The organism is Pseudomonas frigoris (genome assembly GCF_047758635.1).
Classification (GTDB): Bacteria; Pseudomonadota; Gammaproteobacteria; order Pseudomonadales; family Pseudomonadaceae; genus Aquipseudomonas; species Aquipseudomonas frigoris.
The window spans coordinates 5,887,230-5,999,326 of the sequence record NZ_CP180479.1 but is presented as its reverse complement, the minus strand read 5'-3'; the positions used below and the strand labels follow the sequence as shown (position 1 = coordinate 5,999,326).

The 112,097-nt window shown below is 58.3% G+C and carries 103 protein-coding genes, 4 tRNA genes, 3 rRNA genes, 2 pseudogenes and 1 riboswitch (1 of these 113 only partly in view); of the genes and pseudogenes, 57 read left to right on the top strand and 55 right to left on the bottom strand.

All coding sequences use genetic code 11. The features are described from left to right. The 14 genes from ACMXYH_RS27670 to ACMXYH_RS27605 form a co-directional block, all read left to right on the top strand. Window positions 1-250 carry the final stretch of an acetolactate synthase 3 large subunit gene (locus tag ACMXYH_RS27670; protein ID WP_129441205.1) on the top strand. It extends 1,475 nt beyond the left edge of the window, so the window shows 250 of its 1,725 coding nt (coding positions 1,476-1,725); its start codon lies off the left edge, out of view; it ends in the stop codon at window positions 248-250. Window positions 251-252: 2 nt separating this feature from the next. Then, window positions 253-744, top strand: a complete 492-nt coding sequence (gene ilvN / locus ACMXYH_RS27665) for an acetolactate synthase small subunit (RefSeq protein ID WP_003176102.1) — start codon at window positions 253-255, stop codon at window positions 742-744. A 48-nt stretch (window positions 745-792) separates the two neighbouring features. Beyond that, window positions 793-1,809 (top strand): ketol-acid reductoisomerase, encoded by a 1,017-nt coding sequence (ilvC, locus tag ACMXYH_RS27660; protein ID WP_007948647.1) that lies wholly within the window; start codon window positions 793-795, stop codon window positions 1,807-1,809. Between the two features lie 144 nt (window positions 1,810-1,953). Beyond that, window positions 1,954-2,808 (top strand): CDP-diacylglycerol--serine O-phosphatidyltransferase, encoded by an 855-nt coding sequence (gene pssA / locus ACMXYH_RS27655; RefSeq protein ID WP_008156794.1) that lies wholly within the window; start codon window positions 1,954-1,956, stop codon window positions 2,806-2,808. Window positions 2,809-2,866: 58 nt separating this feature from the next. After that, entirely contained in the window at window positions 2,867-3,880 is a 1,014-nt protein-coding gene (gene msrP / locus ACMXYH_RS27650) for a protein-methionine-sulfoxide reductase catalytic subunit MsrP (RefSeq protein WP_415767760.1), read from the top strand. After that, on the top strand, window positions 3,880-4,500 hold the full coding sequence (msrQ, locus tag ACMXYH_RS27645; RefSeq protein ID WP_415765543.1) for a protein-methionine-sulfoxide reductase heme-binding subunit MsrQ: 621 nt from the start codon (window positions 3,880-3,882) through the stop codon (window positions 4,498-4,500). The genes msrP and msrQ overlap by 1 nt, the downstream gene beginning before the upstream one ends. A 544-nt stretch (window positions 4,501-5,044) precedes the next feature. Then, window positions 5,045-6,583, top strand: a 16S ribosomal RNA gene (locus tag ACMXYH_RS27640). A 161-nt stretch (window positions 6,584-6,744) separates the two neighbouring features. After that, window positions 6,745-6,821, top strand: a tRNA-Ile gene (locus ACMXYH_RS27635). 27 nt (window positions 6,822-6,848) lie between these two features. Next, window positions 6,849-6,924, top strand: a tRNA-Ala gene (locus ACMXYH_RS27630). A gap of 250 nt (window positions 6,925-7,174) precedes the next feature. Then, a 23S ribosomal RNA gene (locus ACMXYH_RS27625) occupies window positions 7,175-10,066 on the top strand. A 173-nt stretch (window positions 10,067-10,239) separates the two neighbouring features. Then, window positions 10,240-10,355: ribosomal RNA gene (gene rrf, locus ACMXYH_RS27620) — 5S ribosomal RNA — on the top strand. Together the 16S, 23S and 5S rRNA genes with 2 tRNA genes alongside form the textbook arrangement of a ribosomal RNA operon. Before the next feature lie 147 nt (window positions 10,356-10,502). Next, a complete protein-coding gene (locus ACMXYH_RS27615; protein WP_415765542.1) occupies window positions 10,503-11,162 on the top strand; it encodes a paraquat-inducible protein A in 660 nt (219 codons plus the stop codon). After that, window positions 11,149-11,772 (top strand): paraquat-inducible protein A, encoded by a 624-nt coding sequence (locus ACMXYH_RS27610; protein ID WP_129441213.1) that lies wholly within the window; start codon window positions 11,149-11,151, stop codon window positions 11,770-11,772. The genes ACMXYH_RS27615 and ACMXYH_RS27610 overlap by 14 nt, the downstream gene beginning before the upstream one ends. Then, complete coding sequence (locus ACMXYH_RS27605) at window positions 11,765-14,068, top strand: PqiB family protein (protein WP_415765541.1); 2,304 nt, start codon at window positions 11,765-11,767, stop codon at window positions 14,066-14,068. Before ACMXYH_RS27610 ends, ACMXYH_RS27605 begins: the two co-directional genes overlap by 8 nt. A gap of 199 nt (window positions 14,069-14,267) precedes the next feature. Here ACMXYH_RS27605 and mksF read toward each other — a convergent pair whose 3' ends face one another. Genes mksF through mksB form a run of 3 tightly spaced genes read right to left on the bottom strand, consistent with a single transcriptional unit; the run spans window position 14,268 to window position 19,088 of the window. Continuing rightward, on the bottom strand, window positions 14,268-17,108 hold the full coding sequence (mksF, locus tag ACMXYH_RS27600) for an Mks condensin complex protein MksF (protein WP_134423172.1): 2,841 nt from the start codon (window positions 17,106-17,108) through the stop codon (window positions 14,268-14,270). After that, window positions 17,105-17,806, bottom strand: coding sequence for an Mks condensin complex protein MksE (mksE, locus tag ACMXYH_RS27595; RefSeq protein ID WP_415765540.1), 702 nt, complete (start codon window positions 17,804-17,806; stop codon window positions 17,105-17,107). Before mksE ends, mksF begins: the two co-directional genes overlap by 4 nt. Continuing rightward, entirely contained in the window at window positions 17,796-19,088 is a 1,293-nt protein-coding gene (mksB, locus tag ACMXYH_RS27590; RefSeq protein WP_415765539.1) for an Mks condensin complex protein MksB, read from the bottom strand. The genes mksE and mksB overlap by 11 nt, the downstream gene beginning before the upstream one ends. A gap of 206 nt (window positions 19,089-19,294) precedes the next feature. Between mksB and ACMXYH_RS27585 the strand changes: the two genes are divergently transcribed. Beyond that, a complete protein-coding gene (locus ACMXYH_RS27585; RefSeq protein ID WP_111451246.1) occupies window positions 19,295-20,044 on the top strand; it encodes an energy transducer TonB in 750 nt (249 codons plus the stop codon). Continuing rightward, the gene (gene rimI, locus ACMXYH_RS27580; protein ID WP_008145534.1) at window positions 20,037-20,489 is read left to right on the top strand and encodes a ribosomal protein S18-alanine N-acetyltransferase; all 453 of its coding nucleotides are present in this window, start codon (window positions 20,037-20,039) and stop codon (window positions 20,487-20,489) included. The genes ACMXYH_RS27585 and rimI overlap by 8 nt, the downstream gene beginning before the upstream one ends. Window positions 20,490-20,615: 126 nt before the next feature. Here the strand turns inward: rimI and ACMXYH_RS27575 are convergent, their stop codons facing one another. After that, window positions 20,616-21,020: a serine kinase/phosphatase gene (locus tag ACMXYH_RS27575; RefSeq protein ID WP_415765538.1), complete on the bottom strand. Its 405-nt coding sequence runs from the start codon at window positions 21,018-21,020 to the stop codon at window positions 20,616-20,618. A gap of 152 nt (window positions 21,021-21,172) precedes the next feature. Here ACMXYH_RS27575 and can point away from each other — a divergent pair, with 152 nt between their 5' ends. Further along, entirely contained in the window at window positions 21,173-21,817 is a 645-nt protein-coding gene (gene can / locus ACMXYH_RS27570) for a carbonate dehydratase (RefSeq protein ID WP_033061212.1), read from the top strand. A 6-nt stretch (window positions 21,818-21,823) separates the two neighbouring features. Here the strand turns inward: can and ACMXYH_RS27565 are convergent, their stop codons facing one another. The 4 genes from ACMXYH_RS27565 to ACMXYH_RS27550 all read right to left on the bottom strand — a co-directional run bounded on the left by ACMXYH_RS27565 (window position 21,824) and on the right by ACMXYH_RS27550 (window position 25,804). After that, a complete protein-coding gene (locus ACMXYH_RS27565; protein WP_415765537.1) occupies window positions 21,824-22,348 on the bottom strand; it encodes an SET domain-containing protein-lysine N-methyltransferase in 525 nt (174 codons plus the stop codon). A 144-nt stretch (window positions 22,349-22,492) separates the two neighbouring features. Further along, complete coding sequence (locus tag ACMXYH_RS27560) at window positions 22,493-23,665, bottom strand: hypothetical protein (protein ID WP_129441225.1); 1,173 nt, start codon at window positions 23,663-23,665, stop codon at window positions 22,493-22,495. Between the two features lie 185 nt (window positions 23,666-23,850). Further along, the gene (locus ACMXYH_RS27555) at window positions 23,851-24,171 is read right to left on the bottom strand and encodes a hypothetical protein (protein WP_415765536.1); all 321 of its coding nucleotides are present in this window, start codon (window positions 24,169-24,171) and stop codon (window positions 23,851-23,853) included. Between the two features lie 214 nt (window positions 24,172-24,385). Next, the gene (locus ACMXYH_RS27550) at window positions 24,386-25,804 is read right to left on the bottom strand and encodes a short-chain fatty acid transporter (protein WP_033061219.1); all 1,419 of its coding nucleotides are present in this window, start codon (window positions 25,802-25,804) and stop codon (window positions 24,386-24,388) included. Between the two features lie 201 nt (window positions 25,805-26,005). Between ACMXYH_RS27550 and ACMXYH_RS27545 the strand changes: the two genes are divergently transcribed. Beyond that, the gene (locus ACMXYH_RS27545; protein WP_415765535.1) at window positions 26,006-27,349 is read left to right on the top strand and encodes an MFS transporter; all 1,344 of its coding nucleotides are present in this window, start codon (window positions 26,006-26,008) and stop codon (window positions 27,347-27,349) included. A 90-nt stretch (window positions 27,350-27,439) separates the two neighbouring features. Here the strand turns inward: ACMXYH_RS27545 and ACMXYH_RS27540 are convergent, their stop codons facing one another. After that, window positions 27,440-27,835, bottom strand: coding sequence for a DUF6124 family protein (locus ACMXYH_RS27540; protein ID WP_134423160.1), 396 nt, complete (start codon window positions 27,833-27,835; stop codon window positions 27,440-27,442). Between the two features lie 537 nt (window positions 27,836-28,372). On the opposite strand from ACMXYH_RS27540, the pseudogene ACMXYH_RS27535 reads away from it, so the two are divergent. The 3 genes and pseudogenes from ACMXYH_RS27535 to ACMXYH_RS27525 all read left to right on the top strand — a co-directional run. Then, a pseudogene (locus ACMXYH_RS27535) lies at window positions 28,373-29,101 on the top strand (PAS domain-containing protein); the annotation flags it as partial. Continuing rightward, window positions 29,081-29,689, top strand: coding sequence for a methyl-accepting chemotaxis protein (locus ACMXYH_RS27530; protein ID WP_415767759.1), 609 nt, complete (start codon window positions 29,081-29,083; stop codon window positions 29,687-29,689). The pseudogene ACMXYH_RS27535 and the gene ACMXYH_RS27530, both read left to right, overlap by 21 nt. 57 nt (window positions 29,690-29,746) lie before the next feature. Then, complete coding sequence (locus ACMXYH_RS27525) at window positions 29,747-30,346, top strand: flavin reductase family protein (RefSeq protein WP_415765534.1); 600 nt, start codon at window positions 29,747-29,749, stop codon at window positions 30,344-30,346. A gap of 12 nt (window positions 30,347-30,358) precedes the next feature. Here ACMXYH_RS27525 and ACMXYH_RS27520 read toward each other — a convergent pair whose 3' ends face one another. Together ACMXYH_RS27520 and ACMXYH_RS27515 are read right to left on the bottom strand one after the other, a co-directional pair. Beyond that, window positions 30,359-30,727 carry a cupin domain-containing protein gene (locus ACMXYH_RS27520; RefSeq protein ID WP_111451254.1) on the bottom strand — a complete coding sequence of 123 codons (369 nt, stop codon included), beginning with the start codon at window positions 30,725-30,727 and terminating at the stop codon, window positions 30,359-30,361. A gap of 76 nt (window positions 30,728-30,803) precedes the next feature. Continuing rightward, window positions 30,804-31,613 (bottom strand): AraC family transcriptional regulator, encoded by an 810-nt coding sequence (locus ACMXYH_RS27515; protein ID WP_415765532.1) that lies wholly within the window; start codon window positions 31,611-31,613, stop codon window positions 30,804-30,806. Window positions 31,614-31,764: 151 nt separating this feature from the next. Between ACMXYH_RS27515 and ACMXYH_RS27510 the strand changes: the two genes are divergently transcribed. From ACMXYH_RS27510 to ACMXYH_RS27500, 3 genes are read left to right on the top strand one after another with little or no spacing between them, the layout of a single operon-like run. Further along, window positions 31,765-32,406, top strand: coding sequence for a LysE family translocator (locus tag ACMXYH_RS27510; RefSeq protein WP_415765530.1), 642 nt, complete (start codon window positions 31,765-31,767; stop codon window positions 32,404-32,406). A 10-nt stretch (window positions 32,407-32,416) separates the two neighbouring features. After that, a complete protein-coding gene (gene ddlA / locus ACMXYH_RS27505; protein WP_415765529.1) occupies window positions 32,417-33,511 on the top strand; it encodes a D-alanine--D-alanine ligase in 1,095 nt (364 codons plus the stop codon). 36 nt (window positions 33,512-33,547) lie between these two features. After that, window positions 33,548-33,976 (top strand): TOBE domain-containing protein, encoded by a 429-nt coding sequence (locus tag ACMXYH_RS27500; protein ID WP_149628902.1) that lies wholly within the window; start codon window positions 33,548-33,550, stop codon window positions 33,974-33,976. A 41-nt stretch (window positions 33,977-34,017) separates the two neighbouring features. Here ACMXYH_RS27500 and ACMXYH_RS27495 read toward each other — a convergent pair whose 3' ends face one another. The 3 genes and pseudogenes from ACMXYH_RS27495 to ggt form a co-directional block, all read right to left on the bottom strand. Then, the gene (locus ACMXYH_RS27495) at window positions 34,018-34,830 is read right to left on the bottom strand and encodes a MerR family transcriptional regulator (RefSeq protein WP_415765528.1); all 813 of its coding nucleotides are present in this window, start codon (window positions 34,828-34,830) and stop codon (window positions 34,018-34,020) included. Window positions 34,831-34,956: 126 nt separating this feature from the next. Continuing rightward, window positions 34,957-35,127, bottom strand: a pseudogene (locus tag ACMXYH_RS27490) (transcriptional regulator); the annotation flags it as partial. A gap of 192 nt (window positions 35,128-35,319) precedes the next feature. Further along, complete coding sequence (ggt, locus tag ACMXYH_RS27485) at window positions 35,320-37,152, bottom strand: gamma-glutamyltransferase (RefSeq protein ID WP_415765527.1); 1,833 nt, start codon at window positions 37,150-37,152, stop codon at window positions 35,320-35,322. Window positions 37,153-37,318: 166 nt separating this feature from the next. On the opposite strand from ggt, the gene ACMXYH_RS27480 reads away from it, so the two are divergent. From ACMXYH_RS27480 to ACMXYH_RS27470, 3 genes are all read left to right on the top strand, one after another. Beyond that, the gene (locus ACMXYH_RS27480; RefSeq protein ID WP_415765526.1) at window positions 37,319-38,428 is read left to right on the top strand and encodes a DUF2817 domain-containing protein; all 1,110 of its coding nucleotides are present in this window, start codon (window positions 37,319-37,321) and stop codon (window positions 38,426-38,428) included. A gap of 306 nt (window positions 38,429-38,734) precedes the next feature. Then, window positions 38,735-39,439: a helix-turn-helix transcriptional regulator gene (locus ACMXYH_RS27475; RefSeq protein ID WP_256657541.1), complete on the top strand. Its 705-nt coding sequence runs from the start codon at window positions 38,735-38,737 to the stop codon at window positions 39,437-39,439. Window positions 39,440-39,502: 63 nt separating this feature from the next. Then, the gene (locus tag ACMXYH_RS27470) at window positions 39,503-39,805 is read left to right on the top strand and encodes a hypothetical protein (protein WP_129441252.1); all 303 of its coding nucleotides are present in this window, start codon (window positions 39,503-39,505) and stop codon (window positions 39,803-39,805) included. Between the two features lie 251 nt (window positions 39,806-40,056). Here the strand turns inward: ACMXYH_RS27470 and ACMXYH_RS27465 are convergent. The 3 genes from ACMXYH_RS27465 to ACMXYH_RS27455 all read right to left on the bottom strand — a co-directional run bounded on the left by ACMXYH_RS27465 (window position 40,057) and on the right by ACMXYH_RS27455 (window position 42,304). Next, window positions 40,057-40,133 (bottom strand) — tRNA-Met (locus tag ACMXYH_RS27465). Between the two features lie 116 nt (window positions 40,134-40,249). Further along, window positions 40,250-41,362, bottom strand: a complete 1,113-nt coding sequence (locus ACMXYH_RS27460; protein ID WP_415767758.1) for a methyl-accepting chemotaxis protein — start codon at window positions 41,360-41,362, stop codon at window positions 40,250-40,252. A gap of 384 nt (window positions 41,363-41,746) precedes the next feature. Next, the gene (locus tag ACMXYH_RS27455) at window positions 41,747-42,304 is read right to left on the bottom strand and encodes a hypothetical protein (RefSeq protein WP_415765525.1); all 558 of its coding nucleotides are present in this window, start codon (window positions 42,302-42,304) and stop codon (window positions 41,747-41,749) included. Window positions 42,305-42,636: 332 nt separating this feature from the next. Here ACMXYH_RS27455 and ACMXYH_RS27450 point away from each other — a divergent pair, with 332 nt between their 5' ends. Then, window positions 42,637-43,854, top strand: a complete 1,218-nt coding sequence (locus ACMXYH_RS27450; protein WP_134423138.1) for an MFS transporter — start codon at window positions 42,637-42,639, stop codon at window positions 43,852-43,854. A gap of 290 nt (window positions 43,855-44,144) precedes the next feature. On the opposite strand, the gene ACMXYH_RS27445 is transcribed toward ACMXYH_RS27450, so the two are convergent. Next, the gene (locus ACMXYH_RS27445; protein ID WP_415765524.1) at window positions 44,145-44,990 is read right to left on the bottom strand and encodes a helix-turn-helix domain-containing protein; all 846 of its coding nucleotides are present in this window, start codon (window positions 44,988-44,990) and stop codon (window positions 44,145-44,147) included. An 83-nt stretch (window positions 44,991-45,073) separates the two neighbouring features. On the opposite strand from ACMXYH_RS27445, the gene ACMXYH_RS27440 reads away from it, so the two are divergent. Together ACMXYH_RS27440 and ACMXYH_RS27435 are read left to right on the top strand one after the other, a co-directional pair. Next, window positions 45,074-45,697 (top strand): glutathione S-transferase family protein, encoded by a 624-nt coding sequence (locus tag ACMXYH_RS27440; RefSeq protein WP_415765523.1) that lies wholly within the window; start codon window positions 45,074-45,076, stop codon window positions 45,695-45,697. A gap of 172 nt (window positions 45,698-45,869) precedes the next feature. Then, window positions 45,870-46,775, top strand: coding sequence for a DMT family transporter (locus ACMXYH_RS27435; RefSeq protein WP_134423132.1), 906 nt, complete (start codon window positions 45,870-45,872; stop codon window positions 46,773-46,775). 194 nt (window positions 46,776-46,969) lie between these two features. On the opposite strand, the gene ychF is transcribed toward ACMXYH_RS27435, so the two are convergent. The 8 genes from ychF to ACMXYH_RS27395 all read right to left on the bottom strand — a co-directional run bounded on the left by ychF (window position 46,970) and on the right by ACMXYH_RS27395 (window position 53,894). Continuing rightward, window positions 46,970-48,070 carry a redox-regulated ATPase YchF gene (gene ychF, locus ACMXYH_RS27430; RefSeq protein WP_415765522.1) on the bottom strand — a complete coding sequence of 367 codons (1,101 nt, stop codon included), beginning with the start codon at window positions 48,068-48,070 and terminating at the stop codon, window positions 46,970-46,972. A gap of 22 nt (window positions 48,071-48,092) precedes the next feature. Continuing rightward, complete coding sequence (gene pth / locus ACMXYH_RS27425; RefSeq protein ID WP_008153430.1) at window positions 48,093-48,677, bottom strand: aminoacyl-tRNA hydrolase; 585 nt, start codon at window positions 48,675-48,677, stop codon at window positions 48,093-48,095. 169 nt (window positions 48,678-48,846) lie between these two features. Continuing rightward, a complete protein-coding gene (locus ACMXYH_RS27420) occupies window positions 48,847-49,452 on the bottom strand; it encodes a 50S ribosomal protein L25/general stress protein Ctc (RefSeq protein WP_033061244.1) in 606 nt (201 codons plus the stop codon). Between the two features lie 141 nt (window positions 49,453-49,593). Continuing rightward, window positions 49,594-50,535, bottom strand: coding sequence for a ribose-phosphate pyrophosphokinase (locus tag ACMXYH_RS27415; protein WP_003208392.1), 942 nt, complete (start codon window positions 50,533-50,535; stop codon window positions 49,594-49,596). 46 nt (window positions 50,536-50,581) lie between these two features. Next, a tRNA-Gln gene (locus ACMXYH_RS27410) sits at window positions 50,582-50,656 on the bottom strand. A gap of 37 nt (window positions 50,657-50,693) precedes the next feature. Continuing rightward, window positions 50,694-51,545: a 4-(cytidine 5'-diphospho)-2-C-methyl-D-erythritol kinase gene (gene ispE, locus ACMXYH_RS27405; protein ID WP_140892760.1), complete on the bottom strand. Its 852-nt coding sequence runs from the start codon at window positions 51,543-51,545 to the stop codon at window positions 50,694-50,696. Between the two features lie 2 nt (window positions 51,546-51,547). Further along, window positions 51,548-52,165: a lipoprotein insertase outer membrane protein LolB gene (lolB, locus tag ACMXYH_RS27400; RefSeq protein WP_223429638.1), complete on the bottom strand. Its 618-nt coding sequence runs from the start codon at window positions 52,163-52,165 to the stop codon at window positions 51,548-51,550. A 4-nt stretch (window positions 52,166-52,169) separates the two neighbouring features. Next, on the bottom strand, window positions 52,170-53,894 hold the full coding sequence (locus tag ACMXYH_RS27395) for a tetratricopeptide repeat protein (RefSeq protein WP_415765521.1): 1,725 nt from the start codon (window positions 53,892-53,894) through the stop codon (window positions 52,170-52,172). Window positions 53,895-54,076: 182 nt separating this feature from the next. Between ACMXYH_RS27395 and hemA the strand changes: the two genes are divergently transcribed. The 6 genes from hemA (at window position 54,077) to ACMXYH_RS27365 (ending at window position 59,411) form a co-directional block, all read left to right on the top strand. Continuing rightward, window positions 54,077-55,366 carry a glutamyl-tRNA reductase gene (gene hemA, locus ACMXYH_RS27390; protein ID WP_095130383.1) on the top strand — a complete coding sequence of 430 codons (1,290 nt, stop codon included), beginning with the start codon at window positions 54,077-54,079 and terminating at the stop codon, window positions 55,364-55,366. Further along, window positions 55,363-56,445: a peptide chain release factor 1 gene (gene prfA / locus ACMXYH_RS27385; protein WP_347804056.1), complete on the top strand. Its 1,083-nt coding sequence runs from the start codon at window positions 55,363-55,365 to the stop codon at window positions 56,443-56,445. Before hemA ends, prfA begins: the two co-directional genes overlap by 4 nt. Continuing rightward, entirely contained in the window at window positions 56,446-57,276 is an 831-nt protein-coding gene (gene prmC / locus ACMXYH_RS27380; protein ID WP_415765520.1) for a peptide chain release factor N(5)-glutamine methyltransferase, read from the top strand. After that, window positions 57,270-58,025, top strand: coding sequence for a molybdopterin-synthase adenylyltransferase MoeB (locus ACMXYH_RS27375; protein ID WP_129441273.1), 756 nt, complete (start codon window positions 57,270-57,272; stop codon window positions 58,023-58,025). Before prmC ends, ACMXYH_RS27375 begins: the two co-directional genes overlap by 7 nt. Continuing rightward, window positions 58,018-58,809 carry a glutamate racemase gene (murI, locus tag ACMXYH_RS27370; RefSeq protein WP_415765519.1) on the top strand — a complete coding sequence of 264 codons (792 nt, stop codon included), beginning with the start codon at window positions 58,018-58,020 and terminating at the stop codon, window positions 58,807-58,809. The genes ACMXYH_RS27375 and murI overlap by 8 nt, the downstream gene beginning before the upstream one ends. Before the next feature lie 83 nt (window positions 58,810-58,892). Beyond that, the gene (locus tag ACMXYH_RS27365; protein WP_415765517.1) at window positions 58,893-59,411 is read left to right on the top strand and encodes an acyloxyacyl hydrolase; all 519 of its coding nucleotides are present in this window, start codon (window positions 58,893-58,895) and stop codon (window positions 59,409-59,411) included. 129 nt (window positions 59,412-59,540) lie between these two features. Here the strand turns inward: ACMXYH_RS27365 and ACMXYH_RS27360 are convergent, their stop codons facing one another. From ACMXYH_RS27360 to ACMXYH_RS27310, 11 genes are all read right to left on the bottom strand, one after another. After that, window positions 59,541-59,846 (bottom strand): YkgJ family cysteine cluster protein, encoded by a 306-nt coding sequence (locus ACMXYH_RS27360; RefSeq protein ID WP_129441279.1) that lies wholly within the window; start codon window positions 59,844-59,846, stop codon window positions 59,541-59,543. Between the two features lie 53 nt (window positions 59,847-59,899). Continuing rightward, window positions 59,900-60,403 carry a DUF2878 domain-containing protein gene (locus tag ACMXYH_RS27355; RefSeq protein WP_415765516.1) on the bottom strand — a complete coding sequence of 168 codons (504 nt, stop codon included), beginning with the start codon at window positions 60,401-60,403 and terminating at the stop codon, window positions 59,900-59,902. Next, entirely contained in the window at window positions 60,396-61,667 is a 1,272-nt protein-coding gene (locus ACMXYH_RS27350) for an SAM-dependent methyltransferase (protein WP_129441282.1), read from the bottom strand. The genes ACMXYH_RS27355 and ACMXYH_RS27350 overlap by 8 nt, the downstream gene beginning before the upstream one ends. After that, entirely contained in the window at window positions 61,654-62,469 is an 816-nt protein-coding gene (locus ACMXYH_RS27345; RefSeq protein WP_046053441.1) for a DUF1365 domain-containing protein, read from the bottom strand. The genes ACMXYH_RS27350 and ACMXYH_RS27345 overlap by 14 nt, the downstream gene beginning before the upstream one ends. Next, the gene (locus ACMXYH_RS27340) at window positions 62,466-63,713 is read right to left on the bottom strand and encodes an NAD(P)/FAD-dependent oxidoreductase (protein WP_149628886.1); all 1,248 of its coding nucleotides are present in this window, start codon (window positions 63,711-63,713) and stop codon (window positions 62,466-62,468) included. The genes ACMXYH_RS27345 and ACMXYH_RS27340 overlap by 4 nt, the downstream gene beginning before the upstream one ends. Further along, a complete protein-coding gene (locus ACMXYH_RS27335) occupies window positions 63,710-64,492 on the bottom strand; it encodes an SDR family NAD(P)-dependent oxidoreductase (protein ID WP_129441286.1) in 783 nt (260 codons plus the stop codon). Before ACMXYH_RS27335 ends, ACMXYH_RS27340 begins: the two co-directional genes overlap by 4 nt. Further along, window positions 64,489-64,911, bottom strand: coding sequence for a nuclear transport factor 2 family protein (locus ACMXYH_RS27330; RefSeq protein ID WP_129441288.1), 423 nt, complete (start codon window positions 64,909-64,911; stop codon window positions 64,489-64,491). The genes ACMXYH_RS27335 and ACMXYH_RS27330 overlap by 4 nt, the downstream gene beginning before the upstream one ends. Continuing rightward, window positions 64,904-66,349: a deoxyribodipyrimidine photo-lyase gene (gene phrB / locus ACMXYH_RS27325; protein ID WP_129445117.1), complete on the bottom strand. Its 1,446-nt coding sequence runs from the start codon at window positions 66,347-66,349 to the stop codon at window positions 64,904-64,906. The genes ACMXYH_RS27330 and phrB overlap by 8 nt, the downstream gene beginning before the upstream one ends. 20 nt (window positions 66,350-66,369) lie before the next feature. Next, window positions 66,370-67,311, bottom strand: coding sequence for a MerR family transcriptional regulator (locus tag ACMXYH_RS27320; RefSeq protein WP_415765515.1), 942 nt, complete (start codon window positions 67,309-67,311; stop codon window positions 66,370-66,372). A 10-nt stretch (window positions 67,312-67,321) separates the two neighbouring features. Continuing rightward, complete coding sequence (locus tag ACMXYH_RS27315; protein WP_129441292.1) at window positions 67,322-68,281, bottom strand: YbgA family protein; 960 nt, start codon at window positions 68,279-68,281, stop codon at window positions 67,322-67,324. Between the two features lie 132 nt (window positions 68,282-68,413). Beyond that, window positions 68,414-69,400 carry an NAD(P)/FAD-dependent oxidoreductase gene (locus ACMXYH_RS27310; protein WP_415765514.1) on the bottom strand — a complete coding sequence of 329 codons (987 nt, stop codon included), beginning with the start codon at window positions 69,398-69,400 and terminating at the stop codon, window positions 68,414-68,416. 196 nt (window positions 69,401-69,596) lie between these two features. On the opposite strand from ACMXYH_RS27310, the gene ACMXYH_RS27305 reads away from it, so the two are divergent. Both ACMXYH_RS27305 and hemH read left to right on the top strand, forming a co-directional pair. Then, window positions 69,597-70,499 (top strand): TIGR01777 family oxidoreductase, encoded by a 903-nt coding sequence (locus tag ACMXYH_RS27305; RefSeq protein ID WP_415765513.1) that lies wholly within the window; start codon window positions 69,597-69,599, stop codon window positions 70,497-70,499. A 13-nt stretch (window positions 70,500-70,512) separates the two neighbouring features. After that, entirely contained in the window at window positions 70,513-71,538 is a 1,026-nt protein-coding gene (hemH, locus tag ACMXYH_RS27300; RefSeq protein WP_129441298.1) for a ferrochelatase, read from the top strand. Between the two features lie 127 nt (window positions 71,539-71,665). On the opposite strand, the gene ACMXYH_RS27295 is transcribed toward hemH, so the two are convergent. Beyond that, window positions 71,666-72,940, bottom strand: a complete 1,275-nt coding sequence (locus tag ACMXYH_RS27295) for a uracil-xanthine permease family protein (protein ID WP_415765512.1) — start codon at window positions 72,938-72,940, stop codon at window positions 71,666-71,668. Between the two features lie 2 nt (window positions 72,941-72,942). Then, window positions 72,943-73,581, bottom strand: coding sequence for a uracil phosphoribosyltransferase (gene upp, locus ACMXYH_RS27290; protein WP_134418993.1), 639 nt, complete (start codon window positions 73,579-73,581; stop codon window positions 72,943-72,945). A 165-nt stretch (window positions 73,582-73,746) separates the two neighbouring features. Here upp and ACMXYH_RS27285 point away from each other — a divergent pair, with 165 nt between their 5' ends. The 3 genes from ACMXYH_RS27285 (at window position 73,747) to ACMXYH_RS27275 (ending at window position 75,321) form a co-directional block, all read left to right on the top strand. Continuing rightward, window positions 73,747-74,304, top strand: a complete 558-nt coding sequence (locus ACMXYH_RS27285) for a hypoxanthine-guanine phosphoribosyltransferase (protein WP_047229412.1) — start codon at window positions 73,747-73,749, stop codon at window positions 74,302-74,304. 180 nt (window positions 74,305-74,484) lie between these two features. Beyond that, window positions 74,485-74,970 carry a hypothetical protein gene (locus ACMXYH_RS27280; protein ID WP_134418989.1) on the top strand — a complete coding sequence of 162 codons (486 nt, stop codon included), beginning with the start codon at window positions 74,485-74,487 and terminating at the stop codon, window positions 74,968-74,970. A gap of 63 nt (window positions 74,971-75,033) precedes the next feature. Continuing rightward, on the top strand, window positions 75,034-75,321 hold the full coding sequence (locus ACMXYH_RS27275; protein ID WP_095130409.1) for a PA4642 family protein: 288 nt from the start codon (window positions 75,034-75,036) through the stop codon (window positions 75,319-75,321). Window positions 75,322-75,478: 157 nt separating this feature from the next. Here ACMXYH_RS27275 and mqo read toward each other — a convergent pair whose 3' ends face one another. Beyond that, the gene (mqo, locus tag ACMXYH_RS27270; protein WP_134418987.1) at window positions 75,479-76,987 is read right to left on the bottom strand and encodes a malate dehydrogenase (quinone); all 1,509 of its coding nucleotides are present in this window, start codon (window positions 76,985-76,987) and stop codon (window positions 75,479-75,481) included. A 739-nt stretch (window positions 76,988-77,726) separates the two neighbouring features. Further along, window positions 77,727-77,960 carry a hypothetical protein gene (locus ACMXYH_RS27265; RefSeq protein WP_129441310.1) on the bottom strand — a complete coding sequence of 78 codons (234 nt, stop codon included), beginning with the start codon at window positions 77,958-77,960 and terminating at the stop codon, window positions 77,727-77,729. Between the two features lie 204 nt (window positions 77,961-78,164). On the opposite strand from ACMXYH_RS27265, the gene ACMXYH_RS27260 reads away from it, so the two are divergent. Beyond that, window positions 78,165-78,749, top strand: coding sequence for a YajG family lipoprotein (locus ACMXYH_RS27260; protein ID WP_415765511.1), 585 nt, complete (start codon window positions 78,165-78,167; stop codon window positions 78,747-78,749). A gap of 193 nt (window positions 78,750-78,942) precedes the next feature. On the opposite strand, the gene ACMXYH_RS27255 is transcribed toward ACMXYH_RS27260, so the two are convergent. After that, a complete protein-coding gene (locus ACMXYH_RS27255) occupies window positions 78,943-79,149 on the bottom strand; it encodes a hypothetical protein (protein WP_010458215.1) in 207 nt (68 codons plus the stop codon). A 190-nt stretch (window positions 79,150-79,339) separates the two neighbouring features. Here ACMXYH_RS27255 and ACMXYH_RS27250 point away from each other — a divergent pair, with 190 nt between their 5' ends. Further along, entirely contained in the window at window positions 79,340-79,624 is a 285-nt protein-coding gene (locus ACMXYH_RS27250; RefSeq protein WP_415765510.1) for a hypothetical protein, read from the top strand. A 35-nt stretch (window positions 79,625-79,659) separates the two neighbouring features. Here the strand turns inward: ACMXYH_RS27250 and ACMXYH_RS27245 are convergent, their stop codons facing one another. After that, window positions 79,660-80,823 (bottom strand): 1-acyl-sn-glycerol-3-phosphate acyltransferase, encoded by a 1,164-nt coding sequence (locus ACMXYH_RS27245; protein ID WP_178082665.1) that lies wholly within the window; start codon window positions 80,821-80,823, stop codon window positions 79,660-79,662. Window positions 80,824-80,965: 142 nt separating this feature from the next. Here ACMXYH_RS27245 and ACMXYH_RS27240 point away from each other — a divergent pair, with 142 nt between their 5' ends. The 3 genes from ACMXYH_RS27240 to ACMXYH_RS27230 are packed head-to-tail and all read left to right on the top strand — an operon-like array spanning window position 80,966 to window position 82,080. Further along, window positions 80,966-81,148 (top strand): CPXCG motif-containing cysteine-rich protein, encoded by a 183-nt coding sequence (locus ACMXYH_RS27240; protein WP_129441317.1) that lies wholly within the window; start codon window positions 80,966-80,968, stop codon window positions 81,146-81,148. Between the two features lie 12 nt (window positions 81,149-81,160). Next, window positions 81,161-81,421 carry a putative signal transducing protein gene (locus tag ACMXYH_RS27235; RefSeq protein ID WP_008153386.1) on the top strand — a complete coding sequence of 87 codons (261 nt, stop codon included), beginning with the start codon at window positions 81,161-81,163 and terminating at the stop codon, window positions 81,419-81,421. A gap of 35 nt (window positions 81,422-81,456) precedes the next feature. Further along, on the top strand, window positions 81,457-82,080 hold the full coding sequence (locus ACMXYH_RS27230) for an SOS response-associated peptidase (protein WP_046048287.1): 624 nt from the start codon (window positions 81,457-81,459) through the stop codon (window positions 82,078-82,080). A 126-nt stretch (window positions 82,081-82,206) separates the two neighbouring features. Here the strand turns inward: ACMXYH_RS27230 and ACMXYH_RS27225 are convergent, their stop codons facing one another. Then, on the bottom strand, window positions 82,207-84,348 hold the full coding sequence (locus tag ACMXYH_RS27225) for a methyl-accepting chemotaxis protein (RefSeq protein ID WP_415765508.1): 2,142 nt from the start codon (window positions 84,346-84,348) through the stop codon (window positions 82,207-82,209). Between the two features lie 273 nt (window positions 84,349-84,621). Here ACMXYH_RS27225 and ACMXYH_RS27220 point away from each other — a divergent pair, with 273 nt between their 5' ends. Continuing rightward, window positions 84,622-85,437 carry a M48 family metallopeptidase gene (locus ACMXYH_RS27220; protein ID WP_134418982.1) on the top strand — a complete coding sequence of 272 codons (816 nt, stop codon included), beginning with the start codon at window positions 84,622-84,624 and terminating at the stop codon, window positions 85,435-85,437. 142 nt (window positions 85,438-85,579) lie between these two features. On the opposite strand, the gene ACMXYH_RS27215 is transcribed toward ACMXYH_RS27220, so the two are convergent. The 3 genes from ACMXYH_RS27215 to ACMXYH_RS27205 form a co-directional block, all read right to left on the bottom strand. Next, entirely contained in the window at window positions 85,580-86,164 is a 585-nt protein-coding gene (locus tag ACMXYH_RS27215) for a TMEM165/GDT1 family protein (RefSeq protein WP_415765507.1), read from the bottom strand. An 88-nt stretch (window positions 86,165-86,252) separates the two neighbouring features. After that, a riboswitch (yybP-ykoY riboswitch) is annotated at window positions 86,253-86,377 on the bottom strand. Window positions 86,378-86,427: 50 nt separating this feature from the next. Beyond that, the gene (locus tag ACMXYH_RS27210) at window positions 86,428-87,426 is read right to left on the bottom strand and encodes a methyltransferase (protein ID WP_415765506.1); all 999 of its coding nucleotides are present in this window, start codon (window positions 87,424-87,426) and stop codon (window positions 86,428-86,430) included. 34 nt (window positions 87,427-87,460) lie between these two features. After that, a complete protein-coding gene (locus ACMXYH_RS27205) occupies window positions 87,461-88,426 on the bottom strand; it encodes a 2-hydroxyacid dehydrogenase (protein ID WP_046053416.1) in 966 nt (321 codons plus the stop codon). Window positions 88,427-88,517: 91 nt separating this feature from the next. Between ACMXYH_RS27205 and ACMXYH_RS27200 the strand changes: the two genes are divergently transcribed. Then, a complete protein-coding gene (locus ACMXYH_RS27200) occupies window positions 88,518-89,147 on the top strand; it encodes a LysE family translocator (protein WP_129441329.1) in 630 nt (209 codons plus the stop codon). Between the two features lie 15 nt (window positions 89,148-89,162). On the opposite strand, the gene ACMXYH_RS27195 is transcribed toward ACMXYH_RS27200, so the two are convergent. Continuing rightward, on the bottom strand, window positions 89,163-90,056 hold the full coding sequence (locus tag ACMXYH_RS27195; RefSeq protein WP_415765505.1) for a glycosyltransferase family 2 protein: 894 nt from the start codon (window positions 90,054-90,056) through the stop codon (window positions 89,163-89,165). Between the two features lie 344 nt (window positions 90,057-90,400). Between ACMXYH_RS27195 and ACMXYH_RS27190 the strand changes: the two genes are divergently transcribed. The 4 genes from ACMXYH_RS27190 (at window position 90,401) to ACMXYH_RS27175 (ending at window position 98,852) form a co-directional block, all read left to right on the top strand. Continuing rightward, a complete protein-coding gene (locus ACMXYH_RS27190; protein WP_134418979.1) occupies window positions 90,401-92,083 on the top strand; it encodes a fatty acid--CoA ligase in 1,683 nt (560 codons plus the stop codon). Between the two features lie 336 nt (window positions 92,084-92,419). Next, the gene (locus tag ACMXYH_RS27185; protein ID WP_415765504.1) at window positions 92,420-94,357 is read left to right on the top strand and encodes a DUF1302 domain-containing protein; all 1,938 of its coding nucleotides are present in this window, start codon (window positions 92,420-92,422) and stop codon (window positions 94,355-94,357) included. 28 nt (window positions 94,358-94,385) lie between these two features. Beyond that, window positions 94,386-95,750: a DUF1329 domain-containing protein gene (locus ACMXYH_RS27180; RefSeq protein ID WP_415765503.1), complete on the top strand. Its 1,365-nt coding sequence runs from the start codon at window positions 94,386-94,388 to the stop codon at window positions 95,748-95,750. Window positions 95,751-96,113: 363 nt separating this feature from the next. Continuing rightward, window positions 96,114-98,852, top strand: a complete 2,739-nt coding sequence (locus tag ACMXYH_RS27175; RefSeq protein ID WP_415765501.1) for a LuxR C-terminal-related transcriptional regulator — start codon at window positions 96,114-96,116, stop codon at window positions 98,850-98,852. A gap of 54 nt (window positions 98,853-98,906) precedes the next feature. Here the strand turns inward: ACMXYH_RS27175 and ACMXYH_RS27170 are convergent, their stop codons facing one another. Further along, window positions 98,907-99,725 carry a PP2C family serine/threonine-protein phosphatase gene (locus ACMXYH_RS27170; protein ID WP_415765500.1) on the bottom strand — a complete coding sequence of 273 codons (819 nt, stop codon included), beginning with the start codon at window positions 99,723-99,725 and terminating at the stop codon, window positions 98,907-98,909. A gap of 233 nt (window positions 99,726-99,958) precedes the next feature. On the opposite strand from ACMXYH_RS27170, the gene ACMXYH_RS27165 reads away from it, so the two are divergent. Further along, window positions 99,959-100,603, top strand: coding sequence for an MBL fold metallo-hydrolase (locus ACMXYH_RS27165; RefSeq protein ID WP_056740859.1), 645 nt, complete (start codon window positions 99,959-99,961; stop codon window positions 100,601-100,603). A 117-nt stretch (window positions 100,604-100,720) separates the two neighbouring features. Next, window positions 100,721-101,449 (top strand): OmpA family protein, encoded by a 729-nt coding sequence (locus ACMXYH_RS27160; protein ID WP_129441341.1) that lies wholly within the window; start codon window positions 100,721-100,723, stop codon window positions 101,447-101,449. Between the two features lie 256 nt (window positions 101,450-101,705). On the opposite strand, the gene ACMXYH_RS27155 is transcribed toward ACMXYH_RS27160, so the two are convergent. Further along, on the bottom strand, window positions 101,706-102,140 hold the full coding sequence (locus ACMXYH_RS27155; protein WP_129441343.1) for a YhcB family protein: 435 nt from the start codon (window positions 102,138-102,140) through the stop codon (window positions 101,706-101,708). 144 nt (window positions 102,141-102,284) lie between these two features. On the opposite strand from ACMXYH_RS27155, the gene ACMXYH_RS27150 reads away from it, so the two are divergent. From ACMXYH_RS27150 to zapE, 3 genes are all read left to right on the top strand, one after another. Beyond that, a complete protein-coding gene (locus ACMXYH_RS27150; protein WP_129441345.1) occupies window positions 102,285-102,914 on the top strand; it encodes an alpha/beta hydrolase in 630 nt (209 codons plus the stop codon). Between the two features lie 24 nt (window positions 102,915-102,938). Continuing rightward, window positions 102,939-104,294: a tryptophan--tRNA ligase gene (locus ACMXYH_RS27145; protein ID WP_129441347.1), complete on the top strand. Its 1,356-nt coding sequence runs from the start codon at window positions 102,939-102,941 to the stop codon at window positions 104,292-104,294. 91 nt (window positions 104,295-104,385) lie between these two features. After that, entirely contained in the window at window positions 104,386-105,480 is a 1,095-nt protein-coding gene (zapE, locus tag ACMXYH_RS27140; protein WP_008155962.1) for a cell division protein ZapE, read from the top strand. Between the two features lie 56 nt (window positions 105,481-105,536). On the opposite strand, the gene ACMXYH_RS27135 is transcribed toward zapE, so the two are convergent. The 5 genes from ACMXYH_RS27135 to ACMXYH_RS27115 all read right to left on the bottom strand — a co-directional run bounded on the left by ACMXYH_RS27135 (window position 105,537) and on the right by ACMXYH_RS27115 (window position 111,906). Continuing rightward, complete coding sequence (locus ACMXYH_RS27135; protein WP_415767756.1) at window positions 105,537-106,517, bottom strand: asparaginase; 981 nt, start codon at window positions 106,515-106,517, stop codon at window positions 105,537-105,539. A gap of 78 nt (window positions 106,518-106,595) precedes the next feature. Then, window positions 106,596-107,804: a hypothetical protein gene (locus ACMXYH_RS27130; RefSeq protein ID WP_415765499.1), complete on the bottom strand. Its 1,209-nt coding sequence runs from the start codon at window positions 107,802-107,804 to the stop codon at window positions 106,596-106,598. A 16-nt stretch (window positions 107,805-107,820) separates the two neighbouring features. Continuing rightward, the gene (locus tag ACMXYH_RS27125) at window positions 107,821-108,708 is read right to left on the bottom strand and encodes a nitrilase family protein (RefSeq protein ID WP_415765498.1); all 888 of its coding nucleotides are present in this window, start codon (window positions 108,706-108,708) and stop codon (window positions 107,821-107,823) included. 199 nt (window positions 108,709-108,907) lie between these two features. Then, the gene (locus tag ACMXYH_RS27120; protein ID WP_415765497.1) at window positions 108,908-110,854 is read right to left on the bottom strand and encodes a flavin monoamine oxidase family protein; all 1,947 of its coding nucleotides are present in this window, start codon (window positions 110,852-110,854) and stop codon (window positions 108,908-108,910) included. Between the two features lie 155 nt (window positions 110,855-111,009). Beyond that, window positions 111,010-111,906: a GlxA family transcriptional regulator gene (locus tag ACMXYH_RS27115; RefSeq protein WP_173860460.1), complete on the bottom strand. Its 897-nt coding sequence runs from the start codon at window positions 111,904-111,906 to the stop codon at window positions 111,010-111,012. Between the last annotated feature and the right edge of the window lie 191 nt (window positions 111,907-112,097).

Below are 112,097 nucleotides of genomic sequence, written 5' to 3'. Positions count from 1 at the left end.
CAGCCGTCACTCGCATTCCTACATGGAGTCGCTGCCTGACTTCGTCAAGCTGGCAGAGGCCTATGGTCACGTCGGCATGCGCATCACCGACTCCAAAGATTTGAAGTCGAAGATGGAGGAAGCGTTCGCCATGAAGGATCGTCTGGTGATCATCGATGTTTCGGTCGATACCAGCGAGCACGTCTACCCGATGCAGATCAAAGACGGCTCCATGCGCGATATGTGGCTGAGCAAGACGGAGCGTACATAATCATGCGGCACATTATTTCCTTGCTTCTGGAAAACGAACCGGGTGCTCTGTCTCGTGTAGTCGGCCTGTTCTCGCAGCGCAACTACAACATCGAAAGCCTGACCGTGGCACCGACCGAAGACCCGACCCTGTCGCGTCTGACGCTGACCACTGTTGGTCACGATGAAGTTATCGAGCAGATCACCAAGAACCTGAACAAGCTGATCGAAGTGGTCAAACTGGTCGACCTGTCGGAGAGTGCTCACATCGAGCGCGAACTGATGCTGGTCAAGGTCAAGGCTACCGGTGCCCAGCGCGCCGAGATCAAACGCACTACCGATATTTATCGTGGGCAGATCGTTGACGTCAGCGCTAGCGTGTATACCGTTCAATTGACCGGTACAAGCGATAAGCTCGACAGCTTCATTCAGTCCATTGGCACCGCCTCGATTCTGGAAACCGTCCGCAGCGGCGTAACCGGCATTGCCCGCGGCGACAAAGTACTCAGCATCTAAACCAAATTAGCGAATGGCCTGAACGGCCTGGATATATAGGGGAATTTCATGAAAGTTTATTACGAAAAAGACTGCGACCTGTCGATCATCCAGGGCAAGAAAGTTGCCATCATCGGTTACGGTTCCCAGGGCCACGCTCAAGCGTGCAACCTGAAAGACTCCGGCGTTGACGTTACTGTTGGCCTGCGTAAAGGTTCGGCGACTGTTGCCAAAGCCGAAGCTCACGGCCTGAAAGTGACCGACGTTGCTTCCGCTGTTGCGGCTGCCGACCTGGTCATGATCCTGACCCCGGACGAGTTCCAGTCCGCTCTGTACAAGAACGAAATCGAGCCGAACATCAAGAAAGGCGCCACCCTGGCCTTCTCCCACGGCTTCGCGATCCACTACAACCAGGTTGTTCCGCGCGCTGACCTCGACGTGATCATGATCGCGCCGAAAGCTCCGGGCCACACCGTGCGTTCCGAGTTCGTCAAAGGCGGCGGTATCCCTGACCTGATCGCTATCTATCAGGATGCTTCCGGCAACGCCAAAAACGTTGCACTGTCCTACGCTGCTGGCGTTGGTGGCGGTCGTACCGGCATCATCGAAACCACCTTCAAGGACGAGACTGAAACCGACCTGTTCGGCGAGCAAGCCGTTCTGTGCGGCGGCACCGTTGAACTGGTTAAAGCCGGTTTCGAAACCCTGGTTGAAGCTGGCTACGCGCCGGAAATGGCCTACTTCGAATGCCTGCACGAACTGAAACTGATCGTTGACCTCATGTACGAAGGCGGTATCGCCAACATGAACTACTCGATCTCCAACAACGCTGAATACGGCGAGTACGTGACCGGTCCGGAAGTGATCAACGCCGAATCCCGTCAGGCCATGCGCAACGCCCTGAAACGTATTCAGGACGGCGAATACGCCAAGATGTTCATCAGCGAAGGCGCTACCGGCTATCCTTCGATGACCGCCAAGCGTCGTAACAACGCCGCTCACGGTATCGAAATCATCGGCGAGCAACTGCGCTCCATGATGCCGTGGATCGGTGCCAACAAGATCGTCGACAAAGCTAAAAACTAAGTCGCGCACTTGTACGAAAAACGCGGCCTAGGCCGCGTTTTTTCGTTTGGGTGGCCGGTTCTGGTATAAAGCTGCATCGTTTGCGGCCGAACCGTCGTCCCAGACACCTGTCCAAACTTTCCACCCCGTTGCAAGGTAATGTCCATGAGCGAACGTCCCGAAGAGCCAAACCAGGCTTCTGACGCCGAAAGCCTGCTGCCCATCGATGAGCACATCGAGGAAGGGCATGACGCTGAAGGTCGTAAAGTCCGGCATCGTGGTATCTATCTTCTGCCGAATCTGTTTACGACTGCGAACCTGTTCGCAGGGTTTTATTCCATCATCAACTCGATGAGCGCCCAGAGCGCCTTGAGTGCCGGTGATTCGATTGGTGCGAGCAAGTATTTTGCTTTTGCAGCGATCGCGATTTTTGTCGCGATGGTGCTCGACGGCCTCGATGGTCGCGTTGCCCGTATGACCAATACCCAGAGCGCCTTCGGTGCCGAGTACGACTCGCTGTCCGACATGGTTGCCTTTGGTGTTGCGCCGGCATTGCTGGCATTCGGTTGGGCCTTGGGCGACATGGGTAAGGTCGGCTGGATGGTTGCCTTCATTTATGTAGCCGGTGCAGCGTTGCGTCTGGCGCGTTTCAATACCCAGGTCGGCACTGCGGACAAGCGCTACTTCATTGGTCTGGCCAGTCCGGCTGCTGCTGGTGTGGTTGCAGGCATTGTCTGGGCGTTTAGTGATTACGGCATTCAGGGCTCGAAGATGTCCTTCCTGGTTGCGCTGATGGTCGCTGCCGCCGGCATGCTGATGGTCAGTAACATCAAGTACAACAGCTTCAAGGAGCTGGATCTGAAAGGGCGTGTACCTTTCGTGGCCATCCTCGCGGTGGTGTTGGTGTTTGCCGTAGTGTTCAGTGATCCGCCGCGCATCCTGCTGCTGGTTTTCCTCGCTTATGCAGCCTCTGGCCCGGTTCAATATCTGTTACGTCTTCGTCGGCACAAAAACGCTTAGCTTCCCTCATACTCCGCAGTCTATTGGTGCATCTGTTCTCCAATGCTGCGGAGTTGCCATGCTGATCAAAATTCCCAGAGCGTCTGACTGTCTTGAGTCGGATGTCACGCCAGAATCCCTCTATCTATCTCGCCGCAACGTACTGGGTGTCGCCGTTGCCGGTTTGGCTGTTAGCGGCTTGCCGCGTTGGGTCAGTGCTGCCGATGCTGCGCGTTATGCGGATGTCGAGCCTGGCAAGGCGCCTTTCTGGTTTGCCGAAAAACTGCCTGCTACCAAATGGGGGGCGGTCAACGTCAAGGATGAGGCAATCACGCCATTCAAGGACGCGACCCATTACAACAACTTCTATGAGTTCGGCACCGATAAAGGTGATCCTGCCGCCAACGCCGGCGCGCTGAAAACCGAACCTTGGAGTGTGGTGGTGGACGGGGAGGTGGGCAAGCCGGGACGGTACGCACTGGAAGACTTCATGAAGCCTTATCAGTTGGAGGAGCGTATTTACCGTCTTCGCTGTGTAGAGGCTTGGTCGATGGTCATTCCATGGATCGGATTTCCCATCTCGGCCTTGCTCAAGGAAGTTGAGCCGACGTCCAATGCCAAATTCATTCGCTTCGAAACCCTGGAAGATCCCAAGAGCATGCCCGGGCAACGTTCCGGTTTTGGCTTGATCGATTGGCCATATGTGGAAGGGCTGCGTCTGGATGAGGCGATGAATCCGTTGGCGATTCTTGCCGTGGGCATGTACGGGCGGGAGTTGCCTAATCAGAACGGCGCGCCTCTGCGTTTGGTGGTGCCGTGGAAATACGGCTTCAAGAGCATCAAATCCATCGTGCGGATCAGTTTGGTGAGTGAGCAGCCGAAAACCACCTGGCAGAGCATTGCCTCGGATGAGTATGGTTTTTATGCGAACGTAAATCCTGCGGTCGACCATCCGCGTTGGACTCAGGCGCGTGAGCGGCGTTTGCCGAGCGGGCTGTTCAAGCCCAATGTGCGGGACACGCAGATGTTCAATGGCTACTCGGATGAAGTCGCCTCCTTATATACAGGGCTCGATTTGCGGAAGAACTACTGATGCGATTTCCGTTTTGGCGAATTGGCGTCTTTATAGCTGCTGCGGTCTGGCCGCTGCTTTGGTTGTATCAGGCCTGGGAGGATGTGCTGGGGCCTGATCCGGGCAAGGTGCTGGTTGACCGGTTGGGGCTGGGGACGCTTGTCCTGCTACTCATTACTTTAAGCATGACACCTGTGCAGAAGCTTACCGGTTGGGCGGGGTGGGTTGCTGTCCGGCGGCAACTGGGGTTGTGGTGCTTCGCTTATGTGGTTTTGCATTTGAGTGGGTATACGGCGTTCATCCTCGGCTTTGATTGGTCGCAGTTGGGTGTCGAGTTGCGCAAACGGCCGTACATTATTGTCGGGACGCTTGGGTTTCTGTGTTTATTGGCCTTGGCGGTGACCTCAAATCGCTATAGTCAGCGGCGTTTGGGTTCTAGCTGGAAGAAATTACATCGTCTTGCCTATGTGGTTCTCGGGCTTGGATTGCTGCATATGTTGTGGATCGTGCGCGCTGATCTTAAGGAGTGGGCGGTTTACGCCTCTATAGGTGCATTGCTATTAGTACTGCGACTACCCCCTGTAACCCGCCGAGTCCCTCGATTAATTGCCAAAAAGACACCTTCTGCACGAAAAGCGTAATTAAGGGTTGACGGCAGATTCTGGAAGTCTATAATTCGCCCCACTTCCGGCGCAGTCGAAACGGAAAACTCCTTGGCAAACAATGAGTTACGCAGTTTTCGACAGCGAGTTGCTTCAGGTCATCGAAGCCCAGAAGGAGTTGAAAGAGCGAGGTGGTTTGGCTCTTTTGACGATTCGATCTTCTCGGTCGACAGCGGTGTAAAAGAGGTGTTGACAGCAGCGAGTAACGCTGTAGAATTCGCCTCCCGCTAACGAGAGATCGCAAGCGCAAGTGGTTGAAGTTGCAAAGGAAACTTTGAAAACTTCGAAAAATAACCGCTTGACAGCAACAGAGGCTGCTGTAGAATGCGCGCCTCGGTTGAGACGAAAGATCTTAACCAACCGCTCTTTAACAACTGAATCAAGCAATTCGTGTGGGTGCTTGTGGAGTCAGACTGATAGTCAACAAGATTATCAGCATCACAAGTTACTCCGCGAGAAATCAAAGATGTAACCAACGATTGCTGAGCCAAGTTTAGGGTTTCTTAAAAACCCAAAGATGTTTGAACTGAAGAGTTTGATCATGGCTCAGATTGAACGCTGGCGGCAGGCCTAACACATGCAAGTCGAGCGGCAGCACGGGTACTTGTACCTGGTGGCGAGCGGCGGACGGGTGAGTAATGCCTAGGAATCTGCCTGGTAGTGGGGGATAACGCTCGGAAACGGACGCTAATACCGCATACGTCCTACGGGAGAAAGCAGGGGACCTTCGGGCCTTGCGCTATCAGATGAGCCTAGGTCGGATTAGCTAGTTGGTGAGGTAATGGCTCACCAAGGCGACGATCCGTAACTGGTCTGAGAGGATGATCAGTCACACTGGAACTGAGACACGGTCCAGACTCCTACGGGAGGCAGCAGTGGGGAATATTGGACAATGGGCGAAAGCCTGATCCAGCCATGCCGCGTGTGTGAAGAAGGTCTTCGGATTGTAAAGCACTTTAAGTTGGGAGGAAGGGCATTTACCTAATACGTAAGTGTTTTGACGTTACCGACAGAATAAGCACCGGCTAACTCTGTGCCAGCAGCCGCGGTAATACAGAGGGTGCAAGCGTTAATCGGAATTACTGGGCGTAAAGCGCGCGTAGGTGGTTTGTTAAGTTGGATGTGAAATCCCCGGGCTCAACCTGGGAACTGCATTCAAAACTGACAAGCTAGAGTATGGTAGAGGGTGGTGGAATTTCCTGTGTAGCGGTGAAATGCGTAGATATAGGAAGGAACACCAGTGGCGAAGGCGACCACCTGGACTGATACTGACACTGAGGTGCGAAAGCGTGGGGAGCAAACAGGATTAGATACCCTGGTAGTCCACGCCGTAAACGATGTCAACTAGCCGTTGGGAGCCTTGAGCTCTTAGTGGCGCAGCTAACGCATTAAGTTGACCGCCTGGGGAGTACGGCCGCAAGGTTAAAACTCAAATGAATTGACGGGGGCCCGCACAAGCGGTGGAGCATGTGGTTTAATTCGAAGCAACGCGAAGAACCTTACCAGGCCTTGACATCCAATGAACTTTCCAGAGATGGATTGGTGCCTTCGGGAACATTGAGACAGGTGCTGCATGGCTGTCGTCAGCTCGTGTCGTGAGATGTTGGGTTAAGTCCCGTAACGAGCGCAACCCTTGTCCTTAGTTACCAGCACGTAATGGTGGGCACTCTAAGGAGACTGCCGGTGACAAACCGGAGGAAGGTGGGGATGACGTCAAGTCATCATGGCCCTTACGGCCTGGGCTACACACGTGCTACAATGGTCGGTACAGAGGGTTGCCAAGCCGCGAGGTGGAGCTAATCCCAGAAAACCGATCGTAGTCCGGATCGCAGTCTGCAACTCGACTGCGTGAAGTCGGAATCGCTAGTAATCGCGAATCAGAATGTCGCGGTGAATACGTTCCCGGGCCTTGTACACACCGCCCGTCACACCATGGGAGTGGGTTGCACCAGAAGTAGCTAGTCTAACCTTCGGGAGGACGGTTACCACGGTGTGATTCATGACTGGGGTGAAGTCGTAACAAGGTAGCCGTAGGGGAACCTGCGGCTGGATCACCTCCTTAATCGACGACATCAGCTGCTCCATAAGTTCCCACACGAATTGCTTGATTCATTGAAGAAGACGATAAGAAGCAGCCCTAACAGGTTGTAGCTTAGTTGGTTGGAGCGCACCCCATGCTCTGTGGTAAGGAGCAGGGTGAGGTCGGCCTTAAAGCTCGAAATTGGGTCTGTAGCTCAGTTGGTTAGAGCGCACCCCTGATAAGGGTGAGGTCGGCAGTTCGAATCTGCCCAGACCCACCAATTTTGTGTGGGAACCTGTAGAAATACGGGGCCATAGCTCAGCTGGGAGAGCGCCTGCCTTGCACGCAGGAGGTCAACGGTTCGATCCCGTTTGGCTCCACCACTACTGCTTCTGTTTGTTGAAAGCTTAGAAATGAGCATTCCATCGTGACGATGGTGAATGTTGATTTCTAGTCTTTGGATTAGATCGTTCTTTAAAAATTTGGGTATGTGATAGAAAGATAGACTGGACGTTACTTTCACTGGTAGCGGATCAGGCTAAGGTAAAATTTGTGAGTTGCTCTTTATGAGCAAGAATCGAATTTTCGGCGAATGTCGTCTTCACAGTATAACCAGATTGCTTGGGGTTATATGGTCAAGTGAAGAAGCGCATACGGTGGATGCCTTGGCAGTCAGAGGCGATGAAAGACGTGGTAGCCTGCGAAAAGCTTCGGGGAGTCGGCAAACAGACTTTGATCCGGAGATGTCTGAATGGGGGAACCCAGCCATCATAAGATGGTTATCTTAAGCTGAATACATAGGCTTAAGAGGCGAACCAGGGGAACTGAAACATCTAAGTACCCTGAGGAAAAGAAATCAACCGAGATTCCCTTAGTAGTGGCGAGCGAACGGGGACTAGCCCTTAAGTGGCTTTGAGATTAGCGGAACGCTCTGGAAAGTGCGGCCATAGTGGGTGATAGCCCTGTACGCGAAAATCTCTTGGTCATGAAATCGAGTAGGACGGAGCACGAGAAACTTTGTCTGAATATGGGGGGACCATCCTCCAAGGCTAAATACTACTGACTGACCGATAGTGAACTAGTACCGTGAGGGAAAGGCGAAAAGAACCCCGGAGAGGGGAGTGAAATAGATCCTGAAACCGTATGCGTACAAGCAGTGGGAGCCCACTTTGTTGGGTGACTGCGTACCTTTTGTATAATGGGTCAGCGACTTATTTTCAGTGGCGAGCTTAACCGAATAGGGGAGGCGTAGCGAAAGCGAGTCTTAATAGGGCGTCTAGTCGCTGGGAATAGACCCGAAACCGGGCGATCTATCCATGGGCAGGTTGAAGGTTGGGTAACACTAACTGGAGGACCGAACCGACTACCGTTGAAAAGTTAGCGGATGACCTGTGGATCGGAGTGAAAGGCTAATCAAGCTCGGAGATAGCTGGTTCTCCTCGAAAGCTATTTAGGTAGCGCCTCATGTATCACTGTAGGGGGTAGAGCACTGTTTCGGCTAGGGGGTCATCCCGACTTACCAAACCGATGCAAACTCCGAATACCTACAAGTGCCGAGCATGGGAGACACACGGCGGGTGCTAACGTCCGTCGTGAAAAGGGAAACAACCCAGACCGTCAGCTAAGGTCCCAAAGTTATGGTTAAGTGGGAAACGATGTGGGAAGGCTTAGACAGCTAGGAGGTTGGCTTAGAAGCAGCCACCCTTTAAAGAAAGCGTAATAGCTCACTAGTCGAGTCGGCCTGCGCGGAAGATGTAACGGGGCTCAAACCATACACCGAAGCTACGGGTATCACTTAGGTGATGCGGTAGAGGAGCGTTCTGTAAGCCTGTGAAGGTGAGTTGAGAAGCTTGCTGGAGGTATCAGAAGTGCGAATGCTGACATGAGTAACGACAATGGGTGTGAAAAACACCCACGCCGAAAGACCAAGGTTTCCTGCGCAACGTTAATCGACGCAGGGTTAGTCGGTCCCTAAGGCGAGGCTGAAAAGCGTAGTCGATGGAAAACAGGTTAATATTCCTGTACTTCTGGTTATTGCGATGGAGGGACGGAGAAGGCTAGGCCAGCTTGGCGTTGGTTGTCCAAGTTTAAGGTGGTAGGCTGGAATCTTAGGTAAATCCGGGATTCTAAGGCCGAGAGCTGATGACGAGTTACCCTTTGGGTGACGAAGTGGTTGATGCCATGCTTCCAAGAAAAGCTTCTAAGCTTCAGGTAACCAGGAACCGTACCCCAAACCGACACAGGTGGTTGGGTAGAGAATACCAAGGCGCTTGAGAGAACTCGGGTGAAGGAACTAGGCAAAATGGCACCGTAACTTCGGGAGAAGGTGCGCCGGTGAGGGTGAAGCATTTACTGCGTAAGCCCATGCCGGTCGAAGATACCAGGCCGCTGCGACTGTTTATTAAAAACACAGCACTCTGCAAACACGAAAGTGGACGTATAGGGTGTGACGCCTGCCCGGTGCCGGAAGGTTAATTGATGGGGTTAGCTAACGCGAAGCTCTTGATCGAAGCCCCGGTAAACGGCGGCCGTAACTATAACGGTCCTAAGGTAGCGAAATTCCTTGTCGGGTAAGTTCCGACCTGCACGAATGGCGTAACGATGGCGGCGCTGTCTCCACCCGAGACTCAGTGAAATTGAAATCGCTGTGAAGATGCAGTGTATCCGCGGCTAGACGGAAAGACCCCGTGAACCTTTACTATAGCTTTGCACTGGACTTTGAATTTGCTTGTGTAGGATAGGTGGGAGGCTTTGAAGCGTGGACGCCAGTTCGCGTGGAGCCAACCTTGAAATACCACCCTGGCAACTTTGAGGTTCTAACTCAGGTCCGTTATCCGGATCGAGGACAGTGTATGGTGGGTAGTTTGACTGGGGCGGTCTCCTCCTAAAGAGTAACGGAGGAGTACGAAGGTGCGCTCAGACCGGTCGGAAATCGGTCGTAGAGTATAAAGGCAAAAGCGCGCTTGACTGCGAGACAGACACGTCGAGCAGGTACGAAAGTAGGTCTTAGTGATCCGGTGGTTCTGTATGGAAGGGCCATCGCTCAACGGATAAAAGGTACTCCGGGGATAACAGGCTGATACCGCCCAAGAGTTCATATCGACGGCGGTGTTTGGCACCTCGATGTCGGCTCATCACATCCTGGGGCTGAAGCCGGTCCCAAGGGTATGGCTGTTCGCCATTTAAAGTGGTACGCGAGCTGGGTTTAGAACGTCGTGAGACAGTTCGGTCCCTATCTGCCGTGGACGTTTGAGATTTGAGAGGGGCTGCTCCTAGTACGAGAGGACCGGAGTGGACGAACCTCTGGTGTTCCGGTTGTCACGCCAGTGGCATTGCCGGGTAGCTATGTTCGGAATAGATAACCGCTGAAAGCATCTAAGCGGGAAACTAGCCTCAAGATGAGATCTCACTGGGACCTTGAGTCCCCTGAAGGGCCGTCGAAGACTACGACGTTGATAGGTTGGGTGTGTAAGCGCTGTGAGGCGTTGAGCTAACCAATACTAATTGCCCGTGAGGCTTGACCATATAACACCCAAGCAATTTGCATGCTTCGAGCTAAAAAGCGAAAGAGCACCAGATTGCGGTGTGTGAAGACGAAACGAACCGAAAGTTCGAGATACTCACAAAACACCCAACTATCGCATACCCATTCGCTGGAGCGTGAACCTGCAAAGGCCCACGACCTGGCTACCGAATTTCTTGACGACCATAGAGCATTGGAACCACCTGATCCCATCCCGAACTCAGCAGTGAAACGATGCATCGCCGATGGTAGTGTGGGGTTTCCCCATGTGAGAGTAGGTCATCGTCAAGATTAAATTCCGAAACCCCTATCTGCGTATGCAGGTAGGGGTTTTGTTTTGTCCGCAGGAAAGTGGCTTCAGTTAAAGCACAAATTTGCACAGTTATTTTCGATCCATGACACTAGAATAGGTCCAACTTTTTCGGAGCCAGAGCCTTTATGCCAGATCCGGTTGACGCCCCAGGGCTGTCAGAATTACCGCTGGACGACTTGGTAGCGTGTCATGAGTGCGACTTGCTGATGCGCAAGCCCGAACTCGCCCATGGCGAGAAAGCCCTCTGTCCGCGCTGCGGCTACGAGCTCTACGCCCATCGGCATAACGTCGTACAGCGCAGTCTCGCCCTGGTTATCGCCGCTCTGTTGTTGTATATCCCGGCGAACTTTTTACCCATTATGCAGCTCCATCTACTCGGGCAGTCATCGCATGACACTGTCTGGACTGGTGTTGTTGGCCTGTTCGATACCGGAATGCAGGGCGTAGCCGTCGTGGTGTTTCTCTGCAGTATGGGAATTCCGCTGCTCAAGCTGCTTTGCCAACTGGGTGTACTGCTGAGTATTCGTTTTGATATCGGACGCAGTTACGGCCTGTTGCTCTACCGCATTTATCACCATTTACGCGATTGGGGGATGCTCGAGGTCTACCTCATGGGCGTACTGGTGGCGATCGTCAAACTGGCAGATATGGCAGCAATTACCGTCGGGCTTGGCCTGGCGTGCTTTATCGGTTTGTTGTTGGTTCAGGTCTGGTTGGAGGTTGTGATGTCACCCCATCAGATCTGGCAGGCTTTATCAGGAGAGGATGCCCATGCGGGCGATTGATGCAGGCATTTTGATTTGCGCCGAATGCCATGAATTGAACAAGCAGGAAGCCGACACCGACGTACAGGTCTGCACCCGTTGCGGTGCGCTGGTTCACGCCCGTCGCCCGAACAGCGTGATGCGTACCTGGGCGTTGCTGGTTACCGCGGCGGTTCTCTACATCCCTGCCAATGTGCTGCCGATCATGACCGTCAGTTCACTGGGGCAGGGCGATCCCAGCACGATCATGTCCGGTGTGATCCAACTGGTTCAACACGGCATGATTCCAATCGCCGCCGTGGTTTTTATCGCCAGTATCCTGGTACCAACGTTCAAATTGGTGGGCATCGCACTGCTGTTGTTTTCCGTGCAGCGTCGCCAGCCACTCTCGGCTCGCCAGCGCATTTGGATGTACCGCTTTATTGAGTTCATTGGCCGCTGGTCGATGCTCGATATTTTTGTGATCGCCATCCTGGTGGCGGTTGTGAATTTCGGACGGCTTGCCAGCGTCGAAGCCAATCTTGGCGCCATCGCTTTCGCCAGTGTGGTGATTCTGACAATGCTTGCCGCAGTAACTTTCGATCCCCGACTGATTTGGGATAACACGGAGTCGGACGACGACCATGACTGATTTGCCTACAGCAAAAACCCGACCGGCCTCGAACTGGTCAGCCATTTGGGTGTTGCCCCTCATCGCCCTGATCATCGGCGGCTGGCTCGGCTGGCGTGCCTACAATGAGACCGGCATCGAGATTCAGGTGCGTTTCGAAAGTGGTGAAGGCATTCAGGCCAACAAGACCGAAGTCGTCTACAAAGGCATGTCGGTGGGTAAGGTAAAGACTCTAAAACTTGATGACGAAGGCAACTCCAAAGGCGTGATCGCCACCGTCGAAATGAACAAGGACGTGGAGCCATACCTGCGGACCAGCACCCGTTTCTGGCTGGTCAAGCCGAGCGTGACCCTGGCCGGCATCACTGGCCTGGAGACGCTGGTCTCAGGTAACTACGTGGCGATAAGCCCGGGCGAGGGCGAGACGACTCGCAAGTTCAAAGCCTTGGCCGAAGAGCCGCCACTGTCGGACGCCCAGCCCGGTCTGCACCTGACCATCAAGGCTGATCGTCTCGGTTCACTCAATCGCGGTAGCCCGGTTTTCTATAAGCAGATCAGGGTTGGCCAGATCAAAAGTTACTTGCTCTCCGAAGACCAAAGCACCGTTGAACTCAAAGTCTTCATCGAGCCCACTTACGCCAAACTGGTCCGCAAACACACACGTTTCTGGAACGCCAGTGGCATTAGCATTGACGCCAACCTGTCGGGTGTGAAAGTGCGCAGCGAGTCCCTGGCGAGCATCGTCGCCGGCGGTATCGCGTTCGCCACGCCGGAGAACCGCAAGGACAGTCCGCCCACCGATCCAAGTCTGCCGTTCCGTCTCTACGAAGATTTCGATGCAGCCGCCGCCGGTATTCGGGTCAAGGTCAAACTCAGCGACTTCGAAGGAATGCAGGCGGGTCGCACACCGGTTATGTACAAAGGCATCCAGGTCGGCAATCTGAAAGCGCTCAAGATCGATCCTGATCTATCCAGTGCCACCGCCGAATTGACCCTCGATCCTCTGGCTGAAGATTACCTGGTCGAAGGCACCCAGTTCTGGGTGGTCAAGCCGTCGATTTCGCTTGCCGGTATCACCGGTCTCGAAGCGTTGGTCAAAGGTAACTACATCGCCGTGCGTCCGGGAGACAAAGGCGCCGCACCGCAGCGCGAGTTTGTGGCACGGCCGAAGGCACCGCCGCTCGACTTGCGTGCACCGGGATTGCACCTGGTGCTATTCACCGAAAACCTCGGTTCACTGGAGGTCGGCAGCCCGATTCTCTACAAACAGGTCAAGGTCGGTTCGGTCCAGAGTTATCAGTTTTCGCGCACCAAAAAGCAGTTGGTGATTGGTGTACACATCGAGAAGGAATACGAAGGTCTCGTCAACGCCTCGACACGGTTCTGGAATGCCAGCGGCATCACGCTGACCGGTGGGTTGACCGGTGGAATTCAGGTCAAAAGTGAGTCGCTGCAAAGCCTGATGGCCGGTGGCATTGCCTTCGAAACCCCGGAAGCCAAGGCGCCGTTGCAGAAGCGGATTCCGCGTTTTCGTCTGTTCGCCAACCATGACGAGGCCAACCAAAAAGGCACCGTGGTCACGATCAAGGTTGATCGCGCCGATGGTTTGCGCAGCGGCACGCCGATCCGCTTCAAAGGTCTGGATGTCGGCAAGATTGAAGACGTCGACCTCACGGATGACCTGCAATCGGTGATGCTGACCGCAAGAATCACCGAAGTGCCGGAGCGCATCGCTCGGGTGGGCAGTCAGTTCTGGGTAGTCAAACCTGAACTGGGTCTGATCAAGACGTCCAACCTCGAAACGCTGGTCACTGGCCAATACATCGAAGTGCAACCGGCCGCGAAAAACCTCGGCCCGCAGAAGAACTTCGTGGCCTTGGCCAATCCGCCGGAAACCGCTAAACAAGAAGCCGGTTTGAGTCTGGTGTTGAGCGCTGCCCGCCGTGGTTCGCTGAAAACAGGTGTGCCGGTTACTTATCGCGAAATCACCGTGGGCAAGGTGACAGGCTATGAACTCGGCCAGACGGCGGATCGTGTGTTGGTGCACATCCTGATCGAGCCGAAGTACGCGCCGTTGGTGCGCAGCGGCACGCGATTCTGGAACTCCAGTGGTTTTGGCTTTGATTACGGCTTGTTCAAAGGGGCGACGATGCGTACCGAATCGCTGGAGACACTGATTCAGGGCGGCATCGCTTTCGCCACGCCGGACGGTGAGCGTATGGGCAGTCCGGCGCGAGCTGAGCAAACGTTCCCGCTGTTCGATAAGTTCGAAGACGAATGGCTGACCTGGGCGCCGAAGATTTCAATCGGCAAGTAGTTTATTGGCGTCTGTGATGACGCCTTCGCGAGCAAGCTCGCTCCCACATTGAGCCGCGTTCGTTCAGACAACTCGGTCAAATGTGGGAGCGAGCTGGCTCGCGAAGAGGCCCTCAAGTTCACTGAAAGTCTCAAGTCAGCACACAAAAAAAGGCCGCGATCCATTGGATCGCGGCCTTTTTCGTATCTAACGGTTCAAATCAAACCGCATCCAGCTCCGGTTCATCCGCTTCAACGGCAACGGCAGCCTTCACTTCATCGTGACGACGGATGTACTTCCAGTCCGCCTCGTCGATGTAGATCCCGTTCGGGCCGCTGCCACCTTCCAGGTCGATGGCAACACTGGCGCAGACCTGCGGCTTCACACTCGCCAGGATCGGTACGAAGCCCAGTTGCAGGCTGGTTTCCAACAGCGCTGCCTGGTTCTTCTCGTCGATGTCCGCTGCCTCGTCGAGGTAGTACGGCAGGCGCACGCGACCGGCCTGGTCGCGGTCCATCAAGTGCAGCAACAAGTACATGTTGGTCAGCGCCTTGATGGTCATGGTCGTACCGTTGGAAGCGGCACCGTCGATGTCGGTGTGGATCACCGGCTGACCGTTGACCTTGGTGATCTCGAACGCCAGCTCGAACAGATCCTTGAGACCGAGCTGGTTGTGGTTCGCCGCCACCAGCCGTGCCAGATACTCCTTGGCTTCTTCGTTCTTGTTGTCCTGATCAGCGCTTTGGCTCAGGTCGAAGACCGAAAGGGTTTCGCCTTCTTCATACTGACCGGCGCTGTGGATGATCTGGTCGATGTGCTTGAGCGCTTCTTTGTTCGGGGCTAGCACGATGCGGAAGCTTTGCAGGTTGGAGACCTGACGCTTGTTGATCTCGCGGTTGAACAACGCCAGTTGATGCTCGAGGCTGTCGTAGTCGCTGCGGATGTTGCGCAGGGTCCGGGCAATGTCGGTAACGGCCGCGCGACGCGCCTTGCCAAGGGTCAGTGCTTCGTCGGTACGGTGCGCGTAAGCGTTGATCAACAGTTGCAGGCGACGCTCCATATCGTCTTCGCTGTCGAACTTGGCCACACCCTTGAGGCGGACCTGAGCGTACAGCGCCTCGATCTGACCATCGCTGCGTTGCAGACCCTGCCAGCTGTCCTGATAGTCATTGAGCAGCGGCAGCAGGTTGTCCATGGAGTCGTCGATCGGGTCCATGAACGGCGTACCGAACGGAAGGTCTGCGGGTAACAGCTGACGGCGGCGCAGGGCGTCGTCGAGGGTGCGTTGCTTGGCTTCCATGTCGCCGATCTGCCGGCCGACCAGTTGTAGCTTGGCCGACAGTTGCTGGACGCGTTCGGTGAAGGCGTCGCTGGAACGCTTCAACTCGTCCTGCGCCGCTTCCATCTGCGCCAGCTGTTCCAACTTGTCGCCTTCCTCGGCGCTCAGGGTTTGCGCGCGGCGGAAATCTTCCAGCGCTTTCTGCGCATCCAGCACTTGCTGGTACAGCGCTTCGGTCTGGGTCTTGCTCGCGGCGCGGTCGGCGGCCACGGCTTGCTGGGTTTTCAGTTGCTTGAGTTCTTTATCCAGACGCTCTTTCTGATCGCGCAACGCCGCGCGGTCAGCCAGGGCTTGCAGGGCCGGCGGTTCGATGTGCGAGATGTCGATGGACAGGCCCGGCACTTCGAAACGCTCGCCCTTGAAGCCATCGAGGATCAGTTCCATGGATTTGACCCACTGACCGTCCTCGTCCAGCGTAATACCGTGCTCACCCAACGGCAGGCTGAACAGCGCGCTGTTGAACAGGCGCATCAGGCGCTCGACATCCTGTTGCGAGAACTCTTCACGCAGACGGGCGTAGCTGTTGTTGTCGGCATGATCGAGTTGCTGTTTGACCGACTTCAGGCGTTTTTCCAGATCCCGCAGACGCTCTTCCAAATCTTCGGCGCTGAACTGCCGCGACTGCGCCAGCGCACCGGCCAGTTCATCGTGCGCATCCTTGGCCGCGAGCAGTTGCTGCTCAAGCACTTTGACGTCATCGACCAGTGCGAAGCGATGCTTGAGCACCGACAGCTCGCCGAGCCAGCGCTGGATGCCGGTGATTTCCCGCTCCAGGCGCATCAGTTCCTGAGTGCCGCCGCGCTGATCGTTTTGCAGCGCGTCTTGCTCGTTGCGGTAATGCTCGGCCTGAATCGTCAGCTCTTCCTTGCGCGCACTGGCGTAGTCCGACCAAGTGCCGAGCAGGGAGTCGAGCAGCGGCGAAATGCGGTGCAGTTTGCCGCGCAGGATATTGCGCTGGGTCACGCCTGCCGCAAGGGCTTCGACCAATGGGCCGGCAGTGACCAGCGAGTTGTAGTCCTGCTCCATGCGTCGTACATCGCGGAACGCTTCTTCGCACGCGGCGATGTAATCGACGCTGCCGGAACGCAGGCTGTGCTCGAACGCATCGAGGAACAATTGCTTGAGCTTGGCCGCGGTGATTTCGCGCATGTGCAGCAGGTTGATGAACAGCGCGCGGAACGTCTTCAGGCTCTGCTCGCTGGTGGAGCGCAGCGGGATCAGCGTCAGGTCCAGCGGGATCGAGGTGTGACCACCGACCAGCAAACGACGCAGCTCATCCGGCTTGAGCTCGTAGGCTTTCAGGCCTTCGCGCTCAAGGTTGGTGAACAATTCTTTCTGGCGCAGGCAGGTGTCGTTTTTCTGGTAATGGGCCAGATCCAGTTTGCCGGCGTAGGCAAAGAACTGGTGACCGAAACCACCGCCCGGGCCGCGACCGACCACGCCAATGACGTGAGGACCGTGGGGCAGGGACACTTCGACCAAGATGTAGCTGGTGTCCGAAGCGAAGTAGAAGCGCCGGGATTGTTCCAGGCTGTACTTGCCGAAACTCATGTCCGACATGCGCGCCAGGATCGGGAACTGCAACGCGTTGATCGAGGCGGATTTGCCAAGGTTGTTCGCGCCGTAAACCGACAACGGTTCTTCCAGCGGGAACAGGCCGAGGCTGTAACCGGCGGTGTTCAAAAGGGCAAAGCGGCGAATGCCGTAGCGTTCCTTGCTCATGCGTCGGTCTCCTGTTCTTCGGCAATGGCGCGGGCCATGGCGTCTTCTTCGCTTTCTTCTTCGAAGTCACTCAAATCCAGCGGGTCATCGGTTTCCAACAGCTTTTCGTCGCTGTCGTCGTCGATCAGCACCGGAACCGGCAGAGGCAACACGCTGTGCAGGCTGGCGGCCAGATCACGGTCTTGTTGGACCGACAGGCAGACATCGAGGAAACGGTGCATCGGCGGCAGGAAACGGTAGATGCCGTTTTCTTCACCGGCGAAACCGAGCTGAGTCATGCGGCGCATGATTTTTTCTTCGAGTTCTTCGACGGTCTGCACTTCGGCCTGGATAAACAGGTCGCGGTATTTCTCCAGCAGCGATGGCAATTCGTCGCGGCCGAGGCTGCCACCGTCGAGCACGGCGACCGGGTCCCGGCCCTGGTCGGCCAGATGCTCGACGAGAATGAAGGTGAACAGCGCCAGACGTTGCGCGGTCTTGTTCACTGCTGCGGCGGCGAGGTCCGGCACGAAGTAGTAGAAACCACGGGTGTCGCAGACCAATTCAAAGCCCAACGCCTTGAACAGCGTGCGGTACTGGTCCTGGAAGTTCGACAGTTGCGCGTACAGCTCAGGGTCGCGGCGGCTGACGTGATAGCCCTTGAACAGCTCGCGAAAGATCGGCGCCAGCTGGGACAGTTCGGATAGATCAAGTTGCATGTGGAGTACTTGCATAGAGAGTGCTCGCAGAATCCTCGGCGGCGGTGTCGCGGGCCGAGAGCAGGGCGAAGGAGCGCAGGCTGACCTGGTGCTCGTGAGTGTGGTAATCGCGGCGTTCCAGACGCTCGCGTGCGAAGCGCTTTTCCCGCGACAGGCGCGAGAACCAGTAAAGCAATTCGTCGGTAGCGCCGTCCGGCTCCTGCTCCAGCAGCCAGGTCATCAGGTCCGGCATCGGCAGGGCGTCTTCGCAGCGTTCGAGCATTTCCCGAACCGTGCGTGGCGCGCGCGGCGCTTCGCCTTTCTGCGTCTTGTGGGCCTTGGGGAAACGCGCCGGTTTCGGCTCGAAACGGGCCAGCGCATAAACGTAGGCTTCGACCTGACTGGCGCTGCCCAAGAAGGTGCTTTGCGGCCGAGTGAACATCGGCATCGCCGCTTGTGGCACCGCATCGATGCCTTTGCGACGGATGGCCGACAAAGCCAGCGCCGCGCCACGGGTCACGGCGTTGTGCCGACGGGCTTCTTCACGCAGCGGCAGCAACAGCTCGCGAGCATGACGCAGCGTCAGCTGGGCGCTGGTCTGCATTTCGAGGATGCGCGCGTGGGTGCGCAGCAGCATGTCGTCATCGACCAGGTGGCCGAGGCGCTGCTGCTCGGTGAGCATTTTCAGCAGAACGTTCTCGACCTTGCGCACGCCTTGTTCGAAGGCGCCGTCGGCGTTCACCAGCTGAATCATCGGCTCGACGTATTCGTCCCAGGTCGCCAGCACTTCAGCGTAACGCTGACGCAGGGGAATCTGCCGGTCGCTGGTCTTGGCGCGCTCGGCGACGGCCACCAGGGCCTGTTCGTCGTTGGCGAGTTTCTTCAATACGTCCCGTACGCGCATATCGAGCAGGCGCAACTGGCGCGCCAGGTCGTGGCCGTCGCGGATGTCGAAGGCGTCCTGGATATAACCGGCCAGGCGTTCGAGGTGACGCAAATAGGCTTCGATCTCCAGGCACAGGCCCAGGCGGTGCTCACGGCGCAGGTAGGCGAGGAAGTCGTGGATCTGCGCATTGAGCTCGAAACGGTTCGGGCTTTTCGCCACGGGAACCAGAATGTCGAGGCGAATCCACACGTCCAGCAGGCTGGTGATGTCCTGCGGCGTACTGTCCAGTTGCTGGGCGGCCAACTGTGAACGCAATTCGTTGAGGCTCAAGGTGCCTTGGTCGAAGTGCTCGCACAGTGGCTCCAGAAGTGCCCAGTGTTCAGCGAGGGCGCGCAAGACGCGCTTGGGTTCGATCATCGGAATGGCCGGCTGGTTGGCGATTAAAAGTCGCGATTGTACTGCATCACGCCCGTTGCGATTCACTCTCGGGACGGACAGTTGGCTTTCTATCGATCAAGCGTGGGCGATCTTGAGCGAAGGGCGGTAGAATCACCGCACTTTAGTTATCCACAAGTGGCCGACCTTTGCTTATCGAGTCCCGTCGCCGCGCTTATTTGACCGCCATGCAGGTGGTCAACTGGCTGCCGCGCACCGAATTGCCCTTTGCTGCGCCCTCGCGCCCCGAATTGCTGGAGATGCCCGAGCCGTTGGTCGTCGCCCCGGTTGCTCCGGTTGCGCCCGCGCCTGTGGCTGATTCACCCGTGGAACCGCTGGTCAAACCGGCCGAACGGGTGAAAATCGAGGTGCCACGGCCATCGCTGGCCAGCACGCGTACGAATGCCAAGGTTGAAGAAGAGGCCGCTCCGGTTGTGGCCAAGGCGCCAGTCGTGCCGCCGCCGCGTTTCGCTCTGCAATTGCTGCGGGCCGGGCGTTGCCTGCTGCTGGTGGAGTTACCCACAGGCGAATCCTTCCAGACCCGCGACCCCGCCTATCTGTTGCTCAAAGACATGCTGCGCGCCGCCGGTCTGCCGGACAGCCCGCAGATCGTCGGCGAGCCGGTGCGTTGGCCGCTGTTGTCTCGGGGCACCATGGATCAAGGCCCGGAAGCGGCTCGCGACTTCGTGCAAGGTTTTCTCTCGGCCCGGCTGGAAGACGCACCGTGCGTCTGCGTGTGGCTGATCGGCTTGCCTGCGGTGCGTTTCGCCGGTGAGGCGAACGCCGAATCCTTCAACCGTGAACTCCAGGTCGAAGGCCTGGGCTCGGTCTGGGCCCTGCCGGGTCTGGAATTATTAATGGAAGAGCCACAGCGTAAGGCTGATGTCTGGCAAGCCATGCGTCGGCTGATGGCGCGCTGGAAAGAATCGAATGAGTGACGCTGTATCGTTCCGCCCAATGACCGAGGCGGACCTGGACGCTGTACTGAAAATTGAATACGCGGCTTACAGCCATCCCTGGACTCGCGGGATTTTTCTCGATGGGCTGGGTAAATATCAGATATGGCTGATGTTTGAAGGCCAGCAGCAGGTCGGCCATGGTGTGGTGCAGATCATCCTTGATGAAGCGCATCTGCTGAACATCACCGTCAAACCGGAGAACCAGGGCCGTGGCCTGGGCTTGACGTTGCTGGAACACTTGATGTCCCGGGCGTATGACGCCAAGGCGCGGGAGTGTTTCCTTGAAGTGCGCGACAGCAACCGTGGCGCGTTCAAGTTGTATGAGCGTTATGGGTTTAACGAGATTGGTCGGCGGCGCGATTACTACCCGGCAGTTGGCGGGCGTGAAGATGCTGTCGTCATGGCCTGCACTTTGGTCGATTGAACAGCGATCCCGTGTAGGAGCTGCCGAAGGCTGCGATCTTTTGATCTTTTGTTGTCACGACACAGGAAGATCAAAAGATCGCAGCCTTCGGCAGCTCCTACATTCCGATCCTCTCAGACAGATAGATCAACGATTACCGTCCATCGGATCCCGCTGCGCCAGTTCCTCTTCATCCAGCCCATTGCCTCCGCCGATGTCGTCTTCATCGACAATGCTCAAATCCCAATCGGCCTGGCCGCCTTCACCCGCTTCGTGGGCGTCCCGTGCGCCGTCTTCATGGATCAGGGTTTCCGGGCTCATGTCGTCGTCGGTGGACTCATGGTCATCGGTCGAGGCCCCGGTCATGCCGGCTTCACGTACGCGTTCCCGAGGCATCAGGCGTTCACGCTCTGTTTGCGGCAGTTCGTCGCCGATTTTGGCGCTGGGTTCCTCCTCGTCGAAATCCAGCTCATGCATCGAACCCATGCGGTCTTCGTTGTCATCGATGGGCTCGGGTTGCACCGCATCGTACGGACGTCGTGATTCAGTCATGGCAATTCCTCATACTGTAGGCCTTACTAGGGTGGACCCCCTGGGCTGCTGAGAATTCCTCCGGCATGGAAAACCGGGTTTCTGCATCTGGCGCGTGACCCCGACAGATGGTTGTCTGTCATAGAAGCGCATCATTCTCGAGGTTTCATTGCATGAACGAATTACAAGATCTGATTGATAACAACGAGCGCTGGGCTGACGCGATCACCAAAGAAGATCCTGATTTCTTCGCTAAGCTGGCCCGTCAGCAAACCCCGGAATACCTGTGGATCGGTTGCTCCGACGCCCGGGTGCCGGCGAACGAGATCGTCGGCATGCTGCCCGGCGATCTGTTTGTACACCGCAACGTGGCCAACGTGGTGCTGCACACCGACCTCAACTGCCTGTCGGTGATTCAGTACGCGGTCGACGTGCTAAAGGTCAAACACATCCTCGTTACCGGCCACTATGGCTGCGGCGGCGTGCGCGCCTCGATGCAGGACCGTCAGCTGGGCCTGATCGACGGCTGGCTGCGCTCGATTCGCGATCTCTATTATGAAAAACGCGAAGAACTCGCCAAATTGCCCACTGAAGAAGAGCGGGTCGACCGCCTCTGCGAATACAACGTGATCCAGCAAGTGGCCAATGTCGGGCACACCAGCATTGTGCAAAACGCCTGGCACCGCGGGCAGAGCCTGTCTGTTCACGGCTGCATCTATGGCATCAAGGACGGTCGCTGGAAAAGCCTGAACGCCACCATCAGCGGTTTCGAGCAATTGCCGCCGCAATACCGTCTGCGTCCGGTCGAGACGTTGTAACGCCCTTCAGCAGAGACTTCGCCGGCGCCAGTGCTGCAGAAACAACTGGCCGTCGGCGTTCGGCGGTTCATCGTAGCCGGTGATCCAGCCACGGCAGTCGAACGAGCCACACTGGCAGGCGAACTGACGCAGGAGTTTGTCTTCGGTGGTGGCGTAGTCCATCGTCAGTCGGTCGCCTTTTTTGATGTCCTTCAGCGCCCACAACCACAGCTCGCTCATGTCGAGAAATACGTTTGGGTCGCAGGAGTGTCGCAGCAGCCCGCAGAAGCGCGGGTCGTAGACATGGATGCCACGGGCCAGTTGCCGGGTATGCCGACAGCGATAAGGCAGCAAGTGCCCTGACGCCCGACAAATTCGGCTGATACGGGGGAAGTCCCGAAGTACTGCGACGGCTCCCGCCGATCCGTTGGTGTTGTCGATAATCTCGAAGTCGGCCCGGGAGGGGAATCCAAGGCGAACGGGCAGCTCCGCAAATGGATAAATCCCATCGGGAGGTTGTGCAAGCGTCTCGTGCAGGGCGTGGGTTTTCATAACGATCCTTGTCGGCTGGGTGCTGCGACCTCCATCAGCTGACAATCCTGTCAGCACTGCAACACATGGGAACGACTCAAGCCTCTCGCAAATGAAACGGCGGGTCTACTGTCAGTTATGACAGTAGACCCGCCGTTCATCGTTTTACAGAGGCGGGACAGGGATCGCAGTCGCGGGTACCGGAGCTTTCAGCTGTTTGAGCTGAGATTTGATCGGTGCCGTCGCGCACTTGGCCACGGCTTTTTCGGGCGTCAGGTTGCGGATCGAGGTATAGAACAGCTCGCAGGTTTTTTCTGCCTGAGCCACTTGCCAGGTTTGGGTGCAACTTCTCAGTTCAATGTCGGGATTACTGTCCGGTTGGCGGCCCATGGCGGCCTGCCAGCACGCGGCACTCAAATCCTGACCCATGACTTTAAGGCCAGCCGCGTCGGCCTTGGCCTGGGCATCGTTGCCGGTATAGCTTTGCGGGTCGGCGGCGTACCAAATGTAGCTTGGGTGGTTGGAACCCAGCACTGGCACTTTCACCCCGTCGCTCGGACTGATACTGACCAGGCCCAGCACGTTCACGGTCGGCCCGTATTGCTGCTTGATCCAGTTACGCACCGGCGCGCCGAAGGCAACCATCGGCAACGCCGCACCACTGGCGTTCTGGCTGAGTTGCTTGACCATGGTGGTCTGGTAGTCCTTGAAGTAGTCGTAGACGCCCTCCAGATCCTTGCCGGCGTTGGACGGTGCGGCAATCGGTGCGATGTCGATGATGGTCTGGTAGCCCGGAGTCTGGTCGGCAGGGATTCCGTTGTCAGTCAGCAGTGTGGCCCAGCGATCGGTGGTGGCGGATCGCAGGTAATCCTGAGCCTGGGTCAACGAATAGTCGGGTGGGAAGTGCAACAGTTCAACGCTTTTGCGGTTTTCCAGAGCCATGCCCAGTGGCAGGAACAGATACCAGCTGTAAGCCCACTTGCCATCGGCATTCAGCTTGCTGGCGCCGGTATAGGCCAGATCACCGGCATCGAGCAACGCCGCCAACGGTTTTTCATAGCCACGGGGTACGCCGCTGATTTCGGCGTAGAGCTGATTGTTATCGGTTTTGACCAGCACTTTCGCCGCGCTGTAACCATCGCGCTGCACGCTTTGGGTCAGGTAATGCTCGACCGTTTGCTCCAGCGTCCAGTTGCGAAAGCAGATCACGTTGCAGTTGTTGGGATAGGCGAACAGGCGGGTGACGCGTTCGGTACTGCCCAGCTTCAGGTCGACATCGGCATGGGCGGCGGCACTCAGGGTGAGGGCCGCGAGGGTGAGGCCTGCGAATTTGAACATGCTCAGATCCTTTTCAGCGTGGTCCCGTTGATTGGGGTACGCGACATACTGGATCACCGGCGTTACACAGAACAGTGTGTGCGTGTAGTTTTTTTGCTTAGAGCTTGCGCTGTGTATGCCAGGAGCTCTTAGTTATGGAGGCCGGCCCGGGCTTAATGTTTATGGGCCGGACGGAGATTGAAGCGTTACAACAGCTTGAGTGCCAGATGAGTGCCGGCGCGCAAGTACTCGACCTGTGCAAATACGGCATCCTTGACGATGGCCTCTCCTGTATCGGTCAGTTTGGCTTTTTTGGCATCAATGATGGACGTTTGCGTTAATTGCATCACTACATCCATCGCTTTTTGAAGGGCGGTCAAATTGTTGTGCAGGCCGAACTCACGGACGACAGCGTCCATACGACGGTCTGCATCATCACGCAGCTTTTTATATTCAACGACTGAAACCCTGCCGTCCTGGTAAATCTCGTTAATCATCTCTTCCAGCGTTTTCGATATTAAAGACATGTGTTTGTTCATCCTTGGTCAGTGCTGTCTTGCTTTAAAAAGTTTGTGAGCTGTCGGAGTTTACTCAGCGATTCATAGGTTGGAGATAAGAACTCTCCGGGTTTCATGTCAGGCGGAATCGAGCCTGTATGTAGGATAAATCTAGGCGTTTGTTTCATGCTCAAGCCGGGTGAACTGATTGCACCTGCCCGCAGCAGGTGCAATCACTTACGTGTTACGGCATCACCGGCGCCGTATACGTCAGCGTCGTTCCCAACGCCCACAGCAGAAACAGCACCAGCGGCGTGTGCACCAGCAGTTGCACGAACGAAAACCCGATCAAGTCCCGCGCCTTCAACCCGAGCACACCCAGCAGCGGCAGCATGTAGAACGGGTTGATCAAATTCGGCAGGGCTTCGGCGGCGTTGTAGATCTGCACGGCCCAGCCCAGGTGGTAGTTCAGGTCGGTGGCCACTTGCATGACGTACGGCGCTTCGATGATCCACTTGCCCCCGCCGGACGGGATGAAGAAACCGAGGATCGCCGAGTACACGCCCATCAGCAGCGCGTAGGTGTCGTGGGACGCAATTTGTACGAAAAAGGTCGAGATGTGGTGAGCCAGCGTCTGAGCGTCAGTCCCTTTGACGGTGGTCATCAGCGCCGCGATCGAGCCGTACAACGGGAATTGAATCAGTACGCCCGTGGTGGTCGGCACCGCGCGGGACACAGCGTCAAGGAAGCTGCGCGGGCGCCAGTGCAGCAGCGCACCGAGCATGATGAACAGGAAGTTGTAGGTGTTCAGCCCGGAAATCGCACTGATCGCCGGTTTGGTCGAGAACTCGTGGAACAGCCATCCGGCCGCCAGCAGCACCAGCAAAATCGTCAGCAGCGGGCTGTGCTCCAGCCATTCGCCGGGGCGGGTGCGCGGTTGCAAGGGCGGCAGGTTAAAGCTCGGATCGATGCCGCAGGCTTTGGCATCACGGGCCGAGTTCGGGCCGGGTGCAGTGGCGTAAGCAATGATTAGCGAGATCACGATCAGCGCCAGCAACATCACGCCGGACTGCCAGAGAAAAATAGTTTGCGTGAAGGGAATGACCCCAGTGATCGACAGAATCGACGGCGGCAGGCTGGCCGGGTTGGCCTGCAATTGCGCGGCGGACGAGGACAGGCCCAAGGCCCACACCGCGCCGAGACCCAGATAGGCGGCGGCACCGGCGGCACGGTAATCCATTTTCAGATCGGTACGGCGGGCGAGGGCGCGCACCAGCAAACCGCCAAACACCAGCGACAGCCCCCAGTTCAGCAGCGAGGCGACCATGGAGATCAGCGCCACCCAGGCCACGGCCGAGCGGCCGTTTTTCGGGATCCGCGCCAGCCGGTCGATCAGTTTCACTGCCGGTGGCGAGCTGGCGACCACATAACCGCCGATTACCACGAAAGCCATCTGCATGGTGAACGGGATCAGGCTCCAGAATCCGTCACCGAAGGCCATGGCGGCGTCGGTGGGTTTGGCGCCCATGAACAGAGTGGCCACGGCGACGATAATCACCGCCAGTGCGGCAAATACCCAGGAGTCAGGGAACCAGCGTTCGGCAAAACTTGAGCAGCGCAGGGCAAAGCGGGCAGAGCGGGTATCTTCGATATCAGCGGCCACGGGTGTACCTCGAATTTTTATGTTTGTTGTGGTCTTCAGGACCGCAAAGGCCCGTCTAGACAGGTGCCAACAGTAAAACAATCGGCTCTATTTTTTGACGAAGTTTTACGAGTCTAGGACTTTGGTCTAACGGGTTGTCCGTTGGCGCGTTTGCGTAGACCATGGGCGCCTTGGTTTTTTGCCTATGCCAGAGTTCTTTTCATGACCGCCAACACCCACTCGCGCCCGGCGCCGTTCACCCGCTCGGATTACAAGACCCTCGGTCTTGCGGCTCTTGGCGGCGCGCTGGAAATCTACGATTTCATCATTTTCGTATTTTTCGCCCTGACCCTCAGCCAGCTGTTCTTCCCCCCGGAAATGCCCGAGTGGCTGCGACTGCTGCAAAGCTTCGGGATCTTCGCCACCGGTTATTTGGCGCGGCCGTTGGGCGGGATTCTGATGGCGCATTTCGCCGACCGGCTGGGCCGCAAGAAGGTCTTCAGCCTGAGCATCCTGATGATGGCGCTGCCGTGCCTGTTGATCGGCATCATGCCGACCTACGCCCAGATCGGTTATTTCGCACCGCTGCTGCTGTTGGCCCTGCGAATCCTCCAGGGCGCGGCGGTGGGCGGCGAAGTGCCGAGCGCCTGGGTATTCGTCGCCGAACATGCACCGGCCGGGCATCGCGGTTATGCCCTCGGTTTCCTGCAGGCCGGGCTGACGTTTGGTTACCTGATCGGCGCCCTCACGGCGACTTTTCTGGCGCAGGCGTTCACCCCGGCAGAAATCCTTGATTACGCCTGGCGTTACCCGTTCCTGCTGGGCGGCGTGTTCGGCGTAATCGGCGTCTGGCTACGCCGCTGGCTCAGCGAAACCCCGGTGTTCATGGCCATGCAGGCGCAACGTGATGAGGCCGTCGAGCTGCCGCTGCGCACGGTCTTGCGTGAACACCGTCTGGCCATGCTGCCGGCGATGATCCTCACTTGCGTACTGACCTCGGCGGTGGTGGTGTTCGTGGTGATCACCCCGACCATGATGCAGAAAACCTTCGGCATGACCGCCAGTCACACCTTCGCCCTGAGTGCCTTGGGCATTGTCTTTTTGAACATCGGCTGCGTACTTGCCGGGCTGCTGGTCGACCGCATTGGCGCCTGGCGCACGGTGATGCTCTATAGCCTGCTGCTGCCATTGGGCATCGGCGTGCTCTATACCTGCCTGATCATCGGTGGCAGCTGGATCGGTCTGGCGTACGCGGTGGCCGGTCTCGGTTGTGGGGTGGTCGGCGCGGTGCCGTCGGTGATGGTCAGCCTGTTCCCGGCGCGAATTCGTGTCTCGGGGATTTCCTTCACTTACAACATTGCCTACGCCGTCTGGGCGAGTATCACACCGTTGTTGCTGATCGGTCTGATGCCGTGGAGCCCATGGATCTGCGTGATCTTCTGCGCGGTGATGGGGGCTGTGGGGGTGAGCAGTGCCGCGTATTTTGGAGCGCGGATGCCTAATGTAGGGAGCCGCAGCGTGGCTTCAAGCCAGGGCAAATCGTTGAAAGACTGCGTTAATCCGTAACAGGCATCTATGTCCCGCGTGGCGGGGAGCGGAAAAAAGAATGGGCACGCCAACCAGGTTGGGTGCCCATTTTTTTATGGGGGTGGCGGATTAGATGACGCGGCTTTGTTGCTTGGCGAAAATCGCCGCTATCTCGGGTTCATCCAGATGATCCAGCATTCGCTCCACCAACAAATGCACGCCGTCAGCCATGCGGCTGAGCGCCAAGGCTACGGAGCGGCGGGAGCCGTCCACATCGTCGGCGAGGTTGGCGGCAATAGCGCTGATGGACAGCAAATCTTCCGAGGCATTGGCGAGAAGGGTTTCAGGGTTGATACCCGGGCAGACGCTGAAGAGCTGACCGTTGCGTTTTGGTGGTTTGGGGTCGGCTGGCGGGAAGTGATGGTCGAGGGCGCGCTCGGCGGCTTCGTTGAGTTTGTTTGAGTCGGGGCTTTCGTAGGGGGAGACCGGATCGGTGTCCGGCGGATTTGGAGTTACCTTGAACATGTCTTAGCTCTCTCTTGAGTGAGGCTGCAACCAGTTCGCGACTAAACGAATGGGAGGCAGCTGTGCACAGGTTAGTCGACCGACGAGCTAAGAAATCGGCGCACCCAAGAGTGCCCTGCGCACAGCCACCATAAGTACAGGATGGGATACCTGACTGATTGGAACTATGCGACTTAGCAACGACGGGCGACTAAACCCGACCACTGATGGGCAGTGGCAGGGAAACGATAGAGGCCAAGGCTAAGGCGCACAAGCCGGCAGATTCTGGCGTAGCCGTAGGCAACGACGCAAGGTGTTGTAGCTTGCAGGAAGTAACCTTGAGCCGTTTTCAACAAGTGCTGTCGAGCGGTGTTTAATTTCCGGAAATGTTGGGAAGAAACGATGTTTCGACAACCATTCGGCTTCTGGCGACACGACGCGCATCAAGATGCCTAACTATTTTTGTAGGACAACCCTGAAACACTCTTCAGAAAATATCCCTGAGGCCGATGGTTAGGCTGCATACCGCTTTCTATCCCTGTCCATCGGTGTATCCCCATGTTCAACAAACGCTTGAAGCAGGAGCTGTCGGCTCTTCGCGAAGAACTCTCCAGCCTTCAGCAAGTGAAGGAAAGTCTGGAAAGCGAGATGCTGGTCCTGACCCTCGATGCCGATGGGCGGATTCAATCGGTCAACCAGAACTTCATCGGTGAGATGCTCTACAAAAGCAGCGACCTGATAGGGCGACACATCGAAGACATCGTCCCGGCCCATGTGAAGTCGGACGAATTCCACCAGCGCTTCAAGGTCTCGTTGACCCGTGGTGAGCACTTTGCCGGCACGGTGCGTTTGTTGCGCGGCAATGGTCAGGAAGCCTGGCTGCGCTCGATCGTGCAGCCGGTCCGGTCCGCGGACGGGCGGATCAAACACTTCTCGATTTACTCCAGTGACCTGACCCGCACCATCGAGGCATCTCGTGAGCATGAGAACCTGATCGGCGCCCTCGTGCGCTCCACGGCAGTGATCGAGTTCGATCTCAATGGCAACGTGTTGGCGGCCAACGAACGGTTTCTCAGCGGCATGGGTTACAGCCTGGCGCAGATCAAGGGCAAACATCACCGCATGTTCTGCGAACCCGAGGAATACAACAGCGCCGGGTATCAGGACTTCTGGCGTCGCTTGAATGCAGGCGAGTTCTTCGCCGAGCGTTTCAAACGCGTCGACAGCCACGGCCGCGGGGTCTGGCTGGAGGCGTCCTACAACCCGGTGATCGATGCCAACAACAAGCTCTACAAAGTGGTGAAATTCGCCACGGTGATCACCGATCAAGTCAATCAGGAACAAGCGGTCGCCGAAGCGGCCAACATTGCCTACAGCACCTCGCAGCAAACCGACAGCAGCGCGCAGCGCGGTAACGCGGTGGTGACTCAGGCGGTCAACGTGATGCGTGACCTTGCCAGGCACATGCAGACCGCCGGCGAAGGCATCGAAGCGCTGAACGAGCAGTCGGTGGTGATCGGCACCATCGTCAAAACCATCAGCGGGATTGCCGAACAGACCAACCTGCTGGCGCTCAACGCGGCCATCGAAGCGGCTCGGGCCGGGGAACAGGGGCGTGGTTTCGCGGTGGTGGCGGATGAGGTCCGGCAATTGGCTTCGCGCACCAGCCAGGCAACCGATGAGATTGTTGGCGTAGTCCGTCAGAACCAGGACATGGCGCGCAACGCCGTGGCGCTGATGACCGAGGGCAAACTCCAGGCTGAACAGGGGCTGGCGCTAGCGGCAGAGGCGGGTACGGTGATTGTCGAGATTCAGGACGGTGCACAGAAAGTGGTGAATGCGGTCGGCCAGTTTGCCAATCAGTTGGCGACTTGATGCCTGCCATCGCGGCGTAAATCGCTACAATCGGCGTTTTCCCCAGGAGCAGCCATCATGAGCGTTTCCCACCGCCGTCCGGTTCCCTTGGCCAAGGCGTATCGTCTGCTCAATCACGGCCCGACCGTGTTGGTCAGCGCGGCTCATGATGGCCAGCGCAACATCATGGCGGCGGCCTGGGCCATGCCGCTGGATTTCGAGCCGCCGAAAATTGCCGTGGTGCTGGACAAGTCCATCTGGACACGGCAATTGCTGGAGGCTTCGGGCACGTTTGTGCTGAATGTTCCCTGCGCCGCCCAGGCCGATATCGTCCAGACCGTGGGTTCGACGTCCGGCCTGGAATTGACCCGGGACCAAGGCCGGGACAAATTCCAGGTCTATGGTTTGCCGACCTTCAGCGCTGAACTGATCGATGCACCGATGCTCGAAGGCTGTGTCGCCTGGCTGGAGTGCCGACTGCTGCCGGAACCCGACAATCACCAGCAGTACGATCTGTTCCTGGCCGAAGTGATTGCCGCTCAGGCAGACGAGCGGGTGTTCAGTGACGGTCGCTGGCACTTCGAAGGGCAAGACACGTTGCGCACCTTGCACCATGTGGCTGGCGGGCATTTCCTGAAAATCGGCGATCCAGTGGACGGCAAAACCTTGCAGCCGTAAGCAGTCGGCCTTTCACACCCAGACGTCATTCTGCGCCGTGCGCTCGCCACCTTCGTTACCCGTGTTCAGCACACCCTTGGGCTCGATCAGCAGGAGTTTCACCTCCTGCTCGGCGAACGGTTTGTGCTCTACACCTTTTGACACCACATACATTTCGCCAGCGTTCACCAGCACGTGGCCATCGCGAAAGTCGATGCGCAGTTGCCCTTCGAGGACGATGAAGGTTTCGTCGGTATCAAGGTGATCGTGCCAGATAAAATCCCCCAGCAGTTTCACCACCTTGAACTGGTAGTCGTTCATTTCGGCGATGACCCTAGGCGTCCAGTACGGGCCGATCCTGGCGATTTTTTCAGCGAAATTCAGGCTTTCGTAAGCTTTCATGAAGCAGCTCTCGTGGTTGATCGTAAATCCACGATAGCCCGCGCATCGGTGTGCTTCTTGAACGATTGTGCGTGGCTCAGCAGCGGTGCATTTTCATCCAGCGGGCTGGCGACAGACCGTAGGTTTTGCTGAACTGCCGGGTCATGTGGCTCTGATCGGTGAAGCCGGCGATCAGCGCGGCGCTGACCAGTGACTGGCCCTGAATCAGCAGTGAGCGGACCAGGTCCAGGCGGCGCATGGTCAGGTATCGATAAGGGCTGGTGCCGAACAACAGGCGAAAATCCCGCGACAGACTCCAGCGATCGCGACCGCTGTGTTGCGCCAGTTCTTCCAGCGTCACGGTGCGATCCAGGGCGCTATGAATGAATTCCCGCGCGCGTTCGGCGGCCACGTAGTCGAAGCTCTGGCGGGTGGCAGACACGCCGGAAACGCTGTTCAAGGCTTGGGCCAGATCGAACAGCGCATCCTGCTCTTCCAGAGGCTCGAGGGGACAATCAAGGCTTCGCAGCAGCACGGCGGTGGCGGCGAACAAACGTGGATCGGCTGACAGGCCGGTCTTGATAAACGGCAATGGCTGGCCGCCGAGCATCTGCTGGATCAGCGCCGGCTCGATGTACATCATTCGGTATTGAAAGCCGGTCTCGGTGCCGGCTTCGCCATCGTGAACTTCGTCCGGGTGCAGCACCATGGTCCCGCCCGGCAGGCTGTGGCGCCAGCCACCGCGGTACTGAAAACTCTGCACGCCAGCCAGTGTGTGGCCGATTGCATAGGTATCGTGGCGGTGAAGGTCGTAGCCGTGGCCTGCAAAAAACGCTTCGAAACGCTGAAGCCCGCCAACGTCGGGCGCGCGGTGGAACCAGTCGATGGGAGGCGTGTGCTTGGCCATGGTGGTGTTGCCTTGAGCTCGATGCTGAACACGTTACCCCACCGAGCAGCCGCCTGTCTGCCGCCGATCGAATCATCCGGCCGGTAGAAAATCCCGGACTAATGTTGCAAGGTGTTACATCTTCTCCCTAGCCACGAAGGCGACCCACATTATGGATATGTTCCCTCTTAGCTACGCCGCTCCATTGTTGTCATTGGCGCTGCTGTGGACGGTTGCGGTGGTGACGCCGGGGCCGAACTTTTTCAACATCGCGCAATTGGCGGCCAGTCAATCCAAGCGTCACGGCGTAGTGGCCGCACTGGGCGTGGCGACAGGCACTGTGCTTTGGGGCCTTGCGGGCGGGTTGGGAATCAAGTCACTGTTCAGCGCAGCCCCGACCCTCTACCTGAGCTTCAAGATTGTCGGTGGTTGTTACTTGATCTATCTGGGATTGAAGCAATTCAAGCGCAAACCGCCTTTGGTTGCGGACGATAGCGGCTCGGTTGAGGGGGCGGGGCGCACGTTGTTGTCAGTGTATGGCCAGGGCTTTCTGGGCAATATGACCAACCCCAAATCCGCACTGTTCGTCGCGACGATCTTCGCTACGGCCATGCCCGCTTCTGTGCCACCAATGTTGCTGGCGTTGGCAGTGCTGACCATGGCGACCTTGTCCTTCAGTTGGTATTGCAGCGTGGCGCTGCTGTTTGCCAGCCGTCGGGTCGCGGGTGCTTATGATCGTTCGCGTAAATGGCTGGATCGCTGCGCCGGCAGTTGCTACCTACTGTTCGGCGCGCATCTGGTGGCCAATCGTTGAGGAGTTCTGAATGAGCAAACTGCGGGTAGGCATTATTTTTGGTGGTCGTTCGGCTGAACACGAAGTGTCGCTGCAATCGGCGAAAAACATCGTCGATGCATTGGATCGGTCGCGCTTCGAACCGGTGCTGATAGGCATCGACAAGCAAGGTCACTGGCATCTGAACGACCCTTCGAACTTCCTGCTCAACCAGGAAAACCCGGCGCTTATCACCCTTAATCGATCCAACCGTGAACTGGCCGTCGTGCCGGGCAAGGTCAGTCAGCAATTGGTGGAAACCTCCGGTCAGGAACTGCTGGGCCACGTCGATGTGATCTTCCCGATCGTCCACGGCACCTTGGGCGAAGACGGTTGCCTGCAAGGCTTGCTGCGCATGGCTGATCTGCCGTTTGTCGGCTCTGATGTACTCGGTTCGGCCGTCTGCATGGACAAGGACATCAGCAAGCGTCTGCTGCGTGACGCCGGGTTGGCGGTCACGCCGTTCGTCACCCTGACCCGCGCCACCGCGGCGCGCACCGGGTTCGCCGAGGTGCAAGGCAAACTCGGCTTGCCGCTATTCGTCAAACCGGCGAACCAGGGATCTTCCGTCGGCGTGAGCAAGGTGAATGACGAAGCCGAGTACGCGGCAGCAGTAGAACTGGCCCTGGGTTTCGATGAGAAAGTCTTGGTCGAGTCCGCCGTCAGCGGCCGCGAGATCGAATGCGCGGTACTCGGCAATGAAAACGCCATCGCCAGCGGTTGTGGCGAGATCGTGGTGCGCAGCGGGTTTTATTCCTACGACAGCAAATACATCGACGCTCAAGCGGCTGAAGTGGTGGTGCCGGCAAATATCAGCATCGAGGCCAGTGAACGCATCCGCGCCCTGGCCGTCGAGGCGTTTCAGGTGTTGGGCTGTTCCGGGCTGGCGCGGGTCGACGTGTTCCTGACCGCGAGTGGCGAAGTGCTGATCAATGAGATCAACTCGTTGCCCGGCTTCACCCGCATCAGCATGTACCCCAAGCTATGGCAGGCCACCGGTATGACGTACAGCGAGCTGGTCAGCCGTTTGATCGAGCTGGCGCTGGAGAAGCATAAGGCGCGGCAAACGCTGAAGATCTCTCGCTAGGCTCAATACAACAATAATTATTCGAGGAGACACGTCATGAAAGTCAGCGCACGTAACGTATTCAAAGGCACCATCAGTCAATTGCAACCCGGCGCGGTAAATGCCGAAGTCTCACTGAAACTGTCAGGCGGTAATGAACTGGTGGCCGTGGTGACCATGGAAAGCGTGAAGAACCTCGGCCTGGCAGTTGGCAAGGAAGCGATCGCGCTGGTGAAGGCGCCGTGGGTCATGTTGATGACCGAATCCAGCGACATTCGCCTGTCGGCGCGCAACTGCCTGGAAGGCAAGGTCACCAGTGTCATCGATGGCGCCGTGAACGCCGAAGTGGTCATCCAGCTCGACGGCGGCACCGAAGTCTATTCGATCGTGACACGCCAGGCTGTGGCAGAACTGGGCCTGGCGCCGGGCGTGAGTGCGACGGCGGTGATCAAGGCGTCGCATATCATTTTGGGTGTGCCGGCTTGATTTAAACCCGGAGGTGGCTGTTCCAGCCTTCGGTATTTTCGTCAGTCTTTGAGCGGGATGTACAACTCGACCACGCTGTCGGGGTGCATTGGCCCGAAAAAGCGTTCGCCGCAGTACTCGAATTCGATACCTTCAGCTGGCGCCATTCCCGCAGCAGGTAACCATTCGCTATAGGCGGCCCGGAACGTTTCCGGCAGGGTGGTGACCGTCCCGTGGTGTTCGACCCGGGCGTACCGGCGAGCGGGTATCTCCATCTCCACCATGCCTTGAACAAGCGGGGCGTGCGGTCCTACCGGTAGTCCGGCGATGTAGCGCCATTGACCGTCATCCAGCGGCTGGCACACACCAAAAGTGCCCATCGGATCGGTCAGACGACCGATTTCCTCCTCGCGCGGCACAAAGCGCTGCCACATCTCGGCGATGGTGTCGTCGTCGTCCTGTTGCCAACTCATGCCCATGATCCGCAAGGCGGGGTAGGCGATTCGCTCCGGCGTTTGCATGGGTGGCAGGCTGCGCTCTGGTTGCGCCAAGTAGCGGGTCAGTTGCCCCAGGACTTGCTCGCTACGCTGGATGTCGGCTCTCAACTGCCGGGCATGCCCTTCGAGGGATTCGCGCAGGCTGGCGACGCTGTCCAGCCCGCCGTTGACCGCAAGGGCTCGAATATCCTCCAGCGCCATGCCCAGTTGTTTGAGCCAGACGATCCGCCCCAGTGTGACGATCTGTTCGGGGCGGTAATAGCGATAACCATTGTCGCGACCGGTCAGCGCCGGGATAAACAGGCCGATGCTGTCGTAGTGGCGCAGGGTTTTGGTGGTGAGCCCGTGGCTGCGGGCCATTTGTCCGATGGTAAGCATGTGAAACCTCCTTTTAGACTGGTCGGGGGCCACGATAGAGCTTGCCGTAGGGGCAAGCTCAAGTCCCTGTGTGCGCCGTCAAACGATATCGATCACTACTTTGCCCAGTGCCCGCAGCCGGAGTATTGGTAGATCGACTGGGAACCGGTTCGACTCATACGCCTCGATGAGGGTGATCATGATGTCAAAGTAATCACCCTCGGGTGTGCCTGGCTCAGGCTCATTGTCGAAGAGTGCAGACACATTCTTGAGCGCTGTACGGTAGTCCTCGTCGGTGTGAATGGGGCGTACGTTCATGGGTTACTCCATCTCGACGGTATCAGCGTCGATCGCGTCGTAGTGTTTGTGGATGCCGACAATTTCCACACTCTATCGAAGAAGCAGTCATTTGCGGGTAGGAAAAGGCTGCGCGAGATTGCCGATCAGTATTCGTTAGCTATAAAAAAGGGCCTACCTCCCGGTAAGCCCTTGCTCATTCCCGCGTACGACTCAATCCCCCAACGCGGCCCCCTCACGCCGCGGATCGGCCCCACCCGCCCACGACGTTTTCCCCTGCGCATCCTTGACCCGGACAATCGCCTGAGTCCCGCTGGTCATGTCGATCTCGTTCACGCTGTGACCTTTGTCCTTCAGCGCCTGAATCAGTGCCGGGCTGAACTGCCCCTGTTCCAGTTCCGTCGGGCCGTTGCGGCTGCCAAAGTTGGGCAGGCTGATGGCGGCTTGTGGGTCGAGGTTCCAGTCGAGCAGGCCGATGGTGGATTTGGCGACGTATTCGATGATCTGCGAGCCGCCGGGGGAGCCGATGGTGGCGAGGAATTCGCCGCTCTGACGGTCGAAAATCAGGGTCGGTGCCATGGACGAGCGTGGGCGTTTGCCGGGTTCGACGCGGTTGGCAACCTTCTGGCCATTCTCTTCGGGGATGAACGAGAAGTCGGTCATCTGATTGTTCAGCAGGAAACCCTGAACCATCAGGTGCGAGCCAAACGCGGATTCCACGGTGGTGGTCATGGACACGCCGCCGCCTTCGTCATCCACCGCCACCACTTGCGAGGTGGAGATGCGCAGCGGCGAACGGTCCGGTGCGTAGGCGACCTGAATGCCTGGCGGGGTGCCGGGTTTGGCTGTGCCCATGCTGCGATCGCCGATCAGGGCGGCGCGGTCGGCCAGATACGCAGGGTCCACCAGACCTTTGACGGGGACGGGCACGAAATCTGCGTCGGCCACGTAGAGCGCTCGGTCGGCGTAGGCCAGGCGCTCGGCTTCGGAGATCAGGTGCACGGCTTCAGGCGCTGGTTCGACGCCCGCAGGTTTGTTTGTCTTGACCGGTTTGAGCGGTGCCAGGGCAAAACGCGGATCCCGGGTTTCCAGGGCCTGCAAGGTGCCGAGGATCTGCGCCACGGCAATCCCGCCTGATGACGGTGGCGGCATGCCGCAGACCTGCCAGCGTTTGTAGTCGGTGCACAGCGGCGCGCGCTCTTTGGCGCTGTAGCCTTTGAGGTCGTTCAGCGACAGGCTGCCGGCGTTGGCGTGGCTTTGAACCTTGGCGACGATCTCTTGTGCGATCGGGCCTTTGTACAGTGCATCCGGTCCTTCTTTGGCGATGCGTTTGAACACCGCGGCCAGCGCCGGGTTTTTCAGTTGCGTGCCTGCGGCTTTCGGGCTGCCATCGGCATTCAGGAAGTAGGCCGCCATGTCCGGCGAGCGTCGAATGGACGAGTCCGAGGCGATCAACTGGTGAAGGCGTGGCGAGATGGCGAAGCCTTGCTCCGCGAGTTTGATCGCCGGTTCGAACAGTTGCGCCCACGGCAGTCGACCGTGTTTCTGATGGGCCAACTCAAGCGCTCGCAACACGCCCGGTGTCCCCACCGAACGACCGCCAATCTGCGCCTGGGTGAACGGCATCGGTTTGCCGTCGGCTTGCAGGAACAGCCTCTCGGTGGCGCCGGCCGGAGCGGTTTCGCGTCCGTCATAAGTGCGCACAGCCTTGCCATCCCAGAGCACGATCAACGCGCCACCGCCAATGCCCGAGGATTGCGGCTCGACCAGCGTCAGCACGGCCTGCATCGCAATTGCGGCATCGATTGCCGAACCGCCCTGACGCAACATCTCCCGCCCGGCCTCGGCCGCCAGCGGATTGGCCGCGGCCGCCATGTGTTTTGAGGCGTATTGGGTCTGCAGGTCAGTGCGATAACCTGACGCGATTTCCGGCGCAACAGGCAACGTCGAAGAGGTCGGAGCACTACAGGCTGCGAGGGTTAAAGCAGCGGCGATCAGCGAAAGGGCTGACAGGCGATAGCGACTCAAGTGGAAGGTTGAGAACACGTGGGGGGCACTCCGTCCGTGGGAAAAGATCAGGGGACTTTATCGGCCGAAAGGAAGTGACGCAAACCAGGGGCTACAGTAAAGACACTTTCGCCCTTCATGAGTCCGCGGATTTTCTGTAGGTTCGAGGGCAACAGACTGGCCATAAGATCAACAAGAGGCAGACATGCAGACCGAGTTCCCCACCCAGCCAAGTTACCGCACCCAGCGTGATCAATTTCTGGCCGCCGCGACCGCGGCCGGCGCGACGCTGACCGAGTACCCGCATCCGCTCAAAGGGACGTTCGGTGAGTCGTTGAGCACCGATGTGGCCGTGCTGGGTGATCCGGGCGCCAAGCGTTTGCTGATTGCGCTGAGTGGCACTCATGGCGTCGAAGGCTTCTATGGTTCGGGATGTCAGATCAAGTGGTTGCAGGAGTTGGGCAAGCGTTCGCTGCCGGCCGATGTTGCGGTGGTGATGATCCACCTGATCAATCCGTGGGGCACTGCGTGGCTGCGTCGGGTCAACGAAGACAACATCGACCTGAACCGCAATCACCTGAACTTCGACCACGCATTGCCAAATAATCGGGCCTATGCAGCGCTGCATGAAATCTATGCCTGCACGCAGTTGCGGGGCCCGGAGCGTGATCGTGCCGATGCCTTGCTCGACGAACAGATTAGCGAACACGGTTGGCCAGCGGTGATGTCGATTGTCGAGGGTGGCCAGCACCGTCATCCCGATGGTTTGTTCTACGGCGGACTGGCACCAAGCTGGTCGAACCGCACGTTGCATCAGATCATTCAAAAGCATGTTTCCCATGCCGAAGTGGCGATGTGTTTCGACTTGCACACCGGTGCCGGGGAATACGGTCATCCGATGTTGCTGACCATTACCGAGTCGGCGTATCCGGCGCTTGCGGATGCGCAGGCCATCTATGGTCCCTGGCTCTATACCTTGCACACGGGCGCCGACACGCTGAGCGAAACCGGCGTTGCGGCTACCGCCACCGGTTACACCTCGCAAGCGTTGATCAATGCGTTGCCGCACGTGCGGTTGATGCCGTTTGTGATCGAGTGTGGGACGTATCCCGGCGCCGAGGTTCATCGTCATCTGCGCGATGATCACTGGCTGCACCTGCACGGCAATCCGAGAGATGCCGTGGGGCGCGGGATCAAGCTGAATCTGGTGGAGCAGTTCTATCCCGCCGACAGCGACTGGCAGGCGATGGTCTGGCTGCGCACCTGGCAGATTTGGGAGCGGGCGTTGTCAGCGTTGCCGGCGATTTGTTCCTGATGCGACTTCTTGGGTGGCTCGGCGTAGGGGCACGCCTCACAGTTCGCTCCTCCGGAAAGTTCGCGCACTTCAAGGTGCGTGAAGGGTGTGCGCGAAACACTGCGCGAAAACATGCCGGCCGGTACTTGACGCGAGCCTTCCATGGGGTTGTTTCCCCAAATGGGGGAGAATGAACACTTCAGCTCTGAGTAGAGCAGTTTTTGATTCACTCCAGTGCCCCGCAGACGAGATGCGCCCGACACATGGGATGCGACGGAGGCAATGGCAACGCCCTTCCTAAAATCGAGCACATTGGTCCTTCATTACATGCGTAAATCAGATCGGCTATTCCAGGTAGTAAACCTGATCCGGGTACATCAGCCGATTACAGCGGAAGACTTGGCGGGGCGTATCGGGGTCTCAGTCCGCACGATTTATCGGTATATCGACGACCTGTCTGTGAGCGGTATTCCTCTCTATGGCGTCGCTGGCGTTGGGTATGCTCTGCACGAAGGGTTTGAGTTACCGCCTCTGACACTCACCCAGGATGAACTCGACGCGCTGATGTTGGGCGTTGAGATGCTTTCAAATTCCGCAGGCACTGAACTCGCTTCTTCTGCAAGGACGCTGTTGAGCAAAGTTGCTGCCGTATTGCCGTTTCGCAATACAGAACCATCACTCTCCAATATCCGCGCGTTGAGGGCTAAGCCCGTCACACCAGACCAACGATATTTGGACGATCTCCACCGCGCTATTCAGCAGGCGAGAGCCGTCCACTTTTCATATTTCAGCTTGAGTGAAGAGATCTCGGGCAGGACGGTGTTCCCCTTGGGCCTTTTCTACTGGGGAGGAAAGTGGACTGTCGGAACATGGTGTACGTCCAGAAAGGCATACAGAGACTTTCGAGTTGACCGGATACGAAGCCTGCAGATCATGACGGATGGACAGAAGCTTGAGGCGGAATGGAACCTGCGGTCATACATGCAGTTTCAGTCTGATCAATGGACGGCCCAACAACCTCTCAAGCACTGACAGTACGGTGTCAGTACGACCCCAAGATACTGGTCGCTCCTCACCACACAATTGGAGTGACATATGACGCAGAACAGCCATGTACTCGAGCTAGCAATCTTTACCGTCAAGGAAGGCTTCGAAAGCCAAATGCCTGAGTTGCGGTTGATGCTTCGGGAAACCCTCAAAGGGTTTGATGGGTTGATTGAGTTCTCAGGTTATTGTCCCGAACCACAAGGCCGTGTTTTCGCTGACTTGGCTAAATGGGACAACCTTGAAAATGCTCAGAAAGTCGCACAGGCATTCGAGGGTGGAGATCCGAGATTTGCCCCTTACGCCCAGGCGATTGAAGCGCTTACGTTCATGGGACATTTTTACCCCGAGTAGAAGCTCAGCGCCCTGCTCTTAGGCTCCCTTCGCGCCAACGCGGTATCGGAAAGGGGCGGCGTTTTATCTCGGATCGCTTCATTTGGGCTTGTATCCCCTCGGTTCAATTATTTGTCGAGGATACACAGGGGATACACGGAGGGAAGGTATAGAGAGATACAGGGAGAGATAGCCAGAAACAAGAAAGCCCGCACTAGGCGGGCTTCTTGAGGTTGTTTAGAGACTCATGGAGACATCTGTAAACAGGTACTTGGTGGCTACACAGGGACTTGAACCCCGGACCCCAGCATTATGAATGCTATGCTCTAACCAACTGAGCTATGTAGCCAAGTGGCGCGCATTATTGGCTCGTAACAGAGATGTGTCAAGCGTAAATCTAAAATATTTCTCTACGCTTTCAACCGCTTATCCAGCTGACCCGAAAAACCGGGCGAGGGGAGGGCGTCAACTGAGCTGAAATCTCCCGGTATTGGCACTCAATGCCTTGCTGCCCTGGCTCAAGGTGTCCGCTGCCAGGTTCACCGCCCGCGCGCCTTCGAGCAAGCGTACTGCCTGATCGACTTGCTGGATATTGCCGCTGACCTCGTCGGCGGTGGTCGCTTGCTCGTCGACCGCTGTGGCGATCTGCGCCAGGGTGTCAGTGACACTTTGCACGGCACTGGCAATTTCCCCCAGGCGTTCGCCGAGGCCAGTGACGGCTTGGGCGTCGGACTGAGCCTGGCCGCAAGCGGCTTCCATCAGGCTCACCGCTTCGTTTACGGTGTTGCGCAGGCTGTCGACAGTGCCGGCAATCTGCGCGGTGGAGGACTGGGTACGTTGCGACAGGCTGCGCACTTCGTCGGCCACCACCGCAAAACCGCGACCTTGCTCACCCGCGCGAGCGGCCTCGATGGCGGCATTAAGGGCCAACAGGTTCGTCTGCTCGGCAACTCCGCGAATGGTGTCCACCACCAACTGAATCTGCTGCCCTTGCTCGCTGACACGGCCCAGTGCCGCAGCGGTGTCGTTCAAGCGCTGATTGAGTTGCTGAATGCTCGCCGTCGTGCGCTGGCTGTCACGGCTGCTGTCGGCGGCGATGCGCTGGGTGTGCTGAGCGCTGCCGGAGGCCTGTTCGCAACTCTGTGCGACCCCTTGGGAGGTCGCGGCCAATTGCGTGGCTGCCGCCGCGATCTGGCTGATCTGCAACTGCTGGGCTTCGACTTCCCCAAGGGCGCCGCTGGAGTGATGGTTGAGGGTGCGCACCGCGTTGCTCAGCTGCAAGGTTTCATGATCGACCCCCAGCAGGCTGTTGCGCAGCTGCACCACCGCGACGTTGAGGGCGGTGCTGATGGCGGCCAGTTCGTCGCGACCCTGCACCGGTACTTGAAGGCTCAGATTGCCGTCACGCAATGCTTCGGCCAGCAGGGTGATGCCGCTGGCGCTGCGACGGATCGAGGCTTGCAAGCAGATGAACAGGTACAGCGCGGCCAGCAGCAGCCAGCCAAAAATGGTCGCTACCAGGATGAACTGGCGGATTGCCGAACCGTGGTAATAGTCCAGACGCTGATCCAGCGACACCAACGACTGCTGGCGCAGCGAAGCGAGGTCGGAGAGCAGGCCGTCGAGGCTGCGTTCGAACTCTTCCGGCTTGAGCTTGATGCTGCCGCCGAACACGCCGTCATCGAGGACTTTCAACTCGGCGTCCAAGTGCTTGAGGCTGTCATGGTATTGCCCGGCCCAGGCTTGCAACGCGCTGGGCAGCCGCGCTTCCAGCAGGCTTGCGGTTTTGACCAGCTGCTCCCGGGCATCGCCGATGCGGCTGCGCAAGTCGCGCAATTGCAGGCGGCTTTGCAGGGTGAACTGTCCGGATACCACTGACGCCTGGCCGACGCTGGCCAAGCGGCCAACTCGCTCAATCAGGTCTGGCGCGTGCTGCGTGGAGATCTGGGTCAGCAGATAGGTTTACAGCCACGGCGCCAGCGTCAGGCGATTATCCATGGCAATCTGTTCGCGCAAGGCTTGCAGGGCACTCAAGGCATTGGTGAAACGATCGTAACCGTCCGGCCACCAACCGACGCTGCTCAGGCTTTTCGAGTCCAGGCCGTTGAGGGCGGTTTGCAAGGTTTGATAACGGGCCAGGGTTTCGCCCTCGGCGCCTTCGGTTTGCAGTGCGTTGCCGAGGTCCGATGTGGCTTGGGCGACGGCGGGCTGAACCGTATCGAAAGCAGCCATCGCCGCGATCGTCGCAGGTGTCGGCTGACGATTGGTTTCCGTGGCGCGCCAGCGAGCCGCGCGGTCACGCTGGGCGGCGAGCAGATTATCCAGAGCATCCAGGGCGAGCAGTTGCCGAACCCCGGCACGTTCGCCGGAGATCAGGTTCAGTTTGTCGCGATAGTCCTGACCGATCATCCACAGACTGCCCGTCAGCGGAAGGATAAACAGCAGAAATAACAGCTGAAATTTGCGTGCGAAGCCAAAACGCCCCAGCAACCCGATCCCCGGTGATAAAAAAGCCTGCATGCCCCAAAACTCCTCTGGACACCACGCACCATCGGCGTGCGTCGAGACCGTTGCGGTCGCGACCTGTGCCCTTTTAAAAGGCCTCGAAAGTTCACCCTCGTCAGCTCTGTAGGCCGGCTCTGTAGCGAAACTTCCCATTCTCGGTCCCCTTTGTAAGGGGCCGCGTTGAAGCGGATTACCAAGGCAAGATTCAGACCATGGCGTTGCGCTATCACCTTTTCCGCGATGAAAATCGAGGTCGTTAGCAGGCTAAGGGGATGGCGCTGCTGCACCGAAAAATGGCACATTGACGCACCTGCCCGTGTGCACCCATCTGATGTACGGAAACTCTTATGGCTATCAGCAATGTCCAGACCGGCGCGCAGCCGGCATCCGCGACTTCACAAAGCAGCCCTTTGGTCATGCGTATCATCGGCGCCGTGGCGCTGGCGCATTTGATCAACGACTTGATCCAGTCGGTGCTGCCGTCGATCTATCCGATGCTCAAGGCCAACTATGGCCTGACCTTCACCCAGGTTGGCTTGATCACTTTGACGTTCCAGCTGACGGCTTCGCTGTTGCAGCCGTGGGTCGGTTACTACACCGATCGGCACCCCAAACCCTGGCTGCTACCCGCCGGGACGGTTTGCACATTGATCGGCATTTTGATGATGTCGGTGGTCGCAACCTTCCCGTTGATTCTGCTGGCGGCAGGGTTGATCGGTATCGGCTCCTCGACCTTTCACCCGGAAGCTTCTCGTGTGGCGCGGCTGGCCTCGGGTGGGCGTTTCGGCCTGGCGCAGTCGACCTTTCAGGTCGGCGGTAATGCCGGGTCGGCCTTCGGTCCGTTGCTGGCTGCTGCGATCATCATTCCTTTCGGTCAGGGCCATGTAGCCTGGTTCGGGTTGTTCGCCGTGTTTGCGCTGTTCGTGCTCTATCGGATCAGCCGCTGGTACGCCAACCACCTGAGTCTGTTCAAACTCAAGCAAGGCCAGGCGGCGACGCATGGCTTGTCGAAGAACCGCGTGATCAGTGCACTGGTGGTGCTCGGGCTGCTTGTGTTCTCCAAGTATTTCTACATGGCCAGCTTCACCAGTTACTTCACTTTCTACCTGATCGAGAAATTCGACCTGTCGGTGGCGAGTTCGCAGTTGCACCTGTTCCTGTTTCTCGGCGCGGTCGCGGCGGGGACCTTCTTTGGTGGGCCGATAGGCGACAAGATCGGGCGTAAGGCCGTGATCTGGTTCTCGATCCTCGGCGTAGCGCCGTTCACCCTGATCCTGCCTCATGTGGACCTGTTCTGGACCAGCATCCTCAGCGTCGTGATCGGCTTCATCCTGGCGTCAGCTTTCTCGGCGATCGTGGTGTATGCCCAGGAACTGGTGCCGGGCAATGTCGGGATGATTGCCGGCGTGTTCTTCGGATTGATGTTCGGCTTTGGCGGGATTGGTGCGGCGCTGCTCGGGCATTTGGCGGACATACACGGCATCGAATACGTGTACTTGCTGTGTTCGTTCTTGCCGTTGTTCGGGGTGTTGGCGATCTTCTTGCCACGGACCAAAAAAGTCTGACCCAACACATGCCCCCTGTGGGAGCGAGCTTGCTCGCGATGAGGATTTCAGATTCGATACCTTCGCCGACTGACACTCCGCGATCGTCAGATCGCCGCCCGGAGCAAGCTCCCACAGTTGATCGGTGGTGTGGTGGGTGATTATTTCAGGCACAAAAAAGCCGCGTATGAACGCGGCTTTTTCTTGGGCGGGTGTTTTCACATCGAGGGCTCTAAGGGCGCTTCACGCACATACTGCAAGGCATTTCAGGACTGACTCAAACGAGTCAGGCTATGGGGTTACTTACAGGCTCAAGCACTGCTGTTGCGGAAACTGCCGGGTGTGATGCCGACTACTTTTTTGAAGGCTCGGGTCATGTGGCTTTGATCGAAGAAGCCGCAAGCGAATGACGCTTCTGCGAGACTGGACCCGGTGCGCAGCAGTTTTTGGACCTGGGCGATTCTTTTCTGGATTTGATAGCTGTGGGGGGAGACGCCAACGCTTTTTTTGAACACCCGGATCAGGTAAAGAGGGTCAAGGTTCACCAGTTGCGCCAGTTCTTCCAGAGACAGATGTTTGTCGAACTCGTCTTCGAGCTTCCTCTTGATCTTTTGCACTGCGTGCTGCTCAGCCGTACTGACCGGTTCGATGGGCGCTCCGCTGAGCTCGAAGAGCTGCGTCACCAGATCCAGCAGGATAGTTTCCCGTTCAAGGCTGGAGGGGGATTTTTCAATGATTTGATGTTGATGCAAAAAGGTCCGGGCGAAGTCGGGGGCCTGGCTCAGAGCTGTTTGAAAAAGATGAATATGATCGTTTGAAAAACGCCCTTGAAACACCATCCGATTGACCCATTCGGGGTCGATATAGAGCATTCGATACATCCAGCCATCATCATGGCCTGGCAAGCCGTCGTGGATCTCCCCGGGGGTAATGGTGACCACATTGCCAGCGACCCCCATGTAGTAACTGCCGCGATAAAAAAGTTTTTCAACACCGCTACTTATAACGCCGATAGCGTACCGGTCATGTGAATGTCGGCCGAAAGATTGAGTACTGTAACGCGCAGATAGCAACTCACAGTCGCCTTCGGGTATACGCCAGAATTGAACAAAGTCCTTGTCTTTTTGAGGGGCTTTGTTAAGGCGATTCTCGTCCATGAATTGTCCAGTTTTGTGCAATACGTATGAAAAAAAGGTCGCTAAATTTAGCACCTATTTCATAACACAAGCGAGGGGTTGCGATGTCTACAAAACTGGTAGTTGGGGATTTTAATAAGTCTTCATGGTCATTTCGTGCGTGGCTGGTTCTTGTGACAGCGGATGTTGCATTTGAAACCCTTCAGATCAAACTGGAACAAACCGACACCCGCCAGCGCATTCTGGAGCACTCGCCTTCCGGCAAGGTACCGGCGCTGCTGCTTGATGATGTCGTCATCAACGACAGCCTGGCCATCAGCGAATACATTGCCGGCACATATCCGGCAGCCAACCTTTGGCCCCAGGATTCACGGATCAAGGCCCTGGCACGAGCAGCTGCGGCAGAGATGCACTCCGGTTTCACCCATCTGCGCACGCAGATGTCGTTTGGCCTGAACACCGGTGACATCCCGGAAAGCCTGACCGGCGAGACCCGAGAGGAAATCATGCGGGTATTCGCTATCTGGAACCAGCTCCGTGAGGTGAGCGGTTCAACACAGTTCCTCTGCGGTGACTTCGGCATTGTTGATGCGATGTTTGTTCCGGTGGTGTTCCGCTTCCGTCGTTATGGTATTGCCATTCCTGCGCAACTGCAGGGCTATGTCGAAAACATCCTGGGTTATGCACCGGTACAGCAATGGTTGAAGTTGGCCGCGCAAGAAGTTTAAAGAGTTGTGCTGCTGATAACTAATAAGGTCAATTAAAAATCAGTTGTTTTTTTTGACTCGTGGCAGAAAAGGCCTTTGGGGCTTTTCTGCTTTATCGAGTCTGATATTTGTTGTCCGGGGGGGTTATGAGCGTTCATAAAGTTAATACCGGTCTTTATCAATGAGGTTTCTCATGTCGACTAATAACAATCGGGCAATCATTGAATTGACCATCGGCGGACTGATGCTCAGTCTGTCTGCTCTAGCCGTCGCTTTCGCCCATATCGGCGCGGGTGGCGCAGGGTTTTATCGGATGTTGTTCGCCTCGATCCTGTTCTTCCTGCTGCTCAAGGTGCGCAAAACACCGGTTCTGCTCAAAAGCGCCAAGGCGCAGCTGTACACCGCGTTGGCTGGGGTGTTTTTGGCCATCGACCTGGTGCTCTGGCACCAGAGCATCTATATCGTCGGCCCGGGCATCGGGTCGATCCTGACCAACTGTCAGGTGTTCTTCATGACCCTACTGGGGCTGTACCTGTTGAAGGAAAAACCTTCGATCTACTTCCTGGTATCCATCACCTTGGCATTTGTTGGGCTCTATCTGTTGTTGCTACCCGAGATGACCAGTGCGGTAGGGATGAAGGGCGTGGTGTATGGCGTACTGTCGGGGCTGGCGTATGCCATCTGCGTGTACTTCCTGAAGATCAACACCCAGTTGCCTGACGGCGGGGGTGACAAGATCGCACAGATGCTCAATTTGAGTCTTTGGGCGGCACTGGTTCTGCTGACATACGCGCTGGCAACTGGAGAAAGCCTGGCCATCGTGGATGGGCAAACCTTGCTGATGCTGATCATATACGGGGTACTGGTGCAGTTTGTCGGCTGGTTGCTGGTCAACCGTTCGATCGGAGCCATCAGCCTGGGGTTGGCCGGACTGATCCTGTTGCTGGAGCCGGTGATCACGTATTTCATTGATGTCACCTTTCTCGGCAAGGCCAGCTCCACGCTACAGATTTGCGGCGCGCTGGTGACTATCTTTGCGGTTTACATCGGCTCAATCAAACCGCCGGAGAAAGCGCACCCTTTACCCGAGGCGACCTGACAGAAGGTGTATCACGGCGGTATCGTGAACGACGGGTTGCCGTGAACCTGGCCAATACGTTATGCGCAGGCCCGCAAGGTCTGCGTGTAGTCGAGGAAGGAGGATGGTGATCCCAAGACGCAAAAATCCCCGTATCAGCGAGTGATTACGGGGATTTTGTGTCTATCGAGATCCGTGTAAATCCACGGTCACTGTTACACGTTGAAACGGAAGTGCATCACATCGCCGTCTTTAACGATGTAATCCTTGCCTTCCAGACGCCATTTGCCAGCTTCTTTGGTGCCCGCTTCACCCTTGTACTGAATGAAGTCATCGTAGGCGATGACTTCGGCGCGGATGAAACCTTTTTCGAAGTCGGTGTGGATCACGCCAGCGGCTTGTGGTGCGGTGGCACCCACGCGTACGGTCCAGGCGCGGACTTCTTCGACACCGGCGGTGAAGTAGGTCTGCAGGTGCAGCATTTCGTAGCCGGCGCGGATTACGCGGTTCAGGCCAGGTTCTTCGAGGCCCAGGGCTTCGAGGAACATGTCTTTCTCTTCGCCGTCATCCAGCTCGGCGATTTCGGCTTCGATCTTGTTGCAGACCGGAACCACCATGGCGCCTTCTTCTTCGGCGATTGCTTTGACGATGTCCAGCAGCGGGTTGTTCTCGAAACCGTCTTCAGCGACGTTGGCGATGTACAGGACCGGCTTGGTGGTCAGCAGGTGGAAACCACGAATCACCGCTTTGTCGTCGGCGCCCATGGTCTTCATCAGCGTACGCGCAGGCTTGCCGAGGGTGAAGTGAGCAATCAGTTGCTCCAGCAGGCCTTTCTGGACCACGGCGTCCTTGTCGCCACCCTTGGCGTTGCGGGCGACTTTCTGCAGTTGCTTCTCGCAGCTGTCGAGGTCGGCGAAGATCAGTTCCAGGTCGATGATTTCGATGTCGCGTTTCGGGTCGACGCTGTTGGAGACGTGAATCACGTTCTCGTCTTCGAAGCAGCGGACTACGTGCGCGATGGCATCGGTTTCACGGATGTTGGCCAGGAACTTGTTGCCCAGGCCTTCACCTTTCGAGGCGCCGGCTACCAGGCCTGCGATGTCGACGAATTCCATGGTGGTCGGCAGGATGCGCTTGGGATTGACGATGGCCGCCAGGGCTTCCAGACGCGAATCCGGCATCGGCACGATACCGGTGTTCGGTTCGATGGTGCAGAAGGGGAAGTTCTCGGCCGCGATCCCGGATTTGGTCAGGGCGTTGAATAGGGTGGACTTGCCGACGTTAGGCAGGCCGACGATGCCGCAATTGAATCCCATGGTGTTTTCCCCGAGGAGTGAGTCAGGCCTTCTGGCTGTGCAGGTTTTTCATCGCGCGGTTCCATTCACCGGCGAGGATATCCGGCAGCACGCCGAGGGCAAAGTCGATGCTGGCATCGAGTTTTTCCTGTTCGGCGCGTGGCGCACGACCCAGGACGAAATTTGAAACCATACTGGCAACGCCCGGGTGGCCAATGCCAAGCCGCAAGCGGTGAAAGGTATTCTGATTGCCCAGTTGCGCGATGATGTCGCGCAACCCGTTGTGCCCGCCATGGCCGCCGCCCTGTTTGAGCTTGGCTACGCCCGGTGGCAGGTCGAGTTCGTCATGCGCCACCAGGATTTCTTCAGGCGTAATGCGGAAGAAGCCGGCAAGTGCCGCGACGGCTTGGCCGCTGCGGTTCATGTAGGTGGTGGGAATCAGCAGACGAACATCCTGACCCTGATGCGAATAGCGCCCGGTCAGGCCGAAATATTTGCGATCGGCCACAAGGTTTACGCCTTGTGCGTTCGCGATGCGCTCAACAAAAAGGGCCCCTGCGTTATGCCGGGTCTGTTCGTATTCAGCGCCTGGATTACCCAGGCCAACGATCAGTTTGATGGCAGTCACGATAGGGGCCCTTCCTTGGAGTGGTGGATAACATAGCCGCGGCAGTTGTGTGCGGCGAAAGTGGACGACAAGTGCTCATTTACCATTATGTAAACTCCGCGTTCTCGCCCGCTTTCTCGCTACGCTCTAGTCCGCGATGTTTCCGGTCACTCCGGCGAACAGAGTGAAATTACTCTGCTGCGCCTTCTTCAGTAGTAGCTTCTGGAGCAACACGTGGAGCGTGGACGTTGGCAACAGCCTTGTCATCGCCGTGTGCCAGAGCAACAAACTCAACGCCTTTAGGGGCTTTGAGGTCAGACAGGTGAATGATCGAACCGATTTCGGCGTTAGCCAGGTCGACTTCGATGAATTCAGGCAGGTCTTTTGGCAGACACGAAACTTCGATTTCAGCAACAACGTGCGAAACTTCGCCGCCTTTCTTGATCGGAGCTTCTTCACCAACAAAGTGTACAGGCACGATAGCGGTCAGTTTCTGGCCAGCTACAACGCGTACGAAGTCAGCGTGCATCACGTGGCCTTTGGCCGGGTGACGCTGCAGAGCTTTGATGATTACGTTTTGCTTGGTGCCGCCAACGTTCAGCTCGATGATGTGGCTGTAAGCCGCTTCGTTTTCGAGCAGTTTGGCAACTTCTTTAGCCAGCATGCTGATGGATTCAGGGGCTTTTTCGCCACCGTAAACTACAGCAGGTACCAGGCTTGCGAGACGACGCAGGCGGCGGCTCGCACCTTTCCCCAGGTCGGAACGCACTTCAGCATTCAGAGTAAAATCGTTCATGTTGTATCTCCAAAATAACCACATTCGCCCCAGCGTTTGCGACCAGCGCTAAAGGCGATATGGGCAAAAAAGCCCCGCCCCGACAGGAATGCCGGGGCGGGGCGCTTTTCGTCAACGAGATATTCGAGAAGGGCAGGGCCCTTAACGGAACATCGCGCTGATCGATTCTTCGTTGCTGATGCGGCGAACCGCTTCGGCAACTACCGGCGCGATATCCAGTTGACGGATACGCGAGCAGGCTTGAGCAGCAGCGGACAACGGGATGGTGTTAGTCACCACCAGTTCGTCCAGCATGGAATTTTCGATGTTTTCGATCGCCCGACCGGACAGCACAGGGTGTGTGCAGTAGGCGAAAACCTTGGCAGCGCCATGCTCTTTCAGGGCCTTGGCCGCGTGGCACAGAGTGCCGGCGGTATCGACCATGTCATCGACCAGAATACAGGTACGCCCTTCGACATCGCCGATGATATGCATCACTTCAGAGTGATTGGCTTTCTCACGGCGTTTGTCGATGATCCCGAGATCTACGCCCAGGGATTTGGCAACAGCACGTGCACGCACGACGCCGCCAATGTCCGGGGACACGATCATCAGGTTTTCGAAGCGCTGATCTTCAATGTCATCCACCAATACCGGGGAGCCGTAGATGTTATCTACCGGAATATCGAAGAAACCCTGGATTTGGTCAGCATGCAGATCAACCGTGAGAACACGGTCGATGCCGACTACGGTAAGCATGTCAGCAACGACTTTCGCGCTGATAGCCACACGTGCGGAACGCGGACGGCGATCCTGACGGGCATAACCAAAGTAAGGAATAACAGCAGTGATACGAGTAGCCGAGGAGCGGCGGAAGGCATCAGCCATCACTACCAGTTCCATCAGGTTATCGTTGGTCGGAGCGCAAGTCGGCTGAATAATGAAGACATCTTTACCGCGGACGTTTTCATTGATCTCGGCAGTAATTTCGCCGTCGGAGAACTTACCGACAGAGATGTCACCGAGAGGGATATGCAGCTGACGTACAACACGCCGAGCCAGATCGGGGTTAGCGTTCCCCGTAAAGACCATCATCTTGGACACGCGCAGTACCTGAAGGCTGAGGGTAACCTGGATGAGTATAGGAAAATGGCAGGGGCGGCTGGATTCGAACCAACGCATGGCAGGATCAAAACCTGCTGCCTTACCGCTTGGCGACGCCCCTGTATCTGTTGCAACGAGTACCCAGTACTCGATTCCTTTTAGAGCAGACTTTGCAGCTTGCGATGCAACATCGAAATGTTGCTTCCCTTTGCTACAAACCCTGTAAGGGTCTCTGTAAGAAGGGCCGAGACTTTATCAGCTTCAGCTTTGCTTGGGAAGCCCCCAAACACACAACTTCCAGTTCCGGTGAGTTTTGCTTCGGTAAATTTACCTAACAAATTCAATGCGTTACGTACATCTGGGTAACGCCTTGCTACCACCGGTAAGCAGTCATTTCGACTGTTTCCCTTGGGAACGGGGCGCACTTTAATGGGAGAAGAGTTACGTGTCAACAACGGATCTGAAAAAATTTCTGCTGTACTTACAGAGACTTGCGGCACAAGCACGAGATACCACGGTTCTTCGGGGTCTACAGGGGTCAGTTTCTCCCCCACGCCTTCGGCAAAAGCCGCGTGCCCGCGCACGAAAACCGGGACGTCCGCGCCAAGCGTCAGGCCTAGCACGGCCAGTCGATCCTCATCCCAACCCAGTTGCCAGAGATGATTGAGGCCGAGCAGAGTCGTCGCAGCATTTGAACTGCCGCCACCGATTCCACCGCCCATGGGTAGAATTTTTTCGATCCAGATGTCGATACCGAGCGAACAACCGGATTGCTCCTGAAGTTTTTTTGCAGCTCGAACAATCAGATTGCTGTCGTGAGGAACGCCATCGAATTCGGTGTGCAGTCGAATGACACCGTCATCACGAACGGCAAACGTGATTTCATCGCCGTAATCGAGAAACTGAAAAATGGTCTGCAACTCGTGATAACCGTCTTCACGGCGACCGAGGATGTGCAGCATCAGATTGAGTTTGGCCGGGGAGGGCAGCGTCAAGCGCGGAACCGTCATGTTCACTGCCCCAATTTGCGAGGTTGCCATTCCTTGATCACCAGCGTGACGTCAAGGTCGGTGCCGTGCAGTTTGATCCGCTCGGGTAGCCAAAAGCCGTTTTGCTCGGCATAGCTGAGGTATTCGACCTGCCAGCCATCCTGCTCAAGATTGGCCAGGCGGCTGTCGGCATCCAGCGTCAGACGGCTTTTACTGTCCGGGGCCGGGAGCCCGCGAACCCACCAGGCCAGATTGGACACCGGTAACTTCCAGCCCAGTTGTTCTTCGACCAACACTTCAGGCGTCGGCGCTTCATAGCGGCCCTGGTTGGCGACTTCCAGCGAGACTTTGCCGGGGCGGCCGGTCAGGCGTGCTGCGCCCCGGCCCAGGGGGCCGGAGAGGCGAATGTCGTAGTAATCCTGTCGCTGCAGCCAGAACAACGTGCCGCTGCCCGAGTCTTTCGGGGCGCGAATTCCGATCTTGCCGTTGATCTGCCAGCCGTCGAGGCTGGTCAGTTGCTGTTTGTACACGCGCCATTGGGCCGGGTTGCCTTGACCCTGGACCGATTCGCGGGCACCGAAGCCCGCGCAACCGGCGAGCAGGGCGATGAAACTGAAAACAATGAGGTGGCGCAAAAACATAATCTTAAAGAGTCTCTGATCCGGTCAGGCGCTTGATGGTACCGCGCAGGATGGGGCTGTCGGGCTGCTCCTTGAGGAACTTGCTCCAGATTTGTTTGGCTTCCCGTTGCTTGCCATTGGCCCACAGGACTTCGCCCAGGTGCGCGGCGACTTCCTGATCGGGGAAGCGCTCCAGCGCCTGGCGCAGCAGGCGTTCGGCTTCCTGGAGATTGCCCATGCGGAAGTTCACCCAGCCGAGACTGTCGAGTACCGCCGGGTCTTCCGGATTGATCTGGTGCGCCTGTTCGATCAAGGCCTTGGCTTCGGCGTAGCGCGTCGTGCGGTCGGACAGGGTGTAACCGAGGGCGTTCAGCGCCATCGCGTTATCCGGGTCGCGCTTGATGATCAGGCGCAGGTCTTTTTCCATCTGCGCCAGGTCATTGCGTTTTTCCGCTTGCATGGCGCGGGTGTACAGCAGATTCAGATCGTCCGGGTATTGCTGCAAGGCTTGCTTCAATACATTCCAGGCCTTGTCGGGCTGTTTATTGGCGGACAAGGTTTCGGCTTCGATCAAATACAACTGAATCGCGTAATCGGGCTGCTCGTCGCGTTCCGCTGCCAGACGGCTTTGGGCTTCGGCGGTCTTGCCGTTGTTCATCAGGATATCGGCCTGACGCAATTGCGCCGGCAGGTAATCGTTGCCCGGGCCGACCTGGGCGTACTCGATCAGTGCGCCTTGGGGATCGTTGCGCTCTTCAGCGATACGACCGAGGTTCAAGTGCGCCGAATCGACATGGCTTTCCCGGGCGATCAGGTCTTCCAGATAGCCCTTGGCCTCATTCCAGGCCTTGGCTTCCAGGCAGACCAGCGCCAGGGAATAACGCAGTTCGTCGTCTTCGGGGTACTGTTGAACCAGGCTCGAGAACTCGGCTTTGGCATCGTTCATGCGGTCCTGTTCAACCAGCATGCGCGCGTAAGTCAGGCGCAGGCGTTTGTCGTCCGGGTATTTTTTGATGCTTTTTTGCAGCAGCGGCAAGGCTTCATCGCCACGACTGAGGGTTTGCAGCAGGCGTGCACGCAGCAGAATCGGTGCTATTTCGCCGTCGTCCGGCGGATTGTCTTCCAGCAGGCCCAGCGCACCCTTGGCGTCACCGTCCTGTTGCAGCAGCAAGGCTTTGCCGAAAATCAGCTGACCGTTTTTCGGATGGCGCTGCAATAAACGGTCAAAACCTTTCATCAAGCCGTTGCGCGTGTCCTGGTCGGTATCGGCCGCAGACAGGGCGAGGAAGTCGAAATGCGTGTCGCCCTTGCCTTGCAGGACTTTTTCCATATAGACCATGGAGTCGTCATAACGCCCGGCACGAGCCAGTTGCACGGCAGCGGCCCGTTGCGCCTCGAGGTCGTCCGGGGCGTTTTTCGCCCAGATCAGCGCGGTATCCAGGGCAGCCTGATCGGCGCCCAGGTATTCGGCGATACGGAATGCCCGCTCGGAGATGCCCGGATCCTGAGTATTGATCGCCTGGGTTACGTAGTTGTCCAGGGCAATGTCGAAACGATTGCGCTGGCCAGCCAGTTCGGCGCTCAACAGACTGAAGATGGTTTCTTCACTGAATGAGCTGTAAACCTTGGGCTTTTCAGGGGCCGGAGTGCTGTCTTCGACCGGCGGCGTACCGTCCGACGAAACGGGTGCCAAGGCCTGGCAGCCGCTGAGGAAGACAAAAGCGAGGAGCAACGCGGAAGATCTATTCATATAGGAAGAGGACGACTAACCTGCGGTCGGATCATCATGACACAAGCCTTCGGCCAAACATAACCGAGTCTCAATTGGGGCCTTTATAGAGGCAGGTCGTTGGGACAATAGTCAGCGGTAGTTGTTCTGGCTCTGTCGAAGTAGGACAATTGCCGGCTTCACGTCACCATCAGCGACCTTGAATGGCCTTCCTTGCACTCGGTATTAACCACAAGACTGCTTCAGTAGACGTTCGCGAGCGCGTGGCCTTTACCCCTGAGCAGCTGGTGGAGGCCTTGCAGCAGCTCTGCCGACTCACCGACAGCCGCGAAGCTGCGATCCTCTCCACCTGCAATCGCAGTGAACTCTATATAGAACAGGATCACCTTTCGGCTGACATCATATTGCGCTGGCTGGCCGATTATCACCATTTGAGCCTCGAAGAGCTGCGCGCGTGTGCTTATGTGCACGAAGATGATGCGGCAGTTCGTCACATGATGCGGGTGGCCTCCGGGCTCGATTCGCTGGTGTTGGGCGAACCGCAGATTCTCGGTCAGATGAAATCGGCCTACGCCGTGGCCCGCGAGGCCGGCACCATCGGTCCGTTGCTCGGGCGGCTGTTCCAGGCCACGTTCAATGCGGCCAAACAGGTGCGCACCGACACCGCCATCGGCGAGAACCCGGTGTCCGTGGCGTTTGCCGCGGTCAGTCTGGCGAAACAGATTTTCAGCGACTTGCAACGCAGCCAGGCCTTGCTGATCGGCGCGGGCGAGACCATCACCCTGGTCGCCCGCCATCTGCACGAATTGGGTGTAAAGCGCATCGTCGTCGCCAACCGCACCCTGGAGCGCGCGAGCATTCTGGCCGAGCAGTTCGGCGCCCATGCAGTGTTGCTCTCGGACATCCCGGCGGAACTGGTGCGCAGTGACATCGTCATCAGTTCCACCGCCAGCCAGTTGCCGATCCTGGGCAAGGGCGCGGTGGAAAGCGCCTTGAAACTGCGCAAGCACAAGCCGATCTTCATGGTAGACATCGCCGTCCCTCGGGATATCGAGCCGGAAGTCGGCGAACTGGACGACGTTTACCTCTATAGCGTCGACGATCTCCACGAAGTGGTCGCCGAGAACCTCAAGAGTCGCCAGGGCGCAGCCCAGGCGGCGGAAGAGATGGTCTCGATCGGTGCCGAAGATTTCATGGTGCGCCTGCGTGAACTGGCGGCGGTGGATGTGCTCAAGGCCTATCGCCAACAAAGCGAGCGCATGCGCGACGAAGAATTGCAGAAGGCCCAGCGCATGCTGGCCAACGGCAGCAGCGCCGAAGACGTGCTGGTGCAACTGGCGCGCGGCCTGACCAACAAACTCTTGCACGCACCGAGCGTGCAGTTGAAAAAGCTCTCTGCCGAAGGCCGCCTCGATGCGCTGGCCATGGCCCAGGAACTCTTTGCCCTGAATGAGGGCTCATCGGATAGCTTTTCGGATAAAAAACCGCAATGAAAGCGTCACTGCTCAATAAGCTGGACATCCTCCAGGACCGTTTCGAGGAATTGACCGCCTTGCTTGGCGACGGCGAAGTCATTTCCGATCAGAACAAATTCCGCACCTATTCCAAGGAATACGCGGAAGTCGAACCGATTGTCGAAACCTATAAACAGCTGCTCAAGGTACAAGGCGATCTCGAGGGCGCTCAGGCGCTGCTCAAGGACAGCGACCCGGACATGCGCGAAATGGCCGTGGAAGAAGTCCGCGAAGCCAAAGAGCAATTGATCGACATCGAAGCCAGCCTGCAACGCATGCTGCTGCCCAAGGATCCGAATGACGGGCGCAACGTGTTTCTCGAAATACGCGCCGGAACCGGCGGTGACGAGGCGGCGATTTTCTCTGGTGACCTGTTCCGCATGTATTCGCGTTACGCCGAGCGTCGCGGCTGGCGGGTGGAAATCCTCTCGGAGAACATCGGTGAACACGGCGGCTTTAAAGAAGTCATCGCCCGCGTCGAAGGCGACAACGTCTACGGCAAGCTGAAATTCGAATCCGGAGCACACCGCGTACAACGGGTTCCGGCTACTGAATCCCAGGGTCGCATTCACACCTCGGCCTGCACCGTGGCCGTGTTGCCCGAGCCGGACGAGCAAGAGGCGATCGAGATCAACCCCTCGGATTTGCGCATTGATACCTACAAATCCTCCGGTGCCGGTGGTCAGCACGTTAACAAAACGGACTCGGCGATCCGCATCACGCACTTGCCGTCCGGTATTGTCGTCGAGTGCCAGGAAGAACGTTCCCAGCACAAGAACCGCGCCCGGGCGATGTCCTGGCTGTCGGCCAAGCTCAACGATCAGCAGACCAGCGCCGCCGCGAACGCTATCGCCAGCGAGCGTAAATTGCTGGTCGGTTCGGGCGATCGCTCGGAGCGGATCCGCACGTACAACTTTGCCCAGGGGCGGGTCACCGACCACCGGGTCAACCTGACGCTGTATTCCCTCGACGAAATCCTCGCGGGTGGCGTCGATGCGGTGATCGAGCCGTTGCTGGCCGAATACCAGGCCGACCAATTGGCAGCGATAGGTGAGTAAATGACGATCATTGCCAGTTTGTTACGCGCCGCCGACCTGCCAGATTCGCCCACCGCGCGCCTGGATGCCGAATTGTTGCTGGCCGCTGCGTTGGGCAAGTCCCGCAGTTTTCTGCACACCTGGCCCGAGCGCATCGTTCCGAGCGAAGCGGCGCTGAAGTTTGCCGAGTACCTGCAGCGTCGTCGCGGCGGTGAGCCAGTGGCCTACATCCTCGGTCAGCAAGGTTTCTGGAAGCTTGATCTGGAAGTTGCGCCGCATACGCTGATCCCGCGCCCGGACACCGAACTGCTGGTGGAGACTGCGCTGGAACTGCTGCCGGCCACACCAGCCTCGGTGCTCGATCTCGGCACCGGCAGCGGCGCCATTGCGTTGGCCCTGGCCAGCGAGCGTCCGGCCTGGAAGGTCACCGCCGTGGATCGCGTGCTCGAAGCCGTGGCCCTGGCCGAGCGCAATCGCCAGCGACTTCACCTGAATAACGCCACCGTGCTGAGCAGTCATTGGTTCAGCGCCCTGGAAGGTCAGCGTTTTCAGCTGATCATCAGCAATCCACCTTACATCGCCTCCGCCGACCCGCATCTGGTGGAAGGCGACGTGCGCTTCGAACCGGCAAGTGCCTTGGTGGCCGGCGTCGATGGGCTCGACGATCTGCGTCTGATCGTCGCCCAGGCGCCGGATTACCTTGAAATGGGCGGCTGGTTGATGCTCGAACACGGTTACGATCAAGCCACTGCAGTACGCGATTTGCTGCTGACTCGCGGTTTTGAAGAAGTCCACAGCCGCACCGATCTGGGCGGTCACGAACGTATCAGCCTGGGGCGCCTGCTGTGCTGAATGATCAGGAATTGTTGCGCTACAGTCGGCAGATTCTGTTGCAGCACGTCGACATCGACGGCCAGTTGCGACTGAAAGAAAGCCGCGTGTTGATCGTCGGTCTCGGCGGTCTCGGCTCGCCGGTTGCGCTGTATCTGGCCGCCGCCGGCGTCGGTGAATTGCATCTGGCGGACTTCGACACCGTCGACCTGACCAATCTACAACGCCAGATCGTTCACGACACCGACAGCGTTGGCCTGAGCAAAGTCGACTCGGCGATCCGCCGACTGACTGCAATCAATCCCGAGATTCAGTTGATCGCCCATCGCACTGCGCTGGACGAAGATTCCCTGGTCGCCGCCGTGACTGCGGTGGATCTGGTGCTGGACTGTTCCGACAATTTCTCCACCCGCGAAGCGGTCAATGCTGCGTGTGTCGCCGCCTGCAAACCGCTGGTCAGTGGCGCTGCGATTCGGCTGGAAGGGCAGTTGTCGGTGTTTGACCCGCGCCGTCCGGAAAGCCCGTGCTACCACTGTTTATATGGTCACGGCAGCGAAGCCGAACTGACCTGCAGCGAAGCCGGCGTCGTAGGGCCATTGGTTGGCCTGGTTGGCAGCCTCCAAGCGCTGGAAGCCATGAAGTTGCTGGTGGGTTTCGGCGAGCCGCTGGTGGGGCGCCTGTTGTTGATCGATGCCTTGGGCTCGCGCTTTCGCGAATTGCGGGTCAAGCGTGATCCGGGCTGCAGCGTCTGTGGTTCGAAGCATGCGTGAAGCGCCGATTGGCGTGTTCGACTCCGGTGTCGGTGGGCTTTCGGTGCTGGCCGAGATCCAGCGTTTGCTGCCCAGCGAGTCACTGTTGTACGTCGCCGATTGCGGGAATATTCCCTACGGCGAGAAAACCCCGGAATTCATCCGTCATCGCTGCAGCGTGATGGCCGGTTTTTTTCAGCAGCAGGGCGCCAAGGCCTTGGTGCTGGCCTGCAATACGGCGACTGTCGCTGGCGTTGCCGACTTGCGGCGCGATTATCCCGAGTGGCCCATCGTCGGCATGGAGCCGGCGGTCAAACCGGCCGCTGCCGCCACCCGCAGCGGTGTGGTCGGTGTGCTCGCCACCACCGGCACCTTGCAGAGTGCCAAGTTCGCCGCGTTGCTCGACCGATTCGCCACCGATGTGCGAGTCATCACTCAGCCGTGCCCCGGCCTGGTGGAGCTGATCGAAAACGGCGATCTGCACAGCCCAGCCCTGCGCCAGTTGCTGGCCAGGTATGTCGAACCGCTGCTCGGTGCCGGATGCGACACGATAATTCTCGGCTGCACGCATTACCCCTTCCTAAAGCCGTTGCTAAAGCAGATGATCCCCGATGACATCAGCCTGATTGACACCGGCGCCGCTGTAGCGCGGCAACTTCAGCGTCTGTTGGCTGAGCGTGATTTGTTCGCCCAAGGGCCTGCACGTGCTGCGCAGTTCTGGACGAGTGCCGATCCGCAGCATTTCAGAAATATCTTGCCGATACTGTGGAATACCGCTGGCGTTGTGCGAAGCTTCAAGGAGTAAACAAATCTTGGGGCAAGTGAGTCATTGGGGTGCGTCAAGCAACAAAAAAACCATACGAAATCGTTCGGAAAAGGATGTTTCTAATGAAGCGACTATTCTGCTTGGCCGCGATTGCGGCCGCACTGACGGGGCACAGTTTTACCGCACAGGCGGCAGGCGTGGAGTTCGCGGTCGGCGAGACCAGCGACTCGACCCTGACCTATAGACTGGGCATGCAATTCGATTGGGACAAGAGCTGGTTGCAGAGTGATGTCGGTCGCTTGACCGGTTACTGGAGCGGTGCCTACACCTATTGGGAAGGCGACAAGACCTCCAGCAACCACAGCCTGTCGTTCTCGCCAGTGTTTGTTTACGAGTTTGCCGGTCAGAACGTCAAGCCGTACCTGGAGGCCGGGATTGGCGTGGCGTTGTTCTCTCATAGCGAACTTGAAAGCAACAACCTCGGTGGTGCTTTTCAGTTCGAAGACCGATTCGGCTTTGGTCTGCGCTTTGCGGGCGGACATGAAGTCGGGATTCGTGCGACGCACTACTCCAATGCCGGTCTTAACAGTTACAACGACGGCGTAGAAAGCTACTCGCTGCACTACACGATGCCGTTGTAAGCCTCGGTGCTTTAAATGTGGGAGCGAGCCTGCTCGCGAAAGAGGTTTAACATTCAACATTGATGTTGCTTGGTACACCGCTTTCGCGAGCAGGCTCGCTCCCACATTGGATTTTCGGTGACTTCGAATTCACCGATACGCCGTGGTAATCCCTTGGCGCTCATCGATGCATTCTGGTGCGCCCATCTCGAACTCCCGGCAGATCAGCGGGCGTTTTTCGTAGATGGTGCACATCATCGTGTTGCGATCCAGCGCGGCGCACCAGCCGTCATCCAGGCGCAGCATGACTTCCCCACCCCAGTCATCAGTATCGATAAAACGTTCGGGCACGCCTGTGTCGGTGATCAGCATGACTTCGAGCTGACAGCAGCAAGCTGCGCAGGTCGAGCAAGTGACCACCGGTTCGACGATTTGCGTGTGGGGAATGGTTTTCATGGCTCGCAGTGTAAGGCAGTGGGCCGGGGCTGTGTGAAAGGCCTGACGGACGCTCAGCTGTGGGTGTCGGACGCCAGCCGCTGAGACATGAAATGCAGCGTGGGAAACAGCAGCGCCCACAGTAATCCGATGCCGATCAGTGTCGGCGATTGCCCGAAGGGAAATTGCACCCCGGCCAATTGTCCTCCCGCGTAATACGACAGCGGCCCACCGACGGCGCCCAGTAGGCTGCCGAGCCACCAGGGATTGGCGGTCCATTGCAGGCAATGGCGCAAAGTGGTTGCCAGCAACGCCCACAACAGCATCAGCCACGGCGGAATCAGCGGCGCGACATCGTTGAAGTCGAACACCCCAAGCCAGCGCAACGAACTGTCGACCGTCGTTCCCAGCAGCACCACGCTGAGGATCAGTCGGCCTTCATCGGCCCCGCGACTTATCCACAACAGATGAATCACCAGCACCGCCAACGCCACCAGCAACCACAGACCACTGCCTCCGATCACGCAGGCAAACCAGCCGATCTGAAATAGCGCGGCATTTGCCAATCGTTCAAGCATCGAATCGGCCGAGCAGCGGCGCCGGCATTGCGGCGGGTTTGGCCAGTAGCAATTGCGCCGTGCCGATGGTGCGTTCCAGGAAACCACCTTCGCAGTAGCACAGATAAAATTCCCACAGCCGCAGGAAATAGTCGTCGTAGCCCATTTCGCTCAAGCGACCGTGGGCGCGGCGAAAATTCTCATGCCACAGGCGCAAGGTTTGGGCGTAGTGCAGGCCGAAATCCTCCATGTGCAGCAGGTTCATGTCGGTGTCACGGCTGACAATCTCCAGCATTTTCTGCACGCAGGGCAGGGCGCCGCCGGGGAAGATGTAACGCTGGATGAAATCGACATTGCTCTTGGCTTGTTCGTAGCGCTGCTCGCGGATGGTGATCGCTTGCAACAGCATCAAACCGTTGCTCTTGAGCAGATGCGCGCATTGCTTGAAGTAGGTCGGCAGGAAGCGATGACCAACCGCCTCGATCATCTCGATCGACACCAGTTTGTCGTACTGCCCGCTCAGGTCGCGATAATCGGACAGCAGCAGTGTGACCTGGTCCTGCAAACCCAGGGCTTCGATCCGTTGCGCGGTGTAGGCGTACTGCTTTTTCGACAGCGTGGTGGTGGTGACTTTGCAGCCGTAATTCTGGGCGGCGTAAAGCGCCATGCTGCCCCAGCCAGTGCCGATTTCCAGCAGGTGATCGCTGGGTTGCAGCGCGAGTTTCTGGCAGATACGTTCGAGCTTGTTCAGTTGCGCCTGTTCCAGGGTGTCTTCAGGGGTGAGGAACTGCGCGGCGGAATACATCATGGTCGGGTCGAGAAACTGCTCGAACAAGTCATTGCCGAGGTCGTAATGTGCAGCGATGTTTTTCTGCGAGCCCTTGCGCGTGTTGCGATTGAGCCAGTGCAGGCTCTGCACGAACGGGCGGCTCAGTTTTGCCAGTCCACCTTCCAGCGCATCCAGCACGTCAAGGTTGCTGACGAAGACACGCACCACTGCCGTCAAATCCGGCGAACTCCAGTAACCGTGGATAAACGCTTCGCCCGCGCCAATCGAGCCGTTACTCGCCACCAGTCCCCAGACCGCGGCGTCGAGGATATGGATTTCGCCCACGGGATGGCTGCCGGCGGTACCGAAGACGTGCCGTTCGCCGTCTTCGAAGACCACCAGTTGCCCGTGTTTGAGCTGCGCCATCTGCCGCAACACACCACGGCGCAGCAACGATCCGGTCAGGCTGTTGGTACTTAACAGGCTGGTTTTGGCCGAGACACTAGAGGATTTCATGGCGGCGATCCTTGGGGGGAACAATGGTGGTCTGAAATCTGCCATCGGCAGCCGGATGAGCAAATATCGGTGTGCGTTTCAGTAACAAGCGCACGGCCTGCCAATAAATCGCCAGACAGGTTTTCGCGGTCATCCACGGAAAGCGCCGCAAGTAACGGTGCAGGCTGCCGCGGGTGAGGGCTTCGCGGTGCAGGTTGAGCGTGGCGTCGAACAGTTTCAGTTCGCCTTGCCAGTCCGCCATGTGCACGCCGAGTTTTTGCGCGGCGGGGCTGAAGCTCATGCGGTACTCAATATCGCGCGGCAGAAATGGCGACACATGAAACGCCTTGGCCACGGCGAAATGCTGGTGGAAGTCCTGCACGTTCGTCGGTGCCTTGGCCGGCAACACGTAGTGGTAACGCTCGCGCCACGGCGTATTGGTGACTTCGCAGAGAATCGCCGCCAGTTGGCCGTCGGCCTCATGGCAGTAGAAAAAACTCACCGGGTTGAACGACAGGCCCCAACTGCGGGCCTGGGTCAGGAGGCAGATCGAGCCGTGTGGCACATGGCCGATTACCTCGGCGACTTGCTGGCGTACCGCGTCGATCAAACGCATGCCACTGCCAGTGAAGGCTTTCAAGTAATCGGTTTCGCGAAACGAAAACGGCGCGAAACGGCTGGTGCCCGACAGCGGCGACAAGCCAAGCACCGCGTCCTGTTCATCGAGGTCCAGGTACAGCAGACCGATCCGGTAACGGAATTCATGGCGCCGCGGGGCAAACCGCCGATGGGCGATCCAGCCGCTATAAAGGGCGCTGTTCACAACACTTCTCCCAGCGAGCGAGCAACCCGCAGCGCACTGACCACACCGTCTTCATGGAAACCACTGGCCCAATAAGCGCCGCAAAACCAGGTGTGGTGCGCGCCGTCCAATTCATCCCAACGCGCTTGTGCGGCGACGGCAGCCAGGCTGTATTGCGGATGGGCGTAGGTGAATTTGGCCAGCACTTTGTTCGGGGTGATGCCGGCGCTCTGATTGAGGCTGACGCAAAACGTGGTGTCGCTCTGGATGCCTTGCAGAATGTTCATGTCGTAAGTGACGGCGGCCAGCGTGTGACCGGGGCCACCGAGGCGATAATTCCAGCTTGCCCAGGCAAGTTTTCGCACCGGTAGCAAGCGCGTGTCGGTGTGCAACACCACTTCGTTGTCGGCGTAAGGCAGGGCACCGAGGATCGACTGTTCGGCGCTGCTCGGTTTGGCCAGCAGTTTGAGGGCCTGATCGCTGTGGCAGGCGAACACCACTTTGTCGAAACGCTCGCTGCCGGCGGCACTGTGGATAACGACGCCGTCTTCATCGCGTTCAACGCGGGTCACCGGGCAATTGAGGCGGATCTTGCCTTTAAAAGACGCGGTCAGAGGTGCGACATAAGCGCTTGAGCCACCCTCGATCACACTCCATTGCGGACGATTGCTGACGGACAGCAAGCCGTGATTCTTGAAAAACCGGATGAAGAACTGCAACGGGAAACCGAGCATGTCGGCCATGGACATCGACCAGATCGCCGCGCCCATCGGCACGATGTAATGCAGGATAAAGCGCTCGCCGTAACCGCCGGCCTTCAGGTATTGATCGAGGGTGGTGTCGGCGGCGATCCGTTGTTCTTCGAGGTCGCGCTGGGCTTCTTTGTTGAAGCGCAGGATGTCCCGCAACATGCCCCAGAACCCTGGCGACATCAGGTTGCGACGTTGGGCGAACAGGCTGTTGAGGTTGTTGCCGTTGTACTCAAGGCCCGAGTCCGGGTCGGTGACCGAGAAACTCATCTCGGTGGGTTTGAAGCCCACGCCGAGCTGGCCCAGCAGGCGAATGAAATTCGGGTAGGTCCAGTCGTTGAACACAATAAAACCAGTGTCCACTGCATAGCGCTGGCCATCGACAGTTACGTCCACCGTGTGGGTGTGACCGCCGACCCAGTCGCTGGCCTCGAACAGAGTGATCTCGTGCCTGCGATTGAGCAGGTAGGCGCTGGTCAGCCCCGAGATCCCGCTGCCGATGATGGCGATGTTCAAGGGACATCCTTGATCGGCGGACTGCTGCGCACCATGCGCTTGCCGATGGCCAGTTTCACGCCGTTGGGCATTTTTGACAGCGGCCAGAGCGCGGCCATGAACAGTCCGGGAAACGCGATCTCCAGTGGGCGTTTTTTGAGTTTGGCGAAGATGTGCTGCGCAGCTTTATCCACAGGCCAACTGAGCGGCATCGGGAAATCGTTCTTCGCCGTCAACGGTGTCTCGACAAACCCCGGGCTGACCACGGTGACTTCAATGCCTTCCGGCGCCAGATCAATGCGCAACGATTCGAACAAGTAGCGCAGCCCGGCCTTTGACGCACCATAAGCTTCGGCGCGGGGTAGCGGCAAATACGTCACCGAACTGGCGACGCCCACCAAGTGCGGCGCGGTACCCTTGCGCAGCAGCGGTAAGGCCACCTCGATGCAGTACGCGCTGGCGAGCAAATTGGTGCGCACCACATGCTCGACAATCGACGAATCGAATTGCTGAACGTCGACGTATTCGCAGGTGCCTGCGTTGAGAATCACCGTGTCCAGGGATCCCCAGTCTTCGGCAATTTGCGCGCCGATTTCGCGGACTGTCTGGCTGTTGGTCAAGTCACCGGGCACCACCAGCACTTGCCCCGGATAACGCAGGGACAAGACTTTCAGCACTGCCGCCGAGCGTGAACTGACGGCGACGTGGGCGCCGGTTTTCAGTATTTCTTCGGCCAGCGAGGCGCCAATGCCGCTGCTGGCGCCGGTTAACCAGTATCGCCGTGGTGGTGTAAAACTCATCCCATTCTCCTTTTCAGCCAGGCAATCGCTCGACCCAATACGGGTACATGTTCGTAAAGCAGCGCCCCGGCATCGAAGTAATCCCGATGGCGATAAACCTTATCGCGCCAAAGCAGGTGCGAGCAGCCATCGACCCGAATCAACTGACCGCCCGCCAGACGCGGATGGCGATAACTCATGACCCAGCGCAAATAGCCCTCGCCTTCGCTGATCTGGTCTAAGCCATGAAAGTCGAAGTGCAGATCGCTGACGTTGGCGTAGAGCTCGGCGAAGTAGCTGCGCATTTGCACCAGGCCCTGAACTTCGTGCAGAGGATCGGTGAAGTGCACGTCGTGGGTGTAGAGCTGATCTAGGCGTAGCAGGTTGTCCTTGTCCAAGGCTGCAAACTGTTGGGCAAAACGGCGCAGGAAATCACTCATCGTGTCCTCCGGCCTGTTGTCTTGATGGCAGGTTCTTGAACGCGGCCAGCGCCCGTTGGCGCGAGGTGCTTAGGTTGACGATTGGCGACGGATAATCTGCCACGCCGAACAACCCACCAAGGTTGGCCGGGTTGTGCACGTCCTTTTTGTTCAGCCCGGCCAGTTCCGGCAGCCAGTGCTTGATGAACACGCCTTCGCTGTCGAATTTTTCCGACTGGCTCAACGGATTGAAAATCCGGAAGTAGGGCGCCGAGTCGGTGCCAGTAGACGAGCTCCACTGCCAGCCACCGTTGTTCGCCGCGAGGTCGCCGTCGATCAGGTGCCGCATGAAAAAGCGCTCGCCTTCACGCCAGTCAATCAGCAGGTTTTTGGTCAGGAACATCGCCACGACCATGCGCAGTCGGTTGTGCATCCAACCGGTTTCGAGCAATTGGCGCATGGCCGCGTCGATGATCGGCAGGCCGGTGCGGGCTTCTTGCCACGCCAGCAGTTCTTCCGGGGCGTCGCGCCAGGCCAGGGCTTCGGTTTCCGGGCGGAAAGCACGGTGACGCGAGACCCGTGGGTAGCCCACCAGAATGTGTTTGTAGAACTCGCGCCACAGCAGTTCGTTGATCCAGGTCACCGCGCCGACCTTGCCGCTTTCGAACTCCCCTTGATTGCTTTGCAGGGCAGCGTGCAGGCATTGGCGAGGGGAAATCACCCCGGCGGCAAGATAAGCCGAGAGCTGACTGGTACCCGGTTTGGCCGGGAAGTCTCGCTCGTTTTTGTAATAGTCAATCTGGGCGTCGGCGAAGGTGTCGAGACGGCGCCGGGCTTCGGCTTCACCGGCAGGCCAGAGTGTGCGCAGGCTGAGGATCGGCGTTTTGAAACCTTCAACGCTTGATGGGATTTTGTCGCTGCCGATAGCAAGTGGCACCTGAACCGCGGGTGCGACGACCAGCCCTGGTAACGACGCGCGCAGACGGTCGTAGCAGGCTTTGCGGAACTGGCTGAAGACTTGAAAGTAAGTGCCGGTCTTGGTTAGCACGCTGCCCGGTTTGAACAGCAGTTGATCGAGGTAGCTATAGAAGTCGATGCCATGGGCCTTGAGCGATTCGCCCACGGCGTCATCACGACGGCTTTCATGAATGCCGTATTCCTCGTTGACGTGCACCGCGTCGATCTTCAATTGCTGACACAGTTCAAGCAGCACCTTCGGCGCTTCATCCCAGCGTGATGACGTGCGGATCAGCAAAGGAATATTCAGTTCGCCCAGCGTACGGCTCAACTCGCCAAGATTGCGCAACCAGAAATCCACTTTGCACGGCGCATCGTCGTGCTCCAGCCATTGGTCCGGGCTCAGCAGGTACACCGCTACCGTCGGACCGCGAGCAGCGGCCGCCGAAAGGGCGGTGTTGTCATGTAGGCGCAAGTCGCTGCGCAACCAGATCAATTGCATGGTGGTGTCCGTACGTTTCATTAAATCAGTCCACGCTGAACCAGGTCCTGATGGACGATTAGCGGGTCTTCGGCCAAGAACAAATCAGCGATCTCAGTAGTTTTTACGGACAACTCGGCGTGGTGGATGCATACCGTTGGTCCGGCAATCATTTTTGGGCAACTGACACCATTCAAAAGTTTCGGTAGCTGTGAAAGGTTCATGGCTTTGCTGGAATACAGCAGTACGCCGCGGGCTTGCAGATGATCGATCGCCAGCGCGAGTTCGCCGGCGGGGAGTGGCCAGTCGAACACTTCCACCGGGCAATCGGCGCTGCTGATCAACCAGGCGGTCAGCCATAGGTGAGGTTCCAGTGGCAGGTCCGAGTGATTGATCAACAACAGTGGCGCGGTGCGTAACTGACGGTTGTTATGGTAGATGCGTGCGCCAAATTTGCTGCGTAACCAGGAGTAAAAAAACACCCGCTCCATCTGCGCGCCGAACTGTCCTTGCCAGCGTTGTTCCAGTTCAGCCAGCAGCGGCATCAGCAGTTGTGCGCACAAGGTCCTTGGTGGATACAGCGCCATGGCCTGATTGACGGTGTCGTCGAGAGTGCGCTCGTTCAGTTGAGTGACCGCCTGCAGCAGCGTATGGCGCAGCACTTGCCAATCGTTTTCGACGGATTCGGTAAAGGCCTGGGGGGTGTCGAGTAGTTGCTTGACCTGGCTGACGGCCACGCCGCGGTTGAGCCAGGTGAGGATCGTCAGGATGCGTTGAACGTGTTCGGCAGAAAACAGCCGATGCCCCTTGGGCGTGCGTTGCGGCACGATCAGGCCATAACGCCGTTCCCAAGCCCGAAGGGTGACGGCGTTGACGCCGGTCTGCCGCGCGACCTCACGGATCGGCAGCCAGCCTTCGTCGAGGGCTTTCTTGAAGTCGGCGCCGAGGTCTTCGCTGGCGCTGGTGTCGAGTGGGCTTTTCATTGGATTGTCATTAGATCGCGTTTCGCAGACTGAGATTTTCCGGATGCGGTTGCAGGTAAACCTGTTGCGCAATGTACGGATCCGGATGTTGGCGAAAGTAGTGTTTGAGCAGCGTCAACGGCACCACTAACGGCACGATGCCGTGGCGGTATTGCCCGATGACGTGCTGCACTTCCTGTTTGTCTTCAGGGCTGATTGCCTGTTTGAGATAGCCACTGATGTGTTGCAGGACGTTGGTGTGGCTGCGGCGTGTGGCGCATTTTTTCAAGGCCGTCATCAGCTCGCTGAAATAGCGTGGGCCGAGTTCGTTCGGGTCGGTCTGGCCCATGTTGCCCAGCAGGGTGCCCAGGGTTTTGTATTGCACCGGGTTGTGGGCCATCAGCAGGTATTTGTAGCGCGAGTGAAAGTCCGTGAGGCCACGGCGAGTCAGGCCTTCACGCAACAACTGCTGCCAGGCGCTGTAGGCGAACACGCGGGTGAGGAAGTTTTCTCGCAGCACCGGGTCGTTGAGCCGGCCGTCTTCTTCCACCGGTAAATCCGGATGCAGCGCGCAGAACGTCTTGGCGTAGATGCCACGGCCACCTCCGTCCACTGGCGCGCCGTTGGCGTGGTAGACCTTGACCCGATCCAGGCCGCATGACGGGGATTTCTGCATGAAGATGTAGCCGCAGAGGTCGACCAGTTCTGCGGCCATTTTCTGACCGTATTCGGCCAGTGGCCGGGTGACATTGAGTGTTGTGTTAACGGTGCCGACGGCTTCGGGATGTTGTGGATCACCCACCAGACGGATCGGTTCACGGGGAATGCCGAGGCCAATGGCGACTTCGGGGCAAACCGGGACAAAATCGAAATAGTCAGTGAGGGTGCGACTGCACAGCCGCGATTCCTTGTGCCCGCCGTTAAAACGCACTTCTGCGCCCATCAGGCAGGCGCTGATGGCGATCTTCGGTTTCACGGTGATGTGGGGCATCGGAGCACCTCGAATCTAAACCTGTACAGACTGTTCGGTCTGTACAACATAACTTCATCATAGATTCAAAGGTGTACAAGTCAAACTATTTGTATAGGTTTTACCGTCGGCCTCCTACCGGATTGATGCGGTTCACTGCAGATGCGCATGCAAGCGGCGGGCGGCTTCCTGGCCGCTGAGCCAGGCGCCTTCGACACGACCGGACAAGCACCAGTCGCCACACACATAGAGGCCCAGATCGGCATCGGCCAGTGCTCCCCATTCATGGCTGCTGGCGGGCCGGGCGTAAAGCCAGCGGTGGGCGAGGCTGAAGGTCGGGGCGGGCATGGCGTCGTGCAGCAGCTCGGCAAATGCGCCGTGCAATTGCTCGATCACCGCTTCCTTGGACAGGTCGATATGTTGCCGGCTCCAGGCACTGGTCGCATGCAGCACCCATGTGTCGAGGGTGTTGTCGCGTCCGGGCTTGCTGCGGTTGCGGGCCAGCCAGTCGAGCGGGCTGTCCTGTACGAAGCAGCCTTCCATGGGCGTATCCAGCGGAGTCTCGAACGCCAGCGCGACAGCCCAGGTCGGGTCCATTTTCACCCCGGCGGCGGCGCCGGCGAGTTTCGGCGCGGAGGCCAGCAGTGCAGTCGCCTGAGGCGCCGGCGTGGCAATAATCACATGACTGAACGGGCCGTGGGTGAAGCCTTCGGCGTCCTGCAGATGCCAGTGTTCTTCGCCGCGATAGACCTCGGTAATACGGCAGGCGAAATGCACTTCCAGGTCGCCGAGCAGGCCACGGGTGATGGCGCTCATGCGCGGCGTGCCGACCCAGCGCGTCTGTTCGTCCGGCGACAGGTTGAGCTGGCCACCGTGATAGGTGTAGAGCTGCGGCATCCATTCGGCGACCCAGCCGTTGCCTTGCCAGCGCTGGACTTCAGTGACGAAGCGGCGATCGCGGGCAGTGAAATATTGCGCGCCCATGTCCAGAGCCCCCGCATCGCTGCGCTTGCTTGACATGCGTCCGCCACTGCCGCGGCTTTTATCGAAAAGTTGAACGACATGCCCGACCTCTGTCAGGGCCTGGGCGGCGGAGAGCCCGGCGATGCCGGTGCCGATGATTGCGATAGGTACAGTCATAGGGGCCTCGTTTACCTTTCTGTACAGACTACGCCGTGGTTTAAACCTGTACAATATTGTTTTTTGGTATAACTTTTAGCGTTCTCGTTCTGACAGCTTGGCCTATTGTTAATCACAGAGCCTGCCCGATAACAAAGATCCCTGCTTATAAAAATAGACTAGTGATCAGGGTTAAACGCCACGCGAGGAAGTAGTCATGCACATATTGCTGACCGGCGGTACTGGTTTGATAGGACGTCAGCTCTGCGGACTCTGGTTGAGTCAGGGGCATCGCCTGACAGTCTGGAGTCGCAAGCCTGAAAAAGTTGCGAAAATCTGCGGTGCCCAAGTGCGCGGAGTGGCCCGCCTCGAGGACATCGGCCAGGAGCCGGTGGATGCGATTATCAATCTGGCAGGCGCACCGATTGCCGATCGGCCTTGGACAACCAGACGCAAAGCGCTGTTGTGGAGTAGCCGCATCACCCTGACCGAAACCCTGCTGGCCTGGCTCGAAACCCGTGAGCAAAAACCGCAGGTGTTGATTTCGGGGTCTGCGGTCGGTTGGTACGGTGACGGGGGCGAGCGGGAATTGACCGAGAAATCTCCACCGGTCATCGATGATTTTGCCAGCCAGTTGTGCATCGCCTGGGAAGAAACCGCCCAGCGTGCCGAAGGCTTGGGCCTTCGCGTGATCTTCATTCGTACCGGGCTGGTGTTGTCGGCCGAGGGCGGCTTTTTGTCGCGGCTGTTGCTACCGTTCAAAGTGGGGCTGGGCGGGCCTATCGGCAATGGCCGGCAGTGGATGCCGTGGATCCATATCAACGATCAAATCGCCCTGATTGATTTTCTTCTGCATCAGGAAGACACCAGTGGTCCTTATAATGCCTGCGCGCCCAAACCGGTGCGCAACCGCGAGTTCGCCAAGACATTGGGTAGTGTGCTGCACCGCCCGACGTTCATGCCCATGCCGGCCTTGGCGTTAAAGGTGTGTCTGGGCGAGTTGTCATTGTTATTGCTGGGCGGCCAGAAGGCCGTACCGGCTCGCTTGCTGGACGCGGGTTTCACTTTCCAGTTCACTGATTTGCGCGCGGCTCTGGACGACCTTTCCAGCCGCCTTTGAAATAGGACGTCGCATGACCGATCACGCATTGCTTCTGGTCAATCTGGGCTCACCAGCCTCCACCTCGGTGGCGGATGTGCGCAGTTACCTCAATCAATTTCTGATGGACCCGTATGTGATCGACCTGCCATGGCCGGTGCGACGTTTGCTGGTGTCGCTGATCCTGTTCAAGCGCCCGGAGCAGTCTGCCCACGCCTACGCCTCGATCTGGTGGGAAGAGGGCTCGCCGTTGGTGGTGCTCAGCCGTCGCCTGCAACGGGCCATGACTGCCCAGTGGACCCACGGTCCGGTGGAACTGGCGATGCGTTACGGTGAGCCGTCGATGGAGTCGGTGCTGGTGCGCATGGCAGGGCAGGGGGTCAAACGTATTACGTTGGCGCCTCTGTACCCGCAGTTCGCTGACAGCACCGTGACCACGGTGATCGAAGAAGCCAAACGGGTCGTGCGGGAGAAGAATCTTGACCTGCAGTTTTCGATTCTCCAGCCGTTTTACGATCAGCCGGAATACCTCGATGCGCTGGTGGCCAGCGCCAAGCCGCATCTGGCGCAGGAGCACGATCACCTGTTGCTAAGCTTTCACGGATTGCCAGAGCGGCACCTGACCAAGATCGACCCTACCGGTCACCATTGCTTCAAAAGCGATAATTGCTGCCTGAACGCTTCGCCAGAAGTATTGGTGACCTGCTACCGCGCCCAATGCCTGCGCACGGCGTCCGAGTTTGCCAAGCGGCTGGGGCTGCCGGACGGCAAGTGGTCGGTGTCGTTCCAGTCGCGTCTGGGTCGAGCGAAATGGATCGAACCCTACACCGAAGCGCGCCTCGATGAGTTGGCTGGAATGGGCGTGAAGAAGGTACTGGTGATGTGCCCGGCGTTCGTTGCCGATTGCATCGAGACCCTGGAAGAGATCGGTGATCGCGGGCGGGAGCAGTTCCGCGAGGCGGGGGGAGAGGAGTTGGTGCTGGTGCCGTGTCTTAACGACGATCCGCAGTGGGCGCGGGCGTTGAGCACCTTGTGTGAAAGAGCCCCGTTGGCCCTTTAAAAGCATCGTCGGATCGCCGCCCGGAGCCAGCTCGCTCCCACATTTGATCTTTGTGCTCACTGAAGATCCAGTGTGGGAGCGAGCTGGCTCGCGATGGCTATCTCACTGCAATAAAGACCTTAAGTCTTCAAAGCAACTGATCATTCGCCTTCTTGTGCTTCCAGCTGTCATTACCCGGCAGCAACAGGTTCAGCGCAATCGCCGTCACGGCGCACAGCGCGATGCCTTTGAGGCCGAAGTCGTCCGGCCCTGTGCCGGTGCCGACCAGTACGCCGCCAATCCCGAACACCAGGGTCACCGAGACAATCACCAGATTGCGCGCTTCGCCCAGGTCGATCTTGTGGCGAATCAGCGTGTTCATGCCCACCGCCGCGATCGAACCGAACAACAGGCACAGAATACCGCCCATCACCGGCACCGGAATGCTTTGCAGCAGCGCGCCGAACTTGCCGATGAACGCCAGGCTGATGGCGAAAATCGCCGCCCAGGTCATGATCTGCGGGTTGTAGTTTTTGGTCAGCATCACCGCGCCCGTCACTTCGGCATAGGTGGTGTTGGGTGGGCCGCCAAACAGGCCGGCTGCGGTGGTGGCAATGCCATCGCCGAGCAGGGTGCGGTGCAGGCCGGGTTTCTTCAGGTAATCGCGACCGGTCACGCTACCGACGGCGATCACGCCACCGATGTGCTCGATGGCCGGGGCCAGGGCCACCGGAACGATGAACAGAATCGCCTGCCAGTTGAATTCCGGCGCGGTGAAGTGCGGGATCGCAAACCACGGTGCGGCGGCAATTTTCGCGGTATCAACGACGCCGAAGTAGAACGCCATCGCAAAACCCACCAGCACGCCCGAGATGATCGGTACCAGGCGGAAGATGCCTTTACCGAACACTGCGACGATCAGGGTGGTCAGCAGCGCTGGCATCGAGATCAGCATGGCCGTCTGATAATGAATCAGTTCGGTGCCGTCGCCGGCCTTGCCCATCGCCATGTTGGCGGCGATTGGCGCCATGGCCAGGCCGATGGAGATGATCACCGGGCCAATCACCACCGGTGGCAGCAGACGGTCAATGAAACCGGTGCCTTTGATCTTCACCGCAAGGCCGAGGAAGGTGTAGACGAAACCGGCCGCCATCACGCCGCCCATGGTCGCCGCGAGGCCGAACTGGCCCTTGGCGAGAATGATCGGGGTGATGAAGGCAAAGCTCGACGCCAGGAACACCGGCACCTGACGCCCGGTGACGATCTGGAACAGAATCGTCCCCAGGCCTGCGGTGAACAGCGCCACGTTCGGGTCGAGGCCGGTAATCAGCGGCATCAACACCAGGGCGCCGAAGGCCACGAACAGCATCTGCGCACCCGACAGCACTGTGCGCCAGAGCGGATCGTTGAACTCTTGCTGCATGCTCAAGCGTCCTTCTGCTTGGTGCCGAAGATCTTGTCACCGGCATCGCCCAGGCCTGGAATGATGTAACCGTGTTCGTTGAGTTTTTCGTCAATGGAGGCGGTGTAGATGGTCACGTCCGGGTGAGCCTTGCCTACGGCGGCGATGCCTTCAGGGGCAGCCACCAGCACCATCGCGCGGATATCCCGGCAACCGGCCTTTTTCAGCAGGTCGATGGTAGCGACCATGGAGCTGCCGGTGGCGAGCATCGGGTCGATGATCATCGCCAGGCGTTCATTGATTTCCGGAACCAGTTTTTCCAGATAGGTGTGGGCCTGCAGGGTCTGTTCGTTGCGGGCCACGCCGACGGCGCTGACTTTGGCGCCCGGGATCAGGCTCAGCACGCCTTCGAGCATGCCAATACCGGCGCGCAGGATCGGTACTACAGTAATTTTCTTGCCGGCGATTTTCTCGACCGACACAGTGCCGGCCCAGCCTTGGATATCGTAGGTTTCCAGCGGCAGGTCTTTGGTGGCTTCATAGGTCAGCAGGGCACCGACTTCCTGAGCGAGCTCACGGAAATTCTTTGTGCTGATGTCGGCGCGGCGCATAAGGCCAAGTTTATGACGGATCAGCGGATGGCGGATCTCGAGGATGGGCATGGGAAAGGCTCCGGCGGCGGGCAAAAAAACCGGCCTAGATTAATCTATCCGAGGGTGTTGTCCTATAGACATACAGTACGTTAGTCCACAAACGCTTGATCTGGCCTCGCTTGATGCGTACCTTTGCCCGCTTTTCCTGAATCCGCCACCCCCCTGGAGAGCGCCATGTCCGCTGATCTCGAGCATATCCGTCAAATCATGCGAGAGGCTGACTGCCTGTACACCGAAGCTGAAGTCGAGGCGGCCATCGCCCGCGTCGGTGCACAAATCAACGATCAACTGGCGGATTCCAACCCGGTGGTGTTCTGTGTGATGAACGGCGGGCTGATTTTCTCTGGCAAGCTGCTGACCTATCTGAACTTCCCGCTGGAAGCGTCCTACCTGCACGCCACTCGTTATCGCAACGAAACCAGCGGCGGCGATCTGTTCTGGAAAGCCAAGCCGGAAGTGTCGTTCATCGACCGTGACGTGCTGATCATCGACGACATCCTCGACGAAGGTCACACCCTGGGCGCGATCATCGACTTCTGCAAACACGCCGGTGCCCGCGCTGTGCACACCGCCGTGCTGATCGACAAGGACCACGACCGCAAGGCTCGCCCGGACCTGAAAGCCGATTTCGTCGGCCTGCCATGCATCGACCGTTACATCTTCGGTTACGGCATGGACTACAAGGGCTACTGGCGTAACGCCAACGGGATTTTTGCCGTTAAAGGCATGTAATCCCCGGCGCCAATCCCCTTGTGGGAGCGGGCTTGCTCGCGAAAGCGGTCTGACTGACACATTGATGTTGGATGTGCAGCCGCCTTCGCGAGCAAGCCCGCTCCCACAGGGATCTGTATTCACAGATTCATATTCGTATGCCCATGCTAGAGTGCTCGGCCCCGCCCTCCGGAGCCTGTCATGAGCCTTTTGATCCGCAGCTGCGCCGCCCTGTTGCTGACCGTCAGCCTGCCTCTGGCTGCCGCCCCGGCGCCGATGCACGCGCAGTTCCTGCCCCCCGATGACCTGACCCTGCGTGACGCGGAGCCCGAGCAACAACAGCTGTTGCAGGTTACCGAGTACTCGGTGGTGGTCGGCAGCCAGCGCCAGTCCAACCAGCAGCCGATTCCGGTGACCTCACCATTGCTGATCCGTCTCAAGGGCAAATCCTTGAACAAGGGCGCGACCATCAACCAGGTGCTGGTCAATTTCGATGGCGAAAGCAAAAGCCTGAAAAAGCCGATCTTTGACGAAAAGAGCAAAACCCTGACGCTGTTTTACCCGATGGCCCAGTACCGGGTGGTGATCGACTTGTTGCGCAATGACACGGTGTATTGCCAGTTCCTCAGCTACGCCAACGGCCATATCTGGGCCGATCTGCACACGGGCGCTGTTCGTCCGCGTTGAGCCCGGTGGCAAGGGAGGGGTAAACTGCCCGCCCCGTGAAATGTCTGCGAGCTGGAGTCGGCAATGCGTAAAGATAAGAAGCAAGTGATTGGTGACGAGATCGGCGATGAGCAGATCAAGCTGTTCCTCGATTTCGAACCGGTCGACGCCACGTCGCCGTCGCTGCACAAACTGATCAAGGCCTATCGCGGCCTGCGCATCGATGACTTCGAGCGTTTTCTGACGTTCTTCGTCGAAGCCGGTCTGGATCTGGACGGCAAGGATGAGCACGGCAATGACTTCGTCGCCCTGATCAAGGATCAGCGCAACGCGGCCGAGTACATCGAACTGATCGAAAAGGCTCGCGGTTAAGATCAACAGATCGCAGCCTCGCTACGCTCGACAGCTCCTACAAATGGTTCGCTCATACCTGTAGGAGCTGTCGAGCGTAGCGAGGCTGCGATCTTTTGAGCGGCACAAAAAAACGCCCCGCTCTCAATGAGAACGGGGCGTTTTTTATGCGGCCGAATCAAGCGTAGCTTTCGGTCTCGTTGCTGGCTTCAACCAGTTCCAGCGCGACGTTGTTCTGCACATTGATCTTGCGATACAGCGCAGCGTCGGTTTCCAGAACCTTTTCCCGAGCCGGGAAGATTTCCGCCAACTTGGCAGCCCATTCACCGGAAGCTTTGTTCGGGAAGCATTTCTCGATCAGTTCCAGCATGATCGAAACAGTCACCGACGCACCTGGCGAAGCGCCGAGCAGGGCAGCAAGGGTACCGTCCTTGGCCGCGACCAGTTCGGTACCGAACTGCAGAACGCCGCCCTTTTTCGGGTCTTTCTTGATGATCTGCACCCGTTGGCCGGCCACTTCCAGGCGCCAGTCTTCGGCTTTCGCTTCAGGGTAGAAGCGACGCAGGGAATCCAGGCGCTGCTCCATCGACTGCATCACTTCGCTGACCAGGTACTTGGTCAGGTCCATGTTGTTTTTCGCCACGGCCAGCATCGGGCCGATGTTGCCGGCGCGAACCGACATCGGCAGGTCCATGAAGGAGCCGTGCTTGAGGAACTTGGTGGTGAAACCGGCGTAAGGTCCGAACAGCAGGGACTTCTTGCCATCGACGACGCGGGTGTCCAGGTGCGGCACCGACATCGGAGGCGAACCCACGGCCGCCTGGCTGTAAACCTTGGCCTGGTGGTGTTTGACCACTTCCGGGTTGTCGCAACGCAGCCACTGGCCACTGATCGGGAAGCCGCCGAAGCCTTTACTTTCTTCGATGCCCGAAGCTTGCAGCAGCGGCAGTGCCGCGCCACCGGCGCCGAGGAACACGAATTTCGCGTCGACGTCACGGGAATTACCGCTGTTGACGTCCTTGATGCTGACGGTCCAGCCGCTGCCGTTACGCTTGAGGCCGGTCACGCGCTTGCAGTACTTGACCTGGGCATCGGGTGCGCTGGTCAGGTGCTTGAGCAGTTGATTGGTCAGGGCGCCGAAGTTGACGTCGGTGCCGTTCATGACGCGGGTGGCGGCGACGACTTCGTCGGCCGGCCGGCCAGGCATCATCAGCGGCATCCACTCGGCCATGGTGGCCTTGTCTTCGGTGTATTCCATGTCCGAGAAGGCGTGGTGCTTGCTCAGCGTCTTGAAGCGTTCCTTGAGGAAGGAAACGCCATCGTCGTTCTGGACGAAGCTCAGGTGTGGCACCGGGCTGATGAACGTCTTGCACGAGCCGAAGGTGCTTTTCTTGGTCAGATAGGACCAGAACTGCTTCGACACCTCGAACTGGGTGTTGATGTGCACGGCTTTCTTGATGTCGACGGTGCCGTCGGCGGCCTGCGGCGTGTAGTTGAGCTCACACAGCCCGGCGTGACCGGTACCGGCGTTGTTCCACGGGTTCGAACTCTCCGCGGCACCGGAATCCATCAGCTCGACGACTTCCAGCTTGATCGCGGGGTCGAGCTCTTTGAGCAGTACAGCGAGGGTGGCACTCATGATGCCGGCCCCAACCAGTACTACGTCGACTGCTTCGTTATGCGCCATTTAACGCGTCTCCAAAATCTGCAGCACCAAATTGTCGGCATGGCTGCCAGGCGTTCAGGGGCGTGTCAGTGATGCCCCAGGTATCCATGGCAGTATCGCCATGTCCGAATCTTCGCAATTTTTCGCAACTTCGACGGACGCTACCGGCCGGGTCTAAAAGAGTTACATGAACTCACTTCAACGCGCGGCTGGCAATTCGACTTATGGTCGATACATCCGTTTGTGCAACCAAATCCGTAGAGGACAGGCTTCAGGCTCCGGTGTTCGAGGCGTACTCGGTCCTGTGTCGTTGGGCTGTTTCAGACGCTAATGGTGCATATTCAGACGCAAAACTATTCATTTGCTCGCCACACTCTTGTGAAGTTGTGAAAACCCGTTTTTTTCACGCTCTTTTGAAGACGTGAACCTCAAAAAAGGGCTGCCCCAGCCTGGCACCGTGCCCGGATGGATTGCCGCCATGGGATACATGACAGGCAAAACGGGCAAACAGCTCAGTGACCGAGCGTAATGACAGCTCTGCAGATTCGCGAAAAGTGGGGGTTTTGCTCAAGGAACAGCAAGCGCGCCAGCTTCACTCGATCTGTGTGGGCGGCTCTCTGTGGGCGGTGCGGGGTGTCAATACAAGCGCATTGACGATGCTGCGAGGCCCGATCAGGAGACGTCCTTATAATCGGGGGGAGATTGTAGCGAAGAAACGCAGGGAAATGGTCGTGTTTAATGACTTTTATTAGGTGCTCGGTCAGGTGGTCCACAGGTGTTGAGCCCGCGCACGTGGCTGGCGCTGGTTGACACGGGCGCTAGGGGGCAGGGGATGGTGCAGCCAGTTGAGACGGATTTCTTCGATTTCGACCCAGCCATCGCCCATCGGCTGGAGGCTGCACTGTTTGAATGCCTGGCAGTGGCCGTTGCGGTCGAGCAGGGCGAAGCAGCGATGCAGAGGGCGAGGGTTGAACAGCGAGATGAGATAGCGCATGGCGAAGTACCTTGTAGGTGACTGCTATGAAGATAGCTAGCAAACCGTGACGTGCAAGTGTATGGGCGGTGACATCTATGTGACAGGAACCCGCTTCCCAAGGGTTTGTCAGACATTTCAGTAATCACTGAAGGGCTCTAGTTAGCCGCAGTGGCGCACCGCTATACTGCGGGCCTGTTTGTGCCTGATTCTGGAGAGAAGAGCATGTTGCAACGCCTGTTGTTCGGTTTGATCACTGTGACCAGTTTGACCCTGGTTGGCTGCGCCCACAGCCCGCAACAACTGAATCCGGAACCCAAGCTGACGACTCAGCTGGCACCGGTCGGCCATGGTCAGCCGGTGGTGGTGCGTGTGGTGGACGGTCGTCCGTCGCCGACTTTGGGCACCCGTGGTGGCCTGTACCCTGAAACCAGCGCGATCACCGTGCAGGGCGCGCAAATTCTGCCGAAGTTGCAGGCTCAGGCCGAAGCAGCCGTGCGGTTATTGGGCTTCACCCCAACCTCCAATGCGCTGAATGCTCCGCAGTTGACCGTGACCCTGGCCGAGCTGAAGTATCAGTCGCCTAAAGAAGGCATGTATGTGACTGAGGCCACCATTGGCGCGACGTTCCGCTCCGATGTGCAAAATTCCAATCGTCGTTACAGCGGTCGTTACGGTGCGTCCCTGGATCAGCGTTTTGGTATGGCGCCGAATCAGGAAACCAATACCAAGCTGGTCAGCGATGTGTTGAGCGATGCGTTGACGCGTCTGTTCAAGGATCCGACGATTGGTCAGATTCTCGGCGAATAAACGTTCGCTGGATTCAAAAAAGCCCGGTGCCAGCAATGGCCCCGGGCTTTTTCATGTCTGTCAATTTCCCACGGACCTGCACTGAACAACTGTGGGAGCGGGCTTGCTCGCGAAGGCGGAGTGTCAGTCAACATCAATGCAGCTGACACACCGCCTTCGCGAGCAAGCCCACTCCCACAAGGGTTCAGCGGTGTCAGGCGGCCTGCGAATAAAAATCCAGAACACTCACGCCCGTCAGCAAATCCGTCTCCGGCAAATCCGCATGCTGATGCCCACCCAATGCGCAATACACCAACCAGTGGCGGTCCTGAACGTTGAAGGCGAGGCTGCCAACGAGGTTTTGTTGTTCGTCGCTTTGGGCAATAAGGTAGAGGCGATCCTGGTTTTCGGCGTGCAGCATGACGGTTTCCGTGTCGGTTTCGAGGGGCGCCAGACTGGCGTGTTCAGATGACGGCGCCGTGACACAGGACAGGAATCGGTCAAATGGTTCGTTATTTGTCGGAAAGCAAGGGCAGGAGGGGAGGCTTTCGGTAGAATTCGCGCCGCGGTCGTCGGTTCGGCGTCTGCCACCTGTTTTGCTGAGGTCCGTGATGTCGTTGCATTTGATTTCGCTATTTACCAACCATCCCGCCAAGTTGATCAACCTGTTGGCCTTGTTGTTTGCCTTCCCGGGCGGATGGTTGCTGCATGCCACTCGTCGCCGCGAACAGCGCGCGTTGGCCACTCTCGAAGCGCAAAGCCAGAGCCGTCGTATCGATGAACCGATGTTGATGCTGGACGGCGCGACCTTGCGCATGAACCGGTTTTTCTATCGTTTCGGTTTTGCCTGCCTGGGGTTGGCGCTGCTGGTGTCGTGGATCAGCACTCGGGTTTGAATCGCTAAAAAGCAAAAGATCGCTTCAAAAAAACCTTACAGCGGCAAACCTGCTTTCACACGGTACTGATTGCGCACCGGCGTCGCGTATTGCAGGACCATGAACGGACGATGCTCCTCAGGGCACGCGTCCAGACGCTGTTGCCATTGCTCCTGAGCCTTGGCCAGTTCGTCGGCCGCAAACACTTCAGAGGCTTTCGGCACCTGCAATTGCGGGTCGGCGTCTTTCCACTGGGCGTAGGCCAGGTAGTGCACCGGGAACAGGCGGTAGCCGCCGAGGATCTGCCGGTCCATCTCGATCGCCAATTGCTTGGTGTCGTCGAACAGCTCGGTGATCGGCGAGGCGAAGTTCACATGCACCCGGCCCTTGTAGCCGGTGATGCCCTTGGCGATGCTCACATCGTCCTCGCCCGGCACTTTGGTGTAGCTGCCGGTGGTGGCGCGGATGAACAGCTCGCGCGCCTTGGCTTGATCGCACGGGTCATATTCGTAGCTGATCGACACCGGGGTGACGTTCAGCGAACGAATGACTTCGCCGAACGGCTCGTCCTTGCGGCTCATGTGGAACATCTTGAGGATGGCCGACTCGGTGCGGTCGTCGCCGTCCTTGGCCCGGCCTTCGGCCTGGGCGATCCAGATCGAGGCGCAATCCTTGCGGATCGAGTGGTTGATGTAGGCCGACAGCAGCTGATACGCCGCCATCTTCTCGCGGCGACCGGTGATCGAACGGTGCACGATAAAGCTCTTGTTCAGGCGCATCAGATCGCTGACGAAGGGCTTTTGCAGCAGGTTGTCGCCGATCGCGATACGCGGTGTCGGCAGGCCGGCGTGGTACACGGCGTAGTTGACGAAGGCCGGGTCCATCACGATGTCGCGGTGGTTGGCAATGAACAGGTAGGCGCTGCCGGACTTGAACTGTTCGACGCCGGTGTACGTCACCCCGTCCGTGGCTCGCTCGATGGTGTGGTCGACGTACATCTCGACTTTATCCTGCAACGTGGCCACCGACGTGACGTCAGCGAACTCACGGCGCAGCCGATGAGCTATAAGAGGTTTGAGCATCCAGCCGAAAGCACCGGCAAAACGCGGGAAGCGGAAGTGGATGAGGATATCTAGAAACGCCTTGTCGCCGAGCAGCCGGTCCAGCACTGCCGGGACTTCGCTGTCATTGTAAGGTCGGATGGCATCGAATTCGCCCATCATGCTCTCTTGTTAGAAACGGCTAGGGTAAGTAAAGGTTTTGATCGAAAACCAACGGGGCACGGTTTGAAAAGTTAGCCAGACAAAAATAGCCCTGCAAATAGACCGGCGATTATACGCACAAGTCACCTGGGAGACCGCGATGCTGGAAACCGAGCGCTACGAATGTCCGTATTGTGGTGAAGAGGCTGAGGCCGTTCTGGACTTGTCCGGTGGCGATCAGACCTATATCGAAGACTGTCCGGTGTGTTGTCGCCCCATCACGTTTGTTCTGCAGACTGACGGTCACGAATGGTTGCTCGAAGTTCACAGCGAAAACGAATGAAAGGGGCACCCCATGCAGCGAATCTACGAGCCGGAAAACCTCATGGAAGGTGAGTTGCTGCAAAGCATGTTGGCCAGCGAGGGCATCGAAGCGCATCTGGTGGGGCGCGATTTGCTCGGTGGCAGCGGCGAATTGCCGATCTTTGGCCTGCTGGGCCTGTCAGTCGATAACGACGAGGCCGAGTACGCCCGGGAGTTGATCACCGCGTACAATGCCGCGCTGCCACTGCCAGGCGATGAACCGGAAAGTTTTCCCGGCACGCTGGTCTGTTAGGCTGACGTTCGTTTTATCAAGAGTCGTGTTGCCCCATGTGTGGACGTTATGCCCTGTTTCGCTGGAACCCCGCCTTCGCGGCCCTGCCTGGTTTCCCCGCCGATCAGCAGGCCCAGTGGAATATTTCTCCCAACGATTCGGTGTTGATGCTGCGCGCGGGTGTTGACGGTCAGCGTGAGTTGGCCCGAGCGCGCTGGGGGTTGACGCCGCCGTGGCTGACCGATTTGTCCCGTACGCCAGCCCATGCCCGGGCCGAAACCGTTGCCGAACAACCGATGTTTCGCCAGGCCCTGCGCGAACGCCGTTGCTTGCTGCCGGCCAATGGTTTTTACGAATGGCGCGGCACGACCCGCAAGCGACCGTACTGGCTGACACCGGGGGAGGGCTCGACGCTGTTCTTTGCGGCGATTTGGGAAGCGTATCCAGTGCAGGAGCAGGTGTGGTTGAGTACAGCGGTGATCACGCAGCCGGCGGCGAGTCAGCGCCGGCCGTTGATTCTCGATGCGGCGGGGCAGGAGGCGTGGCTCAATCCAGAGACGCCGTTGCATGCCTTGCAAGCGTTGCTCGCCAGTGAACCCGCGGCGTTGCGCGAGCGGGTGTTGGCGAATCTGGTGAATGATCCGAAGCTTAATGGGCCGGAGTGTCTTACCCCCGGCTGATTGGGCGCTTGTACCGCCGCCATCGCGAGCAAGCTCGCTCCCACATTTGACTTTTAGTGTTCACAAATAATGTGTTCACAGGGAGTCCCTTGTGGGAGCGGGCTTGCTCGCGAAGGGGTCCTTTGATCAGACCTTGAACTGATTGATCAACCGCCGCTGCTGCTCAGCCAGCTTGGTCAGATCCGCACTGGCCGCACTCGATTCATCCGCCCCGCCAGCCACTTCATTGGCCACTTGCCCGATGTTGATCACGTTCCGATTAATGTCGTCAGCCACCGCACTCTGCTCCTCAGCCGCACTGGCAATCTGGGTGTTCATGTCGTTGATCACCGACACCGCCTGAGTAATCGTCTCCAGCGCCTCGGCCGCTTTCGCCGCGTGCTGCACGCTTTCGTCGGTACGGTTCTGACTGTCCTCCATCACCCGCACCACATCGCGGGTGCCTTGTTGCAGCTGCTGGATCATGGTCTGGATTTCTTCAGTGGCCTTCTGGGTTTTCTGCGCCAGGTTGCGCACTTCATCGGCCACCACTGCAAAACCGCGTCCCTGTTCGCCGGCTCGCGCCGCTTCGATGGCCGCGTTCAAGGCCAGCAGGTTGGTCTGTTCGGCGATCCCGCGAATCGCCGTCAGGATCGCATTGATGTTCTCGCTGTCCTTGGCCAAGGTTTGCACCACGCCGACAGCCTTACCGATTTCTATCGCCAGCACGCCAATCGAGTTCGACGTATCGCGCACGATTTGCATGCCCTGCGCCGCTGCTTGATCGGCATGGCTGGCGGCTTGCGCAGCCTGAGTCGCGTTGCGTGCCACATCCTGAGCGGTCGCTGTCATTTCATGCACCGCCGTGGCCACCTGATCAATCTCGGCCATTTGCTTGTGCACGCCGATGTTGGTGCGGATGGCGATGTCGGCGGTGTGTTCCGACGAATCACTGACGCTCTGCACCGAAGTCACCACCTGGGTGATCATCACCTGCAACTTGGCCAGGAAGGTGTTGAAGCCTTTGGCGATCGAGCCCAATTCGTCGGCGCGGTCGCTGGTCAGGCGTCGAGTCAGGTCACCTTCGCCCTGAGCGATGTCGTCGAGCATGGCAACCATCTGCTTCAGCGGCCGGGCAATGCCGTGCCCCACCAGCCAGATCACCAGCAAGCCGATACCGGCAATCAACAAGCCGACCATGGCCATGCCGAAGGTGTCGGACTTGCGCTGGGCGTCCAGATCGCCCTGAAGTTTTTGCAGGTCGGCCATCACCGCGTTCAGCGGCAATTGCAGCATGAGGGTCCAGCGAGCGTCGGTCTGGCCAATACCGAACGGCAGGTACAACTCGATCCGGCCCTGGGCTTTGTCGACGGTGTAGGTGACTTCGCCGCGCTTGAGATTGGCCATGTTGGCGATCTGCTGGCTGTCGAGGATGTCGCTGACCTTCTCGCCGAATTTGCTCGGGTCCTTGGTGTAGGCAACGATCCGGCTGTTGCCGCCAATCAGGGCCATTTCACCCGCGCCGCTGTACAACTTCTGATTCGCGCCGAGGAGCATTTCCTGGATGAAGTTCACCGAGAGGTCGGCGCCGACGATGCCCTGGAAGGCCCCGTTGAGCATGATCGGTTCTATAAAGGAGGCGAGCATGACGATCTTGTCGCCGACCTTGTAGGGTGCCGGATCGATCACGCAGGATTTTTTGGTTTCTTTCGAGCACAGGTAGTACTCGCTGGCGCGTACGCCGGTGGACAGGGTTTTCTGGTCGTCGACGTCCACCAGTTTGTCCAGGCCCAGGCTGCCGTCTTCGTTGCGGAACCACCAAGGCAGGAAGCGGCCGTTGCTGGCGTCGATGCCGACCACCTGGGTGGCGACGTAGGCCGCGTCGTTGTGATCGAGGGCGTTTTTTTCCCAGCCGATATAGGTGCCGAGAATTTTCGGGTTCTTGACGACGTTTTCCTTGATCAGGCTGATCAATTGCTCACGGCTCAGGTTCAACTGTGGCTGGCCATCGGCGCCCGGTGTGCCGATCAATGCGTTGACTCGCACCAGTCCGCCGGTAATCAGCAGTGGCGCTTCGAGCTCGCGCTGGATCTGACTGACCTGGGTTTGCGCCAGTGACGTCAGGCGTTGTTCGATGACTTGCTCGAATTGTGCCTGGGTCCGCTGCTGGACCATGTCTTGTGTCCGTGCGCCGGAAAACAACGCGTACAGCACCAGGGCTGCCACGACACTAAGAACGATGGCGCCGGCGAGGGCCGCCACAGAAAACTGGATCGACTTGAATTTCATGGGTGCTCCGCACGCAAGAGGACGTCTGCGGTGCTGTATCGGCAGGGGGCTGGATGACCATGAGCGGGCGGTGACGAATTGGCTGTTTTGGAGAGGTTGATGTCGCAAATGAATCATTGCGGGACCGGACCGGCCGTGGCGGATGAGGTTATGTGAATTTTTTCCTGCGGCGACGGGAGCTTTGTCCGAAATATGCGTCTGAATGTCTGATGTATCTGGCGCCGATACAATTCACCGCCTAGGATACGCGGCATGTTTTCAGAGAGATTTTTGATGAACAAGACATTGGTTTTGTGTGCGCTGAGCGCAGGTTTGCTCCTCGCCGGTTGTCAGTCGGTCAACACCACCAGCGGTGGCGCGGTGGGCGTTGAGCGCAAACAGTACATGTTCAGCATGCTGTCGACCGACGAGGTCAACCAGATGTACGCCCAGTCTTATCAAAAGACTGTCGGCGAGGCGAACACCAAAGGCGTGCTGGACAAGACCAGTAACGAGGCCAGACGTGTCCAGGCGATTGCCGACCGGCTGATTGCCCAGGCGCCGGTTTTTCGTCCGGATTCGGCCCAATGGAAATGGGAAGTCAACCTGATCAAGAGCGACGAGCTCAACGCCAATTGCGGGCCTGGCGGCAAGATCATTTTCTACACCGGCCTGATCGACAAACTGCAACTGACCGATGATGAGATCGCCGCGATCATGGGCCACGAAATCGCCCACGCCCTGCGCGAGCATGGTCGTGAAGCGATGTCCAAGGCTTACGGCATCGAAATGGCCAAACAGGGCGCCGGTGCCTTGTTCGGTCTGGGTCAGGACAGCCTGGCGCTGGCGGACACTGTGGCCAACTACGGCATGACCTTGCCCAACAGTCGCGCCAATGAAAACGAGGCGGACCTGATCGGCCTGGAACTGGCCGCTCGCGCCGGTTACAACCCGAACGCCGCGATCACCCTGTGGAACAAGATGACCAAGATTTCGGAAGGTTCGTCGCCGGAGTTCATGAGCACTCACCCGGCGTCGGCGAGTCGTATTGCTTCGTTGCAGGCGGCGATCCCGAAAGTCATGCCGCTGTACGAGAAAGCCAAGAAATAATGATAGTCATGTGGTGAGGCCACTGACGCCTTCGCGAGCAAGCCCGCTCCCACATTTGACCGAGTTCTTCCAGAGCATGCGGTCGAATGTGGGAGTGGGCTTGCTCGCGAAGAACGATAACGCGGTCTATAGACCTACCGCATCAGACCCAACCGCTGCTCTGCATCGCCTTGTACACCGCGACAATGGCGAGGATGAAGAATGCCGACGCCGCCAGGCGACGAATTAACATCAACGGCAATTTATCCGCGGCAAAGTTACCCGCCAAAACCACTGGCACGTTGGCAATCAACATGCCGGCGGTAGTGCCGATGATCACCAGCCACAGTTCCGGGTATTGCGCAGCGAGCATCACCGTGGCGACTTGCGTCTTGTCGCCCATCTCCGCAAGGAAAAACGCGATCAACGTGGTCAGGAACGGTCCGAACTTGCGGGCGGTGCTGGCTTCGTCGTCATCCATCTTGTCCGGCACCAGGGTCCACAATGCGGTCGCGGTGAAGCTCGCGGCGAGGATCCAGTGCAGCGTCGCATTCGAGAAGAAACTACCGACCCAGGCGCCTACCGCACCGGCTGCCGCGTGGTTGGCCAGGGTTGCAGCGACGATACCGGCGATGATCGGCCAGGGTTTGCGAAAGCGAGCGGCGAGAATAAGCGCGAGCAGTTGCGTCTTGTCGCCGATTTCGGCCAAGGCAACGATTGCGGTGGGAACGAGAAGTGAATCCAGCATCAGGGTTTTCCTAGGGGGCGGGTCGACACGGCTATGACACGTACAGCCTTCCCGCCCCGGGTAAGGTGTTCGTGTCATAGGTCTTGTCAAACCCTGCGATCCGTCTGATGCGGACGCTTGGGTCGCATACGCCATGGTCTGTTGACCAAGTATGTTGACGTATGCCGGACGAGCATGGCGCTCGTGGGAGACTACTCCCCTAGGACGGAGCGGATTCTGCCTAGGCAAATCCGATTGGGCAAGCCTCTTTTTTAAAAGAGGTTCTAGCCGCGTTTGGCTCGGTAGATCCTGAAACCCTGTCCTTCAGCCTTGATCGCACACACGCCCAGATGCTCTTCGATCAGCGGCTGGTACTTCAGGAAGCTGTTTGCTACCAAACGCAGTTCGCCACCATTTTTCAGATGTTTGGCCGCTTTTCGCAGCAAGTTCTCGGTAGCGAAGTAGTCGGTGTGAACGCCGACATGGAACGGTGGGTTGCTCAGAATTGCACTCAAGCCCATCGGTGCTGCGTCGATACCGTCACCGGTAATCACGTCAGCTTCCAGACCGTTGGCAGCCAATGTCAGGCGACTGCTGGCGGCGGCAAACGCATCCACATCAAGCAAGGTGACCTGGTTGTGTGGATAGCGACGTTTCACGGCCGCTCCCAACACACCGGCGCCGCAACCGAAGTCCAGCAAATGGCCGCTCGGCAATTTGTCCAAATGTTCCAGCAACAGTGCGCTGCCGCGATCCAGCCGACCGTGGCTGAACACGCCCGGCAGGCTGATGACTTTTAGCGGACCTTCGGCCAGCGGCAACTCATAAGTCTGGGCCAGGCTTTCCAGCGACTTGGCTTGCGGCGCAGTGACCACGGTCACTTGCCACAGCTGGCAATGCCGCGCGCTGTCGAGCTTACGCGGTTTGCCGAAGGGGTTCAGTTGTTTGGCCGCGCCTTCGATGCCGCTGCGTTTTTCACCCACCAGATACAGTTCACGACCGGCCAGTCTGGAGGCGAGGGCGTTGAGGATGTAGTCGGTCAGGTCCTTGGACTTGGGCAGAAACACCACGGCGGTGTCGAACGCGTGCTCCGTTACAGTCACACCGAAATGGCTGCGCTCGGCGAAGCGGGCATCCAGCGCTGCTTGATCGCCGGCATGCCAGCACCAGCCATGAGCGTCGGGCAGACGGCCCAGGAGGTCATCGGCGGGCAAACCGGCCAGCAGCACCGAACCCTGGAATAACTCGGCCTGACGAAGCAGTACTTCACTGCGCGGATCCATACTCTGCTCCTGTGAAAAAAAGTGCCGCAGTCTATCAACTGACGACCCGCAGCGCTTTACCACTGAAGTATCCCTGCGCGTTTTCGGTCAACTGGCCCACGATCCGCTGGCGTGCCTCGCGACTGCCCCAGGCGTTGTGCGGGGTGACAATCAACCGTGGAATGTCTTGGGCCAGCAACGGATTGCCGGCGGTCGGTGGCTCGACGCTCAACACATCGGTGGCCGCCCCCCCGAGGTGACCGTTACGCAAGGCATCGGCCAACGCCTGTTCGTCAATCAGGCCACCGCGTGCGGTGTTGACCACGAACGCACCGGGTTTCATCGAGGCCAGCTCACGGGCTCCGATGAAGTGGCGCGTGTGTTCGTTGAGCGGACAGTGCAGGGTCAGCGCGTCGATCTGCGGCAGCAGCTCCTCCAGTGGCAAACGATCCGGTCGGGCAGGGCGCCCGGGAATCTGACCGAGCAGCACGCGCATGCCAAAAGCTTCGGCCAGTCGTGCGACCGCGCCGCCCAGTTCGCCGTGACCGAGCAGGCCGAGGGTTTTGCCTTCCAGTTCGACAATCGGGTAATCCAGCAGGCAGAACTGTTTCGCCTGCTGCCAGCGACCTTCGCCAACAGCCTTTTGATAATCGGCCAGGCGCGTTGCCAGATTGAGCAGCAACATGATCGTGTGCTGCGCCACCGACGGCGTGCCGTAACCCTGGCAGTTGCAGACGGTAATCCCGTGGGCGCGGGCGGCGGCGAGGTCAACGTTGTTGGTGCCGGTGGCGGTGATCAGTATCAGCTTCAGCTCGGGGCTGGCGGCGATGGCGGCGGCGTCGATCAGGATTTTGTTGCTGATGGCAACGGTGGCGCCCTTGAGGCGTTCGATCACCTGGTCCGGCGTGGTCTGGGCGAAAAGCTGTAAGTCGCTGAAACACTCTTGCAGCGGGCTGAGGTCGAGGTCGCCCAGGTCCAGGGACGGGTGGTCGAGGAAAACGGCGCGGTGAGTGTTCGTCATCAACTGTACCTTTTGTGCAATGAACTGAAGGCGTAATCTGCCGAGCCTACCAGATGAAACAAACAGTTACGCTTGGCCAAAAGGATCCCCCATGTACTGGACAGAGTTTTTGACCGTTGCCCTGATTCACTTGCTGGCCGTGGCCAGCCCCGGCCCGGACTTTGCCGTGGTGGTGCGTGAGAGCGTGACCCATGGTCGTCGCGCTGGCACCTGGACGGCGCTGGGTGTCGGCACGGCGATTTTCCTGCACGTCGGCTATTCGTTGCTCGGCATTGGCCTGATCGTGTCCCAATCGATCGTGTTGTTTAATGCCCTGAAATGGGCCGCCGCCGCGTACCTGCTGTACATCGGCTTCAAGGCCCTGCGAGCACAGCCGGCCCAACCTGCGGCTGACGATCTGCACAAGGAAGCGGGCGAGCGCACTGCTCGCGGCGCTTTCACTTCGGGTTTCGTGACCAACGGTCTGAACCCGAAAGCGACGCTGTTCTTCCTCTCACTGTTCACCGTGGTGATCAATCCGCACACGCCGCTGGCGGTACAGGCGGGCTACGGCCTCTACCTCGCGGTGGCCACCGCTGTGTGGTTCTGCCTGGTGGCGATGCTGTTCAGCCAGCAGCGCGTGCGCGCAGGTTTTGCCCGGATGGGCCACTGGTTCGATCGGACCATGGGCGCGGTCCTGATCGCCATCGGTGTGAAACTCGCGTTTACCGAGATGCACTGAGGCCCTGTGAGGCGGCTAGCGATGTAATACCAGCCGCTTGAAGCGTTTGAAGCTGGTTCTATTGAGATGCCGCCAGGGAATCGAGCGCAACAGCTGCCAGGCTTCTTTCTTGTCTTCGACCACGGCATATTTGAGGGCCTTGTTCACCAGTTTGGTGCGGGCGCTGTGGTAGCCGGGATGGTTCACATACGGTTCGATGGCCTCAAGGTCCGCCTGGAGCAATATCCGGTACTTTCTCGACAGGTTGTTGGCATGGCGGCGATAGCGGGTCATGCAGACCGGCAGTTCATGGATCTCATAGCCCAGCCGGGCAATCCGCAACGTCATCTGAAAGTCCTGAACCCGCAGCTTCGGCGCGTAGAAGTCGGCACTTCGCATCGCTTTCATGCGATAGAGCGCAACCGGGGCGCCGATCACGACGGCGCCTCTGAGGACCTGATCGAAGTTGTAGGTGTGGATCTTGTCGCGTTGTTGCTGCTTGATGGTGTTGCCATCGATGTCCATGTAGGTGATCAGCGCGCCCACGCAGCCGACGTTCGGGTGCTGATCCAGATACTCCGCGCGAATGCGCACCGACCCCGGCAACATGATGTCATCCAGGTCCGGCGTCGACACATAGACGCCTTTGGCGTATCGCAAGCCGTGGTTGAGTGCCGCGCTCACTCCCCGGTTCGGTTGCGAATACCGCTGGAAGTCATAGGTTTGTTGTAATCGCTTGAGTATGGCCAGGCTGTCGTCGCTGGATCCATCGTCCACGATGATGACTTCGAAGTTCGGGTAGTCCTGGGCGAAGATGCTCTTGATGGCGTCTTCCAGAAATCTTTGCATGTTGAAGCAGGACGCCACGATGGAAACCAGGGGCGCTTGTGTCGATGGGGAGTTCTCGGGGGCGGTCAGTTCAATACTCATTGTTGTATGCGATACCGATGGCGTGTGACCAGACAGGTCTAGTGACAAGATCCTTCTCTTGAAGATGAGGTGGAGGGTTGGGCGACCTGGACAACTGTTTGGCTGCCAACCGATCCGCTCATCGTGTCCGTATCGTACGTAGGGTCACAGACAAGTATTGCGCGCATGCGTTTCAACGTTTTACAGCGCAGATCCCGAATTCCCGATGAAACACGCCAGGTAGTGGCGCAAAGCTAGCATTTGTCCGGTTCTGCAAATCATTCCTTTGGCTGATTTGGCTGGCGTCCAAGGGCACTAAAGTGCTTACTTTCAGCCACGACCGTGCAGTCAGAAAAGGGACTCTTATGTTGCAGACTCGCGTTATCCCCCCAGCCGAAGGCGCTTACCAGTATCCGCTGCTGATTAAACGGCTGCTGATGTCCGGCGCTCGTTATGAGAAAACCCGCGAGATCATTTACCGCGACCAGTTGCGCTACAGCTATCCGACCCTGATCGAACGGGTCGCAAGGCTGGCCAACGTGCTGACGGCGGCCGGCGTCAAGGCCGGGGATACCGTGGCGGTGATGGACTGGGACAGCCATCGTTATCTGGAATGCATGTTCGCCATCCCGATGATCGGCGCGGTGATCCACACCATTAACGTGCGCCTGTCACCGGAACAGATCCTCTACACCATGAACCACGCCGAGGACCGCTTTGTGCTGGTCAACAGCGAGTTCGTCGGGTTGTACCAGGCCATTGCCGGGCACCTGACCACGGTGCAGAAAACCCTGCTGCTGACTGACCTGCCGGAAAAAACCGCCGACTTGCCGAACCTCATTGGCGAGTACGAGCAGTTGCTGGCGGCGGCGAGCACGCAGTACGACTTCCAGGACTTCGACGAAAACTCGGTCGCGACCACGTTCTACACCACCGGCACCACCGGCAATCCCAAAGGCGTGTATTTCACCCATCGGCAACTGGTGCTGCACACCATGGGCGTGTCGACCATCATGGGCGCCATCGACAGCGTGCGGTTGCTGGGCACCAACGACGTGTACATGCCGATCACCCCGATGTTCCATGTGCACGCCTGGGGCCTGCCGTATGTGGCGACCATGCTCGGGCTCAAGCAGGTCTATCCCGGTCGCTATGACCCTGAGTACCTGGTGGAGCTGTGGCGTAAGGAGAAGGTCACCTTTTCCCATTGCGTGCCGACCATTCTGCAAATGCTCCTTAATTCCAAGGCCGCGCAAGGTACCGACTTTGGTGGCTGGAAAATTGTGATCGGCGGCAGTGCGTTGAACCGCACGCTGTACGAAGCCGCCAAGGCCAATGGCATTCAGCTGACCGCCGCTTACGGCATGTCGGAAACCGGACCGCTGATCTCGTGCGCGCACCTCAACGACGAGCTGATGGCCGGCACCGAAGACGAACGCACCACGTACCGGATCAAGGCCGGTGTACCGGGGCCATTGGTGGAGGCGGCGATCGTCGACACCGACGGCAACTTCCTGCCCGCCGATGGCGAGACCCAAGGCGAACTGGTGCTGCGTGCGCCGTGGCTCACCGAGGGTTATTTCAACGAACCGCAAAAGGGCGCCGAGCTCTGGGCCGGGGGCTGGCTGCACACCGGTGATGTAGCGACCCTGGACAGCATGGGGGTGATCGACATTCGCGACCGGATCAAAGACGTGATCAAGACCGGCGGCGAGTGGATCTCCTCCCTGGACCTGGAAGATCTGATCAGTCGCCACGCGGCGGTACGCGAAGTAGCAGTGGTGGGGATTGCCGATCCGCAGTGGGGCGAGCGTCCGTTTGCTTTGCTGGTGGTCCGTGAAGGCCATGTGATCGGGGCCAAAGAACTTAAGGAACACCTCAAGCCATTCGTGGAGTTGGGGCACCTGAGCAAGTGGGCCATCCCGAGCCAGATCGCCCTTGTTACTGAAATTCCCAAGACCAGTGTCGGCAAACTCGACAAGAAACGTATTCGCGTCGACATCACCGAATGGCAAGCCAACAACAGCACCTTCCTCTCGACGCTTTAAGCGTCACTTGGCGTGCCCAAAAGGGCACGCCAGCCCCACCAAGCAAGCGCTTGGCTTGTCAAATCCGAATTTTCAGCCATCCTAGACGGGCCGACGGGCGTCGGCTTGGCAAAGGACTGTTCCAGAGTGGCTGGCAGCTGCAAATCACACTTTAGAGGGATCAAGCAGTACTACCTGCTGGCTATAGTCCGCTCAAGGATTTTTAAGAACGGAGCAAACGCACAAACCGGGGCGATGCAACTTTGGAATGACTTAGGGACACCTTGGCTCCCAGTCATCCACAGCGTTTTTAGAAGTGCTCACTGCCATAACAATAATGCACATGGAGTAGCGTCGATGACATCAGTAAACCAGTTCTGGCGCCGGGCGAAACTGCCTCTGGCTGTCAGTCTTGCCTCTACGCTCGCCGGGCCAGCATTCGGCGTCAGTTTCAACGTTGGTGAAATCGAAGGTCAGTTCGACTCGTCCCTGTCGATCGGTGCCAGTTGGTCTACTGAAAATGCCAACAAGAACCTCATCGGCGTCAACAACGGCGGCCGCGGCCTGTCCCAGACTTCCGACGACGGTCACCTGAACTTCAAGAGCGGCGAAACGTTCTCCAAGATCTTCAAGGGCATCCATGACCTTGAATTGAAATACGGCGATACCGGCGTTTTCGTCCGTGGCAAATACTGGTACGACTTTGAACTCAAGGACGAAAGCCGCGAGTTCAAAGACATCAGCGACAGTAACCGCAAGGAAGGCGCCAAATCCTCCGGCGGTCAGATCCTCGACGCCTTTGTCTACCACAACTACTCCGTTGCCGATCAGCCGGGTTCCGTGCGTCTGGGCAAGCAAGTAGTGAGTTGGGGTGAAAGTACCTTCATCGGCGGCGGTATCAACTCGATCAACCCGATCGACGTGTCCGCGTTCCGTCGTCCAGGTGCCGAGATCAAGGAAGGCCTGATCCCGGTCAACATGTTCTACGTGTCCCAGAGCCTCACCGAGAACCTCTCGACCGAAGCCTTCTACCAGCTCGAATGGGACCAGACCGTTACCGACAACTGCGGCACTTTCTTCTCGCAGCCGGACGTGATTTCGGATGGCTGCGACAACAACCTGGCCGTACTGCGCACCCGTAACGGACTCAACAGCGCACTGACGTCTGCAGGGCTGCCGGCTTCGCTGCGTAATGCCACCATCAACACCCTCGCTGCCAGGGGCGTGAACTGGGGTGACCCGGATGAAGGCGTCATCGTTCGTCGCGGTCCGGATCGCGATGCCCGTGACAGCGGTCAATTTGGCGTGTCCTTCAAATACATGTTCGATCCGCTGGACACCGAGTTCGGCGCCTACTTCATGAACTACCACAGCCGTGCGCCGATTTTCAGCGGCAAAGGTGCTCCAGCGAGCGCTTACAGCGCGGCGGGCTTGGTGGGCTCGCTGGTGGCCAGGGGTGTTCCTCTCGCTGTCGCGCGTAACCTGGCACCGACCTTGTTGCCATTGAATGTGGCCGGTAACTCCAGCTACTACGTCGAGTACCCTGAAGATATTCGCCTGTATGGCTTGAGCTTCTCTACCACGTTACCGACAGGTACTGCGTGGAGTGGTGAAGTCAGCTACCGGCCGAATGCTCCGGTTCAGCTCAACACCACCGACATTCTCTTTTCCGGTCTGACACCTCTGAACCCTAACGTTTCCGTACTCCAAGGTACGCCAGGGGCGGATCAAAAAGGCTATCGCCGCAAGGAAGTGACCCAGCTCCAGACGACCCTTACTCACTTCTTCGACCAGGTGATGGGCGCTGAGCGACTGACCCTGGTGGGCGAGGTCGGCTTTACTCACGTAGGTGGTCTGGAAAGCACTAACAAAGCGCGTTACGGCCGTGACCCAAGCTACGGCCCTGGTCCATTGCCAAGTGGTCAGTGCGTGGCATTGAACACCTCTACCCTGGCAGGCGGCCCGCAAAACAACGTCAGTCGCTATTGCGAAAACGACGGGTTCACCACCGCAAACTCCTGGGGCTACCGCGGTCGTGCCATCTGGGAATACAACGACGTATTCGCCGGTGTGAACCTCAAGCCGAACGTGGCCTGGTCTCATGACGTGGAAGGCTACTCGCCTGGCCCTGGCGGCAACTTCGAGGAAGGTCGCAAAGCGGTGAGCCTGGGCGTCGATGCCGAGTACCAGAACACCTACACCGCGAGCCTGGCTTACACCAACTTCTTTGATGGCAAGTACACCACCGTCGATGACCGCGATTTCGTTGCGCTCAGCTTCGGCGTGAACTTCTAAGCACTGCATTATCAGGACGAACACACCTATGAAAATAACAAAGAGTCTGTTCCACGTCGGTGTTCTGGGGCTTTCGCTGCTGGCGACCGGCGTCATGGCGGCGGTCCCTGCGGCCGAAGCGGACAAACTGGGCAAGAGCCTGACCCCGATGGGCGCCGAGATGGCGGGCAACGCTGACGGATCGATCCCGGCCTGGAAACCGATGGCGAAAAACGCCGGCAACGTCGACGGCAAAGGCTTCCTGTCCGACCCGTTCGCCAGTGAAAAACCACTGTTCACCATCACCGCGCAGAACGTCGACCAGTACAAGGACAAGCTCGCTCCGGGTCAGTACGCGATGTTCAAGCGCTACCCGGAAACCTTCAAGATGCCGGTCTACCCGTCCCATCGCGGCGCGACCGTGCCGGATGCCGTGTTTGCCTCCATCAAGAAAAATGCCACCGCCACTAACCTGGTGTCCGGCGGCAACGGTCTGGAGAACTTCGAAACCGCAGTTCCATTCCCGATTCCGAAGACCGGCGTCGAAGTCATCTGGAACCACATCACCCGCTATCGCGGTGGCAGCGTGACCCGTCTGGTGACCCAGGCCACGCCGCAGCCGAACGGCTCGTACAGCCTGGTGTACTTCCAGGACCAGTTCGTGTTCCGCGATAAGATGAAGGATTACGATCCGGCGAACCCGGGCAACATCCTGTTCTACTTCAAGCAGAAAGTGACCGCGCCGGCACGTCTGGCCGGTGGTGTGCTGCTGGTGCACGAAACCCTCGACCAGGTGAAAGAGCCACGTTCGGCGTGGGTCTACAACGCCGGTCAGCGTCGTGTGCGTCGCGCACCACAAGTGTCTTATGACGGGCCGGGTACCGCAGCCGATGGCCTGCGTACCTCCGACAACCTGGACATGTACAACGGTGCACCGGATCGTTACGACTGGAAGCTCGAAGGCAAGAAAGAGATGTACATCGCCTCCGACAGCTACAAACTCGACTCGCCGCAACTCAAGTACGACGACATCATCAAGGCCGGTCACATCAACCAGGATCTGGCTCGTTACGAGCTGCGCCGGGTCTGGCATGTGGTGGCTACCTTGAAGGAAGGTCAGCGTCACATCTACGCCAAGCGTGACTTCTACATCGACGAAGACACCTGGCAAGCGGCCGTGATCGACCACTACGACGGTCGTAATCAACTGTGGCGTGTGGCGGAAGCTCACTCCCAGAACTACTACAACGTTCAAGTGCCGTGGTACACCCTGGAAACCTTGTACGACCTGCAATCGGGCCGCTACCTGGCACTGGGCATGAAGAACGAAGAGAAATCGGCGTATGACTTCGGCTTCACCGCCACCACCAGCGACTTCACTCCGGCCGCTCTGCGCCAGGATGGTGTTCGCTAAGCTGTCCTGAAAAGAGGCCGCATCCTCGAGAAACGCCCCGACTGGTTCGGGGCGTTTTTTTTGCCCGGGATTTGACCCATGAGTCTTCGGTGTCTGTGATGGCCTCTTCGCAAGCAAGCCCGCTCCCACATTTGATCTTCAGTGAGGATAAGATTTGTGGGCAATGGAGATCCAGTGTGGGAGCGGGCTTGCTCGCGAAGGGGGCGATACGGTCTGTCAGGAAAACTTCATCTCAAGCCACGCAACTTCTGCTTGTATTCTTTTTGTAGCCATTTGTAGCAATAACCTTCATTCCCTCTTCGTTTACCGCTAGGCTGCGGACATCTGCAACGCCGCCAACCGCCATTCAAACAAGAGCCGGCCATGACTGATCTGTCCCCACACCCGGGCCCTGCAAGCGTTGCCGTCGCGGCACTGGACGGGCGTTTTTTTCGGCCTCCGTTGCCCGACGGCCATGTGCTGCGGCCTCGTCTGTGCGAACGCCTGAGTGCGGGCCTCGGTGGCAGGTTGTTGCTGGTCAGCGCACCGGCGGGGTTTGGTAAGAGTTCGTTGGCGGTGGAGTTCTGTCAGGGCTTGCCGGCTCACTGGCAAAGTCTGTGGCTGGGGTTGAGTCCGCGAGACAGCGATCCCGGACGTTTTCTTGAGCGGTTGCTCGAAGGCCTCCAGGACTTTTTTCCGCGACTGGGCAGCCAGTCCCTGGGGCTGCTGAAAATGCGGCAGCGCCACCAGCCGTTTGCCTTTGAAGAATGGCTGGACGGTTTGCTCGATGAGTTGGCCGTGCACCTGTCTGCGAGTACGCCTCTGCTGTTGGTGCTGGATGACTACCATCTGGCGCAGGGCCCGGTTCTCGATCGCTGCCTGCAATTTTTCCTCAATCACCTGCCTGACGGCTTGCTGGTCATGGTCACCAGTCGGCAGCGGCCGGACTGGCATCTGGCGCGCCTGCGCCTGTCGCGGCAACTGCTCGAGTTGAATGAACAGGACTTGCGCCTGACTCACGATGAAGCCTTGACCCTGCTTGATCGGCACAGCAGCTCCTTGCGCGGCGAAGCGCTGGAGAGCCTCATCCAGCGCAGCGAAGGTTGGGTCGCCGGACTGCGTTTCTGGCTGCTGGCGGCGTCTGAAGCGGGCTCCCAGGGTGCTTTGCCGCAGGCCTTGCATGGCGGGGAAGGGCTGATCCGCGATTATCTGCTGGAAGAAGTCATCGATTGTCTGCCCGCCGAGGTGCAGTCATTTCTTTACGACACAGCACCTCAGGAACGCTTTTGCAGCGAACTGTGCGACGCCGTTCGCGAAGCCCATGACAGTGCCGAGATCCTGCGTTTTCTGCTGGCCCATCAGGTGTTCCTGGTGCCACTGGATGAAAACGGTCACTGGTATCGCTACCACCATTTGTTTTCCGACCTGTTGCGCACCCGGCCTACCGCGCAAGCGATGGTGCCGGCGGCCAGCCTGCACTTGCGCGCCTGTCGCTGGTTCAATGCCCAGGGGCTGCTCGATGAAGCGGTTGAGCAGGCGTTGCGTGCCGGGCACCTGGACGTCGCGGCGAACCTGGTGCAGAACCTCTCCGAAGAACAACTGCTGGCCGAACAGAACGTCGGCATGTTGCTGCGCTGGAAAATGGACTTGCCCGACAGCCTGCTGATCAGCACGCCACGGTTGATCGTGCTGTACAGCTGGGCGTTGGGGCTGGCTTGTCAGCTGGACGCCGCCGAGGAGCTGGCCAGTCATTTGAGCCGCTTCCTGCCGGCCCCGTCGGCCACTGCGCAGAAATCCATGCTGGCGCAATGGCTGGCCCTGAGCGGGATCATCGCCCGCGGGCGCGGCAATCGCGAGCTGACGCTGCTCTATTGCACCGAAGCGCAGGAGAGCCTGCCCGCCAAACGCTACGGGCAACGCCTGATGTGCCTCTCGACCCTGTCCAACCTGGCCATTGCCGACGGCGACTTGTGGCGTGCCCGCGGGTTGAACCGTGAATCTCTGGAGTTGGCGCAACGGGTCGGCAACCCGCTGTTCGAAGCTCTGGCCCATTATGACCGCGCTCGCGTGCTGCAAGCGCGAGGGGAAATCCTTCGTTCGCTGGATGAAGTGCGTCAGGGGCTGCAACGCCTGCAACGGTTATCCCCGCAACGGCTGTATGCCGTACGCGCCCGACTGACTTTGTACGAAGGTTTTTTGCTAGCCCTGCGCTTGCAGCCCCAAACCGCACGGGCACGCTTGCAAGCCGGTTTGAATGAAGCACGCGCCTGTCGTGATATCAGCGTATTGATCGGTCATTGCGTGATCGCCAGGCTTGAGGGCAGCAGCGGCGAATTCGCCAAAGCCTTCGCTGAACTCGCCGAAGCCGAGCGCCTGATGCACATCTGGGACGTGCCACCGATCTACTACCTGGCGATGATCACCCTGGTCAAATGCGAACTCTGGCTGGCTCAGGGGCGTACCGATCTGGCCGAAGCCTGGCTCGCTCGCTTGGGTCAGACCTATAACGGTGAACACGCGGCAGCCCCTCCGGAGTTCCATCCGCAACTGCCGCTGCATATCGAGTTGCAGCAGGCCTTGCTGGAGGTCATTCAGGGGCAGCCGATGCTGGCCGAAGGACGATTGAATGCGTTGCTTGAGCATGGGCAGCAAACCGGCAGGCAACTGCTCAGCGTGATGGCACTGACTCAGAAAGTGACGTTATTGCTGGGGTGCGGACGCGAACCCGAGGCCCGCAAGGCCTTGAGTCAGGCGCTGGAAGCAGCGGCCGGTGGAGTGCTGCAACCGTTTGACAGGTTGTTGGCTGAACATTCGGACTGGCTGCGTGGACAACTTCAACTCGGTGCGCCGACGCCCGTTTCACAGAGCCTTTCAGAACAACTTCCGACAGTGGCAGCCCGTCCCGCAGTGGAGTCATCCACTGCGGCGGAACAACTCAGTACGCGGGAAATGGCTGTCCTGCGACTGATCGCCCAAGGCTGTTCGAATCAGGAGATCAGCGATCAGTTGTTTATTTCGCTGCACACGGTGAAAACCCATGCCAGCCATATCAACAGCAAGCTTGGGGTGGAGCGGCGAACGCAAGCGGTCGCCAGGGCGAAAGAGTTGGGTGTGTTGCAGTAATTGCCGTTTGAAGACCTCCGAAACAAGTTGGGCCTTGCGATCAGAGGTTTTCGGTCATTTCTCCTCTGAGACAGTCACTCCGGATGTCTGCCCCACGTCGATGGAGTGCTTCAGGATCGACAGTAAGCCGATGGAGCAGTCATCTCCGGTTTTACTGGCGATGGACTGTTGCAAGTTGTCACCCAACACGTCCTTCATTTTTTTTCTGGGTAACGTTGCATTCCACTCCAGCAGCTCTTGGATCGCCGGGGCGGGGACGCCGCTGGATTTGTCATAGAAGCTTTCTGCGGTGCCGTCGCTCATGATCGCGAAGCCAGTGGTGGCTTCGATTTGCCCACGGTACAACCTGAGCCGCGACGCCGCTTTATGGTCAGTCAGAAGCAGGGTGGTATTGGCGAGCTCGCCATTTTCTGGATGAGAAAGGGCCAGGAGTTGTCCGTCCGCATCAAGGCTTGCGATAACGCCATCGCCCAAGTGGCCCGCCAGGTAGCGGCCTCGTGAGTAAGCGACGAACGACAAGGTGCAGGCCAGGTCGTTGATATCGCCGCCGAGCTTTGCAGATTTGCGTCTGAACGCGTCCAGGCAGCGATTGACCAGTCGCTGGGCTGCCTTCACGTTGTGTTTGTCCATGTTTTGCCAGAGGCTTTCAAAGTTTTTGCAGACAAAGGCCAGGGTGGCCGTGACCGCTACTTGGGCGCCGATGTCGGATCTGGCTCTGGAGCCAGCCCCATCGGCCAATGAAATGCAGGTCACCTCGTTGGACTCTCTGGCCGCGACATAGTCCTGGCAAGGCGTTTGTGTCTTGAGGTGCGAGCGTCCTGCCACAAACGCGCAGGTCGTTTTACAGCTGAAGTCTTCCGGGATCTCAGGCATGGTTCAGACCTGTGCCCGGGCTTCAATACCTTTAATGTCCTGACGAAGGAGATAGTCTTCTTGCATGGGATTATCCTTTTTAGGCTGAGCGTTACAAATACCGCTTCAAGAATCGTTTGAACCAGGCATTGCCTTCCTGCCGTCTTGTTTCAAAATAGGCGCGGCGCGAGGATAACCTATCAATTTTGCGCATCACAACCGCAGTACCCAGCCTTGGCACCAGGATTAAACCCATGCAAACCCCGAATACAGCCCTCATCCGCGAAACCTTCCCCGTCGGCCCATTGCAGTGCAACTGCACGATCATCGGCGACCCGATTACTAAAAAAGCCATCGTGGTCGATCCGGGCGGTAATCACGAACTGATCCTCGCGCGGCTCGACGCACTGGGCCTGAAGGTGGTCAGCATCATTCATACCCATGCGCACCTCGATCACTTCCTGGCTTCCGGTCAGTTGAAGGAGAAAACCGGCGCAACCCTGCACCTGCATAAAGAAGATCAATTTCTGTGGGACAACCTGGAGATGCAGTGCCAGATGTTCGGTGTGCCCTACACTCCGGTGCCGTCGCCGGATCGCTGGTTGGCCGATGATGAAGAACTGGCCTGCGGTTGCGGCGTGGCGTTGCACACGCCGGGTCATACGCCGGGTTCCATGAGCTTTTGGTTTTCAGAGGCTAAGCTGCTGATTGCCGGTGACACGTTGTTTCGTCGCGGGGTAGGGCGCACGGATTTGTGGGGGGGCGATCAGGCAACCATCGTGCGGTCGATCAAGCAGCGGCTGTACACCCTCGATGAAGAGGCGACGGTGGTGACCGGGCATGGTCCGGACACCCGTCTGGGCGATGAAATGCGCGAGAACCCTTTTGTGCGGGCGTGATTGGTGCAGTTGTGTAGGCACGCCGCGGAATTATTTTCATCCGCAATGATCCAACGCCCGCAAAGATTTAATGCCTTAGTCCGTTGCACCACAGAATGCAAAAAGTAGGAGCTCTTCATGTTCACCAAGCAGCGTTTGATTATTGTCGCTACGGCTGTGGCCTTGCTGTCTGGCTGCGCCTCGCCTAACCCTTACGACAACCAGGGCCAGGCCGACGGTGGTTCCACGGGCATGAGCAAAACCGCTAAATACGGTGGCCTCGGCGCTCTGGCCGGTGCTCTGGCCGGTGCCGCCATCGGTCACGATAACCGTGGCAAGGGCGCGCTGATTGGCGCTGCGGTGGTGGGTGCTTCCGCTGCCGGTTACGGTTATTACGCCGACCAGCAAGAGAAAAAGCTGCGCGCCAGCATGGCCAACACCGGGGTGGAAGTGCAGCGCCAGGGTGATCAGATCAAACTGATCATGCCGGGTAACATCACCTTCGCCACCGATTCGGCGAACATCGCGTCGGGTTTCTATCAGCCGTTGAACAATCTGGCGGGCTCGCTCAAGGAGTTCAGCCAGAACCAGATCGAGATCGTCGGCTACACCGACAGCACCGGCAGCCGCCAGCACAACATGGACCTGTCCCAGCGTCGCGCCCAGAGCGTGGCGACTTACCTGACGTCTCAGGGCGTGAGCGGTGCCAACCTGTCGGCTCGCGGTGCCGGGCCGGATAACCCGATTGCCAGCAACGGTGACGTCAATGGTCGGGCGCAGAACCGCCGGGTCGAGGTCAACCTGAAGGCGATTCCGGGTCAGCAGTATGGTGGTCAGCAGCAGGGTACGGTTCAGCAGTATCCTTGATCGCCTGATTGAACCCCAGGCATAAAAAAACCGCCCGATCCTCAACAAATCGGGCGGTTTTTTTGTGTCGCCAGTTCTGGCCCCTTCGCGAGCAGGCTCGCTCCCGCAGGGGAACGCATTCCAAATGTGGGAGCGAGCTTGCTCCGGGCGGCGCTCCGACGATGGGGCCTGATCAGGCAACAAAAAACCATCAGCAATTAAAAAAGCCCCCGGACAATCACTCATCCGGAGGCTTTTTGTGTCGCGCGAAACCTGATTACTTCTTCAGGCCGTAATGCTCATCGAGCATGCCCGGCGCGTTCGGGGCTTTGGGGGCGTAATCGCGTGGCGGCTCCTGATTGCGCGGTGGCGTCAGGCGTTCGCGCGGGGCCTGGGCCGCGTCGGCGTGCAGGGAGGCCAGCAGGCGTTGGCGGGTTTGCTCGTCCAGGGCCAGGCGGTTGGCACCCTCGGCGAGATGATCCTGCACTTCCTGATAGCTCGCAGTCAGTTTCTTGACCAGCGTTGCAGTGCTGTTGAAGTGGGTGACCACCTCGTTCTGATAACTGTCGAAACGTTCCTGAACGTCATCCAGCTGACGTTGTGTGCTGCTAGGCGCGGCATTCGGCACCAGGCGAGCGATCAGGAAACCAATGGCGACACCCACAACCAGGGCAAGAGTCGGCAACAACCAAACTAAGAGCGAGTGTTCCACGAGTCCTTCCTCTATAAACGGCTTTGCTTTACGTTAACGGCTCGAACCTGCGCTGTATACCGCGATTCACTCGCAATAGATTGGCACAGACAATTTGCTAGACGAGTCGACCCGATTCGAGGTCACGGAGTTCCTTCCTTGCTTATGCGCGAAACCCCTGTAGTGATTGATGGCCCGGTTGGTCAACTGGAGTCCCTCTACCTGGATAACGAACAGCCCCGCGGCCTGGCGCTGATCTGCCATCCGAACCCGGTGCAGGGCGGCACCATGCTCAACAAAGTCGTCTCGACCTTGCAGCGCACCGCGCGTGACGCAGGTTTGATTACTTTGCGCTTCAACTACCGTGGCGTCGGTGCCAGTGAAGGCACCCACGATATGGGCACGGGCGAAGTCGATGACGCCCAAGCCGTTGCCGAATGGCTACGAGCCAAACACCCCGAGTTGCCGCTGACGCTGTTCGGATTCTCCTTCGGCGGTTTTGTTGCAGCAAGTCTCGGCGGACGTCTGGAAGCCAAGGGTGAGCAGCTCAAGCACCTGTTCATGGTCGCGCCTGCGGTGATGCGTCTGGGCGATCAGGATCAACTGCCGCAACACGGCGAGCTGACCCTGATTCAGCCAGAAACCGACGAAGTCATTGATCCGCAGCTCGTTTACGAATGGTCCGACAAGCTCGAACGCCCCCATGAGCTGCTGAAAGTGGCAGAATGCGGACACTTTTTTCATGGCAAGCTGACCGATCTCAAGGATCTGATCCTGCCGCGTCTTTCGAATTGATTGCAGTCTGACAAGCGATTACCCATGACGACTCGTACCCGTATCCTCACCGGCATCACCACCACCGGCACGCCGCACCTGGGCAACTACGCCGGCGCCATCCGCCCGGCGATCCTTGCCAGCCGTGACAGCAATGCCGATTCGTTCTACTTCCTGGCCGACTACCACGCCCTGATCAAATGCGATGACCCGCTGCGCATCCAGCGCTCGCGTCTGGAAATCGCCGCGACCTGGTTGGCCGGTGGCCTGGATGTGGACCGCGTAACCTTCTATCGCCAGTCCGACATCCCGGAAATCCCCGAGTTGACCTGGCTGCTGACCTGCGTTGCCGCCAAGGGCCTGCTCAATCGCGCCCACGCCTACAAGGCTTCGGTGGACAAGAACATCGAAACCGGCGAAGACCCGGACGCCGGCATCACCATGGGCTTGTACAGCTACCCGGTGCTGATGGCCGCGGACATTCTGATGTTCAACGCCCATAAGGTGCCGGTCGGCCGTGACCAGATCCAGCACGTGGAAATGGCCCGTGACATCGGTCAGCGCTTCAATCACCTGTTCGGTCAGGGCAAAGAATTCTTCACCATGCCCGAGGCGCTGATCGAAGAAAGCGTCGCCACGCTACCCGGCCTCGACGGTCGCAAGATGTCGAAGAGCTACGACAACACCATTCCGTTGTTCAGCAGCGCCAAGGAAATGAAGGACGCGATTTCGCGGATCGTCACCGACTCCCGTGCGCCGGGCGAGGCGAAAGATCCGGACAACTCGCACCTGTTCACCTTGTTCCAGGCCTTCGCCACCCCGGCGCAGTCCGACGAATTCCGCAGCGAACTGTTGCAGGGCCTGGGGTGGGGGGAGGCGAAGAATCGTCTGTTCCAGCTGCTGGACAACGAATTGGGCGAGTCCCGCGAGCGTTATCACCAGCTGATCGAACGCCCGGCAGACCTGGAAGACATCCTGCAGATCGGCGCCAAGAAGGCCCGCTCGGTAGCGACACCGTTCCTTCACGAACTGCGTGAAGCGGTTGGCCTGCGCTCTTTCGTCGCTCAGACCCAGGTCGCGACCACCACCAAGAAGAAAGCCGCGAAAGCCGCGCGTTTTGTCAGTTTCCGCGAAGAAGACAGCAGCTTCCGTTTCCGTCTGCTGGCGGCCGATGGCGAGCAGCTGCTGTTGTCGCGCAACTTCGCCGACGGCAAAACCGCAGGTCAAGTGACCAAGCAGTTGCAATCGGGTCAACCGTTGGATGTGCGCAGTGAAGACCGCAGCTTCAGCGTCTGGCTGGAAGGCGAGTGCGTGGCCGACAGCCCGACTTTCGCTGACGACGCCGCTCGCGACGTCGCCATCGACACTTTGCGGGTTGCTCTGACGCCAGTTCAGGAATAAATCAGCGGCTCGGCCCGACCAAGGGCCGATTGCCATTCCCACGGGCCGTCGCTACAGTGACGGCCCGTTTTTGTTGCCTTGCTAACGAATTATGACGCCCCTAGAACGATATCAAGCTGATCTGAAACGCCCGGAATTCTTCCATGACGCCGCGCAGGAAACTGCGGTGCGCCATTTGCAGCGCCTGTACGACGATCTGGTCGCGGCCTCGCACAGCAAACCGGGTCTGTTCGGCAAACTGTTTGGCAAGAAAGACGCGGCACCGGTCAAGGGTCTGTACTTCTGGGGCGGCGTCGGCCGTGGCAAGACCTATCTGGTCGACACCTTCTTCGAAGCGCTGCCGTTCAAGGAAAAGGTCCGCACTCACTTCCACCGCTTCATGAAGCGAGTGCACGAAGAGATGAAGACCCTCGGCGGCGAGAAAAACCCGCTGACCATCATCGCCAAGCGCTTCTCTGACGAAGCCCGGGTGATTTGTTTCGATGAGTTCTTCGTGTCCGACATCACCGACGCGATGATCCTCGGCACGCTGATGGAAGAGCTGTTCAAGAACGGCGTGACCCTGGTCGCGACCTCGAACATCGTGCCGGACGGTCTGTACAAGGACGGCCTGCAACGTGCGCGCTTCCTGCCGGCCATTGCGCTGATCAAGCAGAACACCGAGATCGTCAACGTCGACAGCGGCGTCGATTATCGTCTGCGTCACCTTGAGCAAGCGGAGCTGTTCCACTTTCCGCTGGATGATGCGTCCCACGAAAGCCTGCGCAAGAGCTTCCGCGCCCTGACGCCGGAATGCACGGCAGCCATCGAGAACGATGTGCTGATGATCGAGAACCGCGAAATTCGCGCCTTGCGTACGTGCGATGACGTGGCCTGGTTCGACTTCCGCGAACTCTGCGACGGCCCGCGCAGCCAGAACGATTACATCGAACTGGGCAAGATCTTCCACGCTGTGTTGCTCAGCGGTGTCGAGCAGATGAGCGTCACCACCGACGACATCGCCCGACGCTTTATCAACATGGTCGACGAGTTCTACGACCGCAACGTGAAGCTGATCATTTCCGCTGAAGTCGAGTTGAAAGACCTCTATACCGGCGGTCGCCTGAACTTTGAGTTCCAGCGCACCCTCAGCCGTCTGCTGGAAATGCAGTCTCACGAATTCCTGTCCCGGGCGCACAAGCCGTAGGAAATTTCGGATAACAAAAAAGGCCTGCATTGCAGGCCTTTTTTGTGCGCTGTGTGTCAGTTTTGAACGAGAAAGCGCGCCACTTCAACTTGTCGCTGGCAGCCGACGAGCAGCCACAGCAGGATTCGGGCTTTGCGTGGACAGAGAAATCCAGCCATCAATGCACCTTTACTGATCAGGTCCATCTCGCTGCCAATAAATCCGTAGGTCGATTGAGCCGTGGAGCCGGAACCTGTCCGGGTGGCAACGATGACAGGGATTTTTCTGGCGATGGTTTCAATTACATCTGCCCAGCTCGCGCCAACGTGTCCTGCACCGAAACCCGCAATCACCAGTCCGTCGTAACCCAGTTCGAGGATGTTCTCGATTAACAGGGTATCGGCGCAAAGTGACGCTTCCAGCAGGGCAATCTTCTGTGTGGTCAGCTGGGGCAGCGGCAGGACCCTGCGCTGGACTGGCAGGCGCAGATAGTTGACGGTGTTTTCCATCAGCATGCCGACAGGACCAACGATGGGGGAGGAAAACGCCTGCAATGCTAATGAATCGGTTTTGCGGACGGCGTTCGCTGAATGAATCTGTCCGTTCATCACCACGTGAACGCCTCGTTGACGGCTGCTTTCAGCCAGTGCAACCCGGCAAGCATCCAGCAGATTCGCCGGACCATCGGCCCCTGCCTGGGCTGCCGAACGCATGGCGCCGGTCAGGACCAACGGCTCGTCGTTGTCCCACAAATAGTCAAAAAATGTGGCGGTTTCCTCGAGGGTGTCTGTGCCTTGAGTGATGACAACACCCACCGCACCTTGTCTGATTTGAACATTAGCCCAGGAAAGGACGCTCAGCAAAAAGTCGAAATCCAGTGAGGCACTGGGCAACAGTCCGAGCGTTTCTACGGTGACCTGTGCCAAGGTCGCCAACTCTGGCACCGAGGCCAGCAGGGTTTCGCCGCTGACGGTCGGGATCACCCCTTCGCCGGTGTTGCTGGCTTGCATGCTCACGGTGCCGCCGAGCGCCGCAATGGCCAGTTTGGGCAGGTCCATGTGATACCTCATTAGCTTGTGATGAGAAGTGGCTGTATCCGGAATTGAGTCCGTGATACAGCCCAATCGTGACGTTCGTCAGTTGGCTACCAGCAGTCCGATAAACGGAATGATCAGCAACGTACTAATGGCCATGGCCAGTACATTGCCGATGAAACCGTGCATGTCGGCCGGCAACCGCTTGGCAATCGCGCACGCCAGCGGTGGCGCAATCAATGCCCCCAGCAGTGCGCTTGAGGCTATGACCTGCCAGCTGCCACCGTACGTCAGAACGGCCGCGGGCACGACTGACACCAATGGAACATAGGTGGGATACCAGCCGCGCAATATCCATTGTCGACGCCAGATCGCTACCCCTAACGCCGAAGTCAACGCCTGCGCGGCGATCAGTTGGGGCAGCAAGCCCGTGCCATACACTGGGCTCGTCGGGTTCAAGGTGTAAGCCAGCAAGGCCCCCGCGATCAAGCCGAGACTGGCCCATTCATTGCCGAAGAACGGCGCTTCCGAAAAGTCAGCCAACACCCGACGTAGACTCCACACGACACCATAGTCGGGCGTTTTGGTTATGGCGGGTGCGGGCGCAGGGGCGGACGGCTTCTCGGGTCGGTCGGACTTCACCAGGCTCGGCAGGTAACGGCAGAGCAGAAAAGCGCCGACACTGGCGACCGCCATGCCCGAGACATTGCCAATCACGGCTGGTAATCCGAGGGGATTGCAGACGTAATTGACGATCAGCAAGCACATCGGGGTGACGAACACGGCGCCCATGATTGCGCCATTGATCGTGACCTTCCAGCCGCCACCGAACATCAGCACCATCGCCGCCGGCAACGAAACAAAGGCGGCAAACGTGGGTTGCCAACTGGTGGCCGTGACCGTCCAGCCCCACAGCAGGTTACTCAGCAACAGCCCAAGCAATGAGCTGGTGACGAGCCACGGCCATAATCCGCTGCCGTAGCAAATGGTAAAGCCTTGCCAGGCTTTTCCCGTTCGATTCGCCCAGTAGGCCAAATAGGCGCCTGCAAGCAGCCCGATCGAAGCGAACTCATGTTTGTAGAACGCCACCTCGCTGATGTCTCCCAGGATCCAGCGCATCCAGGCGCTCGGTTCCGGGAGGCTCGATACCATGTGACTGTAGTCTGGCCAATGCGCTGACCAGGATGACCGGTAGGTGAATGAAAGCCAGATGATCAACAGTGCCGCGCCGAGCATCAGCCAGATGACCGCCGTATCCAGCGGCGTCCTGGCGACAAGCCGGTTTTGCGGTTTTTCGTTTGTGGTGTCCATCAGTCATGCCCCCTTATCAGCGCGGCAGACAAGGGTGCTGGGTGTAGCCGAGCATTTGATCGTAGAGATCGGCTCGACGATCGCGATGCAAATCGTTCAAGTTGTTCCAGATGGGCGCGCTGCGCGAGCTGGTCAGGTCGATGTCGGCAAACAGGATCTCCTGCTTGTCCGCTGAAGCCACCTGGCCAATCGGCCAACCGTTGGTGCCCGCGATCAGCGAACAACCCAGGTAACGTGCACCTCGCTCTTCGCCGATCCGGCTCGCCGCCGCAATAAACACATTATTGACGTGAGCCGCCGTCATCGTCAGGTACGACGCCATGCACTTGCCGGCGTCATCGAACAGGGGTGGCGGGGTCCAGACCCAGTTGTTCAGGCTGCAAATAATGTCGGCGCCTTGCTGGCTCAAAATGCGCGGTACTTCCGGGAACCAGATATCCCAGCAGATCAACATCCCTATACGACCGATTGGGGTGTCGAAAACCGGGAACCCCAGATCGCCCGGCGTGAACCACAGTTTTTCCAGATTCCATAAATGTGCTTTTCGGTACTTGCCGATGAAGCCGTCAGGCCCGACAAGAACGCCGGTGTTGAACAGCTGCATGCCGTCGCGCTCCGTCAAGCCGGCGACCAGATAAACCTTGTGCTGGCGGGCAAAGTCCATCCAGCTCTGCACGCTCGGCCCGCTGGGAACGACCTCCGAATGCTCGAACGCATCCTGCCGGGTTTTGAAGAAGTAACCTGTGCTTGAAAGCTCGGGCAGGACGATGAGATTCGCACCGTCATTTGCCGCTTCCAACGCTAATTCCAGACTGTTACGCAGATTTGCTTCGCGATTTTGCATGCCGACTTGTGGATCGAATTGCACGACTGCTACACGAACAGGACTTGTTGGCTCGCTCATTCCGATGACCTCTTTTTATTGTTATTCACGCTGTTTAATTGCGTGCTTATGAGAGTCGAATCGGCGAGAACGTGTAAGTCAGCTATTTCCGTTTAGGGTGTAGTCCGTATCCCAAGATGACTGCGCGAGGCGCTTGGCAGGAGGGTCGCCAAAGTAGAGCCAATGCACGTCGTGCATGGCTCCAGGGCAAGGAAGCTAATCAGGTTCTGACGTTATAGTGCGGATAGTCGCTCATGGAAAAACCGCCATGGAAGGCTGCGCCGGTTTTGTTGCAGATATGAATGACCGCATCGACGGCGCCCCGAAAGCACGGCTCGGTCCAGCCAGCATCGACTGAAAACGACTCCCCGGAAAAATACAGACCTGAAACATGCGCGAAGTCCCGGTTGTACTTCATCAGGCTGACGGCGTCGTAGTAGGTGCCGGGTCGGTATAACTTTGCACAACCCAGCGCATTTTTATCGGTGATCCAGCGTTGGACCACGGCTTGATCCAGGGCAATGTAGGGAGTGATTTTCTCCTGGATATTGGCGGCGTTCATGAGGATCCGGTCCAGCTCTTTGGCGCACTTGTTCACCAGTTCCTTGTCGGTGAATGAGGCGAGTTTGGTAGCGTCGTCCTCCCATGTGTAACTTAAAAGGATGCAGTCATAACTGTAGCTATCGTTGTAGCGGTAGGTGTAGACGTCGTGGATAAAACTGTCAGTGACGATGGCTTGCGGGATTTTTCTGTTTTTCGAAAGGAAGGATTTTTTTAACGGTGCGAAGACTTTGCAACTGGTTTCCCAGTGCGCGGTTTTATAGGCATTGATCGTCTCGAACGGCAGCATCTGTGGCGTGAAGTTTTCAAGCTTGATGCGAGTTTCGATCAGCCAGGAGGGAAGGGTCATGATGACCGAATCAAAGTCATCGTAGTGCTCCTGGATTTGCTCGGGTTGACTATGTTTCGAGTTGTAGTAGACGCGTGTTTTCTGGTTCGTCAGTTTTTTAAGTTTTGTAACGGATGAGTCCATGAGCAAACCGTTGTTTCTTTCCTGGCAGTGTTCGTAGAAGGACTTTCCGGTTTCGTCGGTTTTCATGAACAGCAGGCATTCGTCCAACGCTGCAAGACCGATGTAGCGGGGCCTGTCGCAACTCAGCCCCGTCGAGTCAAAAACGGCTTCGCTGTGCAGGCAGGGTGAATCCAGCGGATCGCCAATTGAGTCGACCCGACCATGGATCAATTGCAGTTGGCTGCTAAATCCAAAAATGGCAGTGCGCAGAGGATAAAGGGAGCAGACATCGTAAAAGGCTCCCCAGCTACCGTCGCCGATGCCAATGGCATAGAAGATCGCGGACTCCTGCGCGGACATTCCCATTCCGCCAAAGTCCCCCGGTGAGCGTTCATCCCAAGCTTGCAGGGCGGGCATGCTGACCAGATCGCGAAACGAAACGCTCTCGTATTTTTCGACGATAGCAGCCCACATGGCTTCCCATGCCTGACTGGCGTAAACCTCTGCGACGTGCCGGGTCATGCGATCGGCAAAGGCCTTCCACTTTGCATAAACCTTTTGCAGTTCTTCACCGGGAGGTGGTGTCTGGCCATCTTCATTTTTCCAGATCAGCATCTGCGGAGTCGGTCCGCCGCCCATGCTGCCCTCTCGCAGATAGATACCGGTCGAAGTGACCCACTGGCTTCCGGGATTGGCAAAATCTGAAAACGCCAGGTCGAATGCCTTGGCGTAGTAAGCCATCAGCGACCGGCCCTCTGTCGGTGACTCGTCCGCCCGATTGAAGAAGGGCATGCGCATGGCCCCCATTTCAAACGGTGTATGACTCATCGCCGAGTTCGGGCTTCCAGGGACGGTCAGGTGTCTGCCGCCTATGCGTCTGGATTGTTCTATGAGGGTGATATGGGTGAACCCGCAACGATAAAGCTCTCTGGCGGCCGTCAGTCCGGTGACGCCGGCGCCAATAATGCAAATTTTATGTTGTGGGTCAGTTGCCTTGGCGATGCCGTTTTCCTGTTCAACCAATGCTCGATAGTCGAAGCACAAATCTGGCGGGTTGGGGAAACGGGCCTTCCACTTGTTTTCCGCCGAGCGTTTTGGGCGAGCGGCATCCTTCGTGGCATAGGAGGGGTAGTTGTAGCTTGATCCGATAGTCACTGTTGATCTTCCCTGATGGTGTTTTCAGGGACGATGTTGAGGTTCTGAACGCGCAGCGTATAGGAGACAAGTAAGGCTCGCAGATACTCTTTATTCGTTTTTTAGCGTGGGAAAAGACCAGCAGGGCTCCGGCTAAGGATCCCTGCGGTATTGGGCTACGCCGCCTGCTGGAACTGCTGCCGATACTGGTTCGGCGACAATTCCGTGTGCTGGCGGAACAGCCGCGCGAAAAAGCTCGCATCGTCGTAACCGACTTCATAGCTGATGGTCTTGATGCTCTTGCGGCTGCCGGACAGCAAGCCTTTGGCCGTCTCGATACGCAGTCGTTGCAGGTAATGCAGCGGCTTGTCGCCGGTGGCGGTCTGGAAGCGCCGCATGAAATTGCGGATGCTCATGCCGTGTTCGCGAGCCACGTCTTCGAAGCGGAATTTGTCGGCAAAGTGTTCTTCGAGCCAGTGCTGGATCTGCAGGATGATCACATCCTGGTGCAGCTTCTGACCGCCGAAACCGATTCGTCCTGGCGAGTAGCTGCGCTGCACTTCATAAAGAATATCCCGCGCCACGGCCTGGGACACGTTGGCGCCGCAGAAGCGTTCGATCAGGTAAATGTAAAGGTCGCAGGCCGAGGTGGTTCCGCCAGCACAGTACAGGTTGTCGGCATCGGTCAGGTGCTTGTCCTGATTGAGCTGAACCCGTGGGAAGCGTTCGGCAAACGCATTGAAGAAACGCCAGTAAGTGGTCGCTTCCTTGCCGTCGAGCAGCCCGGCCTCGGCCAGCCAGAACACCCCGGTGGCTTCGCCGCAGAGTACTGCGCCGCGAGCATGTTGCTGGCGCAGCCAGGGCAGGACCTGTGGATAACGTTGGCAGAGGGTGTCGAAATCGTCCCAGAACGCTGGAAGGACAATGATGTCGGCGTTTTCCAGGCCGCCGTCCACCGGCATGATTACATCGCTGAAGCTGTTTACCGGTTTGCCGTCGGGGCTGACCAGGCGGGTTTCGAACGCCGGAGTCAGGCCTTGGCCCAGTTGTTTGCCGTAACGCAGGCTGGCCAGGTGGAAGAAATCCTTGGCTTGCATGAGGGTGGAAGCGAAAACCCGGTCGATAGCCAGGATGCTGACGCGCCGCAAGGGCGTGGAGACTTGGTTAGACATAATTCAACTTTATTCTTATAGGGGAAAGTGGTCACCAGACGGCTGGATCGTCTTATTTTTTGTCGGATGTGTCCAGTGTCCTGTATCGGATG

Bases quoted from the DNA above. Each gene is read 5' to 3' on its own strand.
- ACMXYH_RS27125 (WP_415765498.1), bottom strand. From the start codon at position 108,708: ATGAGCGAGCCAACAAGTCCTGTTCGTGTAGCAGTCGTGCAATTCGAT.
- ACMXYH_RS27360 (WP_129441279.1), bottom strand. From the start codon at position 59,846: ATGAAAACCATTCCCCACACGCAAATCGTCGAACCGGTGGTCACTTGC.
- ACMXYH_RS27605 (WP_415765541.1), top strand. From the start codon at position 11,765: ATGACTGATTTGCCTACAGCAAAAACCCGACCGGCCTCGAACTGGTCA.
- ACMXYH_RS27480 (WP_415765526.1), top strand. From the start codon at position 37,319: ATGCAGACCGAGTTCCCCACCCAGCCAAGTTACCGCACCCAGCGTGAT.
- ilvN (WP_003176102.1), top strand. From the start codon at position 253: ATGCGGCACATTATTTCCTTGCTTCTGGAAAACGAACCGGGTGCTCTG.
- ACMXYH_RS27500 (WP_149628902.1), top strand. From the start codon at position 33,548: ATGAAAGTCAGCGCACGTAACGTATTCAAAGGCACCATCAGTCAATTG.
- ACMXYH_RS27185 (WP_415765504.1), top strand. From the start codon at position 92,420: ATGACATCAGTAAACCAGTTCTGGCGCCGGGCGAAACTGCCTCTGGCT.
- ACMXYH_RS27275 (WP_095130409.1), top strand. From the start codon at position 75,034: ATGCGTAAAGATAAGAAGCAAGTGATTGGTGACGAGATCGGCGATGAG.
- lolB (WP_223429638.1), bottom strand. From the start codon at position 52,165: ATGTTTTTGCGCCACCTCATTGTTTTCAGTTTCATCGCCCTGCTCGCC.
- ACMXYH_RS27245 (WP_178082665.1), bottom strand. From the start codon at position 80,823: ATGGGCGAATTCGATGCCATCCGACCTTACAATGACAGCGAAGTCCCG.
- ACMXYH_RS27610 (WP_129441213.1), top strand. From the start codon at position 11,149: ATGCGGGCGATTGATGCAGGCATTTTGATTTGCGCCGAATGCCATGAA.
- ddlA (WP_415765529.1), top strand. From the start codon at position 32,417: ATGAGCAAACTGCGGGTAGGCATTATTTTTGGTGGTCGTTCGGCTGAA.
- ispE (WP_140892760.1), bottom strand. From the start codon at position 51,545: ATGACGGTTCCGCGCTTGACGCTGCCCTCCCCGGCCAAACTCAATCTG.
- ACMXYH_RS27545 (WP_415765535.1), top strand. From the start codon at position 26,006: ATGACCGCCAACACCCACTCGCGCCCGGCGCCGTTCACCCGCTCGGAT.
- ACMXYH_RS27395 (WP_415765521.1), bottom strand. From the start codon at position 53,894: ATGAATAGATCTTCCGCGTTGCTCCTCGCTTTTGTCTTCCTCAGCGGC.
- ACMXYH_RS27355 (WP_415765516.1), bottom strand. From the start codon at position 60,403: ATGCTTGAACGATTGGCAAATGCCGCGCTATTTCAGATCGGCTGGTTT.
- ACMXYH_RS27195 (WP_415765505.1), bottom strand. From the start codon at position 90,056: ATGAGTATTGAACTGACCGCCCCCGAGAACTCCCCATCGACACAAGCG.
- ACMXYH_RS27215 (WP_415765507.1), bottom strand. From the start codon at position 86,164: ATGCTGGATTCACTTCTCGTTCCCACCGCAATCGTTGCCTTGGCCGAA.
- ACMXYH_RS27525 (WP_415765534.1), top strand. From the start codon at position 29,747: ATGAGCGTTTCCCACCGCCGTCCGGTTCCCTTGGCCAAGGCGTATCGT.
- ACMXYH_RS27165 (WP_056740859.1), top strand. From the start codon at position 99,959: ATGCAAACCCCGAATACAGCCCTCATCCGCGAAACCTTCCCCGTCGGC.
- ACMXYH_RS27495 (WP_415765528.1), bottom strand. From the start codon at position 34,830: ATGCTTACCATCGGACAAATGGCCCGCAGCCACGGGCTCACCACCAAA.
- pssA (WP_008156794.1), top strand. From the start codon at position 1,954: ATGAGCGAACGTCCCGAAGAGCCAAACCAGGCTTCTGACGCCGAAAGC.
- ACMXYH_RS27235 (WP_008153386.1), top strand. From the start codon at position 81,161: ATGCAGCGAATCTACGAGCCGGAAAACCTCATGGAAGGTGAGTTGCTG.
- ACMXYH_RS27295 (WP_415765512.1), bottom strand. From the start codon at position 72,940: ATGCAGCAAGAGTTCAACGATCCGCTCTGGCGCACAGTGCTGTCGGGT.
- ACMXYH_RS27510 (WP_415765530.1), top strand. From the start codon at position 31,765: ATGGATATGTTCCCTCTTAGCTACGCCGCTCCATTGTTGTCATTGGCG.
- ACMXYH_RS27160 (WP_129441341.1), top strand. From the start codon at position 100,721: ATGTTCACCAAGCAGCGTTTGATTATTGTCGCTACGGCTGTGGCCTTG.
- ACMXYH_RS27475 (WP_256657541.1), top strand. From the start codon at position 38,735: ATGCGTAAATCAGATCGGCTATTCCAGGTAGTAAACCTGATCCGGGTA.
- ACMXYH_RS27315 (WP_129441292.1), bottom strand. From the start codon at position 68,281: ATGCCCCACATCACCGTGAAACCGAAGATCGCCATCAGCGCCTGCCTG.
- ACMXYH_RS27540 (WP_134423160.1), bottom strand. From the start codon at position 27,835: ATGTTCAAGGTAACTCCAAATCCGCCGGACACCGATCCGGTCTCCCCC.
- ACMXYH_RS27565 (WP_415765537.1), bottom strand. From the start codon at position 22,348: ATGAAAACCCACGCCCTGCACGAGACGCTTGCACAACCTCCCGATGGG.
- msrP (WP_415767760.1), top strand. From the start codon at position 2,867: ATGCTGATCAAAATTCCCAGAGCGTCTGACTGTCTTGAGTCGGATGTC.
- zapE (WP_008155962.1), top strand. From the start codon at position 104,386: ATGACGCCCCTAGAACGATATCAAGCTGATCTGAAACGCCCGGAATTC.
- ACMXYH_RS27515 (WP_415765532.1), bottom strand. From the start codon at position 31,613: ATGGCCAAGCACACGCCTCCCATCGACTGGTTCCACCGCGCGCCCGAC.
- mqo (WP_134418987.1), bottom strand. From the start codon at position 76,987: ATGGCGCATAACGAAGCAGTCGACGTAGTACTGGTTGGGGCCGGCATC.
- mksF (WP_134423172.1), bottom strand. From the start codon at position 17,108: ATGAGCAAGGAACGCTACGGCATTCGCCGCTTTGCCCTTTTGAACACC.
- ACMXYH_RS27265 (WP_129441310.1), bottom strand. From the start codon at position 77,960: ATGCGCTATCTCATCTCGCTGTTCAACCCTCGCCCTCTGCATCGCTGC.
- hemH (WP_129441298.1), top strand. From the start codon at position 70,513: ATGACCGATCACGCATTGCTTCTGGTCAATCTGGGCTCACCAGCCTCC.
- ACMXYH_RS27175 (WP_415765501.1), top strand. From the start codon at position 96,114: ATGACTGATCTGTCCCCACACCCGGGCCCTGCAAGCGTTGCCGTCGCG.
- mksB (WP_415765539.1), bottom strand. From the start codon at position 19,088: ATGATCGAACCCAAGCGCGTCTTGCGCGCCCTCGCTGAACACTGGGCA.
- msrQ (WP_415765543.1), top strand. From the start codon at position 3,880: ATGCGATTTCCGTTTTGGCGAATTGGCGTCTTTATAGCTGCTGCGGTC.
- ACMXYH_RS27310 (WP_415765514.1), bottom strand. From the start codon at position 69,400: ATGACTGTACCTATCGCAATCATCGGCACCGGCATCGCCGGGCTCTCC.
- ACMXYH_RS27350 (WP_129441282.1), bottom strand. From the start codon at position 61,667: ATGAAATCCTCTAGTGTCTCGGCCAAAACCAGCCTGTTAAGTACCAAC.
- ACMXYH_RS27200 (WP_129441329.1), top strand. From the start codon at position 88,518: ATGTACTGGACAGAGTTTTTGACCGTTGCCCTGATTCACTTGCTGGCC.
- ACMXYH_RS27335 (WP_129441286.1), bottom strand. From the start codon at position 64,492: ATGAGTTTTACACCACCACGGCGATACTGGTTAACCGGCGCCAGCAGC.
- ACMXYH_RS27150 (WP_129441345.1), top strand. From the start codon at position 102,285: ATGCGCGAAACCCCTGTAGTGATTGATGGCCCGGTTGGTCAACTGGAG.
- ACMXYH_RS27280 (WP_134418989.1), top strand. From the start codon at position 74,485: ATGAGCCTTTTGATCCGCAGCTGCGCCGCCCTGTTGCTGACCGTCAGC.
- phrB (WP_129445117.1), bottom strand. From the start codon at position 66,349: ATGCAATTGATCTGGTTGCGCAGCGACTTGCGCCTACATGACAACACC.
- ACMXYH_RS27440 (WP_415765523.1), top strand. From the start codon at position 45,074: ATGTCTACAAAACTGGTAGTTGGGGATTTTAATAAGTCTTCATGGTCA.
- murI (WP_415765519.1), top strand. From the start codon at position 58,018: ATGCGTGAAGCGCCGATTGGCGTGTTCGACTCCGGTGTCGGTGGGCTT.
- ACMXYH_RS27170 (WP_415765500.1), bottom strand. From the start codon at position 99,725: ATGCCTGAGATCCCGGAAGACTTCAGCTGTAAAACGACCTGCGCGTTT.
- ACMXYH_RS27180 (WP_415765503.1), top strand. From the start codon at position 94,386: ATGAAAATAACAAAGAGTCTGTTCCACGTCGGTGTTCTGGGGCTTTCG.
- ACMXYH_RS27615 (WP_415765542.1), top strand. From the start codon at position 10,503: ATGCCAGATCCGGTTGACGCCCCAGGGCTGTCAGAATTACCGCTGGAC.
- ychF (WP_415765522.1), bottom strand. From the start codon at position 48,070: ATGGGATTCAATTGCGGCATCGTCGGCCTGCCTAACGTCGGCAAGTCC.
- ACMXYH_RS27305 (WP_415765513.1), top strand. From the start codon at position 69,597: ATGCACATATTGCTGACCGGCGGTACTGGTTTGATAGGACGTCAGCTC.
- ACMXYH_RS27190 (WP_134418979.1), top strand. From the start codon at position 90,401: ATGTTGCAGACTCGCGTTATCCCCCCAGCCGAAGGCGCTTACCAGTAT.
- ACMXYH_RS27135 (WP_415767756.1), bottom strand. From the start codon at position 106,517: ATGGACCTGCCCAAACTGGCCATTGCGGCGCTCGGCGGCACCGTGAGC.
- can (WP_033061212.1), top strand. From the start codon at position 21,173: ATGAACGAATTACAAGATCTGATTGATAACAACGAGCGCTGGGCTGAC.
- ACMXYH_RS27225 (WP_415765508.1), bottom strand. From the start codon at position 84,348: ATGAAATTCAAGTCGATCCAGTTTTCTGTGGCGGCCCTCGCCGGCGCC.
- ACMXYH_RS27330 (WP_129441288.1), bottom strand. From the start codon at position 64,911: ATGAGTGATTTCCTGCGCCGTTTTGCCCAACAGTTTGCAGCCTTGGAC.
- ACMXYH_RS27130 (WP_415765499.1), bottom strand. From the start codon at position 107,804: ATGGACACCACAAACGAAAAACCGCAAAACCGGCTTGTCGCCAGGACG.
- ACMXYH_RS27555 (WP_415765536.1), bottom strand. From the start codon at position 24,171: ATGTCTTTAATATCGAAAACGCTGGAAGAGATGATTAACGAGATTTAC.
- ACMXYH_RS27205 (WP_046053416.1), bottom strand. From the start codon at position 88,426: ATGACGAACACTCACCGCGCCGTTTTCCTCGACCACCCGTCCCTGGAC.
- ACMXYH_RS27260 (WP_415765511.1), top strand. From the start codon at position 78,165: ATGTTGCAACGCCTGTTGTTCGGTTTGATCACTGTGACCAGTTTGACC.
- ACMXYH_RS27240 (WP_129441317.1), top strand. From the start codon at position 80,966: ATGCTGGAAACCGAGCGCTACGAATGTCCGTATTGTGGTGAAGAGGCT.
- ACMXYH_RS27585 (WP_111451246.1), top strand. From the start codon at position 19,295: ATGCAGGTGGTCAACTGGCTGCCGCGCACCGAATTGCCCTTTGCTGCG.
- ACMXYH_RS27145 (WP_129441347.1), top strand. From the start codon at position 102,939: ATGACGACTCGTACCCGTATCCTCACCGGCATCACCACCACCGGCACG.
- ACMXYH_RS27230 (WP_046048287.1), top strand. From the start codon at position 81,457: ATGTGTGGACGTTATGCCCTGTTTCGCTGGAACCCCGCCTTCGCGGCC.
- prfA (WP_347804056.1), top strand. From the start codon at position 55,363: ATGAAAGCGTCACTGCTCAATAAGCTGGACATCCTCCAGGACCGTTTC.
- ACMXYH_RS27445 (WP_415765524.1), bottom strand. From the start codon at position 44,990: ATGGACGAGAATCGCCTTAACAAAGCCCCTCAAAAAGACAAGGACTTT.
- ACMXYH_RS27210 (WP_415765506.1), bottom strand. From the start codon at position 87,426: ATGGATCCGCGCAGTGAAGTACTGCTTCGTCAGGCCGAGTTATTCCAG.
- hemA (WP_095130383.1), top strand. From the start codon at position 54,077: ATGGCCTTCCTTGCACTCGGTATTAACCACAAGACTGCTTCAGTAGAC.
- ACMXYH_RS27560 (WP_129441225.1), bottom strand. From the start codon at position 23,665: ATGTTCAAATTCGCAGGCCTCACCCTCGCGGCCCTCACCCTGAGTGCC.
- rimI (WP_008145534.1), top strand. From the start codon at position 20,037: ATGAGTGACGCTGTATCGTTCCGCCCAATGACCGAGGCGGACCTGGAC.
- ACMXYH_RS27250 (WP_415765510.1), top strand. From the start codon at position 79,340: ATGTCGTTGCATTTGATTTCGCTATTTACCAACCATCCCGCCAAGTTG.
- ACMXYH_RS27255 (WP_010458215.1), bottom strand. From the start codon at position 79,149: ATGCTGCACGCCGAAAACCAGGATCGCCTCTACCTTATTGCCCAAAGC.
- ACMXYH_RS27220 (WP_134418982.1), top strand. From the start codon at position 84,622: ATGAACAAGACATTGGTTTTGTGTGCGCTGAGCGCAGGTTTGCTCCTC.
- ACMXYH_RS27435 (WP_134423132.1), top strand. From the start codon at position 45,870: ATGTCGACTAATAACAATCGGGCAATCATTGAATTGACCATCGGCGGA.
- ilvC (WP_007948647.1), top strand. From the start codon at position 793: ATGAAAGTTTATTACGAAAAAGACTGCGACCTGTCGATCATCCAGGGC.
- ACMXYH_RS27285 (WP_047229412.1), top strand. From the start codon at position 73,747: ATGTCCGCTGATCTCGAGCATATCCGTCAAATCATGCGAGAGGCTGAC.
- ACMXYH_RS27455 (WP_415765525.1), bottom strand. From the start codon at position 42,304: ATGCAGGCTTTTTTATCACCGGGGATCGGGTTGCTGGGGCGTTTTGGC.
- ACMXYH_RS27420 (WP_033061244.1), bottom strand. From the start codon at position 49,452: ATGAACGATTTTACTCTGAATGCTGAAGTGCGTTCCGACCTGGGGAAA.
- ACMXYH_RS27470 (WP_129441252.1), top strand. From the start codon at position 39,503: ATGACGCAGAACAGCCATGTACTCGAGCTAGCAATCTTTACCGTCAAG.
- ACMXYH_RS27365 (WP_415765517.1), top strand. From the start codon at position 58,893: ATGAAGCGACTATTCTGCTTGGCCGCGATTGCGGCCGCACTGACGGGG.
- ACMXYH_RS27320 (WP_415765515.1), bottom strand. From the start codon at position 67,311: ATGAAAAGCCCACTCGACACCAGCGCCAGCGAAGACCTCGGCGCCGAC.
- ACMXYH_RS27520 (WP_111451254.1), bottom strand. From the start codon at position 30,727: ATGAAAGCTTACGAAAGCCTGAATTTCGCTGAAAAAATCGCCAGGATC.
- ACMXYH_RS27450 (WP_134423138.1), top strand. From the start codon at position 42,637: ATGGCTATCAGCAATGTCCAGACCGGCGCGCAGCCGGCATCCGCGACT.
- upp (WP_134418993.1), bottom strand. From the start codon at position 73,581: ATGCCCATCCTCGAGATCCGCCATCCGCTGATCCGTCATAAACTTGGC.
- mksE (WP_415765540.1), bottom strand. From the start codon at position 17,806: ATGCAACTTGATCTATCCGAACTGTCCCAGCTGGCGCCGATCTTTCGC.
- ACMXYH_RS27575 (WP_415765538.1), bottom strand. From the start codon at position 21,020: ATGACTGAATCACGACGTCCGTACGATGCGGTGCAACCCGAGCCCATC.
- prmC (WP_415765520.1), top strand. From the start codon at position 56,446: ATGACGATCATTGCCAGTTTGTTACGCGCCGCCGACCTGCCAGATTCG.